The organism is Janthinobacterium sp. KBS0711, from assembly GCF_000988085.1.
In the GTDB taxonomy this organism is placed as follows: domain Bacteria; phylum Pseudomonadota; class Gammaproteobacteria; order Burkholderiales; family Burkholderiaceae_D; genus Janthinobacterium; species Janthinobacterium lividum_E.
This window is the reverse complement of the sequence record NZ_LBCO01000020.1, coordinates 83706-195231: the sequence shown is the minus strand read 5'-3', so window position 1 is coordinate 195231 and position 111526 is coordinate 83706. Positions and strand designations below refer to the sequence as shown.

111 protein-coding genes (1 of these 111 running past the window's edge) are annotated in these 111526 nt (G+C 64.3%); 55 read left to right on the top strand and 56 right to left on the bottom strand.

Annotation, left to right across the window (positions count from 1 at the left end):
• Window positions 1-30: the 3' portion of a YhbY family RNA-binding protein gene (locus tag VM94_RS12195; RefSeq protein ID WP_010397237.1), read on the top strand. 441 nt of this gene lie to the left of the window's left edge; 30 of the gene's 471 nt are visible here — the last part of the coding sequence; the start codon falls outside the window, past its left edge; its stop codon occupies window positions 28-30.
• A 180-nt stretch (window positions 31-210) separates the two neighbouring features.
• Here the strand turns inward: VM94_RS12195 and VM94_RS12190 are convergent, their stop codons facing one another.
• From VM94_RS12190 to VM94_RS12165, 6 genes are all read right to left on the bottom strand, one after another.
• On the bottom strand, window positions 211-654 hold the full coding sequence (locus VM94_RS12190) for a DUF4149 domain-containing protein (protein WP_185982113.1): 444 nt from the start codon (window positions 652-654) through the stop codon (window positions 211-213).
• A complete protein-coding gene (greA, locus tag VM94_RS12185; protein ID WP_034757428.1) occupies window positions 654-1130 on the bottom strand; it encodes a transcription elongation factor GreA in 477 nt (158 codons plus the stop codon). The genes VM94_RS12190 and greA overlap by 1 nt, the downstream gene beginning before the upstream one ends.
• 163 nt (window positions 1131-1293) lie before the next feature.
• Complete coding sequence (gene carB / locus VM94_RS12180) at window positions 1294-4524, bottom strand: carbamoyl-phosphate synthase large subunit (protein WP_034786033.1); 3231 nt, start codon at window positions 4522-4524, stop codon at window positions 1294-1296.
• The gene (carA, locus tag VM94_RS12175) at window positions 4517-5695 is read right to left on the bottom strand and encodes a glutamine-hydrolyzing carbamoyl-phosphate synthase small subunit (RefSeq protein ID WP_046683722.1); all 1179 of its coding nucleotides are present in this window, start codon (window positions 5693-5695) and stop codon (window positions 4517-4519) included. The genes carB and carA overlap by 8 nt, the downstream gene beginning before the upstream one ends.
• A gap of 295 nt (window positions 5696-5990) precedes the next feature.
• Window positions 5991-6398, bottom strand: coding sequence for a GlcG/HbpS family heme-binding protein (locus VM94_RS12170; RefSeq protein WP_046683721.1), 408 nt, complete (start codon window positions 6396-6398; stop codon window positions 5991-5993).
• 59 nt (window positions 6399-6457) lie between these two features.
• On the bottom strand, window positions 6458-7369 hold the full coding sequence (locus tag VM94_RS12165) for a patatin-like phospholipase family protein (protein ID WP_046683720.1): 912 nt from the start codon (window positions 7367-7369) through the stop codon (window positions 6458-6460).
• 193 nt (window positions 7370-7562) lie between these two features.
• On the opposite strand from VM94_RS12165, the gene VM94_RS12160 reads away from it, so the two are divergent.
• From VM94_RS12160 to VM94_RS12150, 3 genes are all read left to right on the top strand, one after another.
• Window positions 7563-7859 carry a barstar family protein gene (locus VM94_RS12160; RefSeq protein ID WP_046683719.1) on the top strand — a complete coding sequence of 99 codons (297 nt, stop codon included), beginning with the start codon at window positions 7563-7565 and terminating at the stop codon, window positions 7857-7859.
• A gap of 352 nt (window positions 7860-8211) precedes the next feature.
• Window positions 8212-9918, top strand: coding sequence for a 2-isopropylmalate synthase (leuA, locus tag VM94_RS12155; protein ID WP_046683718.1), 1707 nt, complete (start codon window positions 8212-8214; stop codon window positions 9916-9918).
• Between the two features lie 330 nt (window positions 9919-10248).
• The gene (locus tag VM94_RS12150) at window positions 10249-11850 is read left to right on the top strand and encodes a methyl-accepting chemotaxis protein (protein WP_046683717.1); all 1602 of its coding nucleotides are present in this window, start codon (window positions 10249-10251) and stop codon (window positions 11848-11850) included.
• A 5-nt stretch (window positions 11851-11855) separates the two neighbouring features.
• On the opposite strand, the gene egtB is transcribed toward VM94_RS12150, so the two are convergent.
• Window positions 11856-13097 (bottom strand): ergothioneine biosynthesis protein EgtB, encoded by a 1242-nt coding sequence (egtB, locus tag VM94_RS12145; protein WP_046683716.1) that lies wholly within the window; start codon window positions 13095-13097, stop codon window positions 11856-11858.
• Between the two features lie 8 nt (window positions 13098-13105).
• On the bottom strand, window positions 13106-14098 hold the full coding sequence (gene egtD / locus VM94_RS12140) for an L-histidine N(alpha)-methyltransferase (protein ID WP_082127685.1): 993 nt from the start codon (window positions 14096-14098) through the stop codon (window positions 13106-13108).
• A 323-nt stretch (window positions 14099-14421) separates the two neighbouring features.
• Here egtD and VM94_RS12135 point away from each other — a divergent pair, with 323 nt between their 5' ends.
• From VM94_RS12135 to VM94_RS12125, 3 genes are all read left to right on the top strand, one after another.
• Window positions 14422-15114, top strand: a complete 693-nt coding sequence (locus VM94_RS12135) for an ABC transporter ATP-binding protein (protein ID WP_046683715.1) — start codon at window positions 14422-14424, stop codon at window positions 15112-15114.
• Window positions 15115-15295: 181 nt separating this feature from the next.
• Window positions 15296-15583 (top strand): hypothetical protein, encoded by a 288-nt coding sequence (locus tag VM94_RS12130; RefSeq protein ID WP_034757399.1) that lies wholly within the window; start codon window positions 15296-15298, stop codon window positions 15581-15583.
• 270 nt (window positions 15584-15853) lie between these two features.
• Complete coding sequence (locus VM94_RS12125; RefSeq protein ID WP_046683714.1) at window positions 15854-21316, top strand: CHAT domain-containing protein; 5463 nt, start codon at window positions 15854-15856, stop codon at window positions 21314-21316.
• Here VM94_RS12125 and VM94_RS12120 read toward each other — a convergent pair.
• Window positions 21249-22010, bottom strand: a complete 762-nt coding sequence (locus VM94_RS12120) for a GNAT family N-acetyltransferase (protein ID WP_046683713.1) — start codon at window positions 22008-22010, stop codon at window positions 21249-21251. The genes VM94_RS12125 and VM94_RS12120 overlap by 68 nt on opposite strands.
• Window positions 22011-22154: 144 nt before the next feature.
• On the opposite strand from VM94_RS12120, the gene VM94_RS12115 reads away from it, so the two are divergent.
• On the top strand, window positions 22155-24464 hold the full coding sequence (locus tag VM94_RS12115; protein WP_046683712.1) for an FdhF/YdeP family oxidoreductase: 2310 nt from the start codon (window positions 22155-22157) through the stop codon (window positions 24462-24464).
• On the opposite strand, the gene fdhD is transcribed toward VM94_RS12115, so the two are convergent.
• The 4 genes from fdhD to VM94_RS12095 all read right to left on the bottom strand — a co-directional run bounded on the left by fdhD (window position 24454) and on the right by VM94_RS12095 (window position 28811).
• Window positions 24454-25272: a formate dehydrogenase accessory sulfurtransferase FdhD gene (fdhD, locus tag VM94_RS12110; RefSeq protein ID WP_046683799.1), complete on the bottom strand. Its 819-nt coding sequence runs from the start codon at window positions 25270-25272 to the stop codon at window positions 24454-24456. The genes VM94_RS12115 and fdhD overlap by 11 nt on opposite strands.
• 77 nt (window positions 25273-25349) lie before the next feature.
• Complete coding sequence (locus VM94_RS28715) at window positions 25350-26006, bottom strand: hypothetical protein (protein WP_185982112.1); 657 nt, start codon at window positions 26004-26006, stop codon at window positions 25350-25352.
• A gap of 101 nt (window positions 26007-26107) precedes the next feature.
• On the bottom strand, window positions 26108-27565 hold the full coding sequence (locus VM94_RS12100) for a Ppx/GppA phosphatase family protein (RefSeq protein WP_046683711.1): 1458 nt from the start codon (window positions 27563-27565) through the stop codon (window positions 26108-26110).
• A 163-nt stretch (window positions 27566-27728) separates the two neighbouring features.
• Entirely contained in the window at window positions 27729-28811 is a 1083-nt protein-coding gene (locus VM94_RS12095) for a calcium:proton antiporter (protein ID WP_035817739.1), read from the bottom strand.
• Between the two features lie 303 nt (window positions 28812-29114).
• Between VM94_RS12095 and VM94_RS12090 the strand changes: the two genes are divergently transcribed.
• Entirely contained in the window at window positions 29115-29459 is a 345-nt protein-coding gene (locus VM94_RS12090; protein ID WP_046683710.1) for a hypothetical protein, read from the top strand.
• A 6-nt stretch (window positions 29460-29465) separates the two neighbouring features.
• Here VM94_RS12090 and VM94_RS12085 read toward each other — a convergent pair whose 3' ends face one another.
• Window positions 29466-30617: a GGDEF domain-containing protein gene (locus tag VM94_RS12085; protein WP_046683709.1), complete on the bottom strand. Its 1152-nt coding sequence runs from the start codon at window positions 30615-30617 to the stop codon at window positions 29466-29468.
• Between the two features lie 37 nt (window positions 30618-30654).
• The gene (locus VM94_RS12080) at window positions 30655-30930 is read right to left on the bottom strand and encodes a hypothetical protein (protein WP_034757372.1); all 276 of its coding nucleotides are present in this window, start codon (window positions 30928-30930) and stop codon (window positions 30655-30657) included.
• Window positions 30931-31107: 177 nt separating this feature from the next.
• Between VM94_RS12080 and VM94_RS12075 the strand changes: the two genes are divergently transcribed.
• Window positions 31108-31884, top strand: a complete 777-nt coding sequence (locus tag VM94_RS12075; RefSeq protein ID WP_046683708.1) for a transferase spermidine synthase — start codon at window positions 31108-31110, stop codon at window positions 31882-31884.
• Between the two features lie 154 nt (window positions 31885-32038).
• Window positions 32039-34915, top strand: a complete 2877-nt coding sequence (locus VM94_RS12070) for a bifunctional diguanylate cyclase/phosphodiesterase (RefSeq protein ID WP_046683707.1) — start codon at window positions 32039-32041, stop codon at window positions 34913-34915.
• A 12-nt stretch (window positions 34916-34927) separates the two neighbouring features.
• Here the strand turns inward: VM94_RS12070 and VM94_RS27245 are convergent, their stop codons facing one another.
• From VM94_RS27245 to VM94_RS12045, 5 genes are all read right to left on the bottom strand, one after another.
• Window positions 34928-36067 carry an MORN repeat-containing protein gene (locus tag VM94_RS27245; RefSeq protein ID WP_082127684.1) on the bottom strand — a complete coding sequence of 380 codons (1140 nt, stop codon included), beginning with the start codon at window positions 36065-36067 and terminating at the stop codon, window positions 34928-34930.
• A gap of 18 nt (window positions 36068-36085) precedes the next feature.
• Window positions 36086-36967 (bottom strand): LysR family transcriptional regulator, encoded by an 882-nt coding sequence (locus tag VM94_RS12060; protein ID WP_046683706.1) that lies wholly within the window; start codon window positions 36965-36967, stop codon window positions 36086-36088.
• A gap of 80 nt (window positions 36968-37047) precedes the next feature.
• A complete protein-coding gene (gene trhA, locus VM94_RS12055) occupies window positions 37048-37665 on the bottom strand; it encodes a PAQR family membrane homeostasis protein TrhA (RefSeq protein WP_046683705.1) in 618 nt (205 codons plus the stop codon).
• 101 nt (window positions 37666-37766) lie between these two features.
• Complete coding sequence (locus VM94_RS12050) at window positions 37767-39251, bottom strand: NYN domain-containing protein (protein ID WP_046683704.1); 1485 nt, start codon at window positions 39249-39251, stop codon at window positions 37767-37769.
• 111 nt (window positions 39252-39362) lie between these two features.
• Window positions 39363-40505 (bottom strand): dienelactone hydrolase family protein, encoded by a 1143-nt coding sequence (locus VM94_RS12045; protein WP_235432900.1) that lies wholly within the window; start codon window positions 40503-40505, stop codon window positions 39363-39365.
• Window positions 40506-40717: 212 nt separating this feature from the next.
• Between VM94_RS12045 and VM94_RS12040 the strand changes: the two genes are divergently transcribed.
• Window positions 40718-41089 carry a flagellar basal body protein gene (locus tag VM94_RS12040; RefSeq protein WP_046683703.1) on the top strand — a complete coding sequence of 124 codons (372 nt, stop codon included), beginning with the start codon at window positions 40718-40720 and terminating at the stop codon, window positions 41087-41089.
• On the opposite strand, the gene VM94_RS12035 is transcribed toward VM94_RS12040, so the two are convergent.
• Entirely contained in the window at window positions 41079-41714 is a 636-nt protein-coding gene (locus VM94_RS12035; RefSeq protein ID WP_046683795.1) for a TetR/AcrR family transcriptional regulator, read from the bottom strand. The two genes, VM94_RS12040 and VM94_RS12035, sit on opposite strands and share 11 nt — an antisense overlap.
• A 140-nt stretch (window positions 41715-41854) precedes the next feature.
• Here VM94_RS12035 and VM94_RS12030 point away from each other — a divergent pair, with 140 nt between their 5' ends.
• Genes VM94_RS12030 through VM94_RS12020 form a run of 3 tightly spaced genes read left to right on the top strand, consistent with a single transcriptional unit; the run spans window position 41855 to window position 44728 of the window.
• Window positions 41855-42916, top strand: coding sequence for a sugar phosphate isomerase/epimerase family protein (locus VM94_RS12030; protein WP_046683702.1), 1062 nt, complete (start codon window positions 41855-41857; stop codon window positions 42914-42916).
• A gap of 13 nt (window positions 42917-42929) precedes the next feature.
• On the top strand, window positions 42930-43802 hold the full coding sequence (locus tag VM94_RS12025; protein WP_046683701.1) for an alpha/beta fold hydrolase: 873 nt from the start codon (window positions 42930-42932) through the stop codon (window positions 43800-43802).
• A complete protein-coding gene (locus VM94_RS12020) occupies window positions 43799-44728 on the top strand; it encodes an alpha/beta hydrolase (protein WP_046683700.1) in 930 nt (309 codons plus the stop codon). The genes VM94_RS12025 and VM94_RS12020 overlap by 4 nt, the downstream gene beginning before the upstream one ends.
• Before the next feature lie 42 nt (window positions 44729-44770).
• Here the strand turns inward: VM94_RS12020 and VM94_RS12015 are convergent, their stop codons facing one another.
• Together VM94_RS12015 and VM94_RS12010 are read right to left on the bottom strand one after the other, a co-directional pair.
• The gene (locus VM94_RS12015; protein WP_052755733.1) at window positions 44771-45310 is read right to left on the bottom strand and encodes a molybdopterin-dependent oxidoreductase; all 540 of its coding nucleotides are present in this window, start codon (window positions 45308-45310) and stop codon (window positions 44771-44773) included.
• A 30-nt stretch (window positions 45311-45340) separates the two neighbouring features.
• Window positions 45341-47320: a TonB-dependent receptor plug domain-containing protein gene (locus VM94_RS12010; RefSeq protein WP_200899217.1), complete on the bottom strand. Its 1980-nt coding sequence runs from the start codon at window positions 47318-47320 to the stop codon at window positions 45341-45343.
• A gap of 266 nt (window positions 47321-47586) precedes the next feature.
• Here VM94_RS12010 and VM94_RS12005 point away from each other — a divergent pair, with 266 nt between their 5' ends.
• The 8 genes from VM94_RS12005 (at window position 47587) to VM94_RS11970 (ending at window position 55744) form a co-directional block, all read left to right on the top strand.
• The gene (locus VM94_RS12005) at window positions 47587-48411 is read left to right on the top strand and encodes an IclR family transcriptional regulator (RefSeq protein WP_046683699.1); all 825 of its coding nucleotides are present in this window, start codon (window positions 47587-47589) and stop codon (window positions 48409-48411) included.
• Between the two features lie 51 nt (window positions 48412-48462).
• The gene (locus VM94_RS12000) at window positions 48463-49617 is read left to right on the top strand and encodes an acyl-CoA dehydrogenase family protein (protein ID WP_046683698.1); all 1155 of its coding nucleotides are present in this window, start codon (window positions 48463-48465) and stop codon (window positions 49615-49617) included.
• A gap of 11 nt (window positions 49618-49628) precedes the next feature.
• Window positions 49629-51167: a class I adenylate-forming enzyme family protein gene (locus VM94_RS11995; RefSeq protein ID WP_046683697.1), complete on the top strand. Its 1539-nt coding sequence runs from the start codon at window positions 49629-49631 to the stop codon at window positions 51165-51167.
• Between the two features lie 60 nt (window positions 51168-51227).
• Complete coding sequence (locus VM94_RS11990; protein WP_046683696.1) at window positions 51228-52394, top strand: ABC transporter substrate-binding protein; 1167 nt, start codon at window positions 51228-51230, stop codon at window positions 52392-52394.
• 106 nt (window positions 52395-52500) lie between these two features.
• A complete protein-coding gene (locus VM94_RS11985) occupies window positions 52501-53373 on the top strand; it encodes a branched-chain amino acid ABC transporter permease (protein WP_046683695.1) in 873 nt (290 codons plus the stop codon).
• Window positions 53370-54344, top strand: coding sequence for a branched-chain amino acid ABC transporter permease (locus VM94_RS11980; protein ID WP_046683694.1), 975 nt, complete (start codon window positions 53370-53372; stop codon window positions 54342-54344). The genes VM94_RS11985 and VM94_RS11980 overlap by 4 nt, the downstream gene beginning before the upstream one ends.
• Entirely contained in the window at window positions 54337-55050 is a 714-nt protein-coding gene (locus VM94_RS11975) for an ABC transporter ATP-binding protein (RefSeq protein WP_046683693.1), read from the top strand. Before VM94_RS11980 ends, VM94_RS11975 begins: the two co-directional genes overlap by 8 nt.
• Complete coding sequence (locus VM94_RS11970; protein ID WP_046683692.1) at window positions 55043-55744, top strand: ABC transporter ATP-binding protein; 702 nt, start codon at window positions 55043-55045, stop codon at window positions 55742-55744. The genes VM94_RS11975 and VM94_RS11970 overlap by 8 nt, the downstream gene beginning before the upstream one ends.
• Window positions 55745-55780: 36 nt before the next feature.
• Here VM94_RS11970 and VM94_RS11965 read toward each other — a convergent pair whose 3' ends face one another.
• On the bottom strand, window positions 55781-56698 hold the full coding sequence (locus tag VM94_RS11965; protein WP_052755732.1) for an HDOD domain-containing protein: 918 nt from the start codon (window positions 56696-56698) through the stop codon (window positions 55781-55783).
• A 244-nt stretch (window positions 56699-56942) separates the two neighbouring features.
• Between VM94_RS11965 and VM94_RS11960 the strand changes: the two genes are divergently transcribed.
• Window positions 56943-57527 carry a DinB family protein gene (locus VM94_RS11960; RefSeq protein WP_046683792.1) on the top strand — a complete coding sequence of 195 codons (585 nt, stop codon included), beginning with the start codon at window positions 56943-56945 and terminating at the stop codon, window positions 57525-57527.
• 1 nt (window position 57528) lies between these two features.
• Here VM94_RS11960 and VM94_RS11955 read toward each other — a convergent pair whose 3' ends face one another.
• Window positions 57529-57921, bottom strand: coding sequence for a VOC family protein (locus tag VM94_RS11955; protein WP_046683690.1), 393 nt, complete (start codon window positions 57919-57921; stop codon window positions 57529-57531).
• Window positions 57922-58004: 83 nt separating this feature from the next.
• On the opposite strand from VM94_RS11955, the gene VM94_RS11950 reads away from it, so the two are divergent.
• From VM94_RS11950 to fghA, 6 genes are all read left to right on the top strand, one after another.
• Window positions 58005-58544 carry a GNAT family N-acetyltransferase gene (locus tag VM94_RS11950; RefSeq protein ID WP_046683689.1) on the top strand — a complete coding sequence of 180 codons (540 nt, stop codon included), beginning with the start codon at window positions 58005-58007 and terminating at the stop codon, window positions 58542-58544.
• 131 nt (window positions 58545-58675) lie between these two features.
• Window positions 58676-58927 (top strand): hypothetical protein, encoded by a 252-nt coding sequence (locus tag VM94_RS11945; protein ID WP_035817681.1) that lies wholly within the window; start codon window positions 58676-58678, stop codon window positions 58925-58927.
• Window positions 58924-59169, top strand: coding sequence for a hypothetical protein (locus tag VM94_RS11940; protein WP_046683688.1), 246 nt, complete (start codon window positions 58924-58926; stop codon window positions 59167-59169). The genes VM94_RS11945 and VM94_RS11940 overlap by 4 nt, the downstream gene beginning before the upstream one ends.
• 172 nt (window positions 59170-59341) lie before the next feature.
• Window positions 59342-60013 (top strand): signal peptidase I, encoded by a 672-nt coding sequence (lepB, locus tag VM94_RS11935; protein WP_046683687.1) that lies wholly within the window; start codon window positions 59342-59344, stop codon window positions 60011-60013.
• A gap of 46 nt (window positions 60014-60059) precedes the next feature.
• Window positions 60060-60923 carry an NAD-dependent protein deacetylase gene (locus VM94_RS11930; RefSeq protein ID WP_046683686.1) on the top strand — a complete coding sequence of 288 codons (864 nt, stop codon included), beginning with the start codon at window positions 60060-60062 and terminating at the stop codon, window positions 60921-60923.
• Between the two features lie 56 nt (window positions 60924-60979).
• Window positions 60980-61846 (top strand): S-formylglutathione hydrolase, encoded by an 867-nt coding sequence (fghA, locus tag VM94_RS11925; protein ID WP_046683685.1) that lies wholly within the window; start codon window positions 60980-60982, stop codon window positions 61844-61846.
• A 70-nt stretch (window positions 61847-61916) separates the two neighbouring features.
• Here fghA and VM94_RS11920 read toward each other — a convergent pair whose 3' ends face one another.
• Entirely contained in the window at window positions 61917-62810 is an 894-nt protein-coding gene (locus VM94_RS11920) for a LysR family transcriptional regulator (protein ID WP_046683684.1), read from the bottom strand.
• 343 nt (window positions 62811-63153) lie between these two features.
• On the opposite strand from VM94_RS11920, the gene VM94_RS11915 reads away from it, so the two are divergent.
• Complete coding sequence (locus tag VM94_RS11915) at window positions 63154-63573, top strand: ester cyclase (RefSeq protein WP_046683683.1); 420 nt, start codon at window positions 63154-63156, stop codon at window positions 63571-63573.
• Window positions 63574-63599: 26 nt separating this feature from the next.
• Here VM94_RS11915 and VM94_RS11910 read toward each other — a convergent pair whose 3' ends face one another.
• The 4 genes from VM94_RS11910 to VM94_RS11895 all read right to left on the bottom strand — a co-directional run bounded on the left by VM94_RS11910 (window position 63600) and on the right by VM94_RS11895 (window position 68498).
• A complete protein-coding gene (locus VM94_RS11910) occupies window positions 63600-64265 on the bottom strand; it encodes a dienelactone hydrolase family protein (RefSeq protein WP_052755731.1) in 666 nt (221 codons plus the stop codon).
• Window positions 64266-64403: 138 nt separating this feature from the next.
• Window positions 64404-66722, bottom strand: coding sequence for a xanthine dehydrogenase family protein molybdopterin-binding subunit (locus VM94_RS11905; RefSeq protein WP_046683682.1), 2319 nt, complete (start codon window positions 66720-66722; stop codon window positions 64404-64406).
• A complete protein-coding gene (locus VM94_RS11900; protein WP_046683681.1) occupies window positions 66715-67182 on the bottom strand; it encodes a (2Fe-2S)-binding protein in 468 nt (155 codons plus the stop codon). Before VM94_RS11900 ends, VM94_RS11905 begins: the two co-directional genes overlap by 8 nt.
• A gap of 17 nt (window positions 67183-67199) precedes the next feature.
• Window positions 67200-68498 (bottom strand): c-type cytochrome, encoded by a 1299-nt coding sequence (locus VM94_RS11895; RefSeq protein WP_046683680.1) that lies wholly within the window; start codon window positions 68496-68498, stop codon window positions 67200-67202.
• Window positions 68499-68688: 190 nt separating this feature from the next.
• On the opposite strand from VM94_RS11895, the gene VM94_RS11890 reads away from it, so the two are divergent.
• The 7 genes from VM94_RS11890 to VM94_RS11860 all read left to right on the top strand — a co-directional run bounded on the left by VM94_RS11890 (window position 68689) and on the right by VM94_RS11860 (window position 74734).
• Window positions 68689-70341, top strand: a complete 1653-nt coding sequence (locus VM94_RS11890; protein ID WP_046683790.1) for a Na+/H+ antiporter — start codon at window positions 68689-68691, stop codon at window positions 70339-70341.
• A gap of 194 nt (window positions 70342-70535) precedes the next feature.
• Entirely contained in the window at window positions 70536-71114 is a 579-nt protein-coding gene (locus VM94_RS11885; RefSeq protein WP_235432899.1) for a YfiR family protein, read from the top strand.
• An 8-nt stretch (window positions 71115-71122) separates the two neighbouring features.
• Window positions 71123-72382, top strand: a complete 1260-nt coding sequence (locus tag VM94_RS11880; RefSeq protein WP_046683679.1) for a diguanylate cyclase domain-containing protein — start codon at window positions 71123-71125, stop codon at window positions 72380-72382.
• A 16-nt stretch (window positions 72383-72398) separates the two neighbouring features.
• Window positions 72399-72902, top strand: a complete 504-nt coding sequence (locus VM94_RS11875) for an OmpA family protein (RefSeq protein ID WP_046683678.1) — start codon at window positions 72399-72401, stop codon at window positions 72900-72902.
• Between the two features lie 31 nt (window positions 72903-72933).
• Window positions 72934-73404: a gluconokinase gene (locus tag VM94_RS11870; protein ID WP_185982149.1), complete on the top strand. Its 471-nt coding sequence runs from the start codon at window positions 72934-72936 to the stop codon at window positions 73402-73404.
• A 71-nt stretch (window positions 73405-73475) separates the two neighbouring features.
• On the top strand, window positions 73476-73793 hold the full coding sequence (locus VM94_RS11865; protein WP_034782889.1) for a DUF3144 domain-containing protein: 318 nt from the start codon (window positions 73476-73478) through the stop codon (window positions 73791-73793).
• Window positions 73793-74734 carry an acyl-CoA desaturase gene (locus VM94_RS11860; protein ID WP_046683676.1) on the top strand — a complete coding sequence of 314 codons (942 nt, stop codon included), beginning with the start codon at window positions 73793-73795 and terminating at the stop codon, window positions 74732-74734. Before VM94_RS11865 ends, VM94_RS11860 begins: the two co-directional genes overlap by 1 nt.
• Here VM94_RS11860 and VM94_RS11855 read toward each other — a convergent pair.
• The 5 genes from VM94_RS11855 to VM94_RS11835 all read right to left on the bottom strand — a co-directional run bounded on the left by VM94_RS11855 (window position 74707) and on the right by VM94_RS11835 (window position 79801).
• Window positions 74707-75249 (bottom strand): gamma carbonic anhydrase family protein, encoded by a 543-nt coding sequence (locus VM94_RS11855; RefSeq protein WP_046683675.1) that lies wholly within the window; start codon window positions 75247-75249, stop codon window positions 74707-74709. The genes VM94_RS11860 and VM94_RS11855 overlap by 28 nt on opposite strands.
• 37 nt (window positions 75250-75286) lie before the next feature.
• Window positions 75287-76018: a CPBP family intramembrane glutamic endopeptidase gene (locus tag VM94_RS11850; protein ID WP_052755730.1), complete on the bottom strand. Its 732-nt coding sequence runs from the start codon at window positions 76016-76018 to the stop codon at window positions 75287-75289.
• 83 nt (window positions 76019-76101) lie between these two features.
• Window positions 76102-77304: a benzoate/H(+) symporter BenE family transporter gene (locus VM94_RS11845; RefSeq protein ID WP_046683787.1), complete on the bottom strand. Its 1203-nt coding sequence runs from the start codon at window positions 77302-77304 to the stop codon at window positions 76102-76104.
• A 95-nt stretch (window positions 77305-77399) separates the two neighbouring features.
• Entirely contained in the window at window positions 77400-78869 is a 1470-nt protein-coding gene (gene pdxR / locus VM94_RS11840; protein WP_046683674.1) for a MocR-like pyridoxine biosynthesis transcription factor PdxR, read from the bottom strand.
• On the bottom strand, window positions 78866-79801 hold the full coding sequence (locus VM94_RS11835) for a hypothetical protein (protein ID WP_046683673.1): 936 nt from the start codon (window positions 79799-79801) through the stop codon (window positions 78866-78868). Before VM94_RS11835 ends, pdxR (VM94_RS11840) begins: the two co-directional genes overlap by 4 nt.
• Window positions 79802-79949: 148 nt before the next feature.
• Between VM94_RS11835 and VM94_RS11830 the strand changes: the two genes are divergently transcribed.
• Entirely contained in the window at window positions 79950-80405 is a 456-nt protein-coding gene (locus tag VM94_RS11830; RefSeq protein WP_052755729.1) for an META domain-containing protein, read from the top strand.
• A gap of 77 nt (window positions 80406-80482) precedes the next feature.
• On the opposite strand, the gene VM94_RS11825 is transcribed toward VM94_RS11830, so the two are convergent.
• Entirely contained in the window at window positions 80483-81046 is a 564-nt protein-coding gene (locus tag VM94_RS11825) for a PEP-CTERM sorting domain-containing protein (RefSeq protein WP_046683672.1), read from the bottom strand.
• A 239-nt stretch (window positions 81047-81285) separates the two neighbouring features.
• Here VM94_RS11825 and VM94_RS11820 point away from each other — a divergent pair, with 239 nt between their 5' ends.
• Entirely contained in the window at window positions 81286-81975 is a 690-nt protein-coding gene (locus tag VM94_RS11820; protein WP_046683671.1) for an HAD-IA family hydrolase, read from the top strand.
• Here the strand turns inward: VM94_RS11820 and VM94_RS11815 are convergent.
• The 5 genes from VM94_RS11815 to ssuE are packed head-to-tail and all read right to left on the bottom strand — an operon-like array spanning window position 81932 to window position 86418.
• Window positions 81932-82762: an ATP-binding cassette domain-containing protein gene (locus VM94_RS11815; protein WP_082127693.1), complete on the bottom strand. Its 831-nt coding sequence runs from the start codon at window positions 82760-82762 to the stop codon at window positions 81932-81934. The genes VM94_RS11820 and VM94_RS11815 overlap by 44 nt on opposite strands.
• Window positions 82763-82787: 25 nt before the next feature.
• A complete protein-coding gene (gene ssuC, locus VM94_RS11810) occupies window positions 82788-83579 on the bottom strand; it encodes an aliphatic sulfonate ABC transporter permease SsuC (protein ID WP_046683670.1) in 792 nt (263 codons plus the stop codon).
• A gap of 1 nt (window position 83580) precedes the next feature.
• Window positions 83581-84741 carry an FMNH2-dependent alkanesulfonate monooxygenase gene (gene ssuD, locus VM94_RS11805; RefSeq protein ID WP_034757207.1) on the bottom strand — a complete coding sequence of 387 codons (1161 nt, stop codon included), beginning with the start codon at window positions 84739-84741 and terminating at the stop codon, window positions 83581-83583.
• 21 nt (window positions 84742-84762) lie between these two features.
• Window positions 84763-85773 (bottom strand): sulfonate ABC transporter substrate-binding protein, encoded by a 1011-nt coding sequence (locus tag VM94_RS11800; RefSeq protein ID WP_046683669.1) that lies wholly within the window; start codon window positions 85771-85773, stop codon window positions 84763-84765.
• 24 nt (window positions 85774-85797) lie between these two features.
• On the bottom strand, window positions 85798-86418 hold the full coding sequence (ssuE, locus tag VM94_RS11795; protein WP_046683668.1) for an NADPH-dependent FMN reductase: 621 nt from the start codon (window positions 86416-86418) through the stop codon (window positions 85798-85800).
• Window positions 86419-86672: 254 nt separating this feature from the next.
• On the opposite strand from ssuE, the gene VM94_RS11790 reads away from it, so the two are divergent.
• The 9 genes from VM94_RS11790 (at window position 86673) to VM94_RS27240 (ending at window position 95106) form a co-directional block, all read left to right on the top strand.
• Entirely contained in the window at window positions 86673-87887 is a 1215-nt protein-coding gene (locus VM94_RS11790) for an acyl-CoA dehydrogenase family protein (RefSeq protein WP_052755728.1), read from the top strand.
• A 21-nt stretch (window positions 87888-87908) separates the two neighbouring features.
• A complete protein-coding gene (locus tag VM94_RS11785) occupies window positions 87909-88736 on the top strand; it encodes a MetQ/NlpA family ABC transporter substrate-binding protein (RefSeq protein WP_046683667.1) in 828 nt (275 codons plus the stop codon).
• Window positions 88737-88739: 3 nt separating this feature from the next.
• Window positions 88740-90131, top strand: a complete 1392-nt coding sequence (locus VM94_RS11780) for an LLM class flavin-dependent oxidoreductase (protein ID WP_046683666.1) — start codon at window positions 88740-88742, stop codon at window positions 90129-90131.
• Between the two features lie 28 nt (window positions 90132-90159).
• Complete coding sequence (locus VM94_RS11775; RefSeq protein ID WP_046683665.1) at window positions 90160-91149, top strand: aliphatic sulfonate ABC transporter substrate-binding protein; 990 nt, start codon at window positions 90160-90162, stop codon at window positions 91147-91149.
• A 6-nt stretch (window positions 91150-91155) separates the two neighbouring features.
• Entirely contained in the window at window positions 91156-91980 is an 825-nt protein-coding gene (locus VM94_RS11770) for an ABC transporter permease (protein WP_082127681.1), read from the top strand.
• A 15-nt stretch (window positions 91981-91995) separates the two neighbouring features.
• Window positions 91996-92730, top strand: a complete 735-nt coding sequence (locus tag VM94_RS11765; RefSeq protein WP_046683663.1) for an ABC transporter ATP-binding protein — start codon at window positions 91996-91998, stop codon at window positions 92728-92730.
• A 75-nt stretch (window positions 92731-92805) separates the two neighbouring features.
• Window positions 92806-93564, top strand: coding sequence for a hypothetical protein (locus tag VM94_RS11760; protein WP_052755727.1), 759 nt, complete (start codon window positions 92806-92808; stop codon window positions 93562-93564).
• 64 nt (window positions 93565-93628) lie between these two features.
• Window positions 93629-94534 (top strand): subclass B3 metallo-beta-lactamase, encoded by a 906-nt coding sequence (gene bla, locus VM94_RS11755; RefSeq protein WP_138828852.1) that lies wholly within the window; start codon window positions 93629-93631, stop codon window positions 94532-94534.
• Window positions 94535-94626: 92 nt separating this feature from the next.
• On the top strand, window positions 94627-95106 hold the full coding sequence (locus VM94_RS27240) for an META domain-containing protein (protein WP_052755725.1): 480 nt from the start codon (window positions 94627-94629) through the stop codon (window positions 95104-95106).
• Window positions 95107-95242: 136 nt separating this feature from the next.
• On the opposite strand, the gene epsC is transcribed toward VM94_RS27240, so the two are convergent.
• Window positions 95243-96181: a serine O-acetyltransferase EpsC gene (gene epsC / locus VM94_RS11745; RefSeq protein ID WP_046683662.1), complete on the bottom strand. Its 939-nt coding sequence runs from the start codon at window positions 96179-96181 to the stop codon at window positions 95243-95245.
• 188 nt (window positions 96182-96369) lie between these two features.
• Here epsC and VM94_RS11740 point away from each other — a divergent pair, with 188 nt between their 5' ends.
• A complete protein-coding gene (locus tag VM94_RS11740; protein WP_046683661.1) occupies window positions 96370-97545 on the top strand; it encodes a multidrug effflux MFS transporter in 1176 nt (391 codons plus the stop codon).
• Between the two features lie 80 nt (window positions 97546-97625).
• Here VM94_RS11740 and VM94_RS11735 read toward each other — a convergent pair whose 3' ends face one another.
• The gene (locus tag VM94_RS11735; protein WP_046683660.1) at window positions 97626-97922 is read right to left on the bottom strand and encodes a hypothetical protein; all 297 of its coding nucleotides are present in this window, start codon (window positions 97920-97922) and stop codon (window positions 97626-97628) included.
• An 80-nt stretch (window positions 97923-98002) separates the two neighbouring features.
• Entirely contained in the window at window positions 98003-98443 is a 441-nt protein-coding gene (locus tag VM94_RS11730; protein ID WP_046683659.1) for a carboxymuconolactone decarboxylase family protein, read from the bottom strand.
• A gap of 105 nt (window positions 98444-98548) precedes the next feature.
• On the opposite strand from VM94_RS11730, the gene pdxR (VM94_RS11725) reads away from it, so the two are divergent.
• Window positions 98549-100021, top strand: coding sequence for a MocR-like pyridoxine biosynthesis transcription factor PdxR (pdxR, locus tag VM94_RS11725; protein ID WP_046683658.1), 1473 nt, complete (start codon window positions 98549-98551; stop codon window positions 100019-100021).
• Here pdxR (VM94_RS11725) and VM94_RS11720 read toward each other — a convergent pair.
• From VM94_RS11720 to VM94_RS11695, 6 genes are all read right to left on the bottom strand, one after another.
• On the bottom strand, window positions 99990-100580 hold the full coding sequence (locus VM94_RS11720; protein WP_200899216.1) for a DUF1287 domain-containing protein: 591 nt from the start codon (window positions 100578-100580) through the stop codon (window positions 99990-99992). The two genes, pdxR (VM94_RS11725) and VM94_RS11720, sit on opposite strands and share 32 nt — an antisense overlap.
• A 62-nt stretch (window positions 100581-100642) precedes the next feature.
• Window positions 100643-100978, bottom strand: a complete 336-nt coding sequence (locus tag VM94_RS11715; RefSeq protein WP_046683656.1) for a DUF6616 family protein — start codon at window positions 100976-100978, stop codon at window positions 100643-100645.
• Between the two features lie 17 nt (window positions 100979-100995).
• Window positions 100996-101742 carry a HEAT repeat domain-containing protein gene (locus VM94_RS11710; protein ID WP_046683655.1) on the bottom strand — a complete coding sequence of 249 codons (747 nt, stop codon included), beginning with the start codon at window positions 101740-101742 and terminating at the stop codon, window positions 100996-100998.
• Complete coding sequence (locus VM94_RS11705; RefSeq protein WP_200899218.1) at window positions 101739-102248, bottom strand: MarR family winged helix-turn-helix transcriptional regulator; 510 nt, start codon at window positions 102246-102248, stop codon at window positions 101739-101741. The genes VM94_RS11710 and VM94_RS11705 overlap by 4 nt, the downstream gene beginning before the upstream one ends.
• 70 nt (window positions 102249-102318) lie before the next feature.
• Window positions 102319-102768: a thioredoxin TrxC gene (gene trxC / locus VM94_RS11700; protein ID WP_046683653.1), complete on the bottom strand. Its 450-nt coding sequence runs from the start codon at window positions 102766-102768 to the stop codon at window positions 102319-102321.
• An 87-nt stretch (window positions 102769-102855) separates the two neighbouring features.
• On the bottom strand, window positions 102856-103461 hold the full coding sequence (locus VM94_RS11695) for a LysE/ArgO family amino acid transporter (RefSeq protein WP_034757131.1): 606 nt from the start codon (window positions 103459-103461) through the stop codon (window positions 102856-102858).
• Between the two features lie 202 nt (window positions 103462-103663).
• Between VM94_RS11695 and VM94_RS11690 the strand changes: the two genes are divergently transcribed.
• Window positions 103664-104554 (top strand): LysR family transcriptional regulator ArgP, encoded by an 891-nt coding sequence (locus tag VM94_RS11690; RefSeq protein ID WP_046683652.1) that lies wholly within the window; start codon window positions 103664-103666, stop codon window positions 104552-104554.
• 105 nt (window positions 104555-104659) lie between these two features.
• A complete protein-coding gene (locus tag VM94_RS11685; protein ID WP_235432898.1) occupies window positions 104660-105688 on the top strand; it encodes an alpha/beta hydrolase in 1029 nt (342 codons plus the stop codon).
• Window positions 105689-105794: 106 nt separating this feature from the next.
• On the opposite strand, the gene phaP is transcribed toward VM94_RS11685, so the two are convergent.
• The 6 genes from phaP to VM94_RS11655 form a co-directional block, all read right to left on the bottom strand.
• Complete coding sequence (gene phaP / locus VM94_RS11680; RefSeq protein WP_034757122.1) at window positions 105795-106430, bottom strand: TIGR01841 family phasin; 636 nt, start codon at window positions 106428-106430, stop codon at window positions 105795-105797.
• Window positions 106431-106704: 274 nt separating this feature from the next.
• Window positions 106705-107040 (bottom strand): hypothetical protein, encoded by a 336-nt coding sequence (locus tag VM94_RS11675; protein WP_051991844.1) that lies wholly within the window; start codon window positions 107038-107040, stop codon window positions 106705-106707.
• A 27-nt stretch (window positions 107041-107067) separates the two neighbouring features.
• Complete coding sequence (locus VM94_RS11670) at window positions 107068-107439, bottom strand: VOC family protein (RefSeq protein ID WP_081368210.1); 372 nt, start codon at window positions 107437-107439, stop codon at window positions 107068-107070.
• Window positions 107440-107554: 115 nt separating this feature from the next.
• Window positions 107555-108826, bottom strand: coding sequence for a YVTN family beta-propeller repeat protein (locus VM94_RS11665; protein WP_046683651.1), 1272 nt, complete (start codon window positions 108824-108826; stop codon window positions 107555-107557).
• A gap of 54 nt (window positions 108827-108880) precedes the next feature.
• On the bottom strand, window positions 108881-109651 hold the full coding sequence (locus tag VM94_RS11660) for a creatininase family protein (RefSeq protein ID WP_082127680.1): 771 nt from the start codon (window positions 109649-109651) through the stop codon (window positions 108881-108883).
• Window positions 109652-109927: 276 nt separating this feature from the next.
• Complete coding sequence (locus VM94_RS11655) at window positions 109928-110392, bottom strand: SRPBCC family protein (protein WP_046683777.1); 465 nt, start codon at window positions 110390-110392, stop codon at window positions 109928-109930.
• A gap of 191 nt (window positions 110393-110583) precedes the next feature.
• Here VM94_RS11655 and VM94_RS11650 point away from each other — a divergent pair, with 191 nt between their 5' ends.
• Both VM94_RS11650 and VM94_RS27785 read left to right on the top strand, forming a co-directional pair.
• A complete protein-coding gene (locus tag VM94_RS11650; RefSeq protein ID WP_046683650.1) occupies window positions 110584-111003 on the top strand; it encodes a hypothetical protein in 420 nt (139 codons plus the stop codon).
• A gap of 39 nt (window positions 111004-111042) precedes the next feature.
• Complete coding sequence (locus VM94_RS27785; RefSeq protein ID WP_082127679.1) at window positions 111043-111480, top strand: GFA family protein; 438 nt, start codon at window positions 111043-111045, stop codon at window positions 111478-111480.
• Window positions 111481-111526: the final 46 nt, after the last annotated feature.

Below are 111526 nucleotides of genomic sequence, written 5' to 3'. Positions count from 1 at the left end.
GCCAAGAAAAGCGCACTGGGCAGCAAGTAAGCCTGTCGTTCAGCAGCCGCAAGGCTGTTGAAACAAGAAGCGGAGCACGGGATCTTCCCTGCTCCGCTTTTTTATTGCTTGTCGGATTACGCGGCGCCAGGGCGCCGCTAATCCGACCTACGGCATTGACCGGTAGGTCGGATTAGCGCGCAGCGCGTAATCCGACAACACCACAGACGATTACTGCTGCTTCCAGATCAGCACGCCCGCCAGCAAGCTCTGCACGGCAAAGATCACGGTCGACACGCCATGCAGCATGCCGAAGCGGCTGCGCATGGCCTCGTCCATGATTCCCGACGAGGCTTGCGCCTTGAGTTCGGCCATCAGCGGCGAAATACCAAAATGGCTGAGCAGCGCACACACGAGCATCGACAGCACCAGCGCCCCCAGCAGGCGGCGGCGCTTGAGTTCCAGCGCGCCGGGCGCCCATTGCAGCAAGGCCAGCAGAATCAAGGCGCAGGCGATCGACAGCCAGGCTTCGGCGCGGAACATGCTGCCGGCGATATTACCCGCCAGCACTCTGTCGCTCAGGGTGCCGAACAGGGTCGGCGCCACGATGAAGCCGATGGCCCACAAGCTGCCGGCCCACAGGGTGGCAACGAGGATGCGCACGCGGGCGAGCATCAGATGTACAGCACTTCCAGGATTTCGTATTCGCGCGGGCCGGACGGCGCCTGCACTTCCACCACGTCGCCGGCGTACTTGCCGATCAGCGCGCGGGCGATCGGGGATGTCACGGAAACCTTGTTCATTTTCAGGTCGGCTTCATCGAGGCCGACGATCTGGTACGTGACTTTCTGGCCCGATTCCAGGTCTTCCAGGTTCACGGTCGAGGCAAACACCACGCGGCCTTCCGCGTCGAGCGCGGTCGGGTCGATGATTTGCGCTGCGCCCAGCTTGCCTTCGAGTTCGGCGATGCGGCCTTCGACGAACGCCTGGCGTTCCTTGGCGGCATCGTACTCGGCGTTTTCCGACAAATCTCCGTGCGAACGCGCTTCGGCGATCGCATCGATGACGATGCGGCGTTCCTTGGTCTTCAAATGATGCAGCTCTTCTTTCAAGAGTTCTGCGCCGTATTTGGTCAATGGGACTGAGGTCATGTTATCTCTACTATCTGCTAGTTATCGGCGCCGTTGTCCGTGTTTTGCCACGGTTAACGGACTTACCAAGTGAAAACCACAGAGGCCGCGCGCTGCTCTGCACGGAACTCTGTGGTTGATAAGCATGCAGTGTACCGCCTAACGGCGGTCACTGCAAACGCACTTAGTTCAAGGTCTTGTGCAGGCCTTGCAAATCGTACACACGCAGCTCATCCAGGTGACGGATGCCTTCGACGGCCGCTTCCGCGCCCGCGATGGTGGTGTAGGTCGTCACGCGCGATGCAAGAGCCGACGTGCGGATGGCCCGCGAATCGACGATGGCGCTGCGCTTTTCTTCCACGGTGTTGATCACCAGCACGATTTCATGGTTCTTGATCATGTCGACCACGTGCGGACGGCCTTCGATCACCTTGTTCACTGGCGTGACGGCGATGCCGGCAGCAGCGATCACGGCGGCGGTACCCTTGGTGGCGACCACGGTGAAACCGGACTCGACCAGGTCACGCGCCACTTGCACGGCGCGCGGCTTGTCCGACGCTTTCACGCTGATGAAGACCTTGCCCGATTTTGGCAGGTTCACGCCGGCGCCCAGTTGCGATTTCACAAACGCTTCGCCGAACGTCAGGCCCACGCCCATGACTTCGCCCGTCGATTTCATTTCAGGGCCCAGGATGGTGTCCACGCCCGGGAACTTGACGAACGGGAACACTGCTTCCTTGACGCTGAAGTATGGCGGCACGACTTCCTGCGTGATGCCTTGCGAGGCCAGCGACTGGCCGACCATGCAGCGCGCGGCGATCTTCGCCAGTTGCAGACCGGTGGCTTTCGAGACGAAAGGCACGGTGCGCGACGCGCGCGGGTTCACTTCCAGCACGAAGACGACGTCTTTCATTTCGCCATCGATCTCTTGCTTCTGGATCGCGAACTGCACGTTCATCAGGCCGACCACGTTCAAACCCTTGGCCATCAGCGCCGTCTGGCGTTTCAGCTCTTCAATGGTTTCCGGCGCCAGCGAGTATGGCGGCAAGGAGCAAGCCGAGTCGCCCGAATGGACGCCAGCCTGTTCGATGTGCTCCATCACGCCGCCGATGAACGTCGTTTCGCCGTCGGAGATGCAATCGACGTCGCACTCGATGGCGTCGTTCAGGAAGCGGTCCAGCAGCACCGGCGAATCGTGCGAAACCTTGACGGCTTCGCGCATGTAGCGCTCGAGGTCGCGTTGCTCATGGACGATTTCCATGGCGCGGCCGCCCAGCACGTACGATGGACGCACGACCAGCGGGTAGCCGATTTCCTGCGCCAGCGCCAGGGCGTCGGCTTCCGTGCGCGCCGTGCGGTTAGGCGGCTGGCGCAGTTCCAGCTTGTGCAGCATTTGCTGGAAACGCTCGCGGTCTTCGGCCGCATCGATCATGTCGGGCGAAGTGCCGATGATCGGTACGCCATTCGCTTCCAGGTCCAGCGCCAGTTTCAATGGCGTCTGGCCGCCGTACTGCACGATCACGCCGACTGGTTTTTCAATGGCGACGATTTCCAGCACGTCTTCCAGGGTCAGCGATTCAAAATACAGGCGGTCGGAAGTGTCATAGTCGGTCGAAACCGTTTCCGGGTTGCAATTGACCATGATGGTTTCGTAGCCGTCTTCGCGCATGGCGAGGGCCGCGTGGACGCAGCAATAGTCAAATTCGATACCCTGGCCGATACGGTTCGGGCCACCGCCCAGCACCATGATCTTTTTCTTGTCGGTCGGGTTCGATTCGCACTCTTCGTCATACGTGGAATACATGTACGCCGTGTCGGTCGAAAACTCGGCCGCGCAGGTGTCGACGCGCTTGTAGACAGGACGGATGTTCAGTGCATGGCGCTGCTGGCGCACGGCCGTGTCGGTCGTTTGCAGCAAAAAGCCCAGGCGGCGGTCCGAGAAGCCCTTCTGTTTCAACTTGTACAGGGTGTTCTTGTCCAGGTTTTCCAGCTTCTGCGTATCGAGCCACAGTTCCAGGTCGACGATTTCCTTGATCTGGATCAGGAACCATGGGTCGATCTTGGTCAGCTGATGCACTTCTTCCAAAGTGAAACCTTGGGCAAACGCGTCGCCCACGTACCAGATGCGCTCAGGACCAGGCTCGCCCAGTTCTTCTTCGATCTTTTCGCGGTCCTTGGTCTTTTCGTTCATGCCGTCCACGCCCACTTCCAGGCCGCGCAAGGCTTTCTGGAACGATTCCTGGAAGGTACGGCCGATGGCCATCACTTCGCCGACGGATTTCATCTGCGTCGTCAGGTGGTGGTCGGCGGTCGGGAATTTCTCGAACGTGAAACGGGGGATCTTCGTGACGACGTAATCGATCGACGGTTCGAACGAGGCCGGCGTGGCGCCGCCCGTGATTTCATTGCGCAGCTCGTCCAGGGTGAAACCGACGGCCAGCTTGGCGGCGATCTTGGCGATCGGGAAGCCCGTCGCTTTCGATGCCAGGGCCGACGAACGCGAAACGCGCGGGTTCATCTCGATGACGATCATGCGGCCATCGACCGGGTTGATCGAGAATTGCACGTTCGAACCACCCGTGTCGACGCCGATCTCGCGCAGCACTGCCAGACTGGCATTGCGCATGATCTGGTATTCCTTGTCCGTCAGCGTTTGCGCAGGAGCGACGGTAATCGAGTCGCCCGTGTGCACGCCCATCGGGTCGAGGTTTTCGATCGAGCAGATGATGATGCAGTTGTCCGCCTTGTCGCGCACCACTTCCATCTCGTACTCTTTCCAGCCCAGCAACGATTCTTCGATCAGCAGTTCTTTCGTCGGCGATGCTTCCAGGCCGCGCTTGCAGATGGTTTCGAATTCTTCTTCGTTGTAGGCGATGCCGCCGCCGGAACCGCCCATGGTGAACGATGGACGGATGATGGTCGGGAAGCCCAGGGTGCGCTGCACGGCCCACGATTCTTCCATCGAGTGCGCCACGCCGGAACGCGCCGAACCGAGGCCGATCTTGGTCATCGCGTCCTTGAACTTGGAACGGTCTTCGGCCTTGTCGATGGCTTCCGGCGACGCGCCGATCAGCTCGACATTGTATTTCGCCAGCACGCCATTGTTGAACAGGTCCAGCGCGCAGTTCAGCGCCGTCTGGCCGCCCATCGTCGGCAGGATCGCGTCAGGACGCTCCTTGGCGATGATGCGCTCGACGACCGACCAGGTGATCGGTTCGATGTAGGTGACGTCGGCCATTTCCGGGTCCGTCATGATGGTCGCAGGATTGCTGTTGACCAGGATGACTTTGTAGCCCTCTTCGCGCAGGGCCTTGCACGCTTGCGCGCCGGAATAATCGAATTCGCAGGCCTGGCCGATCACGATCGGGCCAGCGCCAATAATCAGAATACTTTTAATATCTAAACGTTTAGGCATTTTTCTTTTTCTCCTCCGCAGCCATCAAGTTGATGAAGCGGTCAAACAGGTAAGCAACATCCATCGGTCCCGGCGACGCTTCAGGGTGGCCCTGGAAGCAGAAGGCCGGCTTGTCCGTGCGGGCAAAGCCCTGCAGGGAACCGTCGAACAGCGATTCATGGGTCACGCGGCAATTCGCGGGCAAGGTTGCCGCGTCAACTGCGAAACCGTGGTTTTGCGAGGTAATCAAGACTTGTTTCGTTTCCAGGTCTTGCACCGGGTGGTTGGCGCCGTGGTGGCCGAACTTCATCTTCAAAGTTTTCGCGCCGGAAGCGATCGCCATGATCTGGTGGCCGAGGCAGATGCCGAAGGTCGGGATGCCCTTCTCGATCAATTCCTTGGTCGCCGCGATGGCGTAGTCGCACGGCTCCGGATCGCCGGGACCGTTCGACAGGAAGATGCCGTCCGGGTTCAGCGCCAGTGCATCGGCAGCTGTCGCTTGCGCGGGCAGCACGGTGACCTTGCAGCCGCGTGCCGTCAGCATGCGCAGGATGTTGCGCTTGACGCCGTAGTCGAAGGCGACCACGTGGTATTTCGCGTCCGCGTCGGCCAGTTGGCCGTAGCCTTCGCCCAAGGTCCATTCCGTTTCGCGGTACTCGTAGGCGGCCTTGCTTGATACCACCTTGGCCAGGTCCATGCCGGCCAGGCCGGGGAAGGAGCGGGCCAGTTCCAGCGCTTGCGCGGAGGATGGCTCGTTGCCTTGCGTACCGACGAGGATGGCGCCGCCCTGCGCACCTTTTTCACGCAGGATGCGCGTGAGCTTGCGTGTATCGATGCCGGCGATGGCAACGATATTTTCAGCTTTGAGGTAATCGGACAGGGAGAGGGTGGAACGGAAATTGGATGCCAGCAATGGCAGATCGCGGATGATGAGGCCAGAGGCGTGGACCTTGGAAGATTCGACGTCTTCCGGATTGACGCCCGTATTGCCGATATGCGGATAGGTCAGGGTGACCATCTGGCGGCAATAGCTTGGGTCGGTAAGGATTTCCTGATACCCGGTCATCGAGGTGTTGAAAACAACCTCGCCCGTGGTATGACCGGCGGCACCGATCGAAAAACCTTTAAAGATCGTTCCATCAGCAAGCGCTAATATGGCTGGAACGGCAGGGCCAGAAAAAAATGGCGGCAAGGGCAACTCCTGATAAAGTTACCGTAGCTGCGCCACGTCAGACCGACCGCCTAGATACCCGAGCCAGATGCACTCAGGGTGTTTCAACGGTCATTTTGAATGAGGGGATGGGTAGTCGCTACGGTATATGTGTGATTGGCTAAACCTTTGAATTATAACCAAAAGGAAGCTTTTCCACAAGGAAGAAAATACAGAAGCCCCGGCATTTTTTTGCGCAGCAGCATAAATCCCCTGCCCCATGAAAAAAGCCGCCCGGCTTGCGCGGAGCGGCTAGTTCTGCAACTGCGGCTACTACTTAGGCCGTCAGAGCGGCAATGCCTGCCTTGGCGATTTGCGCGTCCTCGGCGGATTTCACGCCCGAGACGCCGACGGCGCCCACGTAGTGGCCTTCGAACACGATGGGCACGCCGCCTTCGAGCAAGCCGTCGATTTCCGGCGCGCTCAGGAAGGACACGCGGCCGCCATTGATCATCTCTTCATAGATGCGCGATTCGCGGCGGCCCAGTGCGGCCGTCTTCGCTTTCGATGGGGCGATGTGCGACGAGATCGGCGCCACGCCATCCATGCGCTGCAGCCACACCAGATGGCCGCCGTCGTCGACGATGGCGATTGTGACCGCCCAGTTATTCTTGACCGCTTCCGCTTCGGCGGCGGCAGCGATTTTCTTTACATCGTCCAGTGTCAAAATCGGTTTCGATTGCATGGTGCATCCTTGTTATGTTGAAACAAAATTGTATACGAAATGCGCAGCGCCGCTATCGCTTACTGCTCACGCTTGGCTTTCAGCTTTTGCTTGAGCTGCGCCATCACGGCAAAGGTCGCCTGCTCGCCCGCCAGGATCGCCTGGTTGCGGCTGTTGAAATCGTTGCCCTTCATGGTGCCCAGGCTGGGCTGGATCACCACGTCCGCATCTTTCAATTCAAACTGGTTAATGCGCTGGCCCATGATGGCGAACGTCTGCATCAATACTTCCATCGAGCTGATGGCTTTCTGCGTATCCGTTTGCGACGAAATATTCACGGCGATGATGAAATCGGCGCCCATGTCGCGCGCAAAGCGCACGGGCACGGGAGCGACGAGACCGCCATCGACATAGGTGTGGCCGGCAATCGTCACGGGCTGGAACACGCCGGGCACGGCCGACGAGGCGCGCACGGCCATGCCGGTGTTACCGCGCTGGAACAGGATCGGCTGGCCATTTTTCAAATCGGTCGCCACCACGCCAAATGGAATCTTGAGTTTTTCCAGCGGCACGCCGCCGACGGCCTTGTTGACATAGCTTTGCAGCGCTTCGCCTTTCAGCACGCCGGAGGACTTGCCGAACAGGGGCAAGGCCCAGTCGGAAATGGCCGCCTCGTCCATGTCGAACGCCATCTTTTGCAAGGCGAAGCCGGAATTTCCCGCCGCATACATGGCGCCCACCACGCTGCCGGCGCTGGTGCCGGTGACGATATCGGCCTGGATGCCCTGCGATTCGAGCGCCTTGATCACGCCGATATGCGCGAAACCGCGCGCCGCGCCGCCGCCCAGGGCCAGGCCGATCTTGATCTTGCGCGGCGTGACGACGATGGGCTCGGGCGGCGTCAATACTTGTATCGGTTTCGGGGCGGTGGTATCGCAGCCGGCCAGCGCAAAGGCGGCCAGGGCAAGCAGGGTCAGGCGTTTAGGGAACATGGTGGCAGAAGAGAACCGCACGCGGCAGTGGCAATAAAGGAGAGCCGATTGTAGCGCAAGCGGGGCCGCCGGCACTGAAGGCCGTCTTAAATGTTTAAGGTGACAAGTTCAGGGAAGCGTGCGCGCCGCCCCTGCTGCTAGACTGGCGCCTGGTTTATTTACCTGCTCCCACTATGTCAGAACATCAAATAGCATGAATCGACAAGCCCTTGTAACAATTGACTTGAGCGATATCAACTCGCCGCGCCAGCTGCATGCCGCCTTGGCCGCCGCACTGGCTTTCCCCTCCTTCTACGGCATGAACTGGGATGCGTTCTGGGACGCCGTCACGGGCCTGGTGGACATGCCGCAACAGATCGAGCTGCGCGGCTGGCCAGCCTTCGCCGCGCGCCTGCCCCACGAAGCGACCACCCTGCGGCGCATCCTCACGCGCATGGCGCAGGATGCACTGGATGCGCCGAACGAGGCAGCCCACGTGCTTTACGTGTAGCACGGAAACGCTTGACAGCCCGGCCCGACTTCCCTTACATTGAGTGCATGTCCTCCTTCAAACATCCATCCCCTTCCCTGCTGTCGCTATCGCGACTACACCTAGCACGCGCATAAGTTTGCCGCATTGCTTCGCCTGGCCACACGCCGGCGTGTTTCAAAAACCCTGGAAGGTTTGATGATGTTTGCACCATCCCCATTCGTACACGTAATCCCCACTGCGACCGCCTCCGCTGGCATCGCGGCACCTCTGCTACCGCTACCGATCGCTTGCCTGGCCTAGTGTCTCGTGGCCGCCCGGCAAGCTTGCGCCACAACCATTGATTTCCCCCTATCTTCAGGAGTACCCGATCATGATGTTGCAAAACCCAGCTTCCAAATACCGCGCCTTTCCTCCCGTCAAATTGACCGACCGTCAATGGCCGAACCAGATCATCAGCAAACCGCCTATCTGGATGAGCACCGATTTGCGCGACGGCAACCAGTCGCTGATCGAGCCGATGAGCGCGGAAAAGAAGCTGCGGTTCTTCGAAATGCTGATCGCCATCGGCCTGAAGGAAATCGAAGTGGGCTTCCCATCGGCATCGCAGACGGATTTCGATTTCGTGCGCAAGCTCGTCGATGAAGGCCGCATCCCGGACGACGTCACCATCATCGTGCTGACACAGTCGCGTGAAGAGCTGATCCGCCGCACGGTGGAATCCGTTGTCGGCGCAAAGCGCGCCATCGTCCACCTGTACAACTCCGTGGCGCCCGTGTTCCGCAAGGTCGTGTTCGGCATGTCGCGCGAAGAAATCACGAATATCGCCACCACCGGCACCACCCTCGTCAAACAGCTGGTGGCCCAGCATCCGCAAACGGAATGGGGCTTTGAATACACGCCGGAATCGTTCTCGACGACGGAACTCGATTTTTCCAAGCATATCTGCGACGCCGTCAGCGCCATCTGGAAGCCGACCCCGGCCAACAAGATGATCATCAACCTGCCATCGACCGTGGAATGCAGCACGCCGAACGTATATGCGGACCAGATCGAATGGATGTCGCGCAAGCTGGCGCGCCGCGATTCCATCATCATCAGCGTGCACCCGCATAACGACCGCGGCACGGCCGTCGCCTCGGCCGAACTGGCCGTCATGGCGGGCGCCGACCGCGTGGAAGGCTGTTTGTTCGGCAATGGCGAGCGCACCGGCAACGTCGACCTCGTCACTTTGGCGATGAACCTGTACACGCAAGGCGTGCACCCGGGCCTGGATTTCTCCGACATCGACAGCGTGCGCAAGTGCGTCGAAGAGTGCAACCAGTTGCCCGTCCACCCGCGCCACCCGTATGCGGGCGACTTGGTATTTACGGCCTTCTCCGGCTCGCACCAGGATGCGATCAAGAAAGGTTTCGCCAAGCAACAACCGGACAGCATCTGGGAAGTGCCGTACTTGCCGATCGACCCGGCCGACCTGGGCCGCAGCTACGACGCCGTGATCCGCGTCAACAGCCAGTCCGGCAAGGGCGGCATGGCCTACTTGCTGGAACAGGAATACGGCCTGGTCTTGCCGCGCCGCCTGCAGATCGAATTCTCGCGCGCCGTGCAAGCCGTGGCCGACGCCACGGGCCGCGAGATCGCCGCGCAGGATATCCATGAAATCTTCCAGCAGGAATACCTGGAGCAGACGGCGCCGTACGCCTACGCCTCGCACCGCATGGTGGAAGACACGAGCAGCGACGAATCCGTGCAAATCGACATCAGCCTGTCGCACCGCCAGACGCCGCTGGCCCTGCAAGGCGGCGGCAACGGTCCCATCGATGCTTTCGTCAATGCGCTCGGTCTCGACATCAAGCTGATGGATTACCATGAGCACTCGATCGGCTCCGGCGCCAACGCGCAAGCGGCTTGCTATGTGGAATTGCGCCTCGACAACGGCCCGACCCTGTTCGGCGCCGCCATCGACAGCAATATCGTCACCGCTTCGTTCAAGGCCGTCTTGTCGGCCGTGAACCGCCGCATCAAGCAGACGGACGCCGAAAAAACAACAGCGACCGACGTGGCTGCCAGCGCCGCCTGAACACGGCTCGGGTATCCGTCATAGGGAGAAAAAGCGGTACGGCTTGATCGCCGTGCCGCTTTTTCATTTCTATTGGGCAATTAGTAGTGCAAATCAGGTATTGCCGACCGTATAATCGTTTCATAACAAGACCACCGGAGACAGATCTAAAAGTAACCCCCAATAAATTCTTGTCATTTCTAGCTTCCATAAACAGCGTGCTGCTTTGCTGCCCTCCGCTAGCAGTGCTTGCACTGCGTCGCAGAGCGCGCCTAGCATCACATCTGTTTCTGTTCGCTATAAATTGCCAATAATTTCCTGAGGATTACTTTCGCTACCGAGGGAATAAAAATGAAATTGACGGATATGAAGATAGGCGTGCGCCTGGGCGCCGGTTTTGGCGTGGTGCTGCTGCTGATGGCAGTACTGGTGGGCACGGGCCTTTTCCGGCTGGACAAGATCGGCGCGCTCAGCGAAGCCATCATCGAGAAAGACTGGGCCAAGGCCGACGCCATCGCCACCATCCGCAGCACGACGCGTTCGAACGCGGCACTGGTGCTGGAATTGTTCATCCATGAAGATCCGGCACGCGCCAACGCCATCCACGGCGAAATCGACGCCAACAAGGCCACCATCACCGATGCGCTGGCCATCCTCGACCGCCTGATCGTGCTGCCTGAAGGCAAGGAACTGCTTGCCACGCTGAAGCAGCAGCGCAAGGCCTATGTCGTCTCGTTCAGCCAGGCCGACAAACTGCTGGTGGCGGGACAGCGCGCGGAAGCGGCCAAGCACGTGCGCGACGATACCCTGCCCGCCCTGAACCAGTTGCAAAAGACGGTGAACCGCCTGAATGAAATCCAGCGCGGCGTCGTCGTGCATGGCGGCCAGCAAATCCAGCAGAATATTTCCGCAGCCAATGTGCTGATGGCCAGCCTGGGCACGGCCGCCCTGCTACTGGGCATGTTCTTTGCTTGGCGGGTCACGCGCTCGATCACCACGCCGATCGCGTACGCCCTGCGCGTGGCGCAAGCCGTGGCCGCAGGCGACCTGAGCAGCAAGATCGTGGCCGACGGCAAGGATGAAGCGGGCCAGCTGCTGCAGGCGCTGCGCGACATGAATACCAACCTGGCCACCCTGGTGGGGCAAGTGCGCGGCGGCACGGGCACGATTGCCGTGGCGTCGAGCCAGATAGCCAGCGGCAATGCCGACCTGTCGGCCCGCACGGAAGCGCAAGCCAGCGCGCTGGAAGAGACGGCCTCGTCGATGATCGAACTGACGGGCACCGTGCGCAGCAACAGCGACAATGCCCGCCAGGCCGATACCCTGGCCCGCTCGGCATCGGAAATCGCGCAGCGCGGCGGCTCGGCCATGGCGGAAGTGGTCGGCACCATGGACGCCATCAATGCGTCGTCGCGCAAGATCGTCGACATCATCGCCGTCATCGACGGCATCGCCTTCCAGACGAATATCCTGGCCCTGAATGCGGCAGTCGAGGCGGCGCGTGCCGGCGAACAGGGACGCGGCTTTGCGGTCGTGGCATCCGAAGTGCGCAACCTGGCCCAAAGATCCGCTGGCGCAGCGAGGGAAATCAAGGAACTGATCGCCGACTCCGTCAGCCGCGTGGGCCAGGGCGCCCAGCTTGTCAGCCAGGCGGGCGCCACGATGGATGAAGTGGTGGCCAGCGTGGGCCGGGTCAGCGCCATCGTCGGTGAAATCAGCGTCGCCAACCACGAGCAGAGCGAAGGCATCGAGCAGATCAATGCCGCCATCATGCAGATGGACCAGACGACGCAGCAAAACGCGGCCCTCGTCGAAGAAGCGGCCGCGGCGGCGGCTGCCATGCATGAACAGGCGGGCGAACTGGAAACCCTCGTCAGCCAGTTCAAGCTGGAACAGAACGCTGGCACCACGGCGCCGACCCGCCCTGCCCCTTCCGTCCAGCGCTTGCACTAAGTTGCTTATTCCACCTGGCGCGCCAGGCGGATGCCGGAAAATTGCCAGCGCGCGCCGGCCGGGAAGAAATTGCGGTAGCTGGCGCGCGCATGGCCGGCCGGCGTGGCGCACGACGAGCCGCGCAGCACATACTGGTTCAGCATGAACTTGCCGTTGTATTCACCGAGCGCCCCCGGCGCCGTGCGGTAGCCGGGATACGGCGCGTAGCTGCTGCTGGTCCACTGCCAGCAGTGGCCGAACATTTGCCGCAAGCCCGCTCCTGGCGCGCCAGCGGCCGGATGCAGCTGGCCCACTTGCAGCGCGACGCCTTGCGCCGCCAGCTCCCATTCCGCTTCCGTCGGCAGCCGCGCGCCGGCCCAGTGCGCATAGGCGTCCGCCTCGAACAGGGACAGATGCGTGGCCGGCGCCTGCAGGTCGAGCGGGCGCAAGCCGAACAAGGTGAATTCCTGCCAGTGTCCGGCCTCGTCGCGCTGCCAGTACAGCGGACACTCGAGCTGCTGCGTGCGTACCCAGTCCCAGCCTTCGGCCAGCCACAAATGCGCCGTGCGGTAGCCGCCCGCCTCGATGAAGGCGAGAAATTCGCCATTCGTCACCAGCGCGCTGGCCAGTTCGAACGGCGCCACGTATTGCGGGTGGCGCGGCAATTCATTGTCGAAACAAAAGCCGTCGCCCGCATGGCCGATCTGCGCCAGGCCGCCGTCGAAGGCGAGCCAGGCCGTGGGCTGCGCCGCTTGCCGCGCTGGCAGCGACGCGCCGTCCACGTTATCGAGGTAAGCGGGAAACAGGGCGCTCTGCGCCAGCAGGTGCTTGACGTCCGTCAACAGCAATTCCTGGTGCTGCTGCTCGTGTTCTAGGCCCAGCGCCAGCAGCATGGTCAGCCGTTCGCGCTCGTCGCGCGCCAGTTCGCCCGCCAGCAGGCGCGCGATGCGTGCATCGACGTTGGCCCGGTAAGCGCGCACCTGGGCCATGCCGGGACGCGTCAGCAAGCCCCGCTGCGCGCGCGGATGCTTCTCGCCCACGCCGTTGTAATAGGAATTGAACAGCACGCGGAAGGCCGGGTGGAATGGCGCGAACGCCGCTTCCATGCTTTCCAGGATAAACGTTTCGAAAAACCAGGTGGTATGCGCCAGATGCCATTTCACGGGACTGGCGTCCGGCATCGACTGGGCGCCGCAATCCTCGTCGGACAGCGGCTCGGCCAGCAGCAGCGAATGCTGGCGCACCTTGTTGTAATGATCGATCAGCATTATTGCCTTTAGTCTCTAATTACACGGGCGTAAATCACCGCAAACCACTGCTGCGGGTCCGTCCAGACTTGCACGGTGGAAAACCCCGCCTGCTCCAGCAAGCCGACGAAGGTGGCGCGCGTGTATTTGTAGCTGTCTTCTGTATGAATGCGCTCGCCTTTCGCGAAACGCCGCTGGCCGCCTTTCCAATGAACAAACTGCTCGCTGCGCGCCTCCAGGTGCATTTCGACACGGCGCTCGTCGGCGTTGAAAAAACCGTGGTGCTGCCAGGCACGCACGTCGAAGTCGGCACCGATCAAGCCGTTCACGTGGCGCAGCATGTTCAGGTTGAAGGCGGCCGTCACGCCCAGCGCATCGTCATAGGCGGCGTCGAGGATGGCGTCATCCTTGATCAGGTCGACGCCGATCAGCAGGCCGCCGTCGCCGTCCGCATTCGCCCGCAGGCGGCGCAAAAAGGCGGTCGCTTGCTCGGGCGCAAAATTGCCGATCGACGAGCCCGGATAGAAGAACAATCGCCGCGCGTCGCGCACGCTGTCGGGCAAGTCCAGGCGGCTGGAAAAATCCAGGCCCAGGCCCGTCATCTCGATGTGCGGAAAGCGCTGCTGCAGCCGGCTCAGCGATTCGCTGAGGAAATCATAGGAAATATCCACGGCCACGTACTGGGCCGGATGCAGCAGGGGGAACAGGCTGGCGGCCTTGGCGCAATTGCCCGCGCCCAGGTCGATCAGGGTACTGCCCGGCCCCACGGCGTGGGCGATCTCGGCGCCGTGGCGGGCGAAGATGGCCGCTTCCGTGCGCGTCGGATAGTACTCGGGCAAGGCGCAGATGGCTTCGAACAGTTTCGAGCCCAGCGCGTCGTACAGGTATTTGGGCGATGTCCAGGCATCGCGCGCCAGCAGGCCGCTGCTGATCTCTGCTATCGTGGCAGGAGTGGCGCTGGCCGCTCCTGCGTTGTTGGTGGGATACAAATTGGACTGCTGTTGCGCAAGTGGCATGGTCATGGGCTGGCGTCGTCAATGTTGGGTTCACGAAGGGCTTGCACGGTCAGCCACCGGGCGCGCCGCCCCTGCCGTAGCGGTTCACGGGCGCCTTGCCGATGACTTTTTTCCATCATAACGGAATCCGCGCAAGCCAGCCGTGCGGCAGGTAACTTAAGGTCAAACCGGCAGCGTACGCACAAAATTGGTATTGCCAAGCAAAAAGCATAAGCCTGTCGTATACTACACATTGCCGGCCAAACAATCCGCGCCCCTTTGCAGTTCCCAGGCCCCCCTCTCCCCCGCGTGCCTCCCTTTACGATAGCCGTTATTAATCAAGATCAACCATGCTCGAATTGCGCCATCTGTCGAAGTCCTATGCCAATGCCCGTCCCGTGCTGGCCAACATTTCCTGTCGCTTCAAGGCAGGGGAATTCATCGCCATCATGGGTGACTCGGGCGTGGGCAAGTCGACCTTGCTGAACCTGATCGCCGGCCTCGATACGCCCGATGCGGGTGCCGAAGCGCACCCTATCCTGGTGGACGGCATTGCCATGTCCAGCCTCGATGACGCCGCCGCGACCCGGCTGCGTCGCGCCCGCATGGGCTTTATTTTCCAGGCCTTCCACGTTTTGCCGCACCTGACCCTGCTGCAAAACGTGGCCCTGCCGCTGCTGCTCAACGGACTGCCCCAGGAGCGTGCCGCCAGCATGCTCGAGGCGGTCGGCCTGGGCGGACGCGGCGGCGACTTTCCGCAGCAATTGTCGGGCGGCGAAATGCAGCGCGTGGCCATCGCCCGCGCCCTCGTGCACAAGCCGGCGCTGGTGCTGGCCGACGAGCCCACCGGCAACCTCGACCCGGACACGGCACACAGCATCCTGCAATTGCTGCGCGCCGAAATCAAGGCCAACGGCAGTTGCGCGATCATGGTCACGCATTCGCTGGCCGCCGCCGAAATGGCGGACCGGACCATGATTCTGACGAAAAGCGGATTACAAAATACAACAATCGTCAACCAAATTAATCAAACAATCAGTTAATTTAACTGACCATCTGTCACAAGTTTTGTTATCGTAGTATTATTTAAAACACTTGCCTGGTTATCAATGTTGTAACGCGAATGTTGTACTACGTCACCCGGACAGCCGTACTGCGATGACGAACTATAGCCGGGACCATATAAAGTGGTCTCGTCCCTTGCATAACCTGAAGGAGGAGTAAATGAACGTTCGGCAAAAGAAGCTGGAAATGATTGAAGCGATGAACCGGGCGCGTGCGCTCGAACCATCGAGTTTTGTGCCCAACAAGCTGCTCGATACCTTGATCGAGAAGCTGAACTTGAAAAATGATGCGGAACTGTGCCGTGTCCTGGAAGTTCAGCCTCCCATCATCAGCAAGATTCGGCACGGCAAACTATCGGTCGGTGCAACGATTTTATTGCGCATGCATGAAAAATCGGACATCACCATCCGCGAACTGAAGGAACTGTCCGCCACGCCAGTCCATTGAACCACCCGCTGTTGTAATGCCATGCCAGGCACCCAGGTTCCCGGCGCCATGAACTTTTGCCATACAATTCGCGTAGTTCGCTCACCGCACAACATCCGAGCACGATAGCGAAGAGACCCAGCCCAAACCATGCTGACCGTTTCTCTGCCCTCCCGCTCCGGCACGCCCCCTCCAGCTTCTCCCCTGCATTTCCACGCATACTTGATCTGACACAACACGCATAGTCCGCGCAGGCATCAAGGTCAGCTTTTAAACAGCGATCCCAACCGCATGTCCAGCGATCCCCTTGCGCCGCCCGTGCTGCGCCTGACGCTCACGCGCGATCCCCTCGCCAGCGCCGGCGACTGCCCCGCCGCGCCCGGCTGGCATGCCGAGACCCACGTGCTGTCCAGTGCGCGCGGCATCGGCAGCTGCCGTACCGTGCTCGATATCGGCCCGGCCGACGTCGTGCAACTGCTGCTGTGCGACGGCAGTTCGCTGCTGGCTGGCAGCCTGGACCTGCCACGCTACCTGGGGCCGGCCACGGTGGCGCGCGACGGCGCGCCCGCCAGCATCGAAGTGGGACTGGCCCTGCGTCCGCAGGCGGCGCGCCAGCCGCCCGGCGCCAGCCGCGACGGCCTGGGCGCCTGGATGCTGCGCGCCGTGCGCGTGTACCGCTGCGGCGCCGCCGCCATGACGGCGCTGGCGGCGGCGGGCGCCTTCCAGGACCGCCAGCTGGAGCAGCGCCTGGGCCTGTACCGCTGCGGCATCGAGGCGGGCAGCATGACGGCTGTCGCCAGCCTGCCCGCCGGGCCGGAGCCGGTGCTGCTGCTGTTGCACGGCACGGCCTCGTCGACCCAGCGCAGCTTTGGCGGCCTGTGGCGCAACGGCCTGGCGCCGCAACTGGCGGCGCGGTACGGCAACCGCATCTACGGCTATGAGCACCGCAGCCTCAGCGACAGCCCCATCGAGAATGCGCTGGCCCTCGTGCGCCAGTTGCCGCACGGCGCCGTGCTGCACCTCCTGAGCCATTCGCGCGGCGGCCTGGTGGGCGAATTGCTGGCGCGCGCGCAGCGCATCGACAGCCGCGGCGCCGTCGACCTGGCTGGCGACGGTCTGGAGCGGTTGAGCGAAAACACGGTGGGCGGCGAAGCATTCAACAGCCACGATATCGACCACTTCACGGCCCAGGCGCGGCTGGGCGGGCGCGGCGGCTATGACGCGGATGCGGCGCGCCTGCGCGAATTGAGCGTGGAACTGAAGACGCGCGCCATCCGCATCGCCCGCTTCGTGCGCGTGGCCTGCCCGGCGCGTGGCACCACCCTGATGTCGGGCCGGCTCGACCGCTGGGCCAGCGTGATGCTCAACCTGCTACTGCACGACGGCGTTCCCGACGGCGCCATGGCCTTCCTGCTGGCCGTGGTGCAGCAGCGCTGCGACGCGCGCATCCTGCCGGGCCTGGAAGCGATGATGCCCGACTCGCCCCTGGTGGCCCTGCTCAACGCGCCCGACGTGCGCGTGGCCAGTCCGCTGCACGTGCTGGCTGGCGCCTGCAGCGGCGATGGCTTGCTGGGCTGGCTGGGCGACTGCCTCGACGACCAGCTGTACGGCGGACAGAACGACCTGGTGGTCAATTGCGCCTCGATGGCCGGCGGCGCCACGCGCAGCACGCCGGTGCGGCAACTGCTGCTGCGCGGGCCGCACACGCACCACCTGAACTACTTCGAGCGCGCGCCCTCGAGCCAGGCCGCCGTGCAGGCGCTCACGGGCGACGAGACAGCTTACCAGCCGCTGCCCGGCATCGAGCAGGGCCCCCTGGCGCGCGGCGGCGAAGTGCCGAAACGGCGCGCGCACGCGCCCATCGTGCTGCTGCTGCCCGACATCATGGGCAGCCACCTGCAAGTGGGCAGCAACCGCATCTGGTTCGACCCAGTCAACCTCGTTGAAGGGCGCATCGAACGCCTGGCCGTGGGCCAGCCGCACATCGTCAGCGCCGGCTGGATCGAATCGTGCTATGAACCGTTTGCCCGCTTTCTCGCGCAAAGCCAGGAAGTGCGGCCCTTTACCTATGACTGGCGATTGTCGCTGCAGGAGTCGTGCCGCGCCTTCCTGCCCGTGCTCGACGACGCCATGCGCGACGCGGAACAGCGCGGACAGCCGCTGCGCATCGTCGCCCACGGCATGGGCGGGCTGGTGGCGCGCCTGGCCCTGAAAGACCGCTGGCAGCGCTTCGGCGCCCTGCCCGGCAGCCGATTGCTGCAGGTGGGCACGGCCAACCGCGGCACGCAGGCGATGGTGCAAGTGCTGCTGGGACGCGACCGGCTGGTGCAGATGCTGGCGTGCTGGATCAGCTGGAAGCACACGCGGCGCCAGTTTCTCGGCTTCGTGCGCGCCTTTCCCGGCGTGCTGGACATGCTGCCGTGGCCGCAGGCGGGCGGCATCGATTATTTCGACCCCGAGGCCTGGGCGCGGCTGGCCGCCGGCGACGCGCAAGCGGGCCTGCCCGGCGGCTGGCAGGCACCCGAGGTCCAGGCGCTGGCCGCGGCGCGCGCCACCGTGGCCTTGCTGGAAGCGGCCCCGCTCGACGCCCGCCTTTGCAGCTATCTGGCCGGCTGCGCCGCCACGCCCGTGGCGCTGCGCCTGCGCGACGGCGGCATCGAAACGGCCTGGTCGCCGGACGGCGATGGCCGCACGGCATGGCAAGGCGCGGTGCCGGACGGCGTGACGGCCTGCTACCTGCCCGTGGCGCATGGCGACCTGTTATTGCAAAAAGAATACTACCCGGCCATCGCGCAACTGCTCGACAGCGGCCAGGCCGCAGCCCTGCCCCGCCACCCGCCGCACGCGCCTGGCGGCGCCCCGCCCCGCTTCCATCCGTATGTGCCTGATGCCACGCCGCTGTACCCGCAGCCGCAGGAACTGCTCGACGCGGCCATCGGCGCCGCCGGCCCCGCCAGCGCGCCGGAAAGCCGCGCGCCGCAGCTGAGCCTCTCCGTCATCCACGGCAGCATGGCCTCGGCCGACGCGCCCGTCATGAGCGGCTGCTACGCGTCCGAATCGCTGCGCGGCAGCATGAGTTTTCTCGACCGCCTGCTGGCGGGCAAGCTGCAGGAAATCCACGCGCTGGGACGCTTTCCGCAACGCCCCGACTCCGCCCTCGTGGTGCTGCAGCCCGACGCGGCGCGCCGGCCCGGCGGCGCCATCGTCATCGGCCTGGGCGCGCTGGGCGAGCTGACGCCGGGTGAACTGGCGCGCGCCTTTGCCGGCGGCCTGCTCGAATACGCGTGCGTCTGCCTGCAGGTGCGCGCCGCCGGCCACGTGGCCGCGCCGCCGATGGGCGAACACGGCTTGCGCGTGGCCAGCCTGCTGTCCGGTTCCGGCTATGGCGGCTTGAGCATCGCCCTGTGCGCGCGGGCCCTGATCGACGGCGCGCGCAGCGCCAACCGGCGTCTGGAAGACGCGGGCATGGCGTGCCGCATCGGCCACATCGCCATCTACGAACAGTCCGAGGCGCGCGCCATCGCCGCCGCCGTGGCCATCGAACAGATCATGGCCGAAGCGCGCTACCAGCGCAGCTTCACGTTCGAGCGGCGCATCCGCCACAGCCCCGGCGGCTACCGGCGCATCCTGCCCAGCCTGAGCGGCGACAATGGCTGGCGCCGCGTGCAGATCGTCGCCGCCGATCTCTCCGGCGCCCTGCGCTTCACCGTGCTGACGGACCGCGCCCACAACAGCGTCGACGAGGAGCCGAACCAGCGGCAAGCCGTCGATGGCCTGATCATGGACGCCACCGACAACACCACCGACCAGCCGGGCCTGTCGCGCGCCCTGTACGAACTGATGCTGCCCAATGGCCTGAAGGCGGCCATTCCCGAGATGCGCGGCCTGATCCTGGCTGTCGACCAGAGCGCCGCCATCTATCCGTGGGAGCTGATGCGCGACGAGGCGGGCAGCGAGGAAAGCCCCCTGTCGACGCGCATCGGCATGGTGCGCCAGCTGGCCAGCCTGCGCGAGCAGCCGCCAGCCGTCAGCCCGCCCAGCAACAGCGTGCTGGTGATCGGCGACACCGATTCCGGCCTGCCCGAGCTGCCCGCCGCGCAGGCCGAGGCGCAGGACGTGGCGCGCATGTTCGGCGCGTACGGCTACCAGGTGCGCGAGCTGCTGCGCCCGCAGGCCCAGCGCGTGCTGGTGCACCTGTTCGACGAACGCTATTTCGCCATCCACCTGGCCGGCCATGGCGAAGTGGCCGGTCCCGGCATCGCCCATACGGGCCTGGTGCTGGGACCGAAGACGCGGCTGACGGCGGCGCAGGTGGGTAAATTGAAGCGCGTGCCGCAATTCGTCTTCATCAATTGCTGCCACCTGGGCGACATGCGCCCCGACGCCATCGCGCCATGGTCGAAACTGGCCGCCAGCCTGGCCACGGCCTTCATTGAAATGGGCTCGCAGGCCGTGATCGCGGCTGGCTGGCGCATCGACGACCAGGCGGCCAGCATCTTCGCGCACAGCTTTTATCACGCCATGCTGAGCGGCGAATACTTCGGCGACGCCGTGCGCCTGGCGCGCGAGGCGGCGTATCTGCAGTTCCCCACCTCGAACACCTGGGGCGCCTACCAGGCGTACGGCGACGACCGCTACCGCTTTCCGAACACCCAGAGCCGGCCCTGGCAAGCGCCCGATTACCATTACCACGGCCATTTGCTGGCCGATCTGGAAACCCTGCACGCGCGCCTGGCCGGCGCCGATCCTGCGCGCCGCGCGGCCATCGAGGAAAAGCTGGCCAGCATCGAGGAAGCCGTGCGCGCGCGCTTCTTCGGCTGCGCCGACATCCGCGAAAACATGGCCGCCACGCGCGCCGGTCTGGGGGGACTGGAAAACACCTTGCGCGCCATCGAACACTACCGGGCGGCCCACAGCGCGGCCGACGGCAAGGTGGGCTTGCGCGCGCTGGCGCACTGGGCGGAACTGGAAATACGCCAGGGCGCGGCCCTGTGCGGCCTCGATGCGGGCGCCGGCATCGAGGTGCCGGCCGTGCCCGATATGGCGCAGGGACGCCAGTTGCTGCAGGATGGGAAACGGCATATCGACCTGCTGGTGGCGCTGGCGCCCACGGCCCAGCGCCTGGCCCTGCTGGGACGCTACTGGGCCTTGCAGGCGCGCCTGGCCTGCCGCGAAGGAAGCTCCGGCGCGCCGGCCCTGCGCGCCATGACGGATGCCTGCCTGGCCGCGCTGGAAGAAGCGCGGCGGCGCAGCGGCGTGGCCGACTGCGACCTGATTTTCCAGGTGTTGGCGGGCGCCCTGCTGCTGAAAGCCCATGGCGACGGCGGCGCGTGGCGCGCGCTCGATCCACAGCTGGGCGACTTGCTGCACGACGCCATCGCCTATGCGCGCCAGCGCCACGCGGACGAACACCGCGCCATCGACGCCGGCGCCCCCGTGCGCGCCGCCCTGCTGGCGGCCCTGTGGCAGGCGCCGGACGGCCAGCCCTTCGACACGCCCGCGCGCGCCGCTTTCCTGGCCCTGTATCAAGACGCCGTGCGGCGCCACGGCAGCATCGGCGAACCCGAAACGATCACGGCACCGCTGCGCTTCCTGCTCGAACTGCTGCCATCCGACAGCCCGGACACCGGCTTGCGCAGCGCCGTGCAGGCGCTGGCCGGCCAGCTGCAGGCGTCACTTCCCGCGATCAGCCAGGCACCACGCCATAATGGCGCGCATAGCGCTCGTCCAGATTCGCCAGCGGCATCATCATGAACATGTCGGCGCTTTCGAAATCAGGATCCCATGCCGGTTCGCCGCAAATCCAGGCGCCCGAACGCAGATAGCCCTTGATCAGCGGCGGCACTTGCGGCTTGTGCGCCGCTTCCACCTGGTGGATGGGGAAAGGCAGGTGCGGCGTGACGCGGTACTCGCTCGGGGCCATGTGCTTTTCGGCCAGCGCCTGGTACACGGCGACGGCGTTATGGCCGCCATCGGCCAGGCTGATGCTGGCGCAGCCGACCAGGTAGTCGCAGCGCTCGCGGCGCATGTACTCGGCCAGGCCCGACCACAGCAGCATGATCACACTGCCGCCCCGGTATTTCGGGTGGATGCAGGCGCGGCCCGCTTCGACCATGCGTCCGCGCAGGTTCTTCAGGCGGCTCAGGTCGAACTCGTTTTCCGAATACAGCCGGCCTATCTTGGCGGCCTTGGCCGCGCTCAGCACGCGGTAGGTGCCCACCACTTTCAGGGTGTCGGCATCGCGCACGATCAGGTGATCGCAGTGCGCATCGAATTCATCGCTGTCGAGGCCATCGGCGTTGGCCAGCGACGTCAGACCCATGGTCTCGATAAACACCTTGTAACGCAAACGCTGCACTTCGCGCAATTCCGCCGCTGTCGTGGCCTGGCTCAGCACCAGTTGGACCGGGCGGGCCTTGGCTTCGTTTGATGCGATTATGTTTTGCATGGTTTCATCCCTGTGATCAAGACGACTCCAGCGTACTTGCCTAATATGTCAGGAAAATGACAGCCGAATGTCATTTCCGTGACGCAAGTCAATGTCATTCGGGGATCGTGCATAATTACCACACTCGCCCAGCCGAAAGAGCCCATGAAAGACCAGGACGCACCGCACATCACGCCCTACACCAAGCCTGCCGCCGGCTGGGACGCCTTGAAACACGTGGCCATCAGCCTGCGCCAGGAACGGGTCGCGCCCGAGAATCTGAAGGCGCTGCTGGCGCAAAACCAGCCGGACGGTTTCGATTGCCCCGGCTGCGCCTGGCCCGACCGCAACCACGCTTCCACCTTCGCCTTTTGCGAAAACGGCGCCAAGGCCGTCGCCGCCGAAGCGACCAGCCGCCGCGCCGGCCCGCAGCTGTTCGCCAGCCATACCGTCACGCAGCTGCTGGAGCAATCGGACTACGCGCTCGAACAGCATGGGCGACTGACGGAACCGATGGTGTACGACGCCGCCAGCGACCGCTACGTGCCGATTTCCTGGGACGACGCCTATGCCCTCGTGGGCCGCCACCTGCGCGCCCTGCCCGATCCGAACCAGGCCGCCTTCTACACGTCGGGGCGCGCCAGCAACGAGGCCGCCTTTTTGTACCAGCTGATGGCGCGCCTGTACGGCACCAATAACTTCCCCGACTGCTCCAACATGTGCCACGAGGCCACCAGCCGCGGCTTGCCGGCCACCGTGGGCATCGGCAAGGGAACGGTGACCCTGGCCGACTTCGAACTGGCCGACACCATCCTCATCTTCGGCCAGAATCCCGCCACCAACCACCCGCGCATGCTGGGCGAGCTGCGCGACTGCGCGCGCCGCGGCGGCAGCATCGTTTCCATCAATCCCCTGCGCGAACGGGGCTTGCAGCGCTTCATGGACCCGCAAAGCGCACTGGAAATGGCAACCCTGGGCAGCACGCGCCTGGCCGGCCTGTTCGTCCAGCCCACCCTGGGCGGCGACTTCGCCCTGATCAAGGCCGTCGCCAAGAGGATCGTCGAGCATGACGATGCGGCGCAGGCGGCAGGCAGGCCCGCCGTCATCGACCACGCTTTCATCCTTGAACACTGCAGCGGCTTCGACGCCTTCCGCGACGACCTGCGCGCAGAGAATTGGCAACTGCTCGTGACGGAATCGGGCGTGGCGCGCGCGCAGATCGAGGCGTTGACAGACATCTTCATCAAAGGCCAGCGCATCATCGCCACCTGGGGCATGGGGCTGACGCAGCACAAGCACAGCGTGGCGGCCATCCGCATGCTGTCGAATCTGATGATGCTGCGCGGGCAGATCGGCAAGCCGGGCGCCGGGCTATGCCCCGTGCGCGGCCACTCCAACGTACAGGGCGACCGCACGGTGGGCATCGAGGAAAAGCCGACAACGGCCTTCCTCGACCGCCTGGGCCAGGTGTATGGATTTGCGCCGCCACGCGCGCATGGCCACGACGTGGTGGCCACCATCGAAGCCATGCAGCGCGGCGAGGTAAAAGTGTTCATTGCGCTGGGCGGCAATTTCGCGGCCGCCACGCCCGACACGCCGCTGACCTTTACCGCGCTGCGCCAGTGCGCGCTGACGGTGCAGGTGGCCACCAAGCTCAATCGCAGCCACCTGGTCATCGGCAAGGAAGCCCTGCTGCTGCCCACGCTGGGGCGCACGGAGATCGACTTGCAGCATGGCGTGGCGCAGGGCGTGACGGTGGAAGACTCGATGAGCATGGTGCATATCTCGTACGGCCGTAATGCGCCCGCGTCGCCGCAGCTGCGCTCGGAAGTGGCCATCGTGGCCGGCATGGCTGAAGCGACGGTGGGCAGCAGCCTGGTCGACTGGCGCGCGTATGCGGCCGACTATGCGCGCATCCGCGACGACATCGAAAAGGTATTCGACGATTTTTACGACTACAACGCCAGGGTGGCGCAGCCGGGCGGCTTTCATCTGACGGTGGCTTCGCGCGAACGCGTGTGGAAGACGGCCAGCGGCAAGGCCAGCTTCCTCGTCGCCCCGCTGGACCTCGATACGCCGCTGCACCGCGCGAAAAAGCGCCACGGCGAGCGCCTGATGGTCCTGATGAGCACCCGCTCGCACGACCAGTACAACACCACCATCTACGGCATGGATGACCGCTACCGGGGCGTGTACGGCACGCGCAAGGTCGTCTTCGCCAATGCGGACGATATCGCCATGCTGGGTTTTGCCGATGGCGAGCTGGTGGACTTGATCGGCGCCTGGGACGATGGCGTGGCGCGCCGCGCCGACGGTTTCCGTCTCGTCGCCTACGACATCCCGCGCGGCTGCCTGGGCGCGTATTACCCGGAGACGAACGCGCTGGTGCCGCTGGCCAGCACGGCCGACGGCGCCGGCACGCCCACGTCGAAATCCGTGCCCGTGCTGCTGCAACGCAGTGAAGTTAAAGCGTGATGGCTGGCGTGTAATCGACGTAGGCATCCTGGCGGCAGAAACCCGCCAGCTTCATGCCTGCCTGCGTGGCGATGGAAATGGCCAGCGAACTGGGAGCGGAAATCGTCGCCAGCAAGGGGACCTGCATGCGCGCCGCCTTGCGCGCCAGCTCGTAGCTGCCGCGGCTGGACAGGAAGACGAAGCCGCGCCGCATGTCGATATCGTGCAGCGCCAGATGGCCGATCAGTTTATCAAGGCCGTTGTGGCGGCCCACATCCTCGAACACGTGCACGATATCGCCATCGGGCGTGCACCACGCGGCCGCGTGCACGCCGCCCGTTTCCCGCATCAGCGCCTGGTGCTCGCGCAAGCCGGCGGAGGCGCGCGCCAGCGCGGCGGGCAGGTCGACGCGGATCAGGGATGGCGGCAGCGGCGCCGGCTGCAAGTCGAGCATGTCGATGCTGTCGATGCCGCACACGCCGCAGCCCGTGCGGCCCGTCAGCTGGCGGCGCCGGTCCTTCAGGCGCACGAAATCCTCCTGGGCGATGCTCAAGGCCACTTCGGCGGAGTCGGCCCGCAGGAACACTTCGCAATCGAAGATGGCATCGGCGGAAGCGACCACGCCTTCCGTCAGCGCGAAGCCATACGCGAACGCTTCCAGGTCGCGCGGGGTGGCCATCATGACGACGTGGGAAATGCCATTGAAGACCAGCGCGACGGGGATTTCCTCGGCGACGCGGTCGATGGCGGGGGTAGCAACGCCCGCCTGGTGGCGGACGATGGCGCGCTCGACGAAGCCGGCGCGTTCGATCTCTGTATCTTCTGACATGGCAACCATGGGGGAACTATCACAGGCCCCATGGTAAACCAGAATAGCCAGGCAGGGGGCGGCCCCTGCCCACGCCATCAATCCTTCTTCGGACGGCCCGTTTTCAGCTGCGGCAAGCCGGCCAGCACGTTTTGCAGGGTGGCCAGGTCGATCTGGCTGATCAGCGCCACGCCGATGCGCAGCAATTCGCTTTTCTTGATTTCGAAACCGGCCTTCAGGCAGGCTTTTTTCACCTGGCCCAGGACTTCGTATTCCGCTTCCGGCATGGTGAAGCTGTCGCGCACGAGTTTCGGCTTGCGGGCTTTTTCCTTGACGGCGGCGACCTTGGCGACCGGCGCTTTTTTCGCTGGCGCAGGCTTGGCGGCTGGTTTGGCTACCGGTTTGACGGCGGCTTTCGCTGCCGGCTTGGCGGCGGGCTTGGCTGCAACCTTGGCCGCCGGCTTGGCAGCGACTTTGGCGACAGGCTTGGCCGCGACGGCCTTGGCTGCCGGCTTGGCGGCTGGCGCCTTGGCAGCGGCAGGCTTGGCGGCGACAGGTTTCGCTGCTGCCGGCTTGGCGGCGACAGGCTTGACTGCGGCCGGTTTGGCGGCCACTGGCTTGACGGCGGCTTTTGCCACCGGCTTGGCTGCGGGCTTGGCGGCCGGCGCGGCCTTGGCCGCGTTGATCGAGGCGCTGGTGGGGAACATCGATACGGGCGCGCTGTCGGCCTTTTTCACTGGGACGGTTTTGCTCATGGATTTTCCAATCTAGTAAATAATATAAACAATATATACTGTTTTTAAAAATATTGCTTGCTGCACATCAATTCATGCGCATGGCATGATCCAATGACCCGTTACGCGCTGGCGCGGATGGTGAAATCGACCCCCACCTCGTCCCAGAATTCCTGCTCCTTTTCGATCCAGAACGACACGGTGGGATGGTGCGCCACCCAGCCGCGCTTGATATCGAGCTCGATGCGGTTCTTCATGCGCAGGCGCAGTTCGCTGAAATCGGCTTCGATGCGCGCATGCATGAGCAGGATCGACAGGCGCAGGGCCAGCACGGCCTTGGCGAAATCGGGGTCGGACAGCACTTCGCCGATCTTGCGCAAGTTGCCCTTCTGCGCCAGGATCAGCCGGCTCATGGTCTTCTGTTCGCGCGTCGTAAAACCGGGCAAGTCCGCGTTTTCCACGATGTAGGAGGCGTGCTTGTGGTAGCCCGTCTGCGACACGGCCAGGCCCACTTCGTGCAGCAGGCTGCTCCAGCGCAGGCACTTCACCAGGGCGTCGGACGTGGGCTTGAGCTGCGCATACATGGCCAGCGCCTGTTCGGCCACCCGGCCGGCGCGCTGCTGGTCGATATGGAATTTTTCCATGCAGCCCTGCACCGACTGCTCGCGCCGGTCGCGCTTGGTCGAACGCAGGTACAAATCCCACATCACGCCCATGCGCAAACCCGCCTCGATCGGCGTCATGGCGGGAATCGCCAGTTCGCGGAACAGGCCGATCAGGATGGCCAGGCCGCCGACGATGGTGCTGGCGCGGTCGGGGCGCAAGCCGGGCATGTCGATGCGGCTCGTGTGACCGAGTTCGATGAAGCGGCGCGCCAGTGCATCGAGGCTGGCGCTCGTGAGCAAGCCGTCGCCGAGCTTGTTGCGGGCGATGATGTCGGCGATGGTGCGGATGGTGCCGGAAGAGCCGTAGGCTGTCTTCCAGTGCTGCGGGCGGTACGGCGGTGCGGCATCCTCGAAATGGCTGCGCGCCGACAGGATGGCCGCCTCGAACGACGGCGCGTCAATGCGTCCGCCGATGAAGAACGACAGGCTTTGCTTGACGGTGCCCAGGCTGAACGATTCGACCCTCTCGATATCGTTGCCGCGCCCCAGTATCAATTCGGTCGAGCCGCCCCCGATATCCATCACCAGCCGGCGTTCGCCGGGTATGGCCAGGGCATTGGCCACGCCCATGTAGATCAAGCGCCCCTCCTCCTCGCCCGAGATGATCTCGATCGGATGGCCGATGGCTTGCTCGGCCAGCGGCAGGAAGACGGCGCCGTTGCGCGCCACGCGCATGGCCGACGTGGCCACGACGCGCACGGCATCGAGCTCGAAGCCGGCGAGGATGGCGCGAAAGCGCTGCAGGCAGGCCAGCGCGCCCTGCATGGCCGCCTCGGTCAGGTCGCCATTGGCGTCCAGGCCGGCGGCCAGGCGTATCGGATCGCGCACGCTCTTGACCACGCGGATCGTGTCGCCATCATGCTTGCCGACGTGTAAACGAAAACTGTTGGACCCCAGGTCCACCGCTGCATACATACTGGCCTCTTGTCTTGTCATTGCTGTGCCAACTGAAAAAGTTGGCAAACTCAGTTGCTAAACTATATAAATCATTTAAACGATTTAAAAATCCTACCACACTACCCCCATCGTATGACAGCGGCGTGACAGGATTGTGACAAAACGGCAGCCGTGCGGCAGCTTACGGCACGATGGTGGTAAACAAATACACGGCGAAAATCACCAGGTGCACCGTGCCCTGCATGACCGTGGTGCGACCCGTGCCCAGCGACAGGGTGGCCACCATCAGCGACAGCAGCAACAGCACCGTCGACTTGATATCGAGACCCAGGGTAATCGTCAGGCCCGTGGCCAGCGACACCACGACAACGGCGGGTATCGTCAGGCCGATGCTGGCCAGCGCGGAGCCGAGCGCCAGGTTCAGACTTGTTTGCAGGCGGTTGGCACGTGCGGCGCGCACGGCGGCCAGGCCTTCTGGCAACAGCACGATGGCGGCGATGACGATGCCGACCAGGGTTTTCGGCGCACCCATGGCGGCAATCGCCGTCTCCAGCGCGGGCGCCAGCGACTTGGCCAGCAGCACCACGGCGCCCAGGCACACCAGCAGCGCGCCGGCGCTGACCCAGGCGACTGTTGGCGTGGGCGGCGCCGCATGCACCTCTTCATCGCCGACGGCTTCCTTGGGCAGGAAGTAGTCGCGGTGGCGCACCGTCTGCACCAGCACGAAGGTGCCGTACAGGACCAGCGAGATCACGGCGATGAAGATCAACTGGCTGGAATTGTAGAAGGGGCCGGCGGCGCTCGACGTGTAGTTCGGCAGCACCAGGGTCAGAACGGCGATGGCCGCCAGGGTGGCCAGCGAAGCGCTCACGCCCAGCAGGCCGAAGGTCTGCTCGCGGTGGCGCCCTGCGCCCAGCAGCAAACAGATGCCGACGATGCCGTTCAGGATGATCATGATGGCGGCAAACACGGTGTCGCGCGCCAGGCCCGTCGTTTCCGGTCCGCCGGCCAGCATCAGCGAGACGATCAGCGCCACCTCGATCAGGGTCACGGCCAGCGCCAGCACCAGGGTGCCGTACGGTTCGCCGATGCGGTGCGCCACCACTTCCGCGTGGTACACGGCGGCCAGCACGCTGCCGATCAAGCCGGCGACCAGCAGGATCTGGTAGGCGCCGCCGAGATTGAAGGTGGAACCGAACAGGAACAGCCAGCCGGCAATCGGGGCGGCAAGCGGCCATACAGGCAGGGATTTGAGCATTTTCATTATGGGCCTGGCAAGAGTAAAAAAGGGGAACTGCGGTGCGGACAGCAAAGGATAACCAGGGCAGCCTGGCGTGCATGCCACAGCATAACTTGCCTAGCTTAAATGAAAGTTAGGGAATGCACATGTTCCGGTGCCGGCGCCCGCGCCTGGATCACTTTTCAATCACCTTGCCGCAGCGCACCTGCTTGCTACCAGTAACTATAGTCCCTTTGGTAACATGCCGTTGCAATTTCCTTGTCTTTTTGCTTGCTGCCGCCGTCATAATGCAGGGTCCGCCTTCCCGGCACCGACCAAGGACAGACCATGATTTTCATAAACAGCACGGCCATGCGCACGTTCTTCTTCGCGGGCAGCTTGCTGTGCGCCGCCGCACACGCGGACACGCCGCCAGCGGACGCCGCGCAAGTTGACGCGAACTGGGCCACTGCGGCCGCGCCTGCGGCAGAGCCGGAATCACGCTGGCAAGACAGCCTGCCGCCCGCGCCGCCCGTGGCGCCACGCGAAGACAAGATCCTGCCCAAGAGCGAATGGCTCACCGTCGAACCGATGAAGGCGCCCGACCGGCGCTGCGATCCGGGCCTCGATGCCCTGTTCCTGCCCAAGGAATGCGGCAAGGAACCGAGCTGGCTGGGCTCGCACAAGAAATAATCCGATTTACATATCGAGGGTGCTGGCAGCTTGCGCCTCGACGACGCGGTTGCGGCCCGCCTGCTTGGCCGATTGCAGCGCCTCGTCGGCCCGCTTGAACAGGCTGACCGTGCTGTCCTCGGCGCGGATGGTGGTCACGCCCAGGCTGGCCGTCAGCTGCAGCACGGCCCGTTCCGTCTTGACGGGCAGCGCTTCGACGGCGGCGCGGATGCGCTCGGCCACCATCAGCGCATCGGCCAGTGTCGTGCGCGGCAGCTGGATGGCGAATTCGGCGCCGCCCAGGCGGCCCATCAGGTCGCTGTCGCGCAATTGCTGGCGGCACGTGTCGACGATGGTTTTCAGCACCGCATCGCCCACAGGATGGCCATAGCTGTCGTTGACTCGTTTGAAGTGGTCGATATTGAGCACCACCAGCGCCGTCGGCAAGCCGGGACGGCGCGCCAGCGCCATCCATGGCGCCAGCGCCTGGTAAAAGCCGCGCCGGTTCGGCACGCCGGTGGCCGCGTCGAGCACTTCCAGGCGCGCCAGCTCGCCGCCCAGTTTTTCACGCGACAGCAGCAGATAGCCGAAGGCGTTCGTCAGCATCATCAGGTACAGGGCGCCGAAGCCGGCCAGCTGCATCAGCTCCGCGTCAAAACCGGGGACGGCGGCGGCCAGCACGCCGCGCACGGCGATCAGCAAGGACAGCAGGCCCATGCTGACGACGAGGAAGCGGCGCAGCATGCTCGCCTCGCGCCATTTCAGGGACAGCGCAGCCACGCCGGAGAGGAAGAAACCGGCCACGATCAGCGAACCGCCGGCGCTGCGCAGCAGCGGCGCCACGTCGAACAGATAGCAAGCGGCAAACAGCGCCACCGACAGGCCCAGCGCCGGCAGCACGGTGCGGCGCCAGCCGCTGCGTCCGGCCGCCTGCCACAACGCGCCCGCATCGAGCGCCATGCCGGCAAACAGCAGGCTGTTGCCGAGCAGGATCGAGAGGAAATCGGGCAGCACGCCGCGGAAATACAGCAGGCACCAGGCCACGGCCTGGCATTGCTTGGCGATCGCCCAGGTGGACATGCTGAGCGACTTCTTGCGCTCGTACTCGAAGAAGAACAGGGCCGCGCACAGGCTCAGGTTGCCAAGTGCCAGGGCCAGTACCAGGGTCTTGATATCCATAGGCTAGGCTATCGATGCGCAGGCGCGGCGCGCCAGGTCAGATTTCGTGTTCGACATTGGTGCTGCCGTCGCCGATCTTGCTGGCCCACGCCTGCACGAAATATTGCTTTTCCACTTCGCTGGGCGCCTCGTGCCAGAACACGATGAGGGTGCCCTTGTGGTCGTGGATTTGCGCCACTTTTTCAATGAATCCGACATTGGCGGCCTGGTCGGCCAGCGCCGCCGCGTAGCCGTACACGCGCGTCAGCCGCTCGATGCGGTCAGGCTCCGTAAAACTGTTCGTCGCCGTAATGATGGGGTGATCCAAAAACATGCTTGTCTCCATGGTGCCCGACTGCGCGGCCGTGCCGCCGCGCGCCATATACATCGACATATCGCATCTACATATACGCATGCTCGGCGCGGATTAATCGGGTATGCTCACGGGAGCTTATCAGATTTCTCTGAATGCAACAAAGCATCTCCCCAGTCCACTCAGCGAAGTCGTCCCATGCCGGAAAACAGAAGCACCACCCCACTTGCCCCGCAGGTGCATACCTGTGGCGACCGGCGCCGCCTGGAATTCCAGCCCGGCATGATCCAGAGCGAAATGCTGCTGTCGCGCCCCGATCACCTGCTGCTGCGCTATGCGCGCGCGATGATGTGCTTTACCCTGTTCGTGCCGCGCCCGCGGCACATCCTGATGGTGGGACTGGGCGGCGGTTCGCTGCTGAAATTCTGCCACCGCCACCTGCCCGACACGCGCATCACGGTGCTGGAATTGCGCGCCGACGTGATCGCCCTGCGCGAGCAGTTCATGCTGCCGCCCGACGACGCGCGCCTGCGCATCATCGAGACGGACGCCGTCAGCTATATCCGCCAGCATCCGGGCTGCGCCGACGTGCTGCTGCTCGACGGCTACGATGAAACGGGATTGCCGCCCGCCCTCGGCAGCGCGCGCTTCTATGCGGACTGCCTGCGCGCCCTGCTGCCCGGCGGCGTGCTGGTGGCCAACCTGTTCAGTTATGACGAGCACTACCCCGCCATGCTGGCGCGCCTGATGCTCACCTTCCGCGGCGCCGTCTGCCACTTCGACGGCATCGCCGGCAACAACCGCATCGTCTTCGCCGCCAAGCCGGAGCAAAGCCAAGGCGCCGGCGGCCGCGCCGTGCGCGTGGTGCGCCTGGTGCGCTGGCGCCGGATGGCCGGCCTGGCGTTCCTGAACCGCTGGCTGCCGGCATGGCAGTTGTGGCGTTTGCGCCGCCATTCGGGCGCGGGCAGCGACTGAAAGTCATCTTCCCCGGCCATAGATATTGTTGCTTATTAGCAGTGTTTTGGTGCAAAATCCGCATGATGGATGTGGTTTATGACAAACTACGGCCTGCGTGGGGCCGGCAGGCGCCGCGGAACCCAAGTGTCCATGAAGTGAGATAGGAAAAACCATGCTGCGTGGCCGCCTGCCATTGTCGATTTCCGCCGCGGCCGCGCTGACCTTTGCCTGCGGCGTCAGCGTGACGGCCGTGCTGTTTGCCGCCATCAGCCAGCTCGAATACGACAAGATGAGCCTGAGCCTGCAGCAGCGCGCGGGCGCCAGGGTGGCCGCCATCGAGCAGGGACTCGACGATGCGGTCGAGGTGCTGACCACGACGAACCAGCTGTTTGCCGCCGTCGTGCCCGTCACGCGCGAACAGTTCCACGACTTCACCACGCCGCTGCTGCAGCGCCACCCGTTCATCCAGGCCTTCAATTTCCACCGCATCGTGCCGCATGCGCAGCGCGCCGCATTCGAGGCCGAACTGCGGCGCATCGTGCCCGACTACGCCATGACGGAAATGCACGACGGCGTCATCGTGCCCGCCACGACGCGCGCCAGCTACCTGGTGGTGGACTACCTCGAACCCCTGCAGGGCAACGGCCCCGCCTTCGGCCTGAACGTCAGCCCGAACGGCGTACTGGCGCGCGCGCTGGAACAGGCGATCGTCAGCGGCCAGACCACCGCCACCGGCCTGCTGGCCCTGGCGCAGGGACCGCAGCAGGGATTCGTCATCGTGCGCCCCGTGTACCGCCACGGCGTGCCCCTGCAGACGGTGCAGCAGCGGCGCGCGGCGCTGATCGGCGATACGGCGGTCATCGTGCGCGCCGGGGAACTGGTGCAGAAAATCCTCGCCGGCGCCGACTTGCTGGGCGATTCGCAGCTTGAACTGAGCGTCTACGCGGACGCCGGCGCCGACCCGCGCCAGATGATCTTCCGGCATGGCCAGGCGCCTGCCAGCGAGCCAGCCGGCGCCTGGGAGTCCTTGCCGCGCTGGCTGCACTTTGCCTACCACAACCATTATGACCGGGCCTTTGCTTCCGCCGGCCGGCCCTGGCATGTGCGCGTGGTCGCCCATCCGCGCCCCTTCCTGGCCGACCATCTGGGCTCCTTGTTTACCCTGATCACTGGCCTGCTGTTCAGCTTGCTGACGGCCGCCTTCGTGCAATCGCTGACGCAGCGCTCGCGCCGCGTGCAGCTGCTGGTGGAGCAGCGCACGGCCGACCTCAAGCGCAGCAACGAGCTGCTCAGCGCCGACGTCCGGGCACGCCAGCGCACGGAGCGCGCCCTGCAGGAAAGCGAAAAGCGCTTCCGCCGCCTGCTGGCCCTGTCATCGGACTGGTACTGGGAACAGGACGCCAACTTCTGCTTCACCCACATCACCAGCGGTTTCACGGACAAGTCGAACATGCCGCTGGAACGCTTCATCGGCATGACGCGCTGGGACAACAATGCGGAAATGCGCAATTCGCGCTGGGGCAAGCAGCATATCGCCAACCTGGAAGCGCACCTGCCCTTTTCCAACCTCGAATATGCGATGCACGACCGCGACGGCCAGCTTCGCTGGTTCAGCATCAATGGCGAACCGCTGTTCAACGAGCTCGGCGAATTTCGCGGCTACCGGGGCACGGGTTCCGAAATCACGGAACGCAAGCTGGCCGAGCAGCAGATCCAGCACATCGCCCACCACGACGTGCTGACGGGTTTACCCAACCGCGCCCTGCTGCGCGACCGCCTGGCGCAGGCGATGGCCCTGTCGCGCCGCAAGAACCGCGCATTGTGGGTACTGTTGATCGACCTTGACCGCTTCAAGTTCGTCAACGACAGCCTCGGCCACAAGGCCGGCGACCTGCTGCTGAAAACCATCGCCACGCGCTTGCAGGCCAGCCTGCGCGAAAGCGATACGGTGGCGCGCCTGTCGGGCGACGAGTTCGTAGCCATCCTGTGCGAACAGGTGGACGAAGTGCTCAGCGGCGCCATCGTGCAGCGCGTGATGGATGCCGTGGCCCAGCCGGTACTATTGGACGGCAAGGAATTCTTCGTCACCTGCAGCATCGGCGTGGCGATCTACGACATGTCGCGCTACGACGCCCCCGGCGACGTGACCTTGAATGGCGAGACGCAGAACCTGATCGAGCAGGCCGACATCGCCATGTACTGCGCCAAGAAACAGGGCCGCAACAACATCAAGTTCTACACCACGGCCATGAACCAGGCCACCCTGGAGCGCCTGCGCATCGAGACGGCGCTGCGCAACGCGCTCGAGCGCGATCAGTTCGTGCTGCATTACCAGCCGCAGGTGGACCTGGCCAGCGGGCGCATCGTCGGCGTGGAAGCGCTGCTGCGCTGGCAGCACCCGGAACTGGGCATGGTGGCGCCGCAGCGCTTCATCGCGCTGGCGGAAGATACGGGCCTGATCGTGCCGATCGGCGCCTGGGTCATGCGCGAAGCGTGCGCGCAGGTGAAACGCTGGCATGCGGCGGGTCTGGACACCTTGCGCCTGGCCGTCAACCTGTCGGCGCGCCAGTTCAACGAGCCGAACCTGGTCGCCACGATCGCCGACGTGCTGCGGGAAACGGGCTTGCCGCCCGCCTGCCTGGAACTGGAACTGACGGAAAGCCTGTTCATGCACGACGTGGCGCTGGCCGTCAGCCAGCTGCACGACATGAAGGCGCTGGGGGTGCAGCTGTCGATCGACGACTTCGGCACCGGCTATTCCAGCTTCGCCTACCTGCGCACCTTCCCCATCGACGTGCTGAAGATCGACCGCAGTTTCGTCGGCGACGTGGCGCGCGACGCGGACGACGCGGCCATCGTCGTCTCCATCATCGCCCTGGCGCACAATCTGAAGCTGCGCGTGGTGGCCGAAGGCGTGGAAACGGCGGAGCAGCTCGATTACCTGCGCCGCCATGGCTGCGACGAGGCGCAGGGCTATTACTTCAGCCATCCGCTTCCGGCGGATGAGGTGGAAATACTGCTGCGCGGCGAGTTCTGCGCGACGCAGTGACGGGCCGCCTCGCTAGTTCGAAAAACGCAGCAGGAAGCTGAACGGCACCATCATCGCGCACGGCTGGCCCGCACAACGGCCCGGCGTATATTTGACCAGCATCAGCATGGACGCCGCCAGCTTGCCCGACTCGCTGTCCGGACTTTTCAGCAGGGTCACATTCTGCGCCACGCCATGTTCATCCACGCTGACATTGGCGCGCAATTTGCCCGTGGCCTCCTTGTACGAAATCAGACGGCCCATGGCACGCGAGATCTCCAGCATGCCTTTCTCCGGATAGGGTGGCACATCGCCATCCTGTAATACCTTGTAGTACCGTTTGACAAACGATTGCTGCTCCGGCGTCATCTCGGCATAGGACTTTTCCGGCGGCACCACATACCGCGAGCCCATGACCGGACGGATGTTCGAGCCGATCGGCGCGTCCTGCGCCTTGAGGCTGTACAGCGTGGGCGCCTCGGGCTTTTCCGCCTGCGCCGTCAACTGGAAGCTGCCATTGAAGCGGGCCTTCAGCACCTGCCCGTTGGGATACAGTATCTCGCCGTCGCCGACCGGCTTGCCCTCGTGCCAGGGGCCACGATAAGCGCCGCCCAGCGCGAATGTCATGGTGCCACTGCCTTCCGGGCCATGGCGCCAGCCGCCCTCATAATGATCGCCGCCGTCATAGACGGCCTTGACGTTGCCGACGGGCTTGCCCTGCTCGAAGTTGGCTTCCAGCTTATCCCCATCTTTAAAGATCACCACGCCGGGACCGTGCAGCACGCCGTCCTGGTAGTTCCCTTCATGCAGGCTGCCGTCGGCCCACTGCGCAATGCCCGCGCCCTCCGGCACGCCTTTGCTCAGCGCGCCCTCATAACGTTCCGTTGCCTTGCCGTCCTTGCTCCACTGCAAAGCACCGGGCCCGCTCGCATAGCCATCCTTGCAGGCGCCATTCCAGTACGCCACATGCCCTGCCACCCGTGCGTGCCCGGCAACGCGGCAGTCTGCCTTGCCTGCATAGATAAGGTCGGCGGCACCGGCGCTGGACGCGCACAGCAAGACGATCAGGGAAAGCGGTTTTTTCATATCATCCTTGCAATGTTTTTGATTGCCACAGACTAACATGCCCGAGTTGATGAAAAATACGCGCATTCTCACGCGGCGCACTGCCATGCTCCTTCGCGTCCAGCCCTACAGCTTTTTTTGCAGGAATTCCAGGAAGCAGCTGATGCGCTGCGCCAGCTGCGTGTTGCGGTAGTAGACGGCGTGGATCTGCTGGCGGTAGCCCGTATAGAACGGCTGCAGCACTTTCACCAGGCGGCCGGCGGCGATGTCGTCCTTCGTCATGAAGTCGGACAGGCAGACGATGCCCTGGTCGTGCAGGGCCAGCTGGCGCAGGGTTTCGCCGCTGGAGGCCGCCAGCGCGGGCACGATCTGCAGGCTGTTGCCCGCTTCATGGCGCAGCGGCCAGTTGTTGCCCAGGTCGTACTGGGCAAAGCCCAGCAGCGCGTGGCCGGACAGCGCTTCCGGCGTGGCCGGTTCGCCGTGGCGCGCCAGATAGGCGGGCGTGGCCAGCACGTGCAGCGGGCTGGAAGTCAGGGCGCGCGCATGCAGGGTCGAGTCGACCAGGGCGCCGATGCGGATGGCGATATCGGTGCGGTGTTCGAGCAAGTCGGCGATCTGGTCGTTGCTGGTCAATTCCAGGCGGATGTCCGGATACATGGCGCGAAATTCGGCCACGTGCGGCACCACGCTATGGAGCATGAAGGGCGAGGCGGCGTCGACGGACAGGCGCCCGGCCGGCTTCTGGCGGCGGATGCGGATCGACTCTTCCACGTCTTCCATCGAGGCGAGAATGGCGCGCGCCTTGTCCAGGAACAGCTGCCCTTCTTCCGTCAGCTCCATGCGGCGCGTCGTGCGCGTCAGCAGCGAGGTGGCCAGCTTGTCTTCCAGCCGCGACAGGGCCCGGCTGACGCCGGACGTGGTTTGCCCCAGGTGCACGGCGGCCGCGCTCAGGGTGCCGCTGTCGATGACGGTGACGAAGATTTTCAGGTCGTCCGAATTGATATCCATTGTTGCCTTATTATTGCCTGCGCTTCACATATCGCGCCATTATAATGGAATCATGGCAACAGTGAGGGCAAGCAACAACGTCAGGCAACGTAGAACAAAATGGCGACAAAATGGCAGCTACTGCCGGCCAGCACGAACAGGTGCCAGATGCCGTGGCCATGGCGCAGCTTGTGGTCGGTGGCATAGAAAGCGATGCCGCCCGTGTAGCACAGCCCGCCTGCCACCAGCCACAGGAAACCGTTCCACTCGAGCGCCGCCAGCAGCGGCTTGATGCCGATGACGATCAGCCAGCCCATGGCCACGTAAATCACCAGCGACAGGATGCGCGCGCCTTTCGCGTACACATATTCCTGCACGATGCCAAGCAGGGCCAGGCCCCAGACGACGCCGAACAGCGACCAGCCCCACGGCCCGCGCAGGGTCACCAGCATGAATGGCGTGTAGGTGCCCGCAATGAGCAGGTAGATGGCGCAGTGGTCGAGCCGCTGCAGCACCGCTTTGGCCTTGCCGCGCACGCTGTGGTACAGGGTGGAAGTCAGATACAAGGTCAGCAGCATGGCCGCATACACGCTGCAGCTGACGATTTTCCAGGCGTCGCCCGTGCGGGCCGCCACGACGATCAGGATGACGCCGCCGATGGCCGCCAGCGCGGCGCCCACCGTATGGGAGATGCTGTTGAAGCGTTCGCCGTGGTACATGGCTTAAGCCGGGCGTACAGCGACGCAGCAAAATGCCGGGGTCAGACCCGCCGGGACTCGGCGTCCCCGTCCGACCCCAGCCCTTGCGTTGGGGGCGTCAATCAAGCCGCTTCCGTCTTCTTGCGGGCCGGACGGCGCACCGGCGTCTTGCGCGGTGCCTTGGCCGGCTTGTCTTCCGCTACAGGCGCGATTTCCACCGGCGCAGACTCAATCACAGGTGCAGCTTCCACCACGACATCGGCGGCCTTCTTGGCCGGCTTCTTCGCCGCTGCCGCCTTGCGGGCCGGCGTGCGCGGTTTGGCCTTCGGCTTGGCTTCGGCGACGGCTTCCACGATCGCTTCAACTACCGGCTCAGGCATGGCTTCCACCACCGGCGCCATGTCGACTTCGGCGCGCGCTTCGCGGGCGCCATCGCCATTCTTGCGGCCGCCGCGACCATTGCGGCGCGAACCGCGCTTGGCGTTGCCTTCTTCGGCCACCACCTCGGCGGCGGCTTCTGCTACCTCGTGCTGCACTTCCGGTTGCGGCGCCGGCGCATACTGCTCGACGACAGCGGTTTCGGCGTCGGCCACCGGCACGAAGGCCTGTGGCGCGGACTCGCCGCGGCGCTGCTCGTTCTGCTTGCGGCCGCCACGGCCATTGCGGCGCGAATCGCGGCGGCTGCCGCCTTCGCGCTGATTGCCCTCTTCCGCCGCCACGCCGGACTCGCCGGTGACGATGGCTTCGCTGGCGACTTCGCCGTTCACGGGCGCGGCGACAGGCACCAGGCCGCTGCTGCGGTAGACATAGGCGCCGGATTTTTCATCGCGGCCAAATTCCAGCAAGCCGCGCGTCTGCGCTTCTTCCAGCAGATTGCCGAAGGTGCGGAAACCGTAATACGACTCGCTGAAGTCCGGCTTGCGGCGCTTGATCGCTTCTTTCAGCATCGAGGCCCAGATCTTGCCGCTGTCGCCGCGCTCCGAGACCAGCGCGTCGAAGGTGGCAACGGCCATCTCGATCGCTTCCGTCTTGCGCGACTCGTATTTTTCCTTGCGGCGCACTTCTTCGTCGGGCGAACGCTTGGCCGCCGGAGTTTCGCGCGAGTCGCGCTTGGCTGCCGTGCGGCGGCTCTCGCGCACGAGGTCATCGTAGAAAATGAATTCGTCGCAGTTGGCCACCAGCAGGTCGGAAGTCGACTGCTTGACGCCCACGCCGATTACCTGCTTGGCGTTTTCGCGCAGTTTCGACACGAGGGGCGAAAAGTCGGAATCGCCGCTGATGATGACGAAGGTGTTGACGTGGGCCTTGGTGTAGCACAGGTCCAGCGCATCGACCACGAGGCGGATGTCGGCCGAATTCTTGCCGGACTGGCGCACGTGGGGAATTTCGATCAGCTCGAAATTCGCTTCGTGCATGGTGCCCTTGAAACTTTTATAACGGTCCCAGTCGCAATATGCCTTCTTGACAACGATGCTGCCCTTGAGCAGCAAGCGTTCGAGGATGGGCTTGATATCGAATTTTTCGTAGTTTGCATCTCGCACGCCGAGCGCGACGTTCTCGAAGTCGCAAAACACGGCCATGCTGAGGTTTTCTGGGGATGACGCCATAAGGGTGAATTCTCGCTGATGATAAGGGCGGACGGGAAGCGGAAGGCCTCCCTTTTCGCCTAGTATATTCGCCCATCCCCCGTTTCGGCGACAACTATCGTGCGCGGGGGCCTATTGCGCGCCGCCGGCGGCGCTCACGCTGGCGCCGGCGACGGGCCAGACAACGCTTTCATCGACCGAATACAGCTGGCACGGCAGGCTGCTGCGCCGCTGGCACGAAGCGAGCGCACGCACTTCGGGGCTTTCGCCCTCCTCGGCCCAGCCCCAGGCGCCGCTGGCCGACAGGGCGAAGGCGCGCGGCGCGGTTTTCTCCAGAAAGACGCGATAGGCCGCGCGGCCCTGCTCTTCCAGGTAGGGCACGGCGGCGATATCGTCCTGCGGCGCGAAATGCGTGGCGGGCGGCGACGGCGCATCGGCCACGCGGTAGACCTGGCGCACCGGCATGCCGATCTTCTGGAGGAAGCGTTCGGTGGCGGGCAGCCACACGGTCACCCCATCGCGGCTGCCCAGGGTCAGGTGGGCGTCGCGCTTGAACGGGCCATAGGCGACCAGTTGCGCCTGGCCGCCGGAGCCCGTAAACGAGCGAAACAAACGCTGCGCCAGGGCCGGTCCGAAATAGGAATCGTTGGCGCCATACAGCCACAGGCTGGGAATGTGGTTGTACGCGCCCAGGGTGGCGAAGGTCTTGGCCAGCGCCCCTTGCCAGTCGCAGCCGGGCATGTCGACGCGCAAGCCGCCGGAAAAATTGAGCACGCCCCGTACGCCGGGCACCACCCGGGTGGCCAGCGCCAGCGCCGCGAGGCCGCCATACGACTGCCCCGCGACGACGATGCGCTGCGGGTCGACCCAGCTCTGGCGGCGCGCATACGCGAGCGCGGCCAGCATGTCGCGCGCCTGGCCCTGGGCGTTGCCCAGCATGTCGCAGCCGAAATCGCGGTAGGCGCCCGTGGAACGGGCAAAGCCGGCGCGCATGGGCAGCATCACCGCATAGCCGCGGCGCACGAATTCGGTGGCCATATAGATAAAGCGCTCGCGCTGCTGCAGCCGGGCCGGGCCGGCCTGCTTGCCGTGATTCATCAGCAGCAGGGGGAACGGGCCGGGGCCGGCGGGGCGGAACACCGTCGTTTCCAGCGCCTCGCGCAAGCCGTCGCCGGCCGGCACCATGATGACTTGCTCGTTCAGGCGCGCATCGAGCGGCAACGGCGAGTGGGCAAGCTGGGCTTTCAGGGGCAGGCAAGGCAGACTGAGCAGCAAACCCAGGGAAATAGGGCGAAGCAGGTGAAAAATGGCGGACTCCGTGGATGACTTCCCTGCCAGTCTAGACAGTGAAATGCCACAGGACAATATAAAAAAATTACGTGACGCACATATTTTTTGCGGCAACCACTTGCGGAAAAAATGTTGCCTTGCACCAACCACTTTTTCCGCTGACAGGAGTAAACTGAGCGCCTACTGAAGGAGTTGCCATGTCCATATCCGCCCTCACCACCGGTACCTCGGGGCTGACCGCCAACCAGCGTGCGCTGGATGTGGCCGCCAACAATATCGCCAATGCGAATACGCCGGGCTTCCAGCCGCAGCAAGCCCAGTTCCAGGAAAGCAGCCCGGCCGGCACGGGCGTCACCCTGTCCATCGAAGGGCGCAAGCTGGCCGCCAGCGAAAGCGTCAGCGGCGCCAATGCGAATGCGGCCAAGGCGGCGGAAAGCCGTCCGAACGGCGTGGGCCTCGCGTCCGAACTGACGGATAACCTCGTCTACAAGGCCGGTTTCAACCTGTCGGCGAATGTCGTGAAGGCAGCCGACCAGGCCCTGGGCAGCCTGATCGACGTCAAGACCTGACCGCAGCGACTATCGGCAAGATAGCCTGGTTTTTCATTTCCAGCACCAGAGGCGCCAGCGCCGGCGTGATCAGCGCCAGCAGCCGTTCGGCCGGAATGCCGTCGCGCGCCTGCACCGACAGGCCATGCAGCAAGGCCGCATAGTAATCGCCCAGCGCCTGCACGTCCGCCTCTCCTTTTAATTCTCCCGCCAGCTGCGCCGCGCGCAGGCGCTCGATGACGGCTTGCGTGCGCGCGCGGCGGTGCTGCGCCAGCCAGTCGGCGATACCCGCGTTTTCCGCGCTCGTGTTCGTGGCGGCCGTGACCACCATGCAGCCTTGCGGCTGGCCGCTGCGCGTGTACAGCAGCACGGCTTCTTCCAGCATGCGCGCCACGGCGTCGCGCACATTCAGGCTGGCCGCCAGCGCATGCACGGCAAACGCGCCTTCGCCCGTTTCATACAATTCCACGGCTTCGCGGAACAGCTGCTCCTTCGAGCCGAACGCCGCGTAGATGCGCGCCGAGGCGATGCCCAGCGCCGCCACCAGGTCGGCCATCGATACGCCCTCGTAGCCGCGCGTCCAGAATGCGTCGCGCGCTTTTGCCAGCGCCAGCGCGCGGTCAAATTCCCTCGGTCTTCCTGCCATTTTCATCCTCTGCTTGCAAACTGGCGGCCAGTATAACGCCTGGCGTCGACGGCGCGTTCGCCAATTATTTTGCATGACCGCCTTGACCGAACAGAAAATTTCGCCTATTCTTTGTCGATCGACAAACAATAGGAGCCGATATGAAAACCATCCAAGGACCGAGCCTGCACCTGGCCCAATTCGCCGCCGACACCGCGCCCTTCAACACCCTGCCCGCCATCGCCGAGTGGGCGGCCGGCATGGGCTTCAAGGCCCTGCAGATTCCCGCCTGGGATGCGCGCCTGTTCGACGTGGCGCAGGCCGCGCACAGCCAGCAATACTGCGACGACCTGGTCGCCATGCTGGCGGGCCATGGCCTCGTCATCAGCGAACTGACGACGCACATCCTCGGCCAGCTGGTGGCCGTGCACCCGGCCTACGACGCGCTGTGCGACAGCTTCGCGCCGGCACACCTGCACGGCCAGCCGGAAGCGCGCACGGCGTGGGCCATCGAGCAAGTCAAGCTGGCGGCCATGGCCTCGAAACGCCTGGGCCTCACCGACATGGGCACGTTTTCCGGCTCGTTCGCCTGGCCATATTTATTCCCGTTCCCGCAGCGCCCGCCCGGCCTGATCGAGACGGCCTTCGACGAACTGGCGCGCCGCTGGCTGCCCATCCTCGACGTGTGCGAGGAACAGGGCGTCAACCTGTGCTACGAAATCCACCCCAGCGAAGACCTGCATGACGGCATCAGCTTCGAGATGTTTTATGAGCGCGTGGGTCGCCACCCGCGCTGCAAGATGCTGTTCGACCCCAGCCACTTCGTGCTGCAGCAGCTGAACTACCTGGAATTCATCGACATCTACAAGGACCACATCCGCATGTTCCATGTGAAGGATGCGGAGTTCAATCCGACAGGACGGCAAGGCATCTACGGCGGCTACCAGTCGTGGGAAAACCGCGCCGGGCGTTTCCGTTCGCTGGGCGACGGCCAGGTCGACTTCAAGGCGATCTTCTCGAAGATGGCGCAGAACGACTACGCGGGCTGGGCCACGCTGGAATGGGAATGCTGCCTGAAAGACCAGGAAACGGGTGCGCGCGAAGGCGTGGCTTTCATCAATGCCCACATCATTCCCGTGACCGACAAAATCTTCGACGACTTCGCCGGCGCTCCCGTCAGCGCAGAGCAGATCCATCAATTGCTGGGCATCCAGCACAACTAATCAGGGAAACACCATGAACGAATTTACACATGATTACGTGCGCATCGACGGCCAGCGCCTGCATTGCGTCATCGCGGGTACCGGCAACGGCAAACCCGTGCTGCTGATCCCCGGCTGGCCGCAAACCTGGTATGCGTGGCGCCACGTGATGGCGGCGCTGGCGGCGAATGGCTACCAGGCCGTCGCCGTCGACCCGCCCGGCAGCGGCCACTCCGACCGACCGGCCGGCGGCTACGACACGGGCGCCGTGGCAACTACCCTGCACCGCGCCATGCTGGCCCTGGGCCATGCGCAGTACGATGTCGTCGGCCACGACATCGGCATGTGGGTCGGCTACGCGCTGGCCAGCGATTTTCCGCAGGCCGTGACGAAACTGGCGCTGACGGAAGCCGTGATTCCCGGCCTGGCGCCGGCGCCGCCGATTTTTGTCGCGCCGTCGGACAACATCTTCCTGTGGCACTTCATGTTCAACCAGGTGCTGGACTTGCCAGAAATGCTCACGGCGGGCAAGGAGCGCGAGTACATCCGCTTCATCTTCGACCGCTGGTCATACCGCCGCGACAAGGTGGCCGTCGACGTATATGCGGATGCGTACGCCACGCCAGGCGCCCTGCGCGCCGGTTTCGCCTACTACCGCGCCATCCCCGAAACCATCCGGCAAAACCTGCAGCGGGCGAAAAACAGCCTGGCCATGCCCGTGCTGGCCATCGGCGCCGACCATGCGACGAATGACGCGCCCCTGCTGACCATGCAGGGCAAGGCGGACAATTTGCAAGGCGCCATCGTCGCCGAGTGCGGCCACTTCATCATGGAAGAACAGCCGGAAGCGTTCATCGCCCATCTGCTGCCGTTCCTGGCCGGAGAAAAGTCAGGAAACAACGCATGAGCCTCGATCCGCTGATCGCCGCCTGGCTGGAACAAACAAGGGATGCGCCGCCTCCCGCCTCGCTGGCACACTTGCGCACATCCACGGAAACGGGCTTGCGCCAGCTGCACGGGCCACTGGAAGACGTCGCGGCCATCAAGGATTACGTGCTGCCCGGCGAGCATGCACTGGCCGTGCGCGCCTATGTGCCGGCCGGCGCGCAGACGGGCCAGCCCTTGCCCGCCATCGTCTTTGCGCACGGAGGCGGATGGTGTCTGTGTTCGCTGGACCTGTACGACAATCCGTGCCGCGCGCTGGCCAACGCCACCGGCTGCGTGGTCTTTTCCGTCGACTACCGGCTGGCGCCCGAGCACAAGTTCCCCGTGCCGCTCGACGACTTTTACAGGGCACTGTGCTGGGTCGCCGAGCATGCGACGGCGCTGGGCATCGATGCACGGCGGCTGGCCGTGGGCGGCGACAGCGCGGGCGGCAACCTGGCCGCAGCGGCAGCCCTGATGGCGCGCGACCAGGCCGGCCCCGCGCTGGCGCACCAGCTGCTGCTGTATCCGGCCCTCGATTTCACCTTCGACACGCCGTCCTACCAGCGCCATGCGGAAGGCTTTTCATTGACCCGTGAAGCCATGCGCTTTTGCTGGTCGGCCTACCTGAACGAACCGGCCGACGGCGCGCATCCGTACGCGGCGCCATTGCGGGCCGCTTCGTTCAAGGACTTGCCGCCGGCAACGGTGCTGGTGTGCGAATACGACCCGCTGCATGACGAAGGCGTGGCGTATGCGCGGCGGCTGCGCGACGGCGGTGTGGCGGCCGATTGCGTGCAACTGGAAGGCATGATCCACGCGTCCATGCACATGGCGGGCTTGACGCCAGCGGCGCGGGGATTGTTTGACGTGGCGGGACTGGCGATGAAAAAAGCACTGGCCATGTAAGAAGATCCGCCGCCGGGGATGGCTCCACGGCGGCGGATCTTGTTATTCCACCAGCTTGCGCACCTCGATGGCGTTCAGCCACTTCACATGGCGCGGCCCCGTGCGGATATCCTTGGCCGAGATCAGGCCGATCGCGCCATCGTTCTCGTCGAGCGCCTTGCCGTTTTTTTCGTAGTAGACGATCACGCCCTCGCCTGCCGGCGCGTTATACAGCTCGCCCCAGGAAAACACCACCGCGTAGCCATCGGTGGCGGTGGCGATGATGGCGATCTTCTTGACGTCGTTGTGGCCCGGCGCGTCCAGCACTGCCTGGTCGAGGATATCGCGCAGGCGCACGCCCTTGTAACTGGTGATGCTCTCGGCCTTGTCGCCATTGTGGCGCGTCACGGCAAGCGCGCCGCCATGCGCCGGCGGCAGCTTGCGCAAGTCGGCCACCGTCAGGGTCAATGACGTTTCCACCATGCCCGTCACGGCAAGTGAGTGGCTCATGTTGTCGCGCGCCGGCGGCGGAGCGCCAGCCCACGCGGAAGGTGCCGCCAGCAGCGTAGCCACGGTGCAGGCGACGAAAATCTTCTTGAACATATTAAATCCTTTCATGGAACGATCAAAAAATCAGAACTGATACTGCGCATTGGCCAGCCACGTGCGGCCCGCGCCGGGAAAACCGTCGGCCAGCGCGTAGTTGCGGTCAGCCAGGTTGCTCACGCCCGCTTCCAGGGTCACGGCCGGCAAGGGGCGGTACACGGCCTTCAGGTTCAGCGTCGCAAAGCCGCCAAGTTCCAGCGTGTTCGAGACCCAGCGCCCGCTGTTCGCTTCCGCGATGGCCACCACGTCGACCTGGCGCGCCGCGTGCAGCACGGCGTGCGCCGTCAGCTTGTGGCGCGGCACATCCGTCAAGCGCATGGCGCGGTCGCTGACATTTTTCATGTCCGTGTACGTATAGTTGCCGCCGAAATCGAGCCGGGCGCCGGCGCGTCCGCGCAAGCCCAGTTCCACGCCGCTGATGTGCGCCCTGCCCGCGTTGCGCATCTGCGCGCGCACGCCGGAGACATTCGCCACGCTCTGGATCTTGTCCTTCACGTCGCTGTAAAACAGCGCCGCTTCCAGGCTGGCGCCCTGCGCGTTTCCTTGATATCCCACTTCATAATTGAGCGCCTCCTCGGCGCGCAGGTTCGGGTTTTCAATATATGTGCCCAGGCGCTGTGAGTAGCGGTCCTTCAGCGTCGGCAGGCGCGACTTGCGCGCCACGGTGGCGTACACGCGCGACGCTGGCGCCATCCTGTGGAACAGGCCAGCCTGCAGGTCGGTGGCCGACTGATTGCCCGGCAAGGTATAGGCGTTGCCGGCGCTGTCAACCGTGTCCGGGCGCAGGGCATTGCGCGAGGCGCCCAGCGACAGCTGCGTCGCTCCACTCAGGACGATGCTGTCTTCCGCGCCCAGGGTCCACAGGGCATCCTTGTACCAGGTGGTGCGCACGCCCTTGCCATCGCGTTCCTGGTGCTCGTCGGCCTTGTAGCTGGCCACAAAACGCAGGCTGTGCGCGGCCAGGCGAAATGATTCGAGTTCCACGGCGCCGCCATTCGTGCGGTCGTTGTAGATGCTGCGCCCGCCGCTGACGCTGCCCTGGCCGCTGGTCTTCAAGACCGTGTAGCTGCCGTTCGTGTACGAGACGATTTCATTGTCGTAGCTGTCGTGGTACAGGCGCAGTTTCAAACGCTCGGCCTCGCCCAGGCGCGTCTGCGAACCAAAATACACGCTTTCCTTGTTCCAATACGGCCATTGCCAGTAGCGCGCGCCTGCGGGATTCGTCGATGGCGGCTGGCCCTTTTCGCCATGCTGCTTGTAGTAACTAAGAGCGTATTCATCGCCGCCTGCGGGCGTGTAACCCACCTTGAACGACAGCTTGTGATCCTTGCGATATGAGTTGTTACGCATGCCGCCATCTTCCGTGGCCGTGGGGCGGAAGTCGGACGACAGGGGAAAGCTGTCGCTATCGATCCAGGACACGCCGGCCTGCAGATACCACAGGCCCTGGTTCGTGCCCACATTGGCCGACACCTGGCGCTCGCTGCCCGAGCCGAAGCCCACGGAGACATCGCCTTCCGTCAACACTGTCGGCTTGCGCGACACCAGGTTGATGGCGCCGCCCAGGGTATTGGCGCCATACGCCACGGAACTGTAGCCTTTCGCCACCTGGATGGCGGCCAGGTCGCCAGTCGTGAAGCGATTGAAATCGACATAGCCGTCATACGGCACGTAGACGGGTATGCCGTCGATATACAGCGGCACCTGGCGCGCATCGAAGCCGCGGATGGCGATGGTTTTTTCATTGCGCGCATTCGTCGACAGGGACACGCCGGACAGCAGATTCAAGGCGTCGCCCACGTTGTCTCGGTTGAAGCGGCGCATCTGGGCGCGGCTCACTTGCGTCCCCACTTGCTGTTCCATTGCGCCAGCCTGCTCGCGCTGGCCGACCACCGTCACCGTGCCCAGCACGAACGGCGCCGTCGCATCGACGTCTTCCATGCCGGCGGCCTGCTGCGCCAGCGCCAGCAGCACGGCGCCCGTCATTACCTGTTTCACCATCGTCATCTTGTTCTCTTCCGTTATATATCGTTTTATATAGCGATGCAAAAAATCGGCCGCTTCTGCGGCGGCCGTCATCAACAGCGCAATATACAGACGTATATAACGAGGCTCAAGCAGCAAGGCCGAAAACCGCTGCGCAGGTCAATTTTCCAGGTATTTTTCATGCACCGCAGCATTTCGCTGTGCGAACGAATGTTTCACAAAACGGTTGACACGCACAATTTGGCTAGGCAAACTGATTTCCAGGGAGCCTGAAAATGAATGCAAATATGACAAATATTCAGACCGCAGCAGATCCGGAACTGATCGTCTTCAGCGACGACGAGGAAGGCAAGGACCGCCAGTTCGTCAACGCGCTGGCGCGCGGACTGGAAGTGCTCCGTTGCTTCCGCCCCGGCGAAGTCTATCTGTCGAACGCGGACATGGCCAAGCGCACGGGCATCCCGAAGCCGACCATCTCCCGCCTCACCTACACCCTCACCAAACTCGGCTACCTCAATTATTTGGACAGCCTGGGCAAGTACCAGCTGGGCGCCGGCGTGCTGGCCCTCGGCTACCGCATGCTGTCGAACCTCGACGTGCGCAAGATGGCCCGCCCGCTGATGGAGGAACTGGCCGAGCATGCGCAGGCATCCGTGTCGCTGGGCACGCGCGACCGCCTCAGCATGGTCTACGTGGAAACGTGCCGCAGCAGCGCCAATGTCACCCTGCGCCTCGACGTCGGTTCGCGCATTCCCCTGATGACGACGGCCATGGGCAAGGCCCTGCTGTGCATCCTGCCGCAGACCGAACGCGACTACCTGATGGACCACGCCAGGGTGCACGAGACGGAACGCTGGCCCCGCATCAAGGCCGGCATCGAACAAGGCTTCAAGGATTACCAGGACCGGGGTTTTTGCATCTCGGCCGGCGAGTGGCAGAACGACGTGCATGCCGTGGGCGTGCCCATGCTGGGCGCCGACGGCGAACAGGTGATGGCCTTCAATTGCGGCGGCCCCGCCTTTTTGCTGTCGCGCGAAAAACTCGAATCCGACCTGGGACCGCGCCTGGTGGCCCTCGTCAAGACAGTGGAAAAAAACCTGGGCCGCGGTTAGACTGCGCGCCCCCTCTCAACGACAGCTCAAATCAAAGCGCCGAGGAAACCGATGATACGCGACGAAGAAACCCTGAACATCCTGCTCGACAGCATCGCCCGTTTCGTGCGCGAAGTGCTGGTGCCGAACGAGGCGCTGGTGGCCGAAACGGATACGATACCGCCCGCCATCGTGGCGCAGATGCGCGAGCTGGGCCTGTTCGGCCTGTCCATTCCCGAAGCCTACGGCGGCCTGGAACTGAGCATGGAAGAGGAAGTGCGGGTCGCTTTTGAAATCGCCCGCACCTCGCCCGCCTTCCGTTCGCTGATCGGCACCAACAACGGCATCGGCTCGCAAGGCATCGTCATCGATGGCACGGAAGCGCAGAAACAATATTATCTGCCCAAGCTGGCGGCCGGCGAGATCATCGGCTCGTTCGCCCTGACGGAAGCGGGATCGGGGTCGGATGCAGCCTCGCTGCGCACGACGGCAGTGCGCGACGGCGACTTCTATATCCTTAACGGCAGCAAGCGCTATATCACCAACGCGCCCGAAGCGAGCATCTTTACGGTCATGGCCCGCACGGACCCCGTCAAGCGGGGCGCCTCGGCCATTTCCGCCTTCATCGTGGAAAAGGATACGCCGGGCCTCTCGCTGGGCAAGATCGACAAGAAAATGGGCCAGCAGGGCGCGCATACCTGCGACGTCATCTTTGAAAATTGCAAGGTGCCGGCCGCCAACGTCATCGGCGGCAAGGAAGGCGTGGGCTTCAAGACAGCCATGAAAGTGCTCGACAAGGGACGCCTGCACATCGCCGCCGTCTGCGTGGGCGCGGCCGAACGCATGCTGGCCGACGCCCTCGCCTACGCCATGGAGCGCCAGCAGTTCGGCCAGCCCATCGCGGAATTCCAGCTGATCCAGGCCATGCTGGCCGACAGCAAGGCGGAAATCTATGCGGCGCGCAGCATGGTGCTCGACGCGGCGCGCCGGCGCGACAACAAGGAAGATATTTCGACGGAAGCATCGTGCTGCAAGCTGTTCGCTTCCGAAATGTGCGGCCGCGTGGCCGACCGCTCCGTGCAGATCCACGGCGGCGCGGGATACATCAGCGAATACGCGGCCGAACGCTTCTACCGCGACGTGCGCCTGTTCCGCATTTATGAGGGTACGACGCAGATCCAGCAGATCGTCATCGCCCGCAACATGATCAAGGCAGCGCAAAAGTGAAGGAGGCCGCGATGGACATCCCTTCCCTGCTGGCCGGCCTGCCGGCGCGCCTGTCGGCCATCCCCGCCTACTGGGCCGCGCGCGCGCCCGATGCGCCGGCGCTGCATGAAGGGGGCCGCCACTGGACTTACGCGCAGCTGCAGCACAGTGTGGAAAACGCCGCTCAGCTGCTGCGCCAGCTCGATGTGCGCGCCGGCGACCGCCTGATGGTGGTGGGAGAAAATGGCGCGCTGCAGGTGGCGCTGATTTTCGCGGCCGCCAGCATCGATGCATGGATCGTCAACGTCAATGCGCGGCTGTCGGCGCGCGAGATCGACACCATCGCCACGCACAGTTCCGCGCGGCGCGTGCTGTTCCTGGCCGGCGCCTCGCCGGAAGCGGCCGCCCATGCGACGCGACGCGGCGCCAGCGCTGTCACCGTCGATGGCATGGGACAGCTGCTGGCGGGCGAATTGAACGAGACAGCCATCGCGGAAGACACGGTCCCCGGCAACGAGCAGGTGGCCGCGCTGATCTACACGACGGGCACGACGGGGCAGTCGAAAGGCGTGATGCTCACGCACCGCAACCTGCTGTTCATCGCCGCCGTCTCCAGCACCTTGCGGGGATTGACGCGCACCGACCGCGCCTACGGCGTGCTGCCGATTTCGCACGTGTACGGCCTGGCCTCGGTGGCCCTGGGCACCCTGTATGCGGGCGCCGCTTTATATCTGGTGCCGCGCTTTTCCGTCGATGGCCTGCTGGCCGCATTGAAAGACGATGAGTTGACTATCGTGCAGGGCGTGCCCGCCATGTACGCCAAGCTGCTGCAAACCCTGGGCGGCGCGGAGACTCCCCTGCCGACGCGGCTGCGCTTTGCATACGCGGGCGGCTCGCCGCTGGCGCCATCGCTCAAGCACGAGGTGGAAAAACTGCTGGGCACCGCGCTGCACAATGGCTACGGCATGACGGAAAGCGCGCCAACCATCAGCCAGACGCGCCTGGAAACGCCGCGCCTCGACGATTCCGTCGGCACGCCGATCCCGGGCGTGGAAGTGCGCGTGGTGGACGTCGCCGGCACGGATGTGGCGCCAGGCGAGCCAGGAGAACTGTGGATACGCGGGCCGAACATCATGGCCGGCTATTACCGCGAGCCGGCCATGACGGCTGCCACCATGCGCGACGGCGGCTGGCTCAACACGGGCGACATGGCGCGCCAGGACCCTGACGGCGCGCTGTTCATCGTGGGCCGTACCAAGGAACTGATCATCCGCTCCGGCTTCAATGTGTATCCGCTGGAAGTGGAAACGGCCCTGAACGCCCACGCTTCCGTGGTGCAGTCGGCCGTGGTGGGACGCTCCCTGGACGATGGCAACGAGGACGTCATCGCCTACGTGGAACTGGACCCGCGCCAGCCCGCCAGCGTGGCAGAATTGCAGGCCTGGCTGGCGCAGACCCTGTCGCCGTACAAGTGCCCGTCCGCCATCATCGTCATGGAAGCGCTGCCGGCGGCCGCCACGGGCAAGATTTTAAAGGGGCAGCTGCGGCAAATGGCGCAGAATGCACGATAAGTTGACCATGCAGTACCAGACACGACAATAAAACCAAGCCACATCACCGGAGGAGACACGATGAAACGCACCTACACACGCATCGCCATGGCAGCGCTGGTTGCCAGCGCCTGGATGACACAAGCCAGCGCCGACGAATTCCTGGTCGGCGCGGAAATCCCGCTGACGGGCAACCTGGCGCGCGTCGGCGCCGGCATGCAGGAAGGGATCATGGTCGCGGCCGAAGTATTCAACAAGACCAACGGCAAGCACACGATCAAGATCATCACCGTCGACGACGAATCGGCGCCCGCCAAGGCCATCGCCGCCGTGGAAAAGCTGGCCAGCCAGGGCGTGGTGGCCATCACGGGTGGCTATGGTTCGAACAATATCTCGCCCGCCTCGGACACGGCGAATAAACTGGGCCTCGTCTACATCACCTCGGGCGGCGTGGACGACAGCCTGGTGAGCAGCGGGCGCAAGAATTTTTTCCGCATCAATAACACGGCCGGCTACGAAAAAGCCATGCTGGGACTGCTGCAGGACGTGGGCACCAAGTCCGTCTCCATCGTGTATTCGACCAAGGACGCCACCACGGGCCTGGCAAAAGACGTGGAAAAAGCCCTGGCCGCCAAGGGCGTGAAGGTGACGACGCACTCGTTCGATCCGGCCATTACCGACTTCAAGCCCATCATCAACAAGATCAAGCTGCAGGATAAATCGGAAGTCGTGGCCATGGTCGGCTACGAAAACGATTACGTGGGCATCATCCGCGCCGCACGCGTGCTGAAACCGAAGATCAAGGCCATGGTGGGCGTGTGGTCGCTGGCCACGCCGAAGATGGCGGCCGACTTCCCCGACCTGATGCCGAACGTGTTCGGCACGGCCCTGCTGCCCTTCCCGACGGAATTCAAGACAGCCGACGGCAAGGCCTTCAGCGACGCCTACAAGCAGCTGTACAAGAAGGAGCCGGACTACCTGGGCCAGTTCGGCTATGTGCAATCGATGCTGCTGTTCGAAGCGATCGCGCGCGCGGCCGACAAGGGCACGCTCAAGAAAGGCGGCGTGGCCGAGGAAATGCGCAAGACGGACCGCGAAACCTTGATCGGCCGGGTGCAGTTTGCCGCCAACGGCGACAACCAGAATTTCGTGCACCGCATGGCGCAGCACCAGGACAAGAAAGTGGTCATCGTCTGGCCGAAGGAACACGCGACGGGCAAGCTGGCCTATCCCGCCCTGCCCTGGTAACAGCAGCCTCCCGCTGCACACGCGCGCGCCTGCCGGGCGCGCACCGATGAACGGCAGTCCTGCGCAGTGTAGCTACTGCGCCAGGACTGCCTGACGGGATGACGACATGACAGAATTAATCTTGCAAGCCCTGTATTCGGGTTTGCTGCAGGGCGGCTCCTACGCCCTGATCGCACTGGGACTGGCGCTGGTCTTCGGCACCATGAAAGTGATCAACCTGGCACACGGCGAACTGGTGCTGCTGGCCGCCTACATCGCCTACAGCGTGGAATCCGGGCTTGGACTCGGCCCCATGTTCGCCATTCCCATCGCGCTGGTGATCGTCAGCCTGACATCCGTGGGCGTGTACCTGATCGTCAGCCGCATCAAGAAAGACCGCGAAATCAATTCGCTGATCCTCACCTACGGCATCGGCGTGATCCTCACCAATTTCATCCTGCTCGTATGGAAGGCGGATATCCGCTCGACGTCGTCGAGCTGGCTGCAGGAAGGTTTTGAAATCGGCCCGTTTTTCAGCATGCGCAGCGAAGTGATTTTCTTTTGCGTCAGCCTGGTGCTGATGGCGGCCCTGTGGCGCTGGCTGTCGACCAGCTGGTATGGCCGCGCCGTGCGCGCCGTCTCCAGCAACCGCGACGCGGCCAAGCTGATGGGCATCGACCCGGGCCGCACGGAACTGGTGTCCTTTCTGGTCGCCGGCATCCTGGCCGCCTTCGCCGGTGTCGCCCTGTTCAGCTATGGCGTGATCCAGCCCGCCTACGGCGGCGCGCTGACGGTAAAAGCCTTCATCATCACGGTATTGGCCGGCATCGGTTCGATTCCCGGCGTGCTGCTGGCCGCCGTGCTGCTGGGCGTGGCCGAAGCCTTGACCGTCACCCTGGCCAGCTCCGCGCTGCAGGAATTGTCCGGCATGGTGCTGTTCCTGCTGGTGCTGTTCATCATGCCGAACGGCTTGTTCGGCGCACAACGGAGGCGCGGATGAAGCGCTCGACACTGATTTCCACGGCGGGCCTGCTGCTGGCCGCCTACGTCGCCGTGCCGCTGGCCCTGGGCGCCAACCAGTATGTGATGAGCATGGTGGTGGCGGCCCTGATCATCGGCGGCGTGGCCATGTCCTGGGCCCTGCTGGGGAACCTGGGCGGCATGGTCAGCTTCGGCCATGCGGCGTTCTTCGGCGTGGGCGCGTATGTCTCCGCGCTGGCCACCGTGAAACTGGGCCTGCCCGTGTTTGCCGCCATGCTGCTGGGCGGCGCGGGCGCGGCCATCGCCGCCGTCATCATGCTGCCCGTGCTGCGCCTGCGCGGGCCGTATTTTGCGCTGGCCATCCTCGCCTATGCCCACATCTTCCGCATCCTGGCCACGGAATGGAGTTCCGTCACGGGCGGCGCCGGCGGCATCAACAATATTCCCACCTTGCCCACCGTCTTCGGCTTCGATCTGGCCAGCAAGACGGGCGCCTACCTGGTCGTGCTGACCCTGGTGGTGGCATGCGCCTTTGCCTACAGCCGCATCCGCGCCAGCCATTACGGCATCGCCTTGCGCGCCATGCACGACAGCGAAGACGCCACGCGCGTCGTCGGCGTCAACAGCACCTTGCTGAAAGGCGCCATGCTGCTCGTGTCGGCCTTCGTGGCGGGCCTGTTCGGCGCCTTCAACGCCCACTACATCAACTTCCTGGAACCGGACTACGCCTTCAACAGCCTGTGGGTGACCTTGCCGATCGTGGCGGCCATCTTCGGCGGCTACCGCACGATACTTGGCCCCGTGCTGGGCGCCGTGGTGGTCTACCTGGTCGACCAGCTGATCTTCAAGTCGCTGATCCCCACGGGCCACCAGCTGGTGCTGGGCGTGCTGCTGGTGGCGATGATCGTCTTCAGTCCGAACGGCTTGCTGCCGCTGCTGCAGAAATGGCTGAAAAACGCGTTCAAAGCGAAGGAGAAACAACATGCTTGAACTCGATAATGTATCCGTGCGCTTCGGCGGCCTGACGGCCGTCGATTCCGTCACCTTGAACGTGGGCAGCCACGACGTGATCGGCCTCGTGGGCGCCAACGGCGCCGGCAAGACGACGCTATTCAATGCTATTTCCGGCCTGGTGCGTCCCACCAGCGGCGGCATCCGCTTCGAGGGGCGCGACATCATGGCCACGCCCATGTACCAGCGCGCGCGCCTGGGGCTGGGCCGCACTTTCCAGATTCCGCAACCGATGCATGAATTGACGGTGCGTGAAAACCTGATCGTGGCGCAGCGCTTCGGCACGGGCAAGGTGGACCAGCGCAAGATCGATGAAATCCTCGATTTCACGAGCCTGGCCGACAAGGCCGGGCGCGACGCGGCCAGCGAACTGGCGCTGACGGAATTGAAAGCGCTGGAAGTGGCCAAGGCGCTGGCCACCAATCCGAAGCTGCTGCTGCTTGACGAAGTGCTGGCGGGCCTGGAAACGAACGGCAAGCGCCGCTTCATGGGCATGCTGAAGGACTTGCACGCCGCCTTTGGCGTGGGCATCGTCATGATCGAGCACGATATCGAGACCATCAGCAATCTGTGCCAGCGCGTGGCCGTGCTCAATTTTGGCCAGCTGATCGCCGACGGCACGCCCGATGCCGTGTTCCGCGATCCGGCCGTCATCGAAAGTTATACGGGAGCCGCCCATGCTTAAGATAGAGAATCTGCGCGCCGGCTATGGCGCCATCAATGTGCTGTGGGATGTGTCGCTGGCTATCCAGAAGGGCAAGCTGACCACCATCATCGGCCCGAACGGCGCCGGCAAGACCACCCTGCTGCGCGCCATCATGGGACTGCTGCCGGTCGGCGCGGGCAGCATCGCGCTCGACGGCGTGGCCATCAACGGCACGCCGACGTGGAAGATGAGCGATGCGCGCGTGACGATGATTCCGGAAGGACGCATGACGTTCCGCGACATGAGCGTGGAAGAAAACCTGATCATGGGCGCGTTTCCGAAGGAGCACCGCAGCCACATGCCGGCGCGCCTGGCCGAAGCCTACGCCATGTTCCCGCGCCTGCACGAACGCCGCAAGCAGCTGGCCGGGTCACTCTCCGGCGGCGAGGCGCAGATGCTGGCGATGGCGCGGGGCTTGATGTCGGACCCGTCGCTGCTGATCATCGACGAACCGTCGCTGGGCCTGGCCCCGCTGGTGGTCAACGAGCTGTTCGAGATCCTCGCGCGCCTGAACGACGGCAAGCGCACCATCATCCTGGTGGAACAGAACACGGCGCGGGCCGTGGGCGTGGCCGATCACGTCTACCTGATGCAAAGCGGCAAGGTGGCGCTGTCGCAGGCGGCGCTTGACGTCGACCTCGAGCACCTGCACGAACTGTATTTTGCGCGCTGAGCGATATCAGCCGGAATCAGCTGCACGCGGTTGGCATCACGCTCCGTCGCCCTCGTCGTCCTCGTCGGCCAGCTTGTCGAACACCAGCAGCTCGCTCTTGCCCAGTCCAGCCATGACGAACGGATCGTCGGCAGGAAAGCGGCCCGTATCGACCAGCATGCGCAGCTTGCTCAAGCGCTCGCCCTGCGCCAGGGCTTGCGCCTGCGGATCGGCATCAGCCTGCCCCGCATGCCCGATCGCGCGGGTCACGGACTCGGGAAACTCCCATAATTCGGCGATCCGCACCGACAGGATGCGCGCTTGCGCGAACACCTGGGCAATGAAGGCATCCGATTGCGGGAAGGCATCGGGCGCATGCATCTGGTCGATGAGACGGAACGCCACCACCAGGCCGACATTGGCCATCAGTCCCGCCAGATACGCGTCGAAGGCATTGGCCTGCATGGCGGGCGCGACCAGGTTGGCCGCCAGCGCGCATTTCTCGGACTGACGCCAGATCAGCGGCGCCGTGCGTATGGTCAGCCCGCCGCTTTGCATGCTGACGATGGGGCGGAAGGCAACGCGGGCCAGCAGCATGCGCATGCCGTTTTGCCCGAGCAGCATGATGGCGCCTTCCATATTGTTGATCGACGGGCTGGCGTTGTAGCGCGAATGGTAGCGGGGCCGGTTCGCTTCGCGGTAGACCTCGGCGACCAGCAGCACGTCCTGGGCCAGCTGACGCGACAGCTCGGCCGCGCTCATGTTTTCATTTTGCAAGGTCCGCATCAGTTGCGGAATGATGGCCGGAATGCGCGGCACGAGCGCGGCGCCGGCGACCGGTTCACGGGCCAGGCGCGTCAATTCGTCCAGAATCTCCTGTTCGGCCTGCGGCGTAGCCTGCGCCGAACCCGCGGCCGCCAGCCAGCGGTAGTAGATTGCGTCGATTTCGGTGATGGTGGCCGGCTGCCGTGCCATCTCGGATGCTGCCGCAGCAGCGAGAGGCGCAGGCTTGTTTTTTTCGTCGCCGCCGTTCAGTAATTTTCCTATCCAACCCATTTTGTTCTTCCAGCCCTATCTGCATCACTATCGCGAAATCCGCCCCGCGATTTTACTTGATGATGGCAGCGCCGGTGGGGCGGACGTGGCAGCTTTGTCCACCTGCCGCAACATGCTACAGTGGCACGACATGCCCCCTGCCATGCTCGACAAGCGACCCATCATGAACAATCCACTTGCACACTACATCACCAGCCAGGCGTACAACAACGCCTGGGCCAACCACCGCCTGCTGAAAGCTTGCGGGCAACTGACGCAGGCCGAATTCCAGGCCACGCGCGTCAGTTTTTTCCCCGCCATCCAGTCCACCCTGAACCACATCCTCACATGCGACTGGTTTTATCTCGACGCGCTCGAGCGCGAGCTGCGCGGCGAAGCGCCCCATCCCGATTGCTATGTCTTCTTTGAACAGGATGAACCGTTCACGGATTGCGCAACCCTGCACGCGGCACAGCGCGCATCGGACCTGCGCCTGATCGCCCATTGCCGCAGCCTGTGCGATGCGGACCTGGCGCGGCCCGTGACGATATTGCGCGACACGCCGCAAGTCGACACGCGCCAGCGCATGCTGGCGCACCTGTTCCAGCACCAGATCCACCACCGGGGGCAAGTGCACGCCATGCTGGCCGGCACGCGCATCGCGCCGCCCCAGCTCGACGAATTCTATTGCGCCGGCGAGGCGGACGAGCGGGCGCAGGATTTCCTGGAACTGGGCTGGACGGAAGACGATATCTGGGGACCGCGCTGAACTATTCCTCGGCGTGGCAGCAGACGCACAGCTTGTTGCCGTCCAGGTCGCGGAAGTAGGCGCCATAGTAATGGGCGTGGTAATGGGGGCGCAAACCGGGTGGCCCTTCGCACACGGCGCCCAGCGCCAGCACGGCCTGGTAGCAGCGGTCCACCTGCGCGCGGCTGGCGGCCAGCAAGGCCGTCATCTGTCCATTGCCGGGCGTAGCGGGCAAGCCGTCATGCGGCGCCGTCAGTACGAACAGGGGCCGCGGAGCCTGCTGCGCCATCCAGCCGGCCCAGGGCTTGGCCCGGTCATGGAATTTTTCGATCAGGTTAAGTTCGCCCAGCAAGGCCGTGTAGAAGGCGTAGGCGCGGGGAAAGTCATTGGTACCGAGGCAGATATGGGACAGCATGCTGCTCCTTCATGAATGCAAGCGGGTGTGCGGCGAAATGCGCGAGCTGATTATAATGGCGCATCGCTTTCCGACACGCTCCCATGCCAGACCTCGACCGCCTCCAGCTGCTTCCCCCTTCCAGCGCCGACCTCCCCGCCTTGCTGGCCTTCGAACTGGAAAACCGCGCGTATTTTGAACACTGGGTCACGGCCCGCGCGCCGTCCTACTATCACCACGAAGCCATCGCCGCCGCCATCGAGCAGGCGCAGCGCGAACGTGAGCAAGACCGCGCCTACCAGTACCTGGCCAAGCTGGACGGGCAAATCATCGGCAGGGTCAACCTGACGGGCGTCACCCGCCCCTATTTCAACAAGGCAGCGCTCGGTTACCGCATCGGCGAACGGTTCGGCGGACGCGGCTACGCCACGCGCGTGGTGGCCCTGCTGCTGGAAGAAGCGTTCGGCGCGCTGGAACTGTGGCGCCTGGAAGCGACGGCGCGGCCGCAAAACCTGGGCTCGGTCGCCGTCATGCAACGCAACGGCTTTCATCAGTATGGCAAATCGGAACAAGCCATGTTTTTCCAGAATGCCTGGTCGGACCTGCTGTATTTTGAGCGGCGCAACACGCAATCCAAGGCCTGAGATAGCGCATTTTTCCGTCAGCAACGCGACTTTTATCCTATCAGGGGCGACTTTGTGACAACGCAAAGCAGCGCGATATTGGACTGATAACGTCAAGGTGCGGGAATCTTCCCAACCTTGCCAAGTCCAACATGAAACTGCGGCTACGCCTGTTCGAACACGTGCTGGTGGTGCTGGCCTTGGCCGTCGTCATCTTTGCCGCCGCCATTGTGCTGGCGCGCATGACACAGTGGGCGGAAGCGCGGGAGCTGCCCGCCTATCTCGTGCAGGGCATGCACCTGGTCGGCAAGGTGCTGTTTTTCCTGGACGGCTGTATCGTCATCGCCGTCAGCAGCATCCTGGCCGCCCGGCTGTTCCGCATGCTGACCAAGGAGGATTTATGAACAATCTGCACTACCTGCTGACTCTCCGGCATCCGCGCCGCTTCTGGTACAGCGCCATCGTCATCACCGTGGCCTCGGCCATCGTGCTGGGGCCCTGGCTCGACAGCATCCCATGGCTGGTGGCCATCCCCTTCGTGGGCGGCGGCTTGCTGGTGGCGCTCGGCGAGCTGTGGGATGACATGCACGGCAAGCGGCTGCACAATGGCGGCGACGACACGCAGACACCGTGCAGGCACCCTTGAAACCGGTATGGTGATGCGTGCACGCAACAGCGGTCACGCCATGCCTGCCATTTGCCTGCCCTGCTGCCATATTTAAGACTGGCTTCAGCCTCGCCGTGCATCGTGAACAGGTCGCCAGCAGCCTTGGCGTTTACCATCACCATCACGGGCACAGCCCAGCGAAAGAGCCGACATGAGCACATGGATGCGCGCCAACAAAGGTTTTTTGATGTTTCTGCTGCTGTTCGGCGTGTTCCGCACGGCCGTGGCGGACTGGAATCCCATCCCTTCGGCGTCCATGCGTCCCAACCTGCTCGAGGGCGACGTGGTCTTCGTCAACCGCCTCGCCTTCAACCTGAAAGTGCCGCTCACCGATATCGTGCTGCAGCGCCTGGGCGAACCGGCCCGCGGCGACATCGTCACCTTTTCCTCGCCCAAAGACGGCACGCGATTGATCAAGCGCATCATCGCCCTGCCCGGCGACACGGTGGAAATGCGCAATGAACAGCTGGTCATCAATGGCCAGCCCGTCCAATACACGGCGCTCGACACGGCGCCTGAAACCATCGCCCACGTGGGCCAGCTGACGGCGCAGCGCATCAGCGAACGCAACCAGACGGAACAGCACCGCATCCAGGTCTTGCCGCAAATCGCAGGCGCGGCGCGCAGCTTTGCCCCCGTGACGGTGCCGGCCGACCATTTCCTCATGCTGGGAGACAACCGCGACAACAGCGCCGACTCGCGCTATTTCGGCTTCGTGCCACGCGCATTGCTGATCGGCAAGGCCGAACGCATCCTCGTCTCGGCCAATATCCAGGAGCATTGGCAGCCGCGGCTGCAGCGTTTCGGCATGAAGCTCGAATAAACAGCCCTTGCAACGGCGCCGTGCTTTTCGGTTAGCATGGCGCATCATGCAAAATTTTTCCTTCGCCAGCCAGCAGCCAGCCAGTGACTACGACGCTCTCGATCAGCTGGCGCAGTTCCTGCAGCGCCATCCCGACGTGCTGCTGCTGACGGGCGCCGGCATCAGCACGGCGTCCGGCATACCCGCCTACCGCGACACGGAAGGCGTGCGGCGCGGCAACGCCCCCGTGCAAGGCCCCGATTTTCGCCGCCAGGAAGCCGTGCGCCGCCGCTACTGGGCGCGCAGCATGGTGGGCTGGCCGACCCTGGCGCGCGCCACGCCCAATCCTGGCCACCTGGCCATCGCCCAACTCGCCCAGCGCCAGAGAATAGGCGGCCTGGTCACGCAAAACGTGGATGGCTTGCATCAGCAGGCAGGCAGCGCAGCCGTCACGGAGTTGCACGGCAGCATACATGGCGTCGTCTGCCTCGATTGCCGGACCCGCCACACGCGCCGTCTGATCCAGGATCAGCTCGAACGCGACAATCCGCAGTTGCTGGGCGCCACGGCCACGCCGGCGCCCGACGGCGACGCCTTGCTGGAGCCGTCCCAGCTGGCCACTTTCCACGTGCCCGTGTGTCCCCGCTGCGGCGGCACCCTGCAGCCCGACGTGGTGTTTTTCGGCGATGGCGTGCCTGCCGCCTGCGCGGCCGAGGCCGAAAGCAAGATGCACACGGCCAGCGCCCTGCTGGTGGTGGGCTCGTCCGTCATGGTGTATTCGAGCTTTCGCCTGTGCCGCATGGCGGCCGAAACGGGCAAGCCCGTGGCTGCCATCAACATGGGCAAGACGCGCGCCGACCATTTGCTGGCATTCAAGACCGATGCTCCGGCACAAGACATCTTGCCTGCATTAGCGGCCATGCTGGGCTGATCCCGTGCCGGCCCTGCGCCGCTCTGGCTATACTGTGGCATTAACGAGGAGAATTCATGCTGGAACTGTTGAGTGAACACGCCTGTTTTGGCGGCGTACAACGTTTTTATCGCCACGACGCGCAAGCCATCGGCTTGCCCATGCGTTTCTCGGCCTTCATTCCCGACACGGCGCCAGGCGCCACGGTCACCACCAGGCGTCCCGCCCTGTTTTACCTGGCAGGCCTGACCTGCACGGAAGAAACATTCATGATCAAGGGCGGCGCGCAGCGCGTGGCGGCCGAGGAAGGCTTGATCCTGATCGCGCCCGACACCAGCCCCCGCGGCGCGAACATCGCGGGCGAAAGCGACTCCTGGGATTTCGGCGCGGGCGCCGGCTTTTACGTGGACGCCACCGAGGCGCCATGGAGCAGCCATTATCGGATGTACAGCTATCTGCTGGAATTGCGCGCCCTGCTGGAGCAGGAACTGGCGATTGATGCGCAACGCACAGGCATTTTCGGCCACTCGATGGGCGGCCATGGCGCGCTGGTGCTGGCCTTGCGCAATCCTGACTTGTTCCGCTCGGTGTCCGCCTTCGCCCCCATCGCCGCGCCGAGCCAATGTCCGTGGGGCAAAAAAGCATTCACGGGCTACCTGGGCGGCGATACAGCCAGCTGGCAGCAGTACGACGCCAGCGCGCTGATGCGCGGCCTGCAAGGTCAGCCACCGCTGTTCCCTAACGGCATCCTGATCGACCAGGGCCTGGCCGACAAATTCCTGCCCGAGCAACTGCACCCCGACATCTTCGAAGCGGCGTGCCGCGACGCCGGCCAGCCATTACGGCTGCGCCGCCATGCCGGCTATGACCACGGCTATTACTTCATCGCCAGCTTCATGGAAGAACATGTGCGCTTCCATGCGAGGAATCTGCGCGCCATATAGGCGCCAGTGAAACATGTCACAGTGGCAGGACTATGGAAATTTTCGATACGGGCGAGGCGCGTGGAAAAACTCAGTCCTTGCCGCTGCCGAACACGGCGACAGAAAATTCGATGAAGCTGCGCAGCTTCGGTGTCATCTGGCGGTCTGGCGCATACAGCAAGTGCAGAGGCCTGTCAGGGGCCCGGTATTTCGGCAACACGTGCACCAGCCTGCCTGCCGCGATGTCGGGTTCCAGCAATTCCGCCGGCTGCAGCATCACACCCATGCTGGCGCGGGCGGCCATCAGGAGGGCCTCGCCGCTGTCGATCATCAGGCGGCCCGTCACCGGCACCGTAACCGGGCCGTCCGGACCGTCGAAGCTCCAGTGGCTGCGCAACTCCGTGTAGGCAAAGCCCAGGCATTCGTGGCTGGCCAGGTCCATTGGCGAGATGATGGGCGGGTGTGACGCCAGGTAGGCGGGCGAAGCGCAGAGAATCAGCCGGTACGGCGCCAGGCGGCGGGCAATGCGGCTGCTGTCGGCCAGCTCGCCTACCCGGAACACGACGTCCGCCCCCTCCTCGATTGCATCGACATACCGGTTCGTGAGCGACACCTCGACCTGCACATCCGGGTAGGTCGCCATGTATTCGGTCAGGCGCGGCATCAAGGCGTGGATTCCGAAGGTGAGCGGGGCGTTGACGCGCAGGCGGCCGCTGGGACGGGCATGGCTCTCGGCGGCCAATCCCTCCGCAGCGGCCACCTCGGCCAAAATCACTTTCACCTTTTCGTAATAGCTTGCCCCGATTTCCGTTAAATGCTGGCGCCGCGTGGTGCGGTTGAGCAAGCGGATGCCCAAGTGCTGCTCCAAAGTCAGCACATGCTTGCCCACCAGCTGCGGCGACATGCGGAACACGTCGGCGGCAGCGGAAAAGGAGCCCAGCTCGACCGCCTTGGCAAACACGGTCATGCTCAGTAGTCGGTCCATCGCATCCACCCATTACAAACGCCACATTTCAAGTGACCAATTTTAACCGATATTTATCTTCTGGCATTTATAGTCCAAAGTAGCGGCATTCTCTTTCCCGGGCATAAGCATGCACCGTTTTAATCGCTCCTCCGCAGACGGCCTTGCTTTGCCCTCGTACGCCGCCCCGGCCGGCGCGGCCCCGCGCCCACCTGTCGGGCGAGGACGTCGTGTTCACCAATCCGATCGCCGGTCGGCCGTCCATTGCAGATCGATCATTTCACCACCAGCGGCAGCGTCAAGCCAGGCAGCACAAGTGCATACGCACCTAAACCACTCATATCGTCGATAAAGGAGTATTACCATGACATCGGAAGCAAACAAGCTCACCATGCAGAAGTTTGTTGAGTTCATCAACACCGCCAGCAAGGCACTGGCTGACGAACTCATCTCGACAGACGCAATCTTTCACGTACCGGGAAGTCCGGAGCCCATGCGAGGGCCGGCTGGATATCTCGCCATCATCGCCATGATGCGTGAAGGATTCCCCGACATCCAGTGGACCTTGGAAGAAATGGTGGCCGAAAGTGATAAAGTCGCCGCCCGGTTCATTATGCGCGGCACACATCAGGGAACGTTCTTCGGTGTGCCGCCTACCGGGAAGCAGATTGCGGTGCAAGCCATGAACCTCTACCGTCTGTCCGACGGCAAGTTCGTCGAGGAGCGCGGCCAGCCCGACATGCTTGGCTTATTACAGCAAATCGGTGCCGTGCCGTCGCATTGAGCAGCCATAAGTGCTGCTCTGTCCCGCTACTGCGCCGTGCTGGTATGCCCGTTGAAATGGCGCGTGTACCAGTCCGTTGCCAGCAGGGCCGCCTGGTGACGGGTGTCGGGGCCGCCAGGCGTGGCGATCTGTTCCAGTTGCTTGTCGCAGCGCAAGGTGGCGAATGCCATGCGGTTCAGGCCAGCCACGTCGGGGTCGCGTCCGCCCACGATCAGCAGAGACGGCACCCGCACGTTTTCCAGCGCCGCCTTGCCCGCCATTTCCACCTGGCCATCGCAAACGGCGAGCGCGGCGATTTCCGCGCTGCGCCAGGCCGCCAGCTGCATCACGACGGCCGCGCTGGTGCCATAGCCATACAGGCCGCAGGGCAAGCGCCGCGTGGACGGGTCCACTTGCAGCCAGCCCAGGGCTTTTTCCAGCTGGCGCGCCAGCAGCACGATATCGCTGCGCACGAAATACGCGTGGCCATTGCTGCCGCCGCCAGGCTCGACACCGGCCTGATCGAAGCGCAGGGTGGCGATGCCCGCTCGCAAAAAATCCTGAGAGGTGGCGTGGCTGGAGGCGCCCAGATAGTCGCTATCGGCGCCCGCGCCGTGGGCAAACAGGACGATGCCCACGGGCCGCTCGGGCATTTCAAGCACGCCGTCCATTTGAAGTTCATCGGCCGTGATGCTGACAAATTGTTCTTGCATGGCTGCCTCCGCTATCGAACTGGAATGACGCTGACATCAAGCTGAAATCACGCTGCTAGTACGCTGATCGGCAAGCATCAGTGTACCAGCCTGCGCCCGTTCACGCGCGGCGCACGTCAAATTCGCCGCGCACCCGCGTCAGACGGCGCCGTGCCGGTCCAGCCCCTTCAGCACGGCTTCCGGGCGGATCGGCAAATGCCGCACGCGCGAGGCCACGGCGGCGAAGATGGCGTTGCCGATTGCCGGCGCCACGGCGGTCGTGGGCGGCTCGCCCATGCCCGTCGAAGTTGCCGTGCTGGCCACGAATTCGATGTCAAGCTCGGGCACGTCGGCCATGCGCAGGGGCGTGTAGGTATTCAGGTTGGTATCCTTCACTTCGCCGTTCAGGAAGGCCGTGCCTTCATGCAAGGCCATGCTGACGCCCCACAGGGCGCCCCCTTCCGCCTGCGCCAGCGCGCCATCGGGGTCGACGATGCTGCCTGCGTCGATCACCATGAACAGCTTTTCGACTTTCACCATGCAAGTGCTGCGGTCTACTTTCACTCTGGCAACACACGCCGTCCAGGTGGGCATGTCGCGTTCCTGGCCGAACGTGGCGGCGATGCCCAGGCCCGTGTCAGGCGGCATGGCAGTGCCCCAGCCCGCCTTGTCCGCCACGCGCCGCAGCACGTGGGCCAGGCGCGCGGCGCCGCCGACGGCGTTCGGCGCGCTGCCCGCATTGCGCCCCGTCGCCTGCAACAGCGACAGGCGGAAGGCCAGCGGATCGACCTTGGCCGCCTGCGCCGCCTCGTCCATGAAACTTTCCACTGCCCAATTCGTCCAGCCGGGGCCTACGGAGCGCAGCCAGCCGGGACGGAAACTGCTGTTGGCCAGGTCGTTCGACACGGCCCGCACGCGCTGCGCGCCCACCGTATACCAGTGGTCGGCGCCGGCGATGGCGAACGGGTCATACGGATGGCCCTGCTTATCCTTGGCCAGGAAGGCAGGGATCATGGCTTGCGTGGGCCAGCCCGCGCTGGCCTCGTGCACCATCGCCGAGACCTTGCCATCCGCATCGAACGCCATGCGCACATGCTGCACGGACGGCGAACGGGGCGAATCGAAACGGGCATCGTCGGACCGCGTGCAAATCATCTTGACGGGGCGTCCCACGGCTTGCGCCGCCAGCGCGGCCGGCACGCAATAATCGCCATTCAGGCGCCGCCCGAAGCCGCCACCAAGCAGATAGGTGTGCAGCATGACACGGCTCTCGGGCACCTTCAACGCTTGCGCCAGCACGGGCAGGATCAACGATTGCCATTGGTTGCCCGCATGAATGTGCCAGACGCCGTCGATTTCCTGCGCCAGGGCATTAACGGGTTCCAGCTGGAAATGCAGCACGGTGCTGGTCGTGTAGTGGCGCTCCAGTTGCAGGCTGGCATCGTTGAACGCTTGCTCCACGCCGTCATCATCGACGACGCGGGCGCCCAGGCTGGCATCGGCCAGCTGCTTGGTGGCGTAATTGACAATATCCTGCTCCGCCACGTGGGCGGCCGCGCCGGCCCGCCATTTCACTTGCACCAGCTCGGCCGCGCGCATGGCGGCCGCATACGTTTCGGCCACCACCATGACCCAGCCGGGCACCGTGCCGCTGGGGTCTTGCAAGGCGAACGAACGCAGGTAGCCCCGCACCTTCCTGGCCGCCGTATCGTCGATGGAGACCACTTTCGCGCCGTAGCGCGTGGGCGGGATCTTCGGGCGCGCAAACAGCATGCCCCCGACTTCCGCATCGATGCCGTACACGGCCGTGCCATTGATTTTCGCGGGGATGTCGAGCGCCTGCACGTTCTGGCCGACCAGGCTGCGCTGCTGCGGCGTTTTCAGCACAATGGCTTTCAGTTGCTCGGGCGTGTACTGGCGCGTCAGCTTGCCACGGCGCACGATGTCGCCATAGCTGATCGACCGCCCCCGGCCATGCACGACGCCCAGCCTGGCGTAGCAGGCGGACACGGGCACGCGCAACAGGCGCGCGCCCTCCTCGACCAGCGCGAGGCGCCCGGCCGCGCCAGCACGGCTGAGCGGGTCGAAATTCTGCCACACGGACCAGCTGCCGCCCGTCACCATCAAGCCCCATTTCAGGTCCGTGTCCACGTAATGCAGGCGTACTTTGCTCCAGTCCGCTTCCAGCTCCTCGGCCACGATGCGCGCCAGGGCCGTGCCGATGTGCTGGCCCATTTCCGCCTTGGCGATGTTGACGGTGACGATGCCGTCGCGGCCGATCTGGAACCAGATGCCGGGGTCGAACACGGCTGCGGCAGCTTTGACGGCCGGCACGGGCGCCGCCTTGCCTGCGGCCAAGGAGCTGTCGGCGCGCAAAAAGGCGAGGGTAAACCCCGTGCCGGCGGCGGCGATCAGGAAACCGCGCCGGCCCAGCGCGCTGGGGCGTATCCCTGAATTTTCTTTCGGCAACTTAAACACCGGGCGCCTCCTGCATGCCGGCCGCCAGCTTGATGGCCTTGCGGATGCGCACATACGCCATGCAGCGGCACAGGTTGCCGCTCATGACGGCATCGATATTCGCGTCCGTCGGCTGTGGATAGTCTTTCAACAAGGTGGCCGCCTGCATGATCTGGCCCGACTGGCAATAGCCGCACTGGGGCGCCTGCGTGGCAAGCCACGCCCGCTGCAGCGCGTGCGTGCCATCGGGCGACAGGCCTTCGATGGTGGTGATGGCGCAGCCGGCCACGGCAGCAATCGGCGTGATGCACGAGCGCATGGCGCGGCCATCGACGTGCACGGTGCAGGCGCCGCACATGCCGATGCCGCAGCCAAATTTCGTGCCTTTTAATTTAACTTCGTCGCGCAGTACCCACAGCAGGGGCGTCTCGGCGTCGGTCTCGGTGCCGAAGGGCTGGCCATTCACGGTAATGTTGTACATAAAAAAACTTTCAGTAATTACTTGCCGGCGCGTGCGCGTGCCACGGCCGCTTCCAGATTCGTCCAGGCTGGCTGGTGGCTGCGGCTGCGGCGCAGATAGGCGGCCAGCTGGGCCACGTCGTTGTCCGTCAGCGAGGCGGCAAAACCGGGCATCAGCACGCCGGGCATGGCCTCGTCCTTGCTCAAGCCGTGCAGTATCACCTGGATCAGGTTGGCGGGATCGGGCGCGCTGACGGCGCTGTTCAGGCTCAGTTCCGGCCGCAGCGCCGCAGGCCGGCCATCGCTGTTCGAGTGGCACGACGCGCAGGCGGCCACGTACAGGCTGGCGCCACGGTCATTGTCGACCAGGCTGACGCGCTGCGAGCGGGCGATGCCGGCTTTCACCACGGTATCGGTATCGAGCTGGCGCTGCTCCGCCCCGCCCACGCCGGCAAAATACGTTGCCAACGCACGGATATCGCTATCGGGCGAAGCGCCCATGCCTTCGTGCACGACGGCCGACATGGGCCCTGCCGCCACGCCGTGCAAGGCCGTCGCCCCCGTGCGCAAAAAGGCGTACAGCTCGTCCTGCGTCCACGGCAAGGGCGCCGTGTTGGCGCTGGTCAAGGCCGGCGCATACCAGTGGTCGATGGCCGCGCCCAGGTAGGACGAACCGGCCAGCTCGGCGCCCAGCGCATTGCGCGGCGTGTGGCAGGCGGCGCAATGGGCCAGGCCTTCGGCCAGGTAGCGGCCCCGGTTCCAGTCCAGGCCTTGCGCGGGGTCCAGTTGATAGCCGGCCGGCTTGAAAAACAGCAGCTTCCAGCCTGCCTGCAAGGGACGCAAGCTCAGGGGGAAAGGCACGCTGTTGGCGGGCGCCACCGCATACACGGGCGGGCGCGTCATGAAATACGCGTACAAGGCCGTCAAATCCGTATCCGAGACGAGGTTGAAATGGGTGTACGGAAAGACCGGATACAGATGGGCGCCGTCGCGGCCCACGCCTTCGCGCATGGCCCGCTGGAAGGCGGCCAGCGACCAGCGGCCGATGCCCGTTTGCCTGTCCGGCGTGATGTTCGTCGCATAGATGGTGCCGAACGGCGTGGCCAGGCCGTGACCGCCCGCGTACTCGGCGCCGCCCTGGGCCGTGTGGCAAGCGGCGCAATTGCCCATGCCCGCAAGGATGCGCCCACGCTCCACCACTTGCGGGGAAAATGCCGTGGCGGCAGGCGGATCGATGGGCGCCAGCGCGGGGCGCCAGTAATACAGATACGCGGCCAGGGCCGCGACGATGAGCAATGCCAGCGACAGCAGCAGGCCGGTGAAGATTTTCTTGAGCAAAACAGGAGTCCGGTAAAAGGCCAGGCACGCGCCTGCCGCGCACGGACGGCAACAGCAGGGCAGATTGTGACAATGAATGGGAGAATCTTACCGCGATTGTGACTTGTTGTATGTACGCAATGACACGCAGGCCGTGCCCGCAAGCGGGCTGCGCCTTATAATCAGCGTTTCAGCACGCCGCCGCTCCTTCATGCATACCGTTACCATCATCCTCATCCTCGTATTGACCGTCGTCCTGTGCGGCTTTCTCGCCCGCTCGCGCTGGGTCAAGCTGCCATTGCCGCTGATCCAGATCGCCGGCGGCACGGGATTGGCCGTGTTTGGCGTGCAAGTGCCGCTCGATCCCGACATTTTCTTCCTGCTCTTCATCCCGCCGCTGCTGTTTCTCGATGGCTGGCGCATTCCCAAGGGCGCCTTCTTTTCCGACGCGCGCTCGATCCTGATGCTGGCCATCGGCCTCGTGCTGTTTACCGTGCTGGGCATGGGCTTTTTCATCGACTGGCTGATTCCCAGCGTGCCGCTGGCCGTCGCCTTCGCGCTGGGCGCCATCCTGTCGCCGACGGACCCCGTGGCCGTGTCGGCGATCGCCGCCGGCAATCCGATCCCGCCGCGCCTGATGCACATCCTCGAAGGCGAATCCCTGCTCAACGACGCGTCGGGCCTCGTCTGCTTCACGTTTGCCGTGGGCGCCATGATGACGGGCGGCTTTTCCATCGGCGCCGCTTCGCTGAGTTTCCTGCAGGAAGCGGGTGGCGGCATCGTCATCGGCCTGGCCATTTCGTGGGGCGTGGGCCTGGCGAATAAATGGCTGGTGAGCAAGGTTGGCGAAGAACCTGGCCTGCAAATCCTCATCAGCATCCTGATCCCGTTTGCCGCCTATCTGGGCGCCGAGCAAATCCACGGCTCCGGCATCCTGGCCGCCGCCACGGCGGGCGTGTCCATGCATTATGCCGACCTGATCGGCCGCCCGCTGGCCGCCACGCGCACCCAGCGCAAGGCCGTGTGGGATACGGTGCAACTGGTCTTGAATGGCGTGATCTTCGTCATGCTGGGCGCGCAACTGCCCACCACCGTTGCCGGTTTGCCGGCAGCATCGGCCGAAATCGGCGCCGGCAGCGCCTGGAAACTGCCGCTGTTCGTCATCGCCATCACGGTGGGGCTGACCTTCATGCGCTTCCTCTGGGTCTTCATTTCCATGAAACTGACCCTGTTCAAGCACCACAAGAAGGTGGCGGGGGAACCGAAGGACGCGGCGCTGCTGGCGCGCCCCAGCCTGCGCCTGCTGCTGGTGGCGTCGTTCGCGGGCGTGCGCGGCGCGCTGACCCTGGCCGGCATTTTGACCCTGCCCTTGTTCTTGCCTGACGGCACGCGCTTCCCCGCGCGCGACCTCGTCATCTTCCTGGCCATGGGCGTGATTTTGCTGTCACTGCTGCTGGCCAGCGTCACCCTGCCCCTGCTGACCAAGGGCCTCGTATTCGCGCCGCCCGCGCGCCGTTCGACGGAAGAGCGCAACGCCCGCGCCGCTGCCGCCGAAGCGGCCATCGCGCGGCTGGAAAAAGTGTGCGAAGGCATCGACAAGAATGACAAGCAGCAAGTCGTCACGGAAGCGGCCAACCGCCTGATCGAAGCCTACCGGCGGCGCCTCGCGTATGGCGAAAGCAGCAACGACGAGGCGATGCGCTTGCAGGAACTGGCCAGGGCCGAACGCTCGCTGCGCCTGGAAGCGCTCAATGCCGAGCGCGATGAGTTGTTCCGCCGCCGCATCTCGGGTGAACTGGACGACACCATCCATTTGCGCCTGCTGCGTGAAATCGACTTGCTGGAAGCGACACTGGAAGAATAGCAACACTTTGGCGCGTGATGACAGTGTTGGCAAGTAATTCTCATGGTAAAGAATGCAAGTTTTCACATTCGTGTTTATAATGCAAGGTTTATGGCGTCATGCCGTGATTTACTTTCAACAGAGACTTCCGTAGAGTCTGTGTTGCTGAGTAACTAGTTGAATAGCCACCAGACCTGCATAAAGACACCGACGCCGTGCCCTCCTCCCCTCGCCACCGGCAGCGCCCCGCGCCGCCCGTTCTGCTCGCCGTGCTGCTGGCGTCGCTGCTCGTCTGCGGCGCCATGGCGCCGTGCGCGGCGTGGGCGCAAACGGGCGCGACGGCCGACGCCAGGCGTCCCGCCGAGGTGGTCCAGGTTCTGTTTGGCATCATCAGTTACGTGCGCTGGCCCGTGGCGCGCCAGGAAGTGCGCGTCTGCATGCTCGGTGCGCCCCGCTATGGCGTGGCCATCGTCGACACGCCCGCCTCGAACCTGGGGCAACGCATCCGCGTGAAAATCCCGACGGTGGCCAGCACGGCCAGCGAATGCGACGTCGTCTACATGGGCAGCCTGCCCGAGGGCGAACGCGAACACCTGCTGGCGCAGATCATCGGCAAGCCGATTTTGTCGGTCGCCGAGCCGGGCACGTCCTGCCCGGTGGGCACCATGTTCTGCCTGCGGCTCGCCGAGGCGCAGATCGGTTTTGACGTCAACCTCGACGCCATCGCCCGCAGCGGCCTGCGCGTACATCCGAACGCCTTGCAAATTGCACGTCGCAAGGGACCGACGCCATGAGCGCACGCATGAGCAACAAGCCTGCCCGCCAGCCCCGCCGCACGCTCGACAGCGTGCTGCGGCGCGCGCACCTGAGCGTGTCGCTGATCGCCGTGCTGGCGGCCGGCCTGACCCTGACGGCCGTGGCGCTGCTGGCCCTGCGCGTGTATTCGGACCAGAACCTGCGCCTCGTGGCCCGTTCGATGAGCTACACGGTGGAAGGGGCCGTCGTCTTTGGCGACTCCATCGCCGCCAAGGAAGCGCTGGCCCTGATCGGCGTCAATGAAGATATCGACCAGGCGCAGGTGAGCGACACGGCCGGCAAGGTGCTGGCCCGCTGGGAACGGGGCGAACACGGCACGCGCTACTACATCGAACGCGCGCTGACAGGCTGGATGCTGCCCGATTCGCTGACCTTTCCCATCACGCGCAATGATCAGGCCATCGGCAGCATCAAACTGGTGCCGCACAGCCGCAGCCTGCTGCCCTTTCTGCTCAGCGGCCTGACCTGCCTGCTCGCCTGCCTGGTGCTGAGCCTGGTCGTCGCCGTGCGCCTGTCGCGCAGCATGGAAACGGAGATCACGTCGCCGCTGCGCCACCTGGCGGAAATAGCGCACCGCGTGCGGCGCGACCGTTCGTTCGAACTGCGCGTGCCGCCCGCCAATATTGCCGAGCTGAACCAGATCAATGACGACTTCAACGCCCTGCTCGATGAACTGGAAGCGTGGCAAAGCCATTTGCAAAAGGAACACGCCTCGCTGTCGCACCGCGCCAACCACGACAGCCTGACGGGCCTGTCGAACCGCGCCTTCATGGAAGCGGAGCTGGAACGCGCCATCCTCGAAGCGCGGGTCGGCAATGGCAAGGTGGCCGTGCTGTTCCTCGACAGCGACCGTTTCAAGTACATCAACGACACCTTCGGCCATGCCTCGGGCGACCGGGTGTTGGTGACGATCGCCGCGCGCATCAAGCAGCAATTGCGCGAAGGCGACCTGGTGGCGCGCCTGGGCGGCGACGAATTCGCCATCGTGCTCAAGCCGCTGCGCAACAGCAGCGACGCCATGCACATCGCCGACAACATCATCGCCGCCATGGCGCAAGCCATTGAACTGCCCACCGGCAACAGCATCGTCAGTTCGCTGACCATCGGCGTGGCCGTCTTCCCCGATCACGCCATCGACGCCATCTCACTGGTCGGCGCGGCGGACGAAGCCATGTACCGCGCCAAGCAGGTGCAGCGCGGCACGCGCCAGGTAGCGCGACTGCCGCAACCCCATACTCACCCCTGAACCAAGGAGCAACACCATGCAGTTTATCTACAAGCAATTACGTCTCGGCTTCCTCGGCCTGTTCTTCGTGGGCCTGCTGGCCGCCTGCCAAAGCACGCCTGAAGTGAAATCGCCGTTCAATGCGGAACAGATCGCCACCCTGAAAGACCAGGGCTTCCGCCAGACGGACGAAGGCTGGGAGCTGAGCTTCACGGACAAGCTGCTGTTCGAATTCGACGCCGCCAAGCTGACGCCGCCAAGCCGCAGCGCCATCCAGAAGATCAGCGCCGCCCTGCTGAAAGTGGGGATTACCCACATGCGCGTGGAAGGCCATACGGATAACGAAGGCACGGAAGCGTACAACAACAAGCTGTCGCTGGCGCGCGCCAATATGGTGGCCGATGCCATGAGCGCAACGGGCATTGCACGCGACAACATCGTCGTCAAGGGCCTGGGCATGAGCAAACCCGTGGCATCGAACGCCACCAAGGCGGGCAAGGCGGAAAACCGCCGCGTCACCATCATCGTTTCGGCGCCTTGAGGTGGAAGTGCCCGCCGTGCGCTGGGTAGTGATGGGCGTGTCCGGCTGCGGCAAGAGCGCCGTCGGCAGCCTGCTGGCCGACGCCTTGCACGTGCCCTACGTGGAGGGCGACGACGTGCACTCCCCGGAAAACGTGGCCAAGATGGCGGCCGGCACTCCCCTCGACGATGCCGACCGGGCCGGCTGGCTGGCCGCCCTGCGCGAGCGCATCGCCACGGCCCGCGCGCAAGGCAGCGGCCTCGTCGTCTCCTGCTCGGCCCTGAAGCGCGCCTACCGCGACGTGCTGCGCGAGGGCGACCCGGCCCTGCGCTTTGCCCACCTGGACGGCCCGCGCGCCGTGCTGGAAAGCCGCTTGCAGCGCCCCGGCCATTTCATGCCGGCCAGCCTGCTCGACAGCCAGCTGGCCACCCTGCAGCCCCTGCAGGCGGACGAAACCGGCATCGTGCTCGACATCCGCCAGCCGCTGGCCGTGCTGATCGAACAAATCCTGCAAGCGCCCTGACTGACGGCCGCGCGGCTGGACAGCCCGCAGCCCCCTGTGTAGACTGGCGCGCACTTTCATGAGGGATTTTTATGAGCACACCAACGACAAAACCAGCACCGGGCCCGGAATTCTGGGAGCGCGCCGACCAGGTCATCGCCCTGGCCAATGAGCAATGCATGCATAGCGGCGGCAATGAAGTGGCCACCTCGCTGCTGTACGCGGCCGCCCGCTTCAACGCCTTCCTCGTCGCCAGCAAGAGCAACGACGTGGCCAAGATGCAGGAAGAAAAGGAAGGCGCCGTGGCCTTCTTCACGGAACAGTACAAGCGCATGCTGACCGACAACTTCAACGACTACATCACCAACTTCGACAAGTACACGCAACCGTCGTCGGCCCCCAAGGGTTGATGACGGCGGCCAGCCTGGATAGCCACCGCGCCCGCGCCACCCATGCCGACAGCGTGCTGGAAGGCACGGTGCGCTTTGCTCCTTTACCATCGCTATGGCTGGCGGCCATGCTGGCCGGCGCCGCGACGGGCGCCCTGCTCTTCTTCAGCTGGACCGGCGTGCTGCTGTTTGCGGCCGGCACGGCCATCGTCCTGCTGTTCGGCCACTCGCTGGGCAGCCACCGCAAACTGATCCACGACAGCTTTGAATGCCCGCGATGGCTGGAATACCTGCTCGTGTACTTGGGCGTGCTGGTGGGCCTCAGCGGCCCGCTGGGCCTGCTGCGCCAGCACGAGTTGCGCGACTATGCGCAGCGCCTGCCCGATTGCCACCCTTACCTGCGCCATGGCGCAGGCTTCTGGCGTGATGCATGGTGGCAATTATTCTGCCGCCTGGACCTCGACCACCCGCCGCACATCGCCATCGAGCCGCGCATCGCGCACGACCGCTTTTACCGTTTCCTGGAAAGAAGCTGGATGCTGCAGCAACTGCCATGGGCCCTGCTGTGCTTCGTCTGGGGCGGATGGGGCCTGGTTTGCTGGGGCGTGTGCGCGCGGGTCAGCGCCGGTGTGCTCGGTCACTGGCTGATCGGCTACTTCGCCCACAACCATGGGCAAATGCATTTCCATGTGGATGGCGCCGCCGTGCAGGGCAGGAATATCCGCCTGACATCGCTGCTGACCATGGGCGAATGCTGGCACAACAACCATCACGCCTATCCGGGCTCAGCGCGGCTGGGCCTGCTGTCGGGCGAATGGGACCCGGGCTGGTGGATGCTGCTGCTGTTGCGGCGCCTGGGCTTAGTGTCAGTCCTGCGCCTGCCGCAAGACCTGGCGCGGCGGCCGGAACTGCACCGGCTCGGCGACGCCAACGATCAAGCGTCGTCCTGGCCTGCCAGGTAATTGTTCTTCACGCGCACGTAGTGCTCGGCCGAATAGCGCAGGTAGGCGATTTCCGCTTCCGTCAGCGCGCGCACCTTGGCGGCGGGGCGGCCCACGTACAAGTGGCCGCTTTCCAGCACCTTGCCCGGCGACACCAAACTGCCCGCGCCCAGCATCACGTGCTTTTCCACCACCACGTCATCCATGACGATGCTGCCCATGCCGATCAAACACTCGTCGCCTATCGTGCAGCCGTGCAAGATCACGGAGTGGCCGATGGTCACGTACTTGCCAATCGTTAACGGTGATCCGTCGGGCTTGGCCGCATTTTTGTGCGACACGTGGCCCATGGAAAAGTCCTGGATATTGCTGCCTTCGCCGATGACGATGCGGTTGACGTCGCCGCGCAGCACGCTGTTGCACCAGATCGAGCAGTCGTCGCCGATCTGCACGTCGCCAATCACTTGCGCCGTGTCATGCAGGTAGACGCGCTCGCCCACGACGGGGCGGGTATTCAGGTAGGAACTGACAGGCATCGTTTTCTCACTCTTCATTAAATTGAAACAACAGGATTCACACCCAGCCGGCGGCCAGCGCAAAAATGGCCAGGCCATGGGCCAGGGACGCGCCCAGCAAGCCGGCACGGCAATATACCAGCCCCGCCACCACGCCTTCGATCACGGTGAACACGACGATGGGCGCACCCACCTGCGTGACGGTGGTGGCAAGAAAAGCGTGGCACAGGCCGAACAGCAGGCCCGACACAAGCGCCGCGCGCCAGGCAGGCAGCCAGGCACGCAATTGCTGCTGCAGCAAGCCGCGAAACAGCAATTCCTCATAACAGTTGGCCGCCAGCGCAAAACCCAGCAGCAAGGGCAGCAGCGATGGCGCGACGGGCGGCAGGGACGGCAAGCCGAACAGCGCCTTCAAGCCCGTCGCCAGCGCGATGATCACGCAAGCGCCCGCCACGCCCAGCAGCACGGACAGGGCCGGGCGCATGCCCAGCCAGCGGATCTGGCGGCGCGCCTCGCTTTCCAGCCAGCACGTGCTGGCCACCAGCCCCAGCGACATGGCGCCCAGCGCCAGCAAGACCGGCGGCGGCGCCGTGAAGCGCAAGCCGCCCGCCGCCACTTGCCAGTAGCCGTGCGCCGTCATCGCGTCGCGCGCCAGGACGAAAAACACGATGTGCACGAGCACGCGCAGCAGCGGCACGGTCCGCGGTACCGCCAGCAGCAAGGCGGCGCAGACGAGGAAGGCAGGCGTGATCGCCAGCAGATACTGCGCCAGGGAAGTCAGGTCGGCCATCGCTCACATCGGGAAAAGTACGGTGCCAACGGGCACGGGCGCAGCAATTGTATGCGGCGGCTGGCAAAATGGCCATGCCGTTGTCAAGCCGCCTTGCGCCAGCCATGCATCAGCCCATGCGCCGCCAGTCCCGCCGCCAGCCCCCACAGGGCGCCACCCACGCCCAGCAGGGTCACGTTCGCGGCCGTCGCCAGGAAGGTAATCAGGGCCGTTTCGCGCATGCGCACGTCCGCCATCGCCTGCGCCAGGCTGTTGCCGATGGCGCCCAGCAGGGCCAGGCCCGCCAGCGCCGTGATGAAGCTGCGCGGCAAGACCATGAACAGGCTGGCCAGGGTGACGCCGAAGACGCCCACCAGAATGTACAGCACGCCGCAAGCCAGGCCCGCGACATAGCGCTTTGACGAATCCGCATGCGCATCCTTGCCCGTGCAGATGGCGGCCGTGATGGCGGCCACGTTGAAGGCATGCGCGCCGAACGGCGCCATGAGCAGCGAGCCGAGACCCGTCACCGTCAGGATGGGATTGGCGCTGACCTGGTAGCCGTCATTGCGCAGCACCAGCATGCCGGGCATGTACTGCCCCGTCAGGGTGATCAGGAACAGCGGCAGCGCCACGCCCAGCAAAGACGCGACGGAAAAGCGCGGCATCTCGAACACGGGCGCGGCCAGGGCCAGTTCGATGCCTTGCGCATCGATGCGTCCTTGCGCCAGCAACAGGGCCAGGCCGATCAGCATGATGCCCACCACGGCAAAGCGTGCAGTGAAACGGCGCAGCACGGCGTACGACAGCAGCAACACCACCACCAGCACGGGGTCGGCGCTGGCGCCGCCAAACGCGTTCACGCCAAACTGCAGCAGGATACCGGCCAGCAAGCCGGCCGCGATGCCGCCAGGAATCAGCCGCACGAGGCGCTCGAAGGCGCCGGACATGCCCAGCACAATGAAGGCGATGGCGGACACGATATAGGCGCCGATCACTTCGGCATACGGCGTATGCGGCATGACGGTGGCCAGGAAAGCCACGCCGGGCGTGGACCAGGCCGTGATGATGGGCGCGCGGTAGCGGTAGCTGAGCCAGATGCCCGTCACGCCCACGCCGATGCTCAGCGACCAGACCCAGGACGCCGTCTGCGCGGCGCTCAGCTGGGCCAGCTGGGCCGCCTGGAACACCAGCACGAAGGTGCCGCCATAGTTGACGAGGACGGAAATGAAGGCCGCCATGGCGGGGGATGCCAGGTCGCGCCAGCGCGCCCGGTCGGCCATGGCGGTTGTTGTGGTTGTTGTCATGTATATGCCTCTGCCATTGAAAGGCAGCATATTAATGGCCACATGGACTGCTCAAACAGGCCAATTCAATCGCATAAAGCAGACCACTTACAGCATCACCCCAGCGCGCGGGCCAGGCGGACGATGCCGCTGTCGATCTCGTGCGGGGTGAGCGCCGCAAAGCCCAGCAGCCAGCCGCCGCGCGCCGGCGGCGTCGCGTACAGCCGGCTCAGGCCAGGCAGCACGATGCCCGCCTGCGCCGCCAGCCGTATCGTGTCCAGCTCCACCCTGCCCTCGTGCAGCAGACACGGCATCTGCAAACCGCCCGGCGGCAGCTGCGCCGCGACCACGTGCGGCAGGTGCCGCTGCACGGCATGCGCCATCGCATCGCGGCGCACGGCGTAGACCTTGCGCATGGCGCGCACATGGGCCGCGAAATGGCCATCGGCGATGAAACGGGCCAAGGTCAGTTGATCCAGCTGCGGCGTGTGGCCATCGAGGATGCTGCGCGCATGGGTCATCGGTTTCACCAGCGCGGGCGGCAGCACCATGTAGCCGATGCGCAGGCCCGGGTACAGCGACTTGGCGAAGGTGCCCAGGTAAATCGTGCGCTGCTGCGTGTCGAGGCCCTGCACGCACGCCGTCGGCAAACCCGCGTAATGAAACTGGCTGTCGTAATCGTCCTCGATGATCCAGCCCTGGCGCTCGGCTGCCCAGGCCGTCAGGGCCAGGCGGCGCTCAAGCGCCAGCGTGGCGCCCGTCGGATATTGATGCGACGGCGTGACGTACACCGTGTTGGCCCCGCTGCGGTCCGCCCGCAGATGTGCGATGGACAAGCCATGTGCATCGACGGGCACGGGCACGACCTGCAATTGCGCCATCTCGAACGCCTTGCGCGCGCCGAAATAGCCGGGGTCTTCCATCAGAATGGGGCCATGCGCGTCGGCCAGCACTTGCGCGCACAGGTACAGCGCCTGGCGCGTGCTGCTCAGCACCAGCACCTGCTGCGCCGTGGCCTGCGCGCCCCGCTCCAGGTTCACATAGTCGGCGATGGCCTGGCGCAAAGGCTCGGCGCCTTGCGGGTCGCCGTGCAGCAGTACATGGTGTTCGCTGGCGGCCTGGCGCCGCAAGCGCTCCCATACGTCGAGCGGGAAGGCCCGCGTTTCCGGCAAGCCCGTGACAAACGCCTTCACGCTCTGCTGGTCGGCCACGCCGCCGCTGGCGAGAATCTGCGCGCCGCGCGCGCTGAGGGACACCGGCTGCGCCGGCATGGACAGCGACGCCACCGCCGGCTTGCCCAGCAAGCTCGCCCCTATCGTGGGCGAGACGAAACTGCCCGATCCCGCCTGCCGCTGGATATAACCGTCCAGGCGCAGCTGCGCATACGCCATTTCCACCGTATCGCGCGACACGCCCAGCGATTGCGCCAGCACGCGCGTGGCCGGCAGGCGCAGGCCCGGCGCCAGCACGCCATCGAGTATCAGCTGGCGCAGCGCGCGCTGCACGCGTACGCGCAAGTCGAGCGCCGCCAGTTCGGGCGCGGCGATGCGGATTTTCAGGGTGTCGAGTTCGAACTGCGGCGTCATGTGGCCTTGGCGCGGGCCGCATCCACGGCGGCCATGCTGCTGGTCAGCGAATAGCCGTGCTGCTGCAGCACGGCCACCAGCTGTTCGCCGGCGCAGCCCAAACGCAGGTTTTCCGCCACCCAGTCCTGCCACTCACGGCTGATGTCCGGCAGGGCTTCCTCTTCCAGCGCAAGACCGAGTATGCATTTGGCCAGCAAGCCGTTGATGCGCTTCGTATCGATCAGGTGCTGCACCACCGCGTGGCCCGAATGGGGATACGGGTGCAGGGTGCAGCGGCCGAAGGCGGCCAGGCGCTGCGCGTGCATGGCGTCGAGGTTGACCGATTCGCTGGCGCTGCCTCCCCCGTTGGCAGCGTCAGGCCGCGTACCGAACACCAGGTGCAGCTGCGTGGCGTCCGTCGCCCTGGCGCGGCACAGGGCCGCCAGGTCGTAGTAGCCGGAGGCCGGCGGGTCTTGCGCCAGCGACTCCATCACGGGCAGCCAGCGCAGCTCATGGTACAAGCGCGCCTGCTGCACGTCGAGGAAGGACAACGGCCCGAAGGCGACGATCTGCTGCACGTCCAGCAGCAAGCCATACATGGCGGCCGCGTACGCGCCCATGGACTGACCGACGGTGGTGACCTGGCTGGGCGCGATGCGGCGCACGAGTTCGCGCAAGGCTTGCGCCGTCTCGTCAACGTGGTTGCCCAGGCCCGCGATGCGGCGGTGGTACCAGGCATTGCCCGAATCGCGCACGAGGATTTTGTTCAGGTGCTGGCCGCTGGCATGCTCCAGCTTTCTCAGGCGCCCGTAAAAATCGAAGGCGGGACGCGTGGTCCACGAAACGAAGCCGAAGGCGATGACCAGTGGCGCGCCGGGCACGATGCGGTCGACGAGCACGTCGTCGTCAGTGGTGGCCACCAGTCGATTATCCAGCGCTTGCGCTTGCAGCATCGGCCCGGCTCCCCGATCAAGGTTAAAAGAATAGAAAGCATGAGTTTAATGCCAGGACTGGCAAAATGGAAACAATGAACGCTGCTGTGCGCTGAGCGGCGCGCAAAACCTGCTAGTCTGCAGGCATTCCCCCTCACAGGAGCATCCCATGCTGCATCGCCTGACATACCTTCCCCTTGCCATCGCCATCGCCATGGCTGGTGGCTGCGCCGCCACCAGTGACAGCGCCAGGCCGAACGCCAGCCTGGCGCCGCAGGCCAGCCTGACGAATACCTATTGGAAGCTGACGCAGCTCGATGGCGCGCCGGTGGCGATGGCGCCGCAGCAGGAGCGCGAAGTGCGCATCACCCTGACCGACGATGGCAAGGTCACCGGTTTCACGGGCTGCAACCGCGTCATGGGCGGCTATACGCTGGCCGGCACGGCCCTGCGCTTCACGCAACTGGCCGGCACGCGCATGGCCTGTCCGCCGCCGTTGATGCAGCTGGAAAGCGCCGTGCTGGCCAATTTGAACAACGTGACGGGCTACCAGCTCGAAGGCGAGAAACTGATCCTGCTCAAGGATGGCGCGCCCGTGGCCAGGTTTGAATCGGTCTATTTGTAGCAAGAAAAACAATGGCGCTGAGCACTTACGTACTGTGCAGCGCCATCTTCTGGTGCTATGCCCGTGACATCAACGGATCATGCCACCAAACCGGGGTGAATGACATACTTGCGACGGCGATACATGGCCGCCAGCGCCACCAGGCCCAGCCCCATCATCGCGTATGCGCCTGGCTCCGGCACGGCTGAAAGAACCTGCAACTGGGTTTGCGGGCTGAAATAATCCAGGCGGGAAAATGGAATCGATTCGCGGTTCGCGGCGTAGCGGTAAACCGAGTCACCGGTGTTAAAGTTCCTCTCGCTCCAAGTTTCAAAATGCGGCGCATTATCATAATAATAATGTGCGGCGATGCTCAATCCATTCTTGTAATCAAACGAAAAGTCCAGCGTGCAATTCGGTCCAGCCGCGCATTTGGTATAGTCGACGTCGAGCGCCACCATGCTGGTCAACTCATTTGTTGTGAGTACGCCGTCGTTATTGAGGTCCTTGCCTGAGAACGAACCACCATACCTGATATGGGGATTAAACACGCCATCGTTGACAAAACCCGTATAGAAAAAGTTAAAGTATTGATGCTCCTGCGCCTGGGCGCCGAGCGACAAGGATGCCAGAGTGGCGATATAGCAAATTTTTTTCAGCATGAGTTAGCTCCACTAGAATATCTGCAAGATGAAAGATGCATACTTGATCCAACTTAACCCATATCTATTCAGCAACAAAATGGCAAGAAAAATGCTTAAAAGACAAGGTCGGCAAATCATAGCAGAAATTATTAATTTTTCTTTTCTTTTTAATAATTTATTGTCCATATCAAGGTAGGAAAACACGTAGCTTGCTATACAGCTACAATAAACATCCGCTCTTGCATGGAAGGCCTACCTTGTCCACTCATTCCCCCCTGCCCCTTGGCAGTTACCGCGCTCTGCTGTTCGACATGGACGGCACCGTCATCAATTCCATCGCCGCCGCCGAACGCATCTGGGGCACGTGGGCGCAGCGCCAGGGCCTCGACGTGGCGGCCTTTTTGCCCACCATCCACGGCGCGCGCTCGGTCGATACCATCGCCAAACTGCGCTTGCCCGGCGTCGACGCGCAGCGCGAGTCGCAAGGCATCACGGATGCGGAAATCATCGATGTGGAAGGGGTTATTGAAATCGCGGGCGCGTTGCGCTTTTTGGAATCGCTGCCGCCCGCGCAATGGGCCATCGTCACCTCGGCGCCGCGCGCGCTGGCGACGGCCCGCCTGAAGGCGGCCGGCATGCCGATACCCGCCATCATGGTGACGGCGGAAGACGTCAAGGCGGGCAAGCCGAAACCCGATTGCTACCTGCTGGCGGCGCAAAAACTGGGCGTGGCGCCTGCGGATTGCCTGGTGTTCGAGGATGCATCCGTCGGCATCGAGGCGGGAGAAGCGGCGGGCGCGAAGGTCATCGTCGTCACCGCCACGCATGCGCACCCGCTGGCGACACGCCACCCGGCCATCGACAATTATGAAGCCATCGTGGCAACCGTCGATAGCGATGGCTTTATTGTCCTGGCCGAGACGGCTGCAGCACGCGCGACAAGATAGTCTGCTCCAGCGCGGCGAAGGCCGCATGGCCGCGCTGGCGCGGGCGCGGCAAGTCCACAGGCACGTCCATGGTGATCTGGCCATCCTCGATCAACAGCACGCGGTCAGCCAGGGCCACGGCTTCGGCCACGTCATGCGTCACCAGCACGGCCGTAAAACCGCGCGCCAGCCATAGCGACTCGATCAGCTGCTGCATCTCGATGCGCGTCAGGGCGTCGAGCGCGCCCAAAGGTTCGTCAAGCAGCAGCAGTTGCGGCTCGTGCACGAGGGCACGCGCCAGCGCCACGCGCTGCTTCTGCCCGCCCGACAGGGCAGATGGCCAGTCATTTGCCCGTTCGGCCAGGCCCACCGTCCACAGCGAGGCGGCCGCCGCGCCGACGGAACGGGGCAGGCCCAGGGCCACGTTGTCGAGCACCGTCTTCCATGGCAGCAAACGCGATTCCTGGAACATGATGCGGATGTCGGGGGCGCCCACGCCGCTGCCGATGGCAACCTTGCCGTCATCGACGCTTTCCAGTCCCGCGATGGAGCGCAGCAAGGTGCTCTTGCCACAGCCGCTGCGTCCGACGATGGCGACGAACTCGCCCGCTTCCAGCTGCAGATCGACGTTTTTCAGCACCGGACGTTCGCCATAGGCCTTGCTCAATTGCGTCAGCTCCAAAGGCACGCCACGGCGCGCCAAGGGAGCTTGCGGCGCGACCCTGGCCTGCGGCGGCGCACCGGCCGGGTCGTATTGCACGAAGTGCGACAAAAAATCCGTTTCGATCTGGATGGGGGCGAGCAGCATGGTATTTTCTTTCCTCATTTCGTCACTATCGGTAGGCGGGATTCCAGCGCAGGCAGTGGCGCTCGAGACGGCGCGAGAACAGATCGGCCAGCTTGCCCAGCAAGGCGTACAGCAAAATCCCCACCAGCACCACGTCCGTTTGCAGGAATTCGCGGGCATTCATCGTCATGTAGCCGATGCCGGCCTGCGCCGAGATGGTTTCGGCGACGATCAGCAGCACCCACACGAGGCCCAGCGAAAAGCGTACGCCCACCAGGATGGACGGCATGGCGGCCGGCAGGATCACGTCGCGGTACAAAGGCCAGCCCGAGAGACCGTAGCTTTTCGCCATTTCGATCAAGCCCTGGTCGGCCGAGCGGATGCCGTGGAAGGTGTTCAGGTAGACGGGAAAGAAGACGCCGACGGCCAGCAGGAACAGCTTGGCCGTCTCGTCGATGCCGAACCACAGGATCACCAGCGGGATCAGGGCCAGCGCGGGGATGTTGCGCACCATTTGCAGGGTCGTATCGAGCAGGGTTTCCGCGTGGCGGAAGCTGCCCGTCAATAATCCCAGCAGCAAGCCCAGCCCCGCACCGACGGCGAAACCGACCGTGGCGCGCCACAAGCTCGTTTTCAGGTGCAGCCACAATTCGCCCGACACGGCCAGGTGCCAGAAGGCCTTCGCCACGGCCCACGGCTCGGGCAGGATGCGGCTCGACAGCCAGCCCCACTGCGCCGCCAGTTGCCAGGCCAGCAGCAGTGCCACGGGCAAGGCCCACGGCGCCAGCGAATCACGCCATGGCGCGGCGCGTGCCTGTCGTATGGAGCCGGTCGCCATCTCAGGCCGCCTTTTTCTGCGGTGCGGCCGGCACGATATTGCTGGCCATGACTTCGCCGAAAGGACCGCTCAAGGACTGCTCACCCACGGCCTTGCCCTTGCCCAGCAGCGGGAACACCAGTTCGGCAAAGCGGTACGATTCTTCCAGGTGCGGGTAGCCGGAGAAAATGAAGGTGTCGATGCCCAGGTCCGCGTATTCCTGCATGCGCGCCACTACTGTCGGCCCGTCGCCGACGAGGGCCGTGCCCGCGCCGCCGCGCACCAGGCCCACGCCGGCCCACAGGTTCGGCGACACTTCGAGCTTGTCGCGCCGCCCGCCATGCAGGGCCGCCATCCGCTGCTGGCCCACGGAATCCATCTTGCCGAAGGCCGCCTGCGCCTTGGCGATGATGTCGTCATCCAGGTGGCTGATCAATTCATCGGCCGCGCGCCAGGCCGCCTCGTTCGTTTCGCGCACGATCACGTGCAATCGGATGCCAAACCGGACTGTGCGGCCTTTTTTTGCCGCGCGCGCGCGGATGTCGGCGATTTTCTCGGCAACGGCGGCGGGCGGCTCGCCCCACGTCAGGTAGACGTCCATCTGCTCGGCCGCCAGTTCATGCGCCGGTTCCGACGAACCGCCGAAATACAGCGGCGGATACGGTTTCTGCACGGGCGGATACAGGGTTTTCGCGCCCTTCACCTGGATATGCTTGCCCTCGAAATCGTAGCCGGCCGCACCGCCCTCGCCCGCCAGCGTGGCACGCCACACCTTGATGAATTCATCGGAGATTTCATAGCGCTTGGCATGGTCGGCAAACAGGCCGTCCGCTTCCAGTTCGCCCTGGTCGCCGCCCGTGACGACGTTGATCAACAGGCGCCCGTTCGACAGGCGGTCGAACGTGGACGCCATGCGCACGGCCAGGCCGGGCGTGGACAGGCCCGGACGGATGGCGACGAGGAATTTGAGCTTTTGCGTCACGCTGATCAGCGACGACGCCACCACCCACGCATCTTCGCAGGAGCGGCCCGTGGGCAGCAGCACGCCGTCGTAGCCGAGCGTGTCGGCGGCCACGGCCACCTGGCGCAAATAATCGGCATCGACGGGACGCGCGCCCTGCGACGTGCCCAGGTAGCGGCTGTCGCCGTGGGTAGGGATAAACCAGAAGACATTCAATGACATGGTGCACTTTCCTTTGCTTGTTTATTTTGTGCTGGTGGCCAGCTGGCGCGCCGGCAGCAGCGCGTCCTTGACGACGATCGGTTTCGGGATCAGCTTCAGGCTGGAAAACGCATCGGCCACCCTTTGCTGCGACGCGATGACGTCGACCGACACGGGTTTGACGCCATACGCATAGCGCGAGGCGGCCAGCGCCACGACATCCTTGCCCAGCCCCGTCTGTGCCGACAGGATCGTCGCCACTTCGTCCGGATTGTTGCGGCCCCAGTCATCGACCTTGGCCACTTCATCGAGCACGATGCGCAGGATCTCGGGATTTTTTTCCGCATACGTGCGCGAGGCGAGATAAAACTGGTAGTTCGCCACCAGGCCCTTGCCATCGGCCAGCACACGGGCGCCCAGCTGCTTTTCGGCAGCCGCCAGGAACGGGTCCCAGATGGCCCACGCATCCACGCTGCCGCGCTCGAAGGCGGCGCGCGCATCGGCCGGCGGCAGGAACACGGGCTGGATGTCGGCGTACGCGACACCGGCCTTTTCCAGCGCCTTCAATAACAGGTAGTGCACATTCGAGCCCTTGTTCAGGGCGATCTTCTTGCCCTTCAAGTCGGCCAGGGTGCGCAAGCCGGAACCCTTGGGCACGACGATGGCTTCGCTGGCCGGCGACGCCGGCTCATTGCCGACGTAGACCAAGTTGGCGCCGGCCGCCTGGGCAAAGATCGGCGGCGCCTCGCCCACGGTGCCGAAATCGATGCTGCCCACGTTCAAGCCTTCCAGCAGCACGGGGCCGGCCGGGAATTCCGTCCATTTCACGCCCACGCCCTGCTCGGCCAGGCGTTTTTCCAGAGTGCCCCGCCCCTTCAGCAGGGTCAAGGTGCCGTATTTCTGGTAGCCAATACGCACCTGCACCTGGAGCTCCCCTTTGGCCTGCGCCTGCGCCGCGACCGGCATGCCGGCCGCCATCACGCCGGCAGCGGCGGCAAACAGCAGGCCCAAAGTGGTACGGCGCGAGAGTCGTTGTGCGTGGCGGTGTGTCATGGCAATTCCTTGGTCGGTGAATAATCAGGCGGCTTGATAGTGGGGGGCGTACGGCTGGTCTTGCAGCGAACGCACGGGGATCGAAATATCGGCTGGCGCGGACGGACGCTGTCCCTGCAGCACGAACAGGCCGCTGGAGAGTTCCTCGATGCCGGCCTGCACACGGTCGGCAATCGGCGCGTCCAGGCTCAAGCCCCTTTCTTCGTGCCACGCCAGCTGCTGCGCATTGGCATAAATGCTGGTGAAGACTTGCTTGGCGCCCAGCGCATGGAGCACGGGACGCAGCGCGTAGTCGAGCGCCAGGGTGTGGGCATGGCCGCCGCCCGTGGCCAGCGGCAGCACCAGCTTGCCCGCCAGGCCATCTTGCGGAAGCAAGTCGAGGAAGGCTTTCAGCAGCCCTGTATAGGACGCCTTGTAGATGGGCGTGGCGATCACGATGGCGTCCGCATCGGCCACGGCGCGCACGGCGCGGGCAATCGCCGCATCGTCGTAGTCGGCCAGCAGCAAGGCGCGCGCCGGCAAGTCGCGCACATGCAGCTGGGCGTAGCTGTGGCCCTGCAGCGCCAGCTGTTCGCCGATATGCAGCAGCAGGCGGCTGGAACTCGATGGGAGTTGCGGGCTACCGCCCAATAACAAGATGCTCATGTGATGCCCGTCCCTGTAGGTTGTCGAAAGTGGCGTTGTTCGGATGCTTGCAGCCTATCGCCATCAGAAGCCCAGTAAAACGAATGCTTTCGCGCTTCGATATGCGTTTTTTGACTATCCGGGCCTGACGCCCCGCAAACGAAGGCGCCGGTCTCCGCATGGCTTTTTTCGCATATCCATGCGCGGTTTTCTTCGTGTACGGCGCACGCGGGGCGGTGCAATATCGGCGTCATCGTCTTTCTGGAATGTCACTCATGTCTAGCGTTTTTCTCCATGCCGCCCGTCCCCAGCCGCCTGTGCCGGAACCCCTGCAGGACGCCATCAGCATCGCCACGGCGCTGGCTGCGCGCCTGGCTGAAACGGCCAATGCCCGCGACCAGGCCGGCGGCCATGCGGCGCAGGAACGCGAATGGCTGCGCGAGTCGGGCTTGCTGACCCTGTCGATTCCCGTGGAATTCGGCGGCCAGGGCGCATCGTGGCCCCTCGTTTACCAGGTGATCCGCATCCTGGCGCGCGCCGACAGCGCGCTGGCGCACGTCTTCGGCTTCCACCATTTGCAGCTGGCCGGCCTGCAGCTGTATGGCAGCGCGCAGCAGCAGCGCCGCCTGCTCACCCTGACCGTCGACGAGCGACTGTTCTGGGGCAATGCCTTGAACCCGCTCGACAAACGGGTCATGGCCAGCGACAGCGACGATGGCTATATCCTCGACGGCATCAAGAGCTTTTCTTCCGGCTCCGTGGGTTCCGACTGGCTGACCGTCTCCGCCTGGCACGCGCCCACGCAGACGGCGCTGATCGCCGCCCTGCCTACGCGCCAGGACGGCGTCACCGTGCAGGCGGACTGGGACGCCTTCGGCCAGCGCCAGACGGACAGCGGCAATGTGCATTTCCAGGCCGTGGCCCTGCCGCGGGACCTGGTGCTGCAAGCTCCCGCGCAAGCGGCCACGCCGCAAGCGACCGTGCGCTCGCAGATCGCGCAACTGATCATGAGCAACCTCTATCTGGGCATCGCCGAAGGGGCATTCGAGGCGGCGCGCCTGTACACGGACGAGCAGGCGAAAGCCTGGTTTGCCTCTGGCGTGGCCAAGGCAACGGACGACCCACTTGTGCAGCACCGCTATGGCCAGCTATGGCTCTTGCTGCGTCCCGCGCAAGTGCTGGCCGACTTGGCGGCGCAGGAACTGGAAAGAGTGTTCCGCAAGGGCGCGCTGGTGACGGCGCGTGAACGGGGCTTGCTGGCCGTGTCCGTGGCCGAAGCAAAATGCCTGGCGCACAAGGCGGGACTCGAGATCAGCAGCCAGATGTTCGAACTGACGGGCGCCCGTTCCACCTCGGCCCAATACGGCTTCGACCGCTACTGGCGCAACGTGCGCGTGCACACCCTGCACGACCCCATCGACTACAAGCTGCGCGACCTGGGACGCTTTGCCTTGACAGGCACGGTGCCCGAGCCGACGGCGTATTCCTGATTCATTCACCAAGGAGCCACCATGACCATCGCCCGCCGCAGCATCCTCCTCACCGCCCTGACCCTCGCCCTGGCCAGCGGCTTCGTCCACGCCAAGGATCCGAAAGACATCACCATCGGCACCAGCGCCGGGCCGTATGCGGACCAGATCAAACTGGGCATCAAGCCTATCCTGGAAAAACAGGGCTACAAGGTCAAGCTGGTGGAGTTCAATGACTACATCCAGCCGAACTTCGCGCTGGCCGAGGGTTCGCTCGACGCCAACGTGTTCCAGCACATCGTCTACCTGAAGAAATTCGCGCTGGAGCACAAGCTGGCCCTGACGGACCTGATCACGATCCCCACGGCGCCGATTGCCATCTACAGCAAGAAGCACAAGACCCTGGACGACGTGAAGGAAGGCACGACGGTGGGCTTGCCGAACGATCCGACCAACCAGGCGCGCGCGCTGGTGCTGCTCGACCAGCTGGGATGGATCAAGCTGCGCGCCAGCTTCGACCCCGTGCGCGCGTCGGAAAAGGATATCGCCGTCAACACGAAGAAAATCAAGCTGCTGCCGCTGGAAGCGGCGCAACTGCCACGCTCGCTGGGCGACACCGACTACTCCTTCATCAATGGCAATTACGCGCTGGCCTCGGGACTGAAACTGACGGAGGCGCTGGTGGCCGAGAAAATCTCGCCCAACTACATCAACCTGGTGGCCGTCCGCACGGCCGACAAGGACAAGCAGTTCGCGAAAGACCTGGCGGCCGCCTACCGCTCGCGCGAATTCCTCGACATCACAAACAAGCACTTTGCCGGCTATTCGAAACCCGATTACCAGCAAGCGTTGCAGACGGCGGCCAAGTAAGCCATGGCAAAGACGATACGCTTCAACGCCTTCCAGATGAATAGCGTCGGCCACCAGTCGCCGGGGCTGTGGACGCATGCGCGCGACCGCAGCCACCGCTACACGGATCCCGCACACTGGACGGAACTGGCGCAGCTGCTGGAAGCGGGCCTGTTCGACGCGGTGTTCCTGGCCGACGTGCTGGGCGTGTACGACGTGTACCGGGGCAGCCTCGATGCGGCCCTGGAACACGGCGTGCAAGTGCCGCTGAACGATCCGCTGGCGCTCGTGCCCATCATGGCGCAGGCGACCACGCACCTGGGTTTCGGCGTCACCTGCGCCCTCACCTACGAACACCCGTATACGTTCGCGCGGCGCATTTCCACGCTCGATCACCTGACGGGTGGGCGCATCGGCTGGAATATCGTCACCGGCTACCTCGATAGCGCGGCGCGCAACCTGGGCCTGCAACAGCAGCTGGGCCACGACGAGCGCTACGACCTGGCCGACGAATACCTCGACGTCGTCTACAAGCTGTGGGAAAAAAGCTGGGATGACGACGCCGTCGTCAACGACAAGGCGCGCGGCATCTACGCCGATCCGGCCAGAGTCCATCCGATCAACCATGCCGGGCGCCACTACCAGGTGCCCGGCATCCATTTGTGCGAGCCGTCGCCGCAGCGCACGCCGCTGCTGTACCAGGCGGGCACCTCGCCGCGCGGCACGCGCTTCGCGGCGCGCCACGCGGAAGCGACCTTTGTCAGTGGTCCCAGCAAGACGGTGGTGAAACGCTATGCGGACGACTTGCGCGCCGCCGTGCGGCAAAGCGGGCGCGATGGCGACGCGCTGCTGATCTACGCGCAGGCGCTCGTCATCACGGGCGCCACCGAGGAAGAAGCGCGCGCCAAGCACGCCGACTACCTGCGCCACGTGAATATCGAGGCGGCCCTCGTGCTGCTATCGGGATGGACGGGCGTCGATTTCAGCCGCTACCCGCTCGACGCCACCATCGACTACATCGATTCCCCGGCCGGCCGCTCGGCGCTGGCCTCGTTCAGCCAGGCCGACCCGGATCGCACGTGGACGGTACGCGAAGCGGCCGAATACATCGGCCTGGGCGGGCGCGGCCCCGTGCTGGTGGGCGATGCGCGCCAGGTGGCCGACCAGCTGGAAAGCTGGCTCGATGAAACGGGCATCGACGGTTTCAACCTCGCCTTCGCCGTCGCGCACGACAGCATGGCCGATGTGGTGGCCCACATCGTGCCGGAACTGCAACGGCGCGGCCGCTACCGCACCCATTACGAGGAAGGCAGCTTGCGGCACAAGGTCTTCGGCCAGGGCCCGCGCCTGCCTGCCGATCACGCGGGACGCCTGGTCAGCATCGCACCCGCCGCCGACGCCCTGGCAGCGGCCTGACATATCCGATTCCCCATTCAAGGACACCATGAAACGCAGAACCATCTTGCAACTGGCCGCCAGCGGCGCCGCCCTCGCCGCCTTGCCCGGCCTCACCCGCGCCGCCGCGCAAGCGCCGCTGAAGGAGCTGCGCCTCGATTACGCCTATTATTCGCCCGCCAGCCTGGTGCTGCGCCGCTTCGGCTGGCTGGAAGAAGCGTTCAAGCCGGACGGCACCAGCATCAAGTGGGTCCTCAGCGCGGGCAGCAACCGCGCGCTCGAATACCTGAACGCCAACAGCATCGACATCGGTTCGAGCGCCGGTCTGGCCGCCCTGCTGGCGCGCGCCAACGGCAATCCTATCCGCGCGCCGTATATTTTTTCGCGTCCCGAATGGACGGCGCTGGTGGTGCGCAAGGATAGCCCCATCCGCAGCATCGCCGACTTGAAGGGCAAGAAGGTGGCCGCCACCAAGGGCACCGACCCGTATCTGTTCCTGCTGCGCACATTGAAGACGGCGGGACTGAAACGCGGCGATATCGAACACGTGAGCCTGCAGCATGCCGACGGCCGCGCGGCGCTGGAGCAGGGCAAGGTCGATGCCTGGGCCGGCCTCGACCCGCACATGGCCGCCAGCGAACTGGAAGCGGGGTCGCGTCTGATCTACCGCAACGTAGCGTTCAACACCTACGGTTTCCTGAACGTGCGCGAGGAATTCCTTGCCAGCCGCCCCGCCGAAGTGGGCAAGGTGATACAGGCCTACGAACGGGCGCGCGCCTGGATACGCACCTATCCGGCCGAGGCGGCGAAGATCCTGTCGGAGGAAGCCAAGGTCAGCCTGCCGGTGGCGCTGCTGCAGGTGAAGCTGCGCAGTGACTTCAGCAATCCGCAGCCGTCGAACGAACATGTGAAGGCCCTGCTGGTGGCCGCGCCCATCCTCGTCGATGAAGCACTGGTCAAGCCGGGCGCCGACTTGAACCGCGCCATCGCGGACCTCGTCGACACGCGCTTCGCCGCCCCCTTCATCGGCAAAGCGTAAGCGGTCATGGCCAGAGACACGCTCGCCGCACCGGTACAGGCCAACGAGACCGGCGTCCGGCGCAAGCCTCCTCCCTTGCCGCGCGTGGCGCTTGGCCTGCTGCTGCCCACCCTGGCGCTGCTGGCGGCGGAACTGGGCGTGCGCGCGGGCGCCATCCCCGCCAACCTGCTGCCGGCGCCCAGCGACATCGCCACCACCATCGCCGACCTGGCACGCCAGGGCCTGGCCGGCCACGTGCTGGCCAGTACCACACGCGTGGCCATCGGCTTTGCGGGCGGCGCGCTGCTGGCCATCGTGCTCGGCGCGGCCGTGGGCTTGAACCGCACGCTGGAGGCGCTGCTCGACCCCACGTTCCAGGCCCTGCGCGCGATTCCCTCTCTGGCCTGGGTGCCCTTGCTGCTGCTGTGGCTGGGCATCGATGAAGCGCCCAAGCTGGTACTGATCGGCATCGGCGCCTTCTTCCCCGTCTACATGGGCGTGGCGTCGGGCATCCGCGACGTGGACCGCAAGCTGATCGACGCGGCGCGCATGTACCGTTTGAGCCGTCCCGCGCTGGCGCGGCGCGTGCTGCTGCCGGCCGCCCTGCCCGCCATCTTCACAGGCCTGCGCAATGGTTTGAGCCTGGCCTGGATGTTCATGGTGGCGGCAGAACTGATCGCCGCCAGCCAGGGCCTCGGCTATCTGCTCAGCGACGGGCGCGAAACGAGCCGCGCCGACATCGTGCTGGCCGCCATCGTGCTGCTGGCCGTGCTGGGCAAGGCCAGCGACAGCCTGATGCAACGCCTGGAAACCCGTTTGCTCGCCTGGCGCGACAGCTATGCCACCACCTGACGAAAGCCTCCACGCATGACTGCCCTGCTTGACATTGCCATCCATGACAAATCCTATGGCGCGCGGCGCGTGCTGCATAACCTCCAATTGCAGCTGCGCCAGGGCGAGATCGTCAGCCTGATCGGCGCCAGCGGCTGCGGCAAGAGCAGCCTGCTGTCCATCGTGGCGGGGCTCGATACGGACTTTCGCGGCACATTGCGCCTGGGCGGCCAGCTGCTGGCGGGCGTGCACGCGGATATCGGCCTGATCTTCCAGGAACCGCGTTTGTTTCCCTGGCTGACGGTGGCGCAAAACATTGCCTTCGGCCTCGGTGCCGGCGGCGCAGACGATCCCAGGGTCGCGCAACTGCTGGAGGAAGTGGGCTTGCAAGGCCACGCGCACAGCCTGCCCAAGCAGCTGTCGGGCGGCCAGGCGCAGCGCGCGGCGATTGCCCGCGGCCTGTTTGGCCAGCCCCGCATCCTGCTGCTGGACGAACCGTTTTCCGCCGTCGACGCTTTTACGCGCATGAAGCTGCAGGACTTGCTGGCCGCCGTCGCCGCGCGCCATGGCTTGAGCGTGCTGCTGGTGACGCACGATATCGACGAAGCGCTGTACCTGAGCGACCGCATCGTCATGCTCGATACGCGCGCCGGACCGCCGCGCGCCCATTACGACGTGGCCGCGCCCCGTCCCCGCCTGCGCACGCCGGTGGCGCACGCCGCATTGAAGGAGACCATCCTGGGCGAACTGCACGTCGCGCACGCGATCTGAGGCTGGCTCGCCGCCCCAGTGACAAGCCTTGTCATTCATGTTAGCTTGCCATGTCAAAAACAAACAGGCGGCTACGTGCACCTTTCCTTACTTACCGTCCTCGCCATCCTGGCCCTCGGCCACAGCGCGGCGCACGCCGATGCGCCGGCCGACACCGGCCAGTCCATCCACGTCAACAGCATTCGCAATCCGGAATTGAAATCCTACCGCGTGATGGCGGCGGGCCTCGATGCCTTTGACGAGTACCATGCACTGGCGCCCAAGGCGCGCGAAGTGCGCTTCCAGCTGATTCCCGGACCCGACGCTCCTGCGGACGCCATGCAGGACGTGACCTTGCGCATCGCCGGCAACGACACCACGATCACCGTGCCCCTGTCGGCCGATGGCAGTTTTGTGCTGCCCCGCAGCGCGCAAGCCGACAGCGAAGATGCGGACCTGGTCACCAACAGGAAGCAAGGCCAGTTCCGCTGGCAGGCCAGCGTCCGCAGCGACGGTGTGCCGCCCGGCATGCGCCGCCTGGGCGACTTGCGCCTGCAATGCCAGGTGATGGTCGCCATTGCAAAGAAAGAGACGCCCTTCTTGATACGCACCCTGGTCGCCACCAAGCTGCGCACCACCGACTGGTGTTCCGCCGACGCGCTCAAGATGGGCACGCACAGCGATCCGGCCATCGCCAGCGCCACCCTGCTCGATGGGGAGCGCCACGTCGCGCTGCAGGTAAAAAATGGCGGCACGTCCTTCCTGGCGCCCGTGGGCGATACCCGCTATGCGGACGATACCCTGATCGAACTGGTGTACAAGGACACTGGCGATGCGCGGCCCGCATCGTTGTGACGTTTGCGTCCAGCCCCGTTCCATGTCAGCATACGCCACCTTGGCAACACGGATAAGGATCGCAATGCCCCTCACATTTACACGCGCGCTGGCACTGGTGCTGCTGGCTGGCCATGGTTCGCTGGCATGGGCGCAGGCGCCAGTCACGCCGCCGACGCCGGGCTGCGACGTCTGCGCCACCTGGAACGCGGACCAGGCGCCGTTCCGCATCTTCGGCAATACCTATTATGTGGGCGTGAAGGGCCTCAGCTCCGTGCTGGTGACGTCGCCGCAGGGCCACGTGCTGGTCGACGGCGGCTTGCCGGAATCGGCGCCCAAGATCATCGCCAATATCGCCGCCCTGGGTTTTCGCATCGAGGACGTGAAACTGATCCTCAATTCGCACGGCCATATCGACCATGCGGGCGGCCTGGCCGAACTGCAGCGGCGCAGCGATGCGCTGGTGGCGGCCAGCCCGTCGGCCGCGCTGGACCTGGCGTCGGGCGAAGTGGGCCCGGACGATCCGCAATACCACGCGCTGCCCACATACCCGCCCGTCAAGGACATGCGCCTGGCGCGCGACGGCGGCCAGTTCAATGTCGGCTCCGTCAACGTGACGGCGCACGCCACGCCGGGCCACACGCCCGGAGGCCTGAGCTGGACGTGGCAATCGTGCGACGGCCCCCGTTGCCTGAACATGGTCTACGCGGACAGTCTCAACGCCGTCTCGCGTCCCGGCTTCAAGTTCAGCGCCAGCAGCGAGTATCCGAACGCGGTGGCGGACTTGCGCCACAGCTTCGAGACACTGGAAAAACTGCCGTGCGACGTGCTGATCTCGGCCCACCCGGAAGCGTCCCAATTGTGGGAAAGGCTGGAAGCGAGCACCACGGCCGGCAGCGAGGCGTTTGTCGACCCGCAGGCTTGCCGCGCCTATGTGGCGGCGGCGCGCACCGTGCTCGAGTCCCGCCTGGAACAGGAAAAACAGCAGTGAACTTGCCAGCGAGCTTGTCAACCGTGCACGCTGGCGCGGCGCCGATCTGCTACGCTGGCGGCTATCATTTATCACCTTAACCAGGAAATACCATGTTCACACTCGCCAGACTGATTCCCCTCGCCGCCATCGTCGCCATCACGGCCGGCTGCGCGCAAACGCCCGTGCGCAGCGATGCTGCCGCCGCCGCGCCTGGCGCCACCTCGCCCGCCAAGCCGGCGCCGAAGCTGACGGGCACGCAGTGGAAGCTGAAGGAATTGAAGGGCAAGCAAGTGGTGCGCAAGGCGCCCGAGCAGCGCGAAGTGACCCTGCAGCTGGCTGATGGCCGCGCCAGCGGCAACAGCGGCTGCAACCAGATGATGGGCGGCTACACCAGCGATGGCATCAGCACCTTGAACTTTGGACAGATGGCCGGCACCATGATGATGTGCCAGCCGCAGGACATGGACCTCGAGCGCCTGCTCTTGAGCACCCTGGGCGAAGTCAATGGCTACCGCTACGCCGACCAGGAATTGCTGCTGCTGAAGGATGGCGTGCCAGTGGCGCGGTATGAAGTGCTGACGGTGAAGTAAGTAACTACAAGGCCAGGACTATCTCCTGGCATGAAGAGTGATCGAAAAACGTTCAGGGCAAGGCGCGGCGCCGCAGGCAGTACGCTAGTACGCCAAGGCGCTGCAACGCCGCCATGGACGTTTTCTCGGCCACTCTTCAATCGTTACGCATCTGCGCCTGCGATACATTGCTGTTAGCCGGCACGCTCTGCGTCAGCCACACATTCCCCCCGATAGTCGATCCCGCGCCGATGGTGATGCGCCCCAGCACGGTCGCGCCCGCGTAAATGACCACGTCGTCCTCGACGATGGGGTGGCGCGGCGTGCCCTTGATCAGCGCACCGGAAGCATCCGCCGGGAAGCGCTTCGCGCCCAGGGTGACTGCCTGGTACAGGCGCACCCGCTGGCCGATGATGGCCGTCTCGCCGATCACGACGCCCGTGCCGTGGTCGATGAAGAAGGAGGCGCCGATGTGCGCGCCCGGGTGGATGTCGATGCCCGTCAGGGTATGCGCGATGTCGGCGATCAGGCGCGCAAGGAATGGCGCACCGAGCGCGTGCAGCTGGTGCGCCAGGCGGTGGTACAAAATGGCGATGGTGCCCGGATAGCACAGCATGATCTCGGCCACCGAGGTGGCGGCAGGGTCGCCCGCGTAGGCGGCCTGCACGTCCGATACGAGCAAGGCGCGGATATCGGGCAGGCTGGCGGCAAACGCGCGCGTGATGTCGCGCGCCTGCTGCGCCAGGGCCGCGTCGTCATTGGCGCCATCGCCCTCATCGCCGGCCGGAACCGAGAACAGCAAACCGCGCCGCACTTGTTCGCTGAGGCGGTTTAATGTGGTATTGAGCGTGTCGCCGACAAAGTAGTCGATGCTTTCGTCCGTCAGGTTGGGCCGCCCGTAATGCGTGGGGAACAGGGCCGCCGACAGGCCGTTGACGATGGTGGTGAGCGCTTCGCGCGACGGCAGTTCGCGCACCCTGCCGTTATGGCGGATCTTGTGCTTGTCTTCGCGCGAGCTGCGCAAGGCCTGGATCACGGGCCCCAGGTTCCACTGGGCCGTGTCGTCGGCGGGCGCCGCGGGATAAATGCTGTGCATGGGTATCGCTTCCAGAAAACGGCAAACAAGCCGGGTCGCCCCAGCTTAGCGGCCAGGCGCCGCGAATCAAACGAAGAATTCCAAGATTGCATATACGAAAAACGCATATGGGTGGTAAACAAAGCCGGCGCCAAACCCGATTGTTGCCACTAGCGTAAAATGACGGACTAACAAAAACACTCTTCAACATGACTAAATTATTAACATGGATTTTGGCGGGCCTGGCGATGGTCGGACCGCTTGCAATTGACACCTATCTGCCGTCGTTCCCCGCCATCGTGCAAGATTTCAATGCCAGCCCCCTGCTGGTGCAGCAAACCCTGAGCTTTTTCCTGTTCACGTTCGCTTTCATGATGCTGTTTTACGGCACCCTGTCCGACTCGTTCGGCCGCCGTCCCGTGATTCTCGTCTCGCTGGTGCTGTATGTGATCGCCTCCGTGGGCGCCGCGCTGGCGCCGTCGCTGGGCTGGCTGCTGGCCTGGCGCGTGCTGCAGGGACTGTCGGCGGGCGCCGGTTCCGTCATTGGCCGCGCCATCGTGCAAGACCGCTATTCGGGCGCCGCCGCGCAGAAAATCCTCTCGCACATCATGATGGTGTTCGCGCTGGCGCCGGCCATCGCGCCCGTGCTGGGCGGCTGGCTGCAGGTGGGCCTGGGATGGCGCTGGATCTTCTGGTTCCTCACGGCGTTCGGCGTGCTGATGTTCGTCGTCGTCTGGCGCGCGCTGCCGGAAAGCTTGCCGAAGGAACAGCGCCACGCCTTCCACCTTGGCGACATCGCCATCAATTACTGGAAAGTGCTGTGCCACCGCCAGTTCCTGCTGCTGTCGACAGCCATCGGCGCCGCCTTTGGCGGCTTCGCCCTGTACATCGGTTCGGCCGCCTACTTCATCATCAATATCCTGCATCTGCCGGAAACAGCGTTTGCCTGGCTGTTCATTCCCCTGATCAGCGGCATGGTGTTCGGTTCGGCCCTGTCGGCGAAAATCGCCCACCGCTACAGCCAGCGCCAGATGATCTGGGCCGGTTTCATATTGATGCTGGTGGCCGCCGCCGCCAACATCGGCTACAACTATGTCTTTGCCGCCGAAGTGCCGTGGGCCGTGCTGCCGCTGTTCTTCTACTCGTTCGCCCTGTCGATCGCCATGCCGCCGATGACCCTGATGGCGCTGAACCACTTCCCCAACAACAGCGGACTGGCGTCGTCGATGCAATCGTTCATCCAGATGCTGCTGTTCGCCCTCGTCTCGGGCCTGGTGGCGCCGCTGCTGTTCGACAGCGCCTTGAACCTGGCATATGGCGTGATGGCGGGGTTGCTGGTGAGTTTGGTTTGCTGGGTGTTTGCTCAAGGGAAGAGCAACGCGTAGGTCGGATTAGGCCCGGAGGGCCGTAATCCGACAACATTGTTGACGGGTGACGTCGGATTACGCGCAAGCGCTAATCCGACCTACGGCCATGGTGCAGGGGTGACGTCCACATACTGCGCCCCGCCCTGCTCCGGCTCAACTTCATCCTTTTGCGACGGCTGGTTCAACGACCCCACCGGCGAACGCAAGCCCAGTATCTCCTTGCGCGCCTCGACGAAGTCTGCGGAACTGAGGGGGTGCTGCTGGTCGGGCCAGTGGCTGACGGCCCATTCCTGCAAGGCTTCGTAGCGCCGCCACAGTTCAGCGATGAATTCGCGGCGCGCTTCTTCGTGCTGCTCCGGCGTCTTGTCGGCGCCTTCCCCGATAGGTATTTGCATGGCTGCTCCCTGGCTGATCAATCATCCGTTCAGCCTACGCAGGGGGCAGCCAGCCGTCTGTTCGCGAACGAACACAGGATTTATTCAGGCATCTTGCGAAAGCCCACGGCCAGGCGGTTCCAGGTATTGATGGAGCCGATGGCCAGGGTCACGTTGACCATTTCCGCCGGCGTCAATTGTTCCGCCAGCGCCGCGTAGTCTGCGTCGGACGCATGGTTCTGCGGCAGCAGGGTCAGCGCTTCCGTCCAGGCCAGCACGGCCCGCTCGCGCGGCGTGAAGAACGGGGTTTCGCGCCAGACGGACACGGCATACAGGCGGCGTTCCGTTTCACCCGCCTTGCGCGCGTCGCTCGTGTGCATGTCCACGCAAAAGGCGCAGCCATTGATTTGCGAGGCGCGCAGGCGGATCAGCTCGAGCAGCGAGTGTTCCACGCCCAGCTTGGCGATCGCCGCTTCCAGCGCATACATGGCCTTGATGGCATCGGGCGAAGCTTGCACAAAGTCGAGTCGTTGCTGTGTCATGATGGCATTCCTTGATAAAGTAGAGATACATCATTGTAGAAGCGCAAGAAGAGCGTGCGGCAGGCCAATCTCCCCGAAAAACAGCAGACCACCAGCAGACACACCATGGAATTACATATCCTGATCGACGGCACGCGCGACCTGGGCGGCCAGCTGTACCGCCAGCTCAGCGAAGCCATCCGCTCGGGCCGGCTGACGGACGGCCAGCAATTGCCGCCCTCGCGCCTGCTGGCCAGCCAGCTGGGCCTGTCGCGCAAGACGGTGTCCGACGTGTATGACAAGCTCGGTTATGAAAAGCTGCTGGTCGGCAAAGTGGGCGTGGGCAGCTTCGTGCAAACGCCGCACGCCTCGCCGCAGCGGCGCCACGCCAGCACGCCGCTGGCCAGCGCGCAGCGCATCGCCCGCTGGGAAGCGACGCCCACGCCTTTGCGCCGCGCCAGCCAGGAAACGCCGGCACGCTACGCCTTCATCGGCGGACGCGCCACGCCCGCGCACTTCCCGCAGGATGAATGGCGCGCCTGCATGCTGCACGCCCTGCGCCAGGGCGGACAGGCGCGCGGCCGTTATGGCCCCGTGGAAGGCTTGCCCGCCTTGCGCGCGGCGATTGCCGGCCATGCCGCCTTCAGCCGCGGCATCCATTGCACCGAGGAACAGGTGCTCGTCACCAGCGGCGCGCAGCAAGCCTTGCACCTGCTGGCGCAAACCCTACTGGAACCGGGCGACACAGTTGCCGTGGAAGAACCCGGCTACCCGGTGGCGCGCGCCGTGTTCGCCAGCCAGGGCGCGCGCGTGGTGGGCATCGAAGTGGACGAGGATGGCCTGATCGTCGGGCAAATCCCGGACGGCACGCGGCTGATCTATGTCACGCCCGCGCATCAATTCCCGCTCGGTATGCCGATGAGCATGGCGCGCCGTCACGCCTTGCTGGAGCGGGCGCAACAGCTGGGCGCCATCATCATCGAAGACGATTACGACAGCGCGTTCCGCTACGAGGGCCGGCCCGAGGATGCGCTACAAAGCATGGACCGCTACGGCATCGTCGCGCACGTGGGCAGCTTTTCCAAGATCATGTTGCCGGAACTGCGGCTCGGCTATGTGGTGCTGCCGCAAGCCATCGTGGCCGCCATGCAGACGGTGAAATACCTGAGCGATTGCCATACGGCCAGCCTGGGCCAGCATGCGCTGGCCAAGTTCATCGGCGACGGCCATTTGCTGCGCCACATCCGCCGCTGCCACGATATCTATGCGGGGCGGCGCGAGCGGCTGCTGCACTGGTTCAACGGCCCGCTGGCGCCATGGTTCCGCCTGGTGCCGGCCAGCGCCGGCTTCCACGTGGCGGCACTGGCCCAGGCGCCGCTCGATATCGCCGAATTGCAGCGCCGCGCGCGCCTGGCCGACATCAGTCTGTATGCGCTGGCCAGCTTTTACCACGGCCCCGCCCGCCATGAAGGCCTGTTCCTCGGCTATGGCGCCATCGACAAGCTCGATATCGACACGGCGCTGGCCAAAGTGCTGGCGATCCTGCAGGAAATAGCGCCCGTATCCGTCAGCGCGGCTGCCAGCGATAGTGTCCCGTAATCGGATAGCTGAACAGAATATTTTCCTCGCGCGCGCCCTCGCCGATGTTGTGGATGATGAGCGGCGTGCCGCTCCACGACTGCTTGTCGCTGACGATGCCGATGTGCGTGAGGTTGCCCGGCAGTCGCCACGTCACGATGTCGCCCGCGCGGTAAGCGTTCGCCTCCTTGCTTGGCGGCAGGCTGGTGCCGTGGCGGGTAAAGTAGGTGCCCAGGTTCGGCACGCGACGGTGGTCGATATTGCGGTCCGGCCCCTTCATCTGCCAGCGTCCCTGCTGCTGGTACACCTGCCACGCCTTGCGCATGTCTTCGTGCACGAGCACCTGCAAATCCTGCCCCAGCTGGCGGTAAGCGCGCACGACCACGTCCGTGCACACGCCCCGCTCAATCGGTACGTCGCCGCCCGGATAGGCGAGCCGCTCATAGCGCGGATCGTACTGCACGGTCACGCCCACCTGCTTGCGGGCGGCGACGACGAGGGCTTGCGGGGTGGCGGGAACTGCCGAGGCCAGCATGGGCGCCAGGGCAAGCAACAGGGTGGAGAGCAGTTTGGTTGGCATCAACATCGGTGATCGGGTGGAAATGCCAACTTTACCGCAGCGGCAAGGAAAACGCCGTACGCTTAAACTGCGGCCAGCTGCGCCAGGTGGCCAGGAAAATCCACGGCCGTGCCAGCCGCATTGACGGTGTCGAAATAATCATGCCAGCCCGTGGCGGCGATGCCGGCCAGCAAGGCGTCCAATGCCGCCTCGTCCGGGAAGCGCCAGACGGCATAGAATTGCTGGGCAGCCGCGTGCAGCTTGCCGCCATCGATGGCGCCCATGGCCAGCGCTTCGGCGCCCATGCCGGACAAGGCCGCCATGCCGGCGCCCACCCCGTCGAAATACGCCTGGCGCGCGGCGCCGTCGAGGGCCAGCCAGGCCGGTTTCGGGCTATACAGTTCCAACAGATAATGCATGTTTGTCCTTCAAAAAATCAAGAAATCGAACGCTGGGCGCGCTTGCAGATGCGCTGCGTCGCGGCAGCAGGGGTTTCCTGCAGCCATTGCGCACACAGGCTGCGCACCCAGTCCGGCTCGCTCTTGGCCGCATCGTTAAGCCAGTTGGCGACGGAATCCTGCACGTAGACGGCCGGGTCGGCGCGCAAGGGCTGCAGCACGGGCAAGGCCAGCTGCGGCTGTTCTTTTAAGCGGGCAATATGCGCGCACCACACGCCGCGCGGGCGCAGCGCTTCGCAGGCAAAGCGGCGCACTCGCTCCGACGGGTCCGCCGTCCACGGCGACAGCAAGCTGATGGCCTCTTCAAGATTCGCCGCCAGATGGGGACGCAGCGCCAGCCAAGCCCATTCGCGCACGCCAAAGTGCTTATCGTCGGCCAGCGGCCGCATGGTGGCCAGCTGTTGCGGCAAGCTCAAGCCAGCCTGGGCGGCGATGGCAAAGCAGACCCAGCCGCGTACCGTATCGGATGGGTGGGCTTGCAGCAAAGCCAGGTCGGCGTTGGCGTCCAGCAACAATTGCGCCGCCAGTGCCATGCGCTTGGTGATGCCGTCTGCCGCCTGCGCGCGCATCCACTCCAGCCCGGACGTAGCAATACCAGGCACGGCCGCGGCCAGCAGCTGGGCGAAATCGATGGCCAGCCCTTCCGTCAGGGTGGCGCTGGGCACATTGCCCCCGTTCAGCAGGGCCAGGCGCGCGGGCGCGATGTCGGCGATACCGCGGCTCATGCGGCACCCCGGTCCGTCTTGCGCCAGGCTTTTTCCAGCAGCGCGCTCAACAACTGCATTTCTGCCGGCGTGAAATCGGCAAACAGGCTGGCGATCCATTGCGCGTGCTCGTCGACCAGGGTCGCGGCGGCCATTTCTCCCTTGGGACTCAGGCGCACCAGCAGCTTGCGCCTATCAAACTGGTCAGGATGGCGCGCGAGGAAACCGTCGCGTTCCATGCCGTCGAGCAAGCCCGTGATGGTGCCGCGCGTTACGCCTGCCCGCTCGGCCAGTGCGTGCGGAGAAAGTCCGTCTTGCACATCGCGCAACAGGGACAGCAAGACAAACTTGCCTTCCGACAAGCCATGCCGGCCCAGGCGCGCGGCACAATCGCCATCGATGGCGGACGCCAGACCCAGCACTTCAAAACACAGGTGCAAGCGCGCCAAGGACTGCATCATGTCGAGACCGCTGGCGCGGCGCTGCACGTCACCGAGCAATGCCGTGTATTTCTGTTCGAGTTTTATCATATGGCGCAATATAATATGGCACCATATTAAATGTCAAATGGAAAACCGCGAAGGCTTTCCTTGCTGCTCAAAGACGGGCTTTATCCCTCGCCCACGCGACGATGGCATTCGCATCGATGGCGCCCGGCTGGCGCGCCACTTCCACGCCCCTGCGAAACAGGGCCAGAGTGGGAATGCTGCGGATATTGAAACGGCTGCCCAGGTCTGGCGACGCTTCCGTATTCACCTTGACGACGCGGAACGCCGGCTCCAGGGTCCTGGTAGCCTGGACATAGAATGGCGCCATGCTGCGGCACGGGCCGCACCACGGCGCCCAGAAATCGACCAGCACGGGAATGTCGCTGCGTTCGATATGCTTGAGGAAACGGGCGCTGGCCAGGTCCACGGGCTGGCCCGTGAATAAATCCTTCTGGCACTTGCCGCACGTAGGCTGTTCTGCGAGCCGCGCAGCCGGCAAGCGGTTGACGGCGTCGCAATGGGGGCACACGATGTGCAGGGAGTCTGGCGTGGTGGTCATGGCATTCCTGAAAGCATAGCGTCAAGTTGACGGCTATTCTACGGGGAATTGCCGCGCGCCGCAGGCAGGCTGCGGCGCTTCTTCCGCTTACAGGAACAGCGAGGCGGCGATGGCCCACATGACGAGGGCAATGATGCCGTCGAGCACGCGCCAGGCCATGGGCTTGGCAAACACGGGCGCCAGGTAGCGGGCGCCAAAGCCCAGCAGGAAGAACCACAGGGCTGATGCCATGATGGCGCCGCCGGCGAAGTAGAAGCGTCCCACGCCTTCATGCTGGCCGCCGATCGAGCCGAGCAGGATGACCGTGTCGAGGAAGGCGTGCGGGTTCAGCAGGCTGAACGCCAGCGCCGCGCCGATCACGGCCCAGTAGCCTTCGGGCGACTTGGCGGCCGACACCGTCAGGGCCGTTGGGCGCCAGGCGGACTTGGCCGCGCGCAAGCCGTAGGCGATCAGGAACGTGGCGCCGCCGGCCTTGGCCCACAGCAGGAAATTCGGGTTGTCGGCGATGAAGGTGCCCATGCCGGCCACGCCGGCCGTGATCAACATCGCGTCGCACACGAGGCAGACCAGGATACAGGTGAGCACGTAGTGGCGCTTCAAGCCCTGTTTGAGCAAGAAGGCGTTTTGCGTGCCGATGGCCACGATCAGGCTCGCGCCGAGCCCCATGCCTTTCAAGAAGATTGCGCTGTCCATATCGATTCCTTTATTGCTTTCCATCACGCGCACGGCCGCCCACGCTCTGCCGGCAAAGGCAAAGTCATCAGAGGTAGGTGGAGGGTGGTGCGGAACCAGGAGGACCGCGCGGCAGAGTGGAGTTGTTACCCTATTTCAACAGTGTAAAGAAAAAGTAAATATAAGTATAATGAATGATTCTAACCATATATAAGAGAAACTTATGCGTGTCGTCGATTACCGTGGATTGGCCGCCCTCGACGCCGTGATCGGACTGGGCAGCTTTGAAAAGGCCGCGCAGGCGCTGGCGATCAGCCAGCCGGCCGTGTCGCAGCGCATCCGCACCCTGGAAAATCTGGAAGGCACCCTGCTGATCATCCGCAGCCATCCGCCCCTGCCGACGGAAGCGGGCCAGCGCCTGATCGCCCATTACCGGCAAGTCAAGCTGCTCGAAGCGGCGCTCGACGCCCAGCCCGGCCCCACCACGCAATTGCCGGCGCTGGCCATCGCCGTCAACGCCGACAGCGCCGCCACCTGGATTCCGGAAGCGCTGGGGCCGCTGCTGTTGCCGCCGTCCTGCCTGCTTGATATCCGCCTCGACGACCAGGACCACACTCTGAGCCAGCTGCGCGAAGGGCGCGTGTTTGCCTGCGTCACCAGCGCCAACGACCTGGTGGCCGGTACCACGGCCACGCCGCTGGGCGGCATGCGCTACCTGTGCGTGGCCTCACCAGGGTTCGCGCAGCAGTGGTTTCCCCATGGCTTTACGGTGGAAGCCGTCAGCCAGGCGCCCGCCATCACGTTTGGCAGCAAGGATGCGCTGCACGAGCGCTACCTGCAGCACCGGCTCGGCTACACGGGCCGCTATCCGCACCATGTGCTCGGTTCTGCGCGCGACTTCGTACGCTTCATCGAAGCGGGCTATGCTTATGGCATGGTGCCTTTGCTGCAGGCGGAAACAGCGCTGGCCGCCGGCCGGCTCATCGACGTGGCGGCCGGGCAAGCGCTCGACGTGCCCCTGACCTGGCATGCCTGGGATATCCAGACGCCCCTCACGCGCACGCTGTCGGACGCCGTCATCGCCACGGCGCGCAAATGGCTGTTACAGGATTGATTGACGCATGCAACATTTATCTATGCTAGAGAGCAACTTTCCCGTGTGCGCCCTGCCCAGCCTGGCCTACACTGCAAGCATCATCCACCAACATCGGGAGCTTGCATGACGATCCTGCGCACCACCCTGCTCGGCGTGCTGGCGGCCATCCCGCTCGCTGCCGGCCTGGCAGCCTGCTCGCCCTTGACCGCCATCAATGCCTTGTCGTCCGGCAGCGCCTCGCAAGTGACGCGGGGCCTGGCCTACGGCCCCCTGCCACGGCAGAAACTCGATGTGTATGCCCCCAAGGCCCGCACGGGACCCGTGCCCGTCGTGGTGTTCTTTTATGGCGGCAACTGGACGACGGGCGAACGCGCCGACTATGCCTTCGTCGGCCACGCGCTCGCGGCGCGCGGCTACCTGGCCGTGATCGCCGATTACCGGTTGTATCCGGACGTGCACTACCCCGAGATCTTGCAGGATGCGGCTCGCGCCGTGGCCTGGGCCGCGATGGAATCGCGCCGCCATGGCGGCGACCCGACGCGCCTGTTCGTCATGGGCCATAGCGCCGGTGCCTACAACGCGGCCATGCTGGCGCTCGACGCCAGCCTGCTGGCGCGCCACGGCATGCGCCCGCACGACTTGCGGGGCTGGATAGGCCTGGCCGGCCCCTATGATTTCCTGCCCATCGAAAACACCACCACCCGGCCCGTCTTCTTTTACCCGGACACGCCCGCCGCTTCGCAGCCCATCCACCATGTGACGGCCGACGCCCCGCCCGCCCTGCTGATCGCCCCGCTGCCCGGCAAGGACAAGCTGGTCAATCCGCAACGCAACACGGGCGGCCTGGCCAGCGCCTTGCGGGCGCTGCACCGGCCCGTGACGGAAACCTATTTCGACCACGTGGGCCACGCCACCCTGGTCGCCACGCTGGCCGGCCCCTTGCGCAGGCTGGCGCCCACCCTGGATGCCGTCAGCGCCTTCATCGATGCGAACAGCGGGGCCGGGAGCGGTGACGCGGCCTCGTCCGCAGTCTTGTCCGCGGTCTTGTCAGATACAGCCTTGCCGGCAGGCATAGCCTTGCAGCCTCACGTACCTGGCGCGGCCATGCCGGCGCCTGAGCCGCACGCCTACGACAAAACGCCCGCCCCGTGAAGGGCGGGCGTTCTGCCTGAACCAATACGCACGATACCGCGTGCCGTCTGGCCGCATAGCAAGGCTCGGCCCTCGCGATGCGGCTCAGCTGCAAGCAGCCTCGTGCTTACTCTTTGCGGCTGGCGCCGCTCTTGCTTTGTGCAGAGCCCGCTTGCGAAGCGCTGCCGCTGGCCGAGCCTTCGCTGCCGGCCGACTGCTGGCTGCCCTGGTGGCTGGCACTTTGCAGGCTTTGACCGTCACGGCTTTGCGCGCCACGTTGCTGGTCGCGGTTGGCGCCGTTTTGCTGATAAGCCTGGAACGGTTCGGCCATGCGCTGCATCGCTTCCTGCTGCTTGCGCACGTTTTTCTCCGTTTCTTCCGAAGCGGTGCGGGCCACTTCTTCGGCCAGGGCCTTGGCGGTACGGCTCGTTTCATTCACATGACGCTCTGCCACATTGGCCAGTTCGACCTGCGTATCGGCTGCCAGGCGCGACACCTGTTGCTGGTACTTGCGCAATTGCTCGGCGGCTGGCTGGCCCGATGCGGCAGCCACCTGAAACGCATCTTCAGCGCGCTCGACCGTCAGCAGGTTCTGGCTGGTGACCGTGGTTTCTTCCAGCAAGCCTTGCGCCAGCTGCATGTTCAGGTCACTGAACTGCTGCATCGATTGAAACAGCGACTTCGACAGGCCATTGAAAAAAGCCAGTTGTGCTTCCAGGTGGTTTTTGGCGGCGGGGGTAACACTACGGGAATATGGATACATGGAGTTCCTCATTAAATAGCGGTTGGGTGGACATATGGCGGCACCACCGGCTGTCGAACGGATAGGCAGACGGCCGGGCTACGCCACGAAACGCGAAAAAACATATCCGGTTGGTGGGAAGATGCTTTGCAACGCGAGTCCCAAGGCTACGTGAGCACCGCAGGTGAGGGATGATCTGGATCAAAGGTGCGCCAGGCAGCGCAGAAAGTTTGTACTGGACAGCCTGCCCTTGGCAAACGTCAGTAACAGAGGGGGAAATTTGTGCCAGGCAGGCTCAGCCAACGGCGCCCGTGCCCGGCACAACGGGCTTGTAACCATGGCTGCGCAGCGAGGCTTCCAGCCAGCGGTTGCCATACCAGCCGCGCGCCAGCAGGTAACTGAGTTCCGCGCCGGCCATCAGCAGCATCATCGGGCCGATGCGCATTCCGGTGGCGAGATGACTGCCAAACCACAGGCAGGCATCCATCGCCAGCATGAGCAGCAACAACCACCAGCGGCGCTTGGCGACGGCCCAGAACGAGCCCAGGAACAGGGCCGGCCAGGAAAAACCCGCTTTGACGTAGGCATAGCGGCCGGCATCGTCGGCAAACAGGGTGGCGCTGTGCTTCATGCTGCTCTCTTCAGGTAATGCCCGGCGTCAAGACTCGGGACGGTGGCAGACGGCTTCGACATTGTGGCCATCGGGCCCCAGCACGAAAGCGCCATAATAATTCGGGTGATACAGGGCGCGGATGCCTGGCGCGCCGTTGTCCTTGCCACCCGCTTCCAGCGCGGCCTTGTAGAACGCGTCCACCTGGGCACGGTTGTCCGCCGCGAAGGCGAGATGCATGCCCGCATGCGGCTTGTCGCCCACGCCGAACCAGAAATCGGGCTTGCCATCCTTGCCCATGCCAACCCAGCCCTGCTCTTCCATCACCACCGATACGCCCAAGGGCGCCAGGGCAGCAGAAAAGAAGGCCTTGCTGGCCTGTGCATCGCTGACATTCAAACCGATGTGATCAAGAATCATGGTGGCGCTCCCTGGAGGTAGTGGAATAGAAAATACAGTATGCGCCAATATTGCCTTTTAGGCAATCACGACTGTATATCCGCCGCAGTTACTCCAGGAAGCGCCATGCGCCAGCCTAGCGCAGGTTGCCCGTATGACCGAGCGAATAGCGGCCCGGCTGCGGCCAGACGGTCAGGCCGTGCGGCTCCTGGCCCACTTTCACCTTGGCAACGTCGCCGCTGGCCGTGTCGATGCGGTAGACCACGTCGTCGAAGCGGCCGGACAGCCACAGGTACTTGCCATCGGCGCTCACATTGCCCATGTCGGGGCTGCCGCCGCCGGGAATCGGCCAGTTCGACACGACTTTTTCCGTGGCGAAATCGATAACGCTGACGCTGCCCTTGCCCTTCGGCTTGCCGTGGATGCGGTGCGTGCCGCGGTTGGCCACGTACAATTTTTTGCCGTCACGGCTAGGGTACAGGCCGTGCGCGCCCACGCCCGTCTGGATGAAGCCGATTTCCTTCAGGGTGACGCCATCGACGATGTGCACGCCGTCGGCGTCCATGTCGGCGATAAAGAATTTTTTGCCGTCCGGCGAGATGCGTATGTCTTGCGGCATGCCCTTCTTGACACTGCAGATTTCATTCGCCGGGCCGCCCACGGGGCCGGACTCGGCAAAGCGCTTGGCCGGCATCTGCAATTTCAGGTAGCCGTCGACCTTGCGGCCCACCAGGTCGATCTTGGCGATGGTGCCGTCGAATTCGCAGGTGAACATGGCGTAGCGGCCGTCGTTCGAGAAATCGGCATGGTTGATGCCGCCGCACTGGGGCGTGTCGATCGAATACTGCACGACCATGGTCTTGGGATCGCGGAAATCGAGGCGGTGACGCGCTTCGGCCACGACGATGGCCGACTTGCCGTCCGGCGTGTAATACATGTTATAGGGGTCATCGACGGGTACTTCCTTGCCCGGCTTGCCCGTCAACGGGTCGATCGGCGTCAAGCTGCCCTTGTCCGTGCGCTCGGCATTGTTCGCCACCCACAGGGTGCGCAAGTCCCACGACGGCACGACGTGCTGCGGGCCGCTGCCGACCTTGAACTTGTCGACCACTTTCAGGCTTTCCTGGTCGATCACGTACACATCGTTCGAACGCAGATTGGGCACGTAGACGCGGCGCAAGTGATCCTTGACGACGGGGCTCATATTGCTGTTGGCGATGCTGCCGTACACGTTTTTCGGGTCCACTAGCGGCGGCATGCCCGGCAGCGGAGAATAGGCGGTGGCCGGCGCTACGGCGGCCGGGGCCGGCGTGCTGGCGCCGATGACCTGGCTGGCCACGCCCAGACCTGCCAGTGCGGCAGCCAGGGCGGACAAGGTGACGATGGTGCGTCGTTGAGATTTTTTCATGTGATTTCGCGTCATTTCGTTGCAAAAGCCGGAAGTTCAGCACTTCCAGCGGAATTATTTGGTACGTTGCAGCAGCTGCTTGATGGCGGCCACCGACGTGTCCACCTGCAGCTTGATACCGATCTGGCCCAGCTCCGCCGTGGCGCGCGTCGCGTCGCCGCGCACGCCGTCCGCCACACCGGGCTTCGGCCCGTGGGCCATGGCCTCGCTGCGCACCAGCGACGGGTCCGTCGCCAGCATCAGCGCCGCGTCCGCCAAACCCGCGTGCAGCCCGATCTCGGCGCTGCTGTGGCCACGCTTTTGCAGTTCGGCAATATACGTCGTCTGCGTGATGTCATAGTAGTCGAGCAAGGCGTAAGCGCGCGCATCCTTGGCGGTGGCAGCCTTGCCCCAGGCGCGGTTCAGCTTGCTGGCAACGTTCTGCTCGTTCTTTTGATAGCCGCCATGGTCGCCAAGGAAGATGATGTCGCGAAAACCATGCTGACGCAGACTGGCGGCCGCCCCTTCCAGCACGGCTTCGAAGGCGGCGGGCGGTATCGAAATGGTGCCGGCAAAGCGCATGTGGCCGGCCGGCGGAGCAATCGCGCCTTCCGGCACATAGGAAACGACGGGTGCGACGATGGCATTGCCCAGCTTTTGCGCAATCTGCCGCGCCAGCAGCCCGGCGCGCACATTGTGCTTGCCCAGCGCGATATACGGCCCGCTCTGCTCGACGCCGCCTATCGGCACGAGCACGGTCGTGGCGCCGTGGTCGATACGGCTGCGCAACTCCGTGCTCGTCAGTTCTTCCAGCATGACGCTGCTGCTGGCGGGCGCAGCCGCCATGGCGGACGCCGCTGGAATCAGGCAGAACAGGGTCAGTGCAAACAGGGAACCGAGTGGCTGGGACCGACTGGATGGCGCGCAAGGCGCAAGAGGTACATTCGGCAGGGGGAACTGCAGAGTCATAAGCAAACATCTTTCCGAGGTCAAAGCGTGACGCCGTGCCCGGCATTGCCAGGCAAGCTGGCTGCCACGCAAGAATTGTATTCCATCATGAGGGGAACGGCACGTTAATTTGACGCGGCAGTTTGCAAGGAATTGACGAGGAGAAACTATCCATCAGGCTGTCGTCGCGTTAGCCCTGCCCGCCTCGCCATCATGGAGCGTTTCGTTGCGCTTCTCGGCATAGGCCTTGAGCGAGCGCATCGTCCTGGGAAGCCCGTCCCGGACTTGCCTGGCAACGCCTGGCCCGAACAAAAAGGCAAGCGCTCCAGTAAACCACACGCGGTGAACGACTTCCGATCCGCCATCTGCGGCAACGACCGTGTGCTCGAAATGGATGCGGAACAAAGGGATGTAGCCTTCGACGGTGAACGAGCGGCCCGCGGAGCGCTCCGTGACGAGCATCGGAATGCCCATCCCCTTGCTGGGAACTATCCTGCCCTGTGTTCCCACCGCAAATGGCCCATTGAGCCGGGCTTGCTTTGTGTCCGGATCCCACTGATGCCATCGGTCAACCTCGCTCCAAATTTGATCGACGACCGTGGGCGGGACGGCAATGTGGATGCTTTCTTCGATTTGCATCAGTGGGTTCTCCCAACTATTATCAATATAATTGCATTCCGGCTGTACTAGCCGGGCCATGAGGAGCGCCTTGTTTATAGCCAGGCTCAAGCGCTATGCCATTGAGCAGGCGCGCTTGACAAGGCAAGTGACCACACCTGAGCACGATGCTACCCTAGAAACGCTGCCCTGGGTACCTTGGATGTTGATAGATGATAAACGAAACACATTGGCGGGTTGAGGAGCTGAAACATCACTCGGCCGATATTGTCTGGCTTGATGCCGAGGATGCTCGCCGTGCCTATGATTTGGTGGGTCTTCATGACTCGAAGACGCATCTGGGCCTGAACGTTGACACCGTTGACTCAATCGAGCGGCTCGCCTTCGGAGACGACGTGGCCATCGCAAGCAGCTGGTTACGCGCCCGTGTACCGGGAATTCAGCAGGTCGTGGTTGTGTTTGGCGAAGACGCATGCTTCGTCTGCAGCAGCGTGTTCCTGATCGAGAACTGGTCGGATATTTTTGTGCCGTCACGTGACGACGCGATGATCTATTCGAAGGACACGCCGCTTATCCTGTTTTATTGCCATGAGAATCAATTCGAGCTGGGGCAGCGGATTGTCTTTGATTAAAGGCCGTGTTCGGCCAGAAGCCGTCATTGAAAGGAAAAAATGAAAAGCACTGATGGGAAGTTACGAGGTTCATGCCATTGTGGATCTGTACGATTTCAAGTTCGACTTAGCGACGGGCTCAAGACAGCACGGCGCTGCAACTGCTCCTATTGCCGCATGCGCGGTGCGATAGCGGTTTCTGCGGCGCTTCAGGATATAGAGATCACTTCTGGAGAGGAATTGCTCACCCTCTATCAGTTTCACACCATGCAAGCGAAGCACTATTTCTGCTCAAAATGCGGGATATACACACATCACCAACGCCGGTCAAAACCCGATCAATTCGGGATCAATGTGGCCTGCCTGGAAGGAATCAGTCCGTTTGACTTTGAAGAGGTAGCAGTCAACGAAGGCCGACTCCATCCAAAAGATAAAATTGCTGGAGGCGGACCTGACATCGCTGGATACCTACGCTTTTTTCCTAATACCGCCCATTAAATGAACCGGGGCGGTCAAAAGATTTAACCGCGAGCACTACGGCCCG

What these genes read in the sequence shown, in the direction of transcription:
- VM94_RS12190 (WP_185982113.1), bottom strand. Translation starts at nt 654, where the DNA reads ATGCTCGCCCGCGTGCGCATCCTCGTTGCCACCCTGTGGGCCGGCAGC.
- greA (WP_034757428.1), bottom strand. Translation starts at nt 1,130, where the DNA reads ATGACCTCAGTCCCATTGACCAAATACGGCGCAGAACTCTTGAAAGAA.
- carB (WP_034786033.1), bottom strand. Translation starts at nt 4,524, where the DNA reads ATGCCTAAACGTTTAGATATTAAAAGTATTCTGATTATTGGCGCTGGC.
- VM94_RS12170 (WP_046683721.1), bottom strand. Translation starts at nt 6,398, where the DNA reads ATGCAATCGAAACCGATTTTGACACTGGACGATGTAAAGAAAATCGCT.
- VM94_RS12165 (WP_046683720.1), bottom strand. Translation starts at nt 7,369, where the DNA reads ATGTTCCCTAAACGCCTGACCCTGCTTGCCCTGGCCGCCTTTGCGCTG.
- VM94_RS12160 (WP_046683719.1), top strand. Translation starts at nt 7,563, where the DNA reads ATGAATCGACAAGCCCTTGTAACAATTGACTTGAGCGATATCAACTCG.
- leuA (WP_046683718.1), top strand. Translation starts at nt 8,212, where the DNA reads ATGATGTTGCAAAACCCAGCTTCCAAATACCGCGCCTTTCCTCCCGTC.
- VM94_RS12150 (WP_046683717.1), top strand. Translation starts at nt 10,249, where the DNA reads ATGAAATTGACGGATATGAAGATAGGCGTGCGCCTGGGCGCCGGTTTT.
- egtB (WP_046683716.1), bottom strand. Translation starts at nt 13,097, where the DNA reads ATGCTGATCGATCATTACAACAAGGTGCGCCAGCATTCGCTGCTGCTG.
- egtD (WP_082127685.1), bottom strand. Translation starts at nt 14,098, where the DNA reads ATGACCATGCCACTTGCGCAACAGCAGTCCAATTTGTATCCCACCAAC.
- VM94_RS12135 (WP_046683715.1), top strand. Translation starts at nt 14,422, where the DNA reads ATGCTCGAATTGCGCCATCTGTCGAAGTCCTATGCCAATGCCCGTCCC.
- VM94_RS12130 (WP_034757399.1), top strand. Translation starts at nt 15,296, where the DNA reads ATGAACGTTCGGCAAAAGAAGCTGGAAATGATTGAAGCGATGAACCGG.
- VM94_RS12125 (WP_046683714.1), top strand. Translation starts at nt 15,854, where the DNA reads ATGTCCAGCGATCCCCTTGCGCCGCCCGTGCTGCGCCTGACGCTCACG.
- VM94_RS12120 (WP_046683713.1), bottom strand. Translation starts at nt 22,010, where the DNA reads ATGCAAAACATAATCGCATCAAACGAAGCCAAGGCCCGCCCGGTCCAA.
- VM94_RS12115 (WP_046683712.1), top strand. Translation starts at nt 22,155, where the DNA reads ATGAAAGACCAGGACGCACCGCACATCACGCCCTACACCAAGCCTGCC.
- fdhD (WP_046683799.1), bottom strand. Translation starts at nt 25,272, where the DNA reads ATGTCAGAAGATACAGAGATCGAACGCGCCGGCTTCGTCGAGCGCGCC.
- VM94_RS28715 (WP_185982112.1), bottom strand. Translation starts at nt 26,006, where the DNA reads ATGAGCAAAACCGTCCCAGTGAAAAAGGCCGACAGCGCGCCCGTATCG.
- VM94_RS12100 (WP_046683711.1), bottom strand. Translation starts at nt 27,565, where the DNA reads ATGTATGCAGCGGTGGACCTGGGGTCCAACAGTTTTCGTTTACACGTC.
- VM94_RS12095 (WP_035817739.1), bottom strand. Translation starts at nt 28,811, where the DNA reads ATGAAAATGCTCAAATCCCTGCCTGTATGGCCGCTTGCCGCCCCGATT.
- VM94_RS12090 (WP_046683710.1), top strand. Translation starts at nt 29,115, where the DNA reads ATGATTTTCATAAACAGCACGGCCATGCGCACGTTCTTCTTCGCGGGC.
- VM94_RS12085 (WP_046683709.1), bottom strand. Translation starts at nt 30,617, where the DNA reads ATGGATATCAAGACCCTGGTACTGGCCCTGGCACTTGGCAACCTGAGC.
- VM94_RS12080 (WP_034757372.1), bottom strand. Translation starts at nt 30,930, where the DNA reads ATGTTTTTGGATCACCCCATCATTACGGCGACGAACAGTTTTACGGAG.
- VM94_RS12075 (WP_046683708.1), top strand. Translation starts at nt 31,108, where the DNA reads ATGCCGGAAAACAGAAGCACCACCCCACTTGCCCCGCAGGTGCATACC.
- VM94_RS12070 (WP_046683707.1), top strand. Translation starts at nt 32,039, where the DNA reads ATGCTGCGTGGCCGCCTGCCATTGTCGATTTCCGCCGCGGCCGCGCTG.
- VM94_RS27245 (WP_082127684.1), bottom strand. Translation starts at nt 36,067, where the DNA reads ATGGCAGTGCGCCGCGTGAGAATGCGCGTATTTTTCATCAACTCGGGC.
- VM94_RS12060 (WP_046683706.1), bottom strand. Translation starts at nt 36,967, where the DNA reads ATGGATATCAATTCGGACGACCTGAAAATCTTCGTCACCGTCATCGAC.
- trhA (WP_046683705.1), bottom strand. Translation starts at nt 37,665, where the DNA reads ATGTACCACGGCGAACGCTTCAACAGCATCTCCCATACGGTGGGCGCC.
- VM94_RS12050 (WP_046683704.1), bottom strand. Translation starts at nt 39,251, where the DNA reads ATGGCGTCATCCCCAGAAAACCTCAGCATGGCCGTGTTTTGCGACTTC.
- VM94_RS12040 (WP_046683703.1), top strand. Translation starts at nt 40,718, where the DNA reads ATGTCCATATCCGCCCTCACCACCGGTACCTCGGGGCTGACCGCCAAC.
- VM94_RS12035 (WP_046683795.1), bottom strand. Translation starts at nt 41,714, where the DNA reads ATGGCAGGAAGACCGAGGGAATTTGACCGCGCGCTGGCGCTGGCAAAA.
- VM94_RS12030 (WP_046683702.1), top strand. Translation starts at nt 41,855, where the DNA reads ATGAAAACCATCCAAGGACCGAGCCTGCACCTGGCCCAATTCGCCGCC.
- VM94_RS12025 (WP_046683701.1), top strand. Translation starts at nt 42,930, where the DNA reads ATGAACGAATTTACACATGATTACGTGCGCATCGACGGCCAGCGCCTG.
- VM94_RS12020 (WP_046683700.1), top strand. Translation starts at nt 43,799, where the DNA reads ATGAGCCTCGATCCGCTGATCGCCGCCTGGCTGGAACAAACAAGGGAT.
- VM94_RS12015 (WP_052755733.1), bottom strand. Translation starts at nt 45,310, where the DNA reads ATGTTCAAGAAGATTTTCGTCGCCTGCACCGTGGCTACGCTGCTGGCG.
- VM94_RS12010 (WP_200899217.1), bottom strand. Translation starts at nt 47,320, where the DNA reads ATGACGATGGTGAAACAGGTAATGACGGGCGCCGTGCTGCTGGCGCTG.
- VM94_RS12005 (WP_046683699.1), top strand. Translation starts at nt 47,587, where the DNA reads ATGACAAATATTCAGACCGCAGCAGATCCGGAACTGATCGTCTTCAGC.
- VM94_RS12000 (WP_046683698.1), top strand. Translation starts at nt 48,463, where the DNA reads ATGATACGCGACGAAGAAACCCTGAACATCCTGCTCGACAGCATCGCC.
- VM94_RS11995 (WP_046683697.1), top strand. Translation starts at nt 49,629, where the DNA reads ATGGACATCCCTTCCCTGCTGGCCGGCCTGCCGGCGCGCCTGTCGGCC.
- VM94_RS11990 (WP_046683696.1), top strand. Translation starts at nt 51,228, where the DNA reads ATGAAACGCACCTACACACGCATCGCCATGGCAGCGCTGGTTGCCAGC.
- VM94_RS11985 (WP_046683695.1), top strand. Translation starts at nt 52,501, where the DNA reads ATGACAGAATTAATCTTGCAAGCCCTGTATTCGGGTTTGCTGCAGGGC.
- VM94_RS11980 (WP_046683694.1), top strand. Translation starts at nt 53,370, where the DNA reads ATGAAGCGCTCGACACTGATTTCCACGGCGGGCCTGCTGCTGGCCGCC.
- VM94_RS11975 (WP_046683693.1), top strand. Translation starts at nt 54,337, where the DNA reads ATGCTTGAACTCGATAATGTATCCGTGCGCTTCGGCGGCCTGACGGCC.
- VM94_RS11970 (WP_046683692.1), top strand. Translation starts at nt 55,043, where the DNA reads ATGCTTAAGATAGAGAATCTGCGCGCCGGCTATGGCGCCATCAATGTG.
- VM94_RS11965 (WP_052755732.1), bottom strand. Translation starts at nt 56,698, where the DNA reads ATGGCACGGCAGCCGGCCACCATCACCGAAATCGACGCAATCTACTAC.
- VM94_RS11960 (WP_046683792.1), top strand. Translation starts at nt 56,943, where the DNA reads ATGAACAATCCACTTGCACACTACATCACCAGCCAGGCGTACAACAAC.
- VM94_RS11955 (WP_046683690.1), bottom strand. Translation starts at nt 57,921, where the DNA reads ATGCTGTCCCATATCTGCCTCGGTACCAATGACTTTCCCCGCGCCTAC.
- VM94_RS11950 (WP_046683689.1), top strand. Translation starts at nt 58,005, where the DNA reads ATGCCAGACCTCGACCGCCTCCAGCTGCTTCCCCCTTCCAGCGCCGAC.
- VM94_RS11945 (WP_035817681.1), top strand. Translation starts at nt 58,676, where the DNA reads ATGAAACTGCGGCTACGCCTGTTCGAACACGTGCTGGTGGTGCTGGCC.
- VM94_RS11940 (WP_046683688.1), top strand. Translation starts at nt 58,924, where the DNA reads ATGAACAATCTGCACTACCTGCTGACTCTCCGGCATCCGCGCCGCTTC.
- lepB (WP_046683687.1), top strand. Translation starts at nt 59,342, where the DNA reads ATGAGCACATGGATGCGCGCCAACAAAGGTTTTTTGATGTTTCTGCTG.
- VM94_RS11930 (WP_046683686.1), top strand. Translation starts at nt 60,060, where the DNA reads ATGCAAAATTTTTCCTTCGCCAGCCAGCAGCCAGCCAGTGACTACGAC.
- fghA (WP_046683685.1), top strand. Translation starts at nt 60,980, where the DNA reads ATGCTGGAACTGTTGAGTGAACACGCCTGTTTTGGCGGCGTACAACGT.
- VM94_RS11920 (WP_046683684.1), bottom strand. Translation starts at nt 62,810, where the DNA reads ATGGACCGACTACTGAGCATGACCGTGTTTGCCAAGGCGGTCGAGCTG.
- VM94_RS11915 (WP_046683683.1), top strand. Translation starts at nt 63,154, where the DNA reads ATGACATCGGAAGCAAACAAGCTCACCATGCAGAAGTTTGTTGAGTTC.
- VM94_RS11910 (WP_052755731.1), bottom strand. Translation starts at nt 64,265, where the DNA reads ATGCAAGAACAATTTGTCAGCATCACGGCCGATGAACTTCAAATGGAC.
- VM94_RS11900 (WP_046683681.1), bottom strand. Translation starts at nt 67,182, where the DNA reads ATGTACAACATTACCGTGAATGGCCAGCCCTTCGGCACCGAGACCGAC.
- VM94_RS11890 (WP_046683790.1), top strand. Translation starts at nt 68,689, where the DNA reads ATGCATACCGTTACCATCATCCTCATCCTCGTATTGACCGTCGTCCTG.
- VM94_RS11880 (WP_046683679.1), top strand. Translation starts at nt 71,123, where the DNA reads ATGAGCAACAAGCCTGCCCGCCAGCCCCGCCGCACGCTCGACAGCGTG.
- VM94_RS11875 (WP_046683678.1), top strand. Translation starts at nt 72,399, where the DNA reads ATGCAGTTTATCTACAAGCAATTACGTCTCGGCTTCCTCGGCCTGTTC.
- VM94_RS11870 (WP_185982149.1), top strand. Translation starts at nt 72,934, where the DNA reads ATGGGCGTGTCCGGCTGCGGCAAGAGCGCCGTCGGCAGCCTGCTGGCC.
- VM94_RS11865 (WP_034782889.1), top strand. Translation starts at nt 73,476, where the DNA reads ATGAGCACACCAACGACAAAACCAGCACCGGGCCCGGAATTCTGGGAG.
- VM94_RS11860 (WP_046683676.1), top strand. Translation starts at nt 73,793, where the DNA reads ATGACGGCGGCCAGCCTGGATAGCCACCGCGCCCGCGCCACCCATGCC.
- VM94_RS11855 (WP_046683675.1), bottom strand. Translation starts at nt 75,249, where the DNA reads ATGCCTGTCAGTTCCTACCTGAATACCCGCCCCGTCGTGGGCGAGCGC.
- VM94_RS11850 (WP_052755730.1), bottom strand. Translation starts at nt 76,018, where the DNA reads ATGGCCGACCTGACTTCCCTGGCGCAGTATCTGCTGGCGATCACGCCT.
- VM94_RS11845 (WP_046683787.1), bottom strand. Translation starts at nt 77,304, where the DNA reads ATGACAACAACCACAACAACCGCCATGGCCGACCGGGCGCGCTGGCGC.
- pdxR (WP_046683674.1), bottom strand. Translation starts at nt 78,869, where the DNA reads ATGACGCCGCAGTTCGAACTCGACACCCTGAAAATCCGCATCGCCGCG.
- VM94_RS11835 (WP_046683673.1), bottom strand. Translation starts at nt 79,801, where the DNA reads ATGCTGCAAGCGCAAGCGCTGGATAATCGACTGGTGGCCACCACTGAC.
- VM94_RS11830 (WP_052755729.1), top strand. Translation starts at nt 79,950, where the DNA reads ATGCTGCATCGCCTGACATACCTTCCCCTTGCCATCGCCATCGCCATG.
- VM94_RS11825 (WP_046683672.1), bottom strand. Translation starts at nt 81,046, where the DNA reads ATGCTGAAAAAAATTTGCTATATCGCCACTCTGGCATCCTTGTCGCTC.
- VM94_RS11815 (WP_082127693.1), bottom strand. Translation starts at nt 82,762, where the DNA reads ATGCTGCTCGCCCCCATCCAGATCGAAACGGATTTTTTGTCGCACTTC.
- ssuC (WP_046683670.1), bottom strand. Translation starts at nt 83,579, where the DNA reads ATGGCGACCGGCTCCATACGACAGGCACGCGCCGCGCCATGGCGTGAT.
- ssuD (WP_034757207.1), bottom strand. Translation starts at nt 84,741, where the DNA reads ATGTCATTGAATGTCTTCTGGTTTATCCCTACCCACGGCGACAGCCGC.
- VM94_RS11800 (WP_046683669.1), bottom strand. Translation starts at nt 85,773, where the DNA reads ATGACACACCGCCACGCACAACGACTCTCGCGCCGTACCACTTTGGGC.
- ssuE (WP_046683668.1), bottom strand. Translation starts at nt 86,418, where the DNA reads ATGAGCATCTTGTTATTGGGCGGTAGCCCGCAACTCCCATCGAGTTCC.
- VM94_RS11790 (WP_052755728.1), top strand. Translation starts at nt 86,673, where the DNA reads ATGTCTAGCGTTTTTCTCCATGCCGCCCGTCCCCAGCCGCCTGTGCCG.
- VM94_RS11785 (WP_046683667.1), top strand. Translation starts at nt 87,909, where the DNA reads ATGACCATCGCCCGCCGCAGCATCCTCCTCACCGCCCTGACCCTCGCC.
- VM94_RS11780 (WP_046683666.1), top strand. Translation starts at nt 88,740, where the DNA reads ATGGCAAAGACGATACGCTTCAACGCCTTCCAGATGAATAGCGTCGGC.
- VM94_RS11775 (WP_046683665.1), top strand. Translation starts at nt 90,160, where the DNA reads ATGAAACGCAGAACCATCTTGCAACTGGCCGCCAGCGGCGCCGCCCTC.
- VM94_RS11770 (WP_082127681.1), top strand. Translation starts at nt 91,156, where the DNA reads ATGGCCAGAGACACGCTCGCCGCACCGGTACAGGCCAACGAGACCGGC.
- VM94_RS11765 (WP_046683663.1), top strand. Translation starts at nt 91,996, where the DNA reads ATGACTGCCCTGCTTGACATTGCCATCCATGACAAATCCTATGGCGCG.
- bla (WP_138828852.1), top strand. Translation starts at nt 93,629, where the DNA reads ATGCCCCTCACATTTACACGCGCGCTGGCACTGGTGCTGCTGGCTGGC.
- VM94_RS27240 (WP_052755725.1), top strand. Translation starts at nt 94,627, where the DNA reads ATGTTCACACTCGCCAGACTGATTCCCCTCGCCGCCATCGTCGCCATC.
- epsC (WP_046683662.1), bottom strand. Translation starts at nt 96,181, where the DNA reads ATGCACAGCATTTATCCCGCGGCGCCCGCCGACGACACGGCCCAGTGG.
- VM94_RS11740 (WP_046683661.1), top strand. Translation starts at nt 96,370, where the DNA reads ATGACTAAATTATTAACATGGATTTTGGCGGGCCTGGCGATGGTCGGA.
- VM94_RS11735 (WP_046683660.1), bottom strand. Translation starts at nt 97,922, where the DNA reads ATGCAAATACCTATCGGGGAAGGCGCCGACAAGACGCCGGAGCAGCAC.
- VM94_RS11730 (WP_046683659.1), bottom strand. Translation starts at nt 98,443, where the DNA reads ATGACACAGCAACGACTCGACTTTGTGCAAGCTTCGCCCGATGCCATC.
- pdxR (WP_046683658.1), top strand. Translation starts at nt 98,549, where the DNA reads ATGGAATTACATATCCTGATCGACGGCACGCGCGACCTGGGCGGCCAG.
- VM94_RS11720 (WP_200899216.1), bottom strand. Translation starts at nt 100,580, where the DNA reads ATGCCAACCAAACTGCTCTCCACCCTGTTGCTTGCCCTGGCGCCCATG.
- VM94_RS11715 (WP_046683656.1), bottom strand. Translation starts at nt 100,978, where the DNA reads ATGCATTATCTGTTGGAACTGTATAGCCCGAAACCGGCCTGGCTGGCC.
- VM94_RS11710 (WP_046683655.1), bottom strand. Translation starts at nt 101,742, where the DNA reads ATGAGCCGCGGTATCGCCGACATCGCGCCCGCGCGCCTGGCCCTGCTG.
- trxC (WP_046683653.1), bottom strand. Translation starts at nt 102,768, where the DNA reads ATGACCACCACGCCAGACTCCCTGCACATCGTGTGCCCCCATTGCGAC.
- VM94_RS11695 (WP_034757131.1), bottom strand. Translation starts at nt 103,461, where the DNA reads ATGGACAGCGCAATCTTCTTGAAAGGCATGGGGCTCGGCGCGAGCCTG.
- VM94_RS11690 (WP_046683652.1), top strand. Translation starts at nt 103,664, where the DNA reads ATGCGTGTCGTCGATTACCGTGGATTGGCCGCCCTCGACGCCGTGATC.
- VM94_RS11685 (WP_235432898.1), top strand. Translation starts at nt 104,660, where the DNA reads ATGACGATCCTGCGCACCACCCTGCTCGGCGTGCTGGCGGCCATCCCG.
- phaP (WP_034757122.1), bottom strand. Translation starts at nt 106,430, where the DNA reads ATGTATCCATATTCCCGTAGTGTTACCCCCGCCGCCAAAAACCACCTG.
- VM94_RS11675 (WP_051991844.1), bottom strand. Translation starts at nt 107,040, where the DNA reads ATGAAGCACAGCGCCACCCTGTTTGCCGACGATGCCGGCCGCTATGCC.
- VM94_RS11670 (WP_081368210.1), bottom strand. Translation starts at nt 107,439, where the DNA reads ATGATTCTTGATCACATCGGTTTGAATGTCAGCGATGCACAGGCCAGC.
- VM94_RS11665 (WP_046683651.1), bottom strand. Translation starts at nt 108,826, where the DNA reads ATGAAAAAATCTCAACGACGCACCATCGTCACCTTGTCCGCCCTGGCT.
- VM94_RS11660 (WP_082127680.1), bottom strand. Translation starts at nt 109,651, where the DNA reads ATGGCGGCTGCGCCCGCCAGCAGCAGCGTCATGCTGGAAGAACTGACG.
- VM94_RS11655 (WP_046683777.1), bottom strand. Translation starts at nt 110,392, where the DNA reads ATGCAAATCGAAGAAAGCATCCACATTGCCGTCCCGCCCACGGTCGTC.
- VM94_RS11650 (WP_046683650.1), top strand. Translation starts at nt 110,584, where the DNA reads ATGATAAACGAAACACATTGGCGGGTTGAGGAGCTGAAACATCACTCG.
- VM94_RS27785 (WP_082127679.1), top strand. Translation starts at nt 111,043, where the DNA reads ATGAAAAGCACTGATGGGAAGTTACGAGGTTCATGCCATTGTGGATCT.